Genomic DNA, 110,045 nt, shown 5'->3' on the forward strand with positions numbered 1-110,045 from the left:
GCTGGACCACCCGCAACGGGTCGCGCCCGCCCCGGCCGAGCCAGCCAAGCTCGACGCAATTGCGCACCCGGGTCGTGGCGATGTTGCCGGGGGCCAGGAACTCGACATCGAGCATCAGTTGCGCGCCGGGAGCGAGCGGCGCGCCCACGCTGTAGCAGACGACGTGCGAGGTGCCGCCGGCGCAGCGCCACCGGCCGTGGGCGGCGGCGCGGTAGCGCAGGGCGCCGGTGACGTCGTCGGACAGGACGATCGGGCCGGCATAGGGCGTCGAGCCGGTATTCGTCACGGCGATCCGGAAACGGCACAGCTGATTGGGACCGCAGCCGGCAAGCACGCTCTTGGCAACGCCCAGATCCGGCACCGTCGTGCTGGCGGCGGGCTCGCCGGTCGCGGCTTGGTAGATCTCGACATCGCCGACCTGACCGGCGGCGAGCGGCGCCGTCGTCCGGCCGAGGCCGATCATGTAGGAGGCATCGGGCCCCACGGAGGCCGGTCCCGGGCCGGAAACCGTCGGCGGGGCAAGGGCATCCGGGGTGATCACGGCCACCACGGCGGCCAGCGGCGCGCCTTGGAGTCCGGTGGTCGGGCGCGGATCGCTGCCGGTGCCGCCGCGGAGGGGACAGGGCGCCCCCGTCGAGCAGAGCGCATCGCCGGTCATCCACACGACCGTCTCCGGCGCGTCCTGGTCGAGCTGGCCGGCGGCGGAATAGCCGAAGCCGAGGGCGACGCCGCCGGCCGCGCCGGCGCGGAGATAGGGCGGCCCGAGCGCGCCGCGGGCGTCATAGCCGACGTCGAGCCGTCCCTGCGCGGCCCACATCCCGTCCTCGCCGCGCGCGAAAGCCAGCACCCGCGCGCCTCGCGGGGACGTGGCGGCTCCCGCGCCCGGCTGCGCGGCGCCCCTGAGCCCGCCACGCTCGGCGACAAACATCACGTCGTCCTGCGAAAAGGCGATGTCGGTGACCGGATGGCTGGCCCCGTGCGCTTGCCTGTCCTGCGGCATCACGAAGAACGGCGGCAGGTCGAATTCCCGCCGCACGCTCTGCAGATCGAAGCTGCCCGCCTCGTCGAGGCCAACCGACCAGATCGAGTTCTGCGCATCCTCGGTGGCCGGGTCCCATTGCGGGTTTCCGAAGCCCTGCGCGCCCCAGACGGCGTAGTAGAGCCGCACCTCTCCGGTTTCCGCATCCGTCTGCACGCCGAGCCCGTAGACCCGGCGGCGGAAGTCGGCGATGTTCCAGCAGGCGGGCTGGGCGTTGAACCGCGCCGCCGCCTGACCGGCGGGCCCGGTTCCGCAATCGGCGATCCGCGCGGCGCTGGCGGGATCGAAGGGAACCACCTCTCCGACCCGGTACTGCGCCGAGGCGCTGTCGAGGTAATAGGCCCGGCCGTCGACGCCGTGGTCGAAGTGATCGAGCACCGTGCCGCTCGCCGCGTCGATGCGGTAGATCATGCCGTTTTCGAGATCGGAGACGAAGAGCTGGTCGTTGCTGGCGTCGAAGGCGATATTGCCAAGCCCGACGCCGCTGTTGGGCCGGCCGTCGAGGGCCAGAGCTGCGAATGGCTCGGGCCGGTAGCCATTGGCCGCGCGCAGCCGGTAGACGGTTCCCGGCCCGCCGCCGCGGCCCCACATCCCGGCCATCCAGCCGCTGTTGTCGGGCGCCCGATAGAGCCCGAAGGCCGAACTGGCGGCAAGGTAGATCGTGGGCGGGCGGGCCCCGTCGATGGCGATGCCGAAGACCTGGCCGCTTTCGCGCGCCGTCACGTCGAGCGTGAGCGGCACGTCGTCCCACCGGCTGCCATTGGCGGCAAAGCCCGGGGACGACAGGTCGAGCACCCGCAGCACCTGCCCCTCCGGATCGAGGACGGGCGCGCCGGAGGCCGGGTCGCGCTTGACGCCGGAAAAGCTCGTTACCACGGCGGCACCCTCCGGAACGTCGCCCTGCTCGGCCATTGCCCCGTCGCCGAAACCGATCAGCGCAGAGGCAAAGGCGGCAGCGGACACCGCGGCAGGCAGGCGCCGCGGCCGCCCGGGGGCCGCGCAGGGCCGGCTGCAGGAAATGGACAAGAGAACGCGGGACCAAACCGTCCCCAAGCGACTAAAATCAATCAATACGATCGCCTCCTCGACCGTCCTAATGTCTGCAAGTCTGCGCCGCTTTGGGTTTCTTTTCAACTGGCGCAGCCCGGGCGTGACATTCCCCCCGCTGAACCGCTTGTCGGGTTGGACGATTCAGCCAGACGGAATTCCTCGCATCCGGAGCATGGCCTCGCCGGCCCGGCGATCACGGGAGGCCGGATCGCCGCGGACCCGTTTCATGCCTCCCATGCCGCAACCGGCCTGTCGGGGGAAACGCCCCGGGCGTTCAAGGCCAGGGCGGCTCTTGCGGCTCAGCCGAAGTGCCCGGGAAAGGCGAGCGCCAGATAGGACAGCACCTGTCCGTGGGCCGCTTCACGGCTGAACTTGGCCGGATACATCAGGATGTTGAGCCACAATCCGTCGAACAGCCCCTCCAGGGTCAGGGCGACGCCTTCGCCGGAGAGACCGGGATAGCCGCCCTCGCCGATGATCTGCCGGCACAGCTCGGCGCAGACCTCCTGACGCTCCATGTCGATCTCGGAGGTGATCGCGCGATAGGACTTGCGGTGCCTCGCCTCGCCGAAGAAGGCGAACCAGACCGACAGCTTCTTGCGGTTGCAGATGCGCGGGTGGAACTGGGCGTCGATCAGGGCCCGCAGCTTGTCGGCCGGGCCCAGATCGGGCCGCGTCAGCGCCGCCAGCCACAACGTCCGATGTTCCTCGGCCAGGAATTTCAGGGTTTCCGAGAGCAGCGCCTCCTTGCTCTTGAAGTGGAAGTTGACCAGCCCGAGCGACAGCCCCGCCTCCCTGGTGACGGCGGTCAGGGTGGTGCCCGAGATGCCGTGCTTGCTGATCGAGCTGACGGTCGCGTCGATCAACTGGCGGCGTCGGGTTTCCGGCGGCGCGGTGCGGGGTTTCTTGCCGGTCTCTGTGTCGTCCATCAATCCATCCATTGAATGGTCATTCAATCAATTTCTTGATTTCCGGCCCGCGTCAATCCAACAATTTGATCAAATCGCGAATCCCTCAGCCGGAGCCGACCATGCCCCAGACCCTGCCCAGCCACGCCCAGACCGTCATCATCGGCGGCGGCTCGATCGGCTGCAACACGGCCTATCACCTGACCAAGCTGGGGATGACCGATGTCGTCGTGCTCGAACGCGATCAATTGACCAGCGGCACCACCTGGCACGCCGCCGGGCTGATCGTCGCCGGGCTGCTCAAGTCCGAGGCCGAGTGCGAGATCTACACCCATGGCCGCGATCTCTATGCCAGGCTCGAACAGGAGACCGGGCTGCCGACCGGCTTCCGCGATGTCGGCTACCTGCAGATCGCCTCGAACGCGGAACGGCTGCACGAGATGCGCCGGCTCGCCCCCTTCATGCGCCGGCACGGCATCAACATCCATGAGATCTCGCCGCAGGAAACCGCCGCGCTGTTCCCGATCGGCGATCTGTCCGACATCCTTGCCGGCTTCTACATCCCCGAGGACGGGCGGGCGAACCCGGTCGACGTGACCATGTCGCTGGCCAAGGGGGCCCGGATGGGCGGGGCGCGGATCTTCGAGAACACCGCGGTGACCGAAATCCTGGTCGAGAACGGCACCGCGACCGGCGTCCGCACCGCGACGGGCGAGACGATCACCGCCGAGACCGTGGTGGTCTGCGGCGGGATGTGGTCGCGCCAGCTGGGAGCGAAGGCGGGGATCAACCTGCCGCTGCAGGCGGCCGAGCACTACTACCTGATCACCGAGAAGATCGCGGGGCTGAGCCGCGACCTGCCGGTGCTCGAGGATCCCAGCACCTACACCTATTACCGCGAGGAGGTCGGCGGGCTGATGCTCGGCCTGTTCGAGCCGGGCGCGGCGCCGTGGAAGCTGGACGGCATCCCCGAGGACTTCGCCTTCGGCGAGATCGAGCCCGACTGGGACCGCGTCGGCCCGCATCTGGAACGGGCCTACAGCCGCGTGCCCTCGGCACTGAATGTCGGCGTGCGCAAGCTGTTCTGCGGCCCGGAGAGCTTCACCCCCGACCTCGCGCCGCTGGTCGGCCCGACGCCGGAACTGCGTAACTGCTATGTCGCCTGCGGCATGAACTCGCTCGGCATCCTCAACGGCGCCGGCACCGGCAAGGTGCTGGCGCAGTGGATCGTCGACGGCGTGCCGCCGGTCGATGTCACCGCGATCAACGTCAACCGCTTCACCAAGAACGAGGCGACCCGCGCCTTCCGCCGCGACCGCGGGCCGGAACTGCTGGGCAAGATGTTCGGCCAGCATTACCACAACGAGAGCTTCCGGACCGCGCGCAACGTCAAGCGTTCGGTGCTCCATGACCGGCTGAAGGCGGCAGGCGCCTGGTTCGGCGAGAGCCACAGCTGGGAACTGCCGGACTGGTTCGCCCCGACGCCGGAACAGGCGCAGGTCGAACGTTACAGCTGGTTCCGCCAGAACTGGTTCGACTGGCACGCCGCGGAGCACCGCGCCGCGCGCGAGGACGTCATCCTGATGGACATGTCGTCGATGTCGAAATTCTCGATCGAGGGCCGCGACGCCTGCGCCCTACTCAGCCGGCTGAGCTGCAACGACGTCGATGTCGAACCCGGCCGCGTCACCTACACCGCCTGGGTCAACGAGCGTGGCGGCTTCGAGGCCGACCTGACGGTGACCCGGCTGGCGGCGGACAAATATGTCGTCGTGGTCGGCGAGAACAGCCACGGCCATACCGAGATGCGGATGCGCCGCCATATCGGCGCCGACGAATGCGTGGTGATTACCGACATCACCCCCGGCATCACCCAGATCAACATCCACGGCCCCAAGGCGCGGCTGCTGATGGAGAAGGTCAGTTCGGCCGATCTTTCCAACGATGCCTTCCCCTTCATGACGGCGCAGGAGATCGATGTCGGCTATTTCAACGTGCTGGCGCTGCGCGTCACCTATGTCGGCGAACTGGGCTGGGAGCTGCACGTCCCCAGCCTGCACGCGGTCCAGGTCTACGACCTGCTGATGGCGGCCGGGCAGGAGTTCGGGCTGCGCAATGCCGGGATGCAGACGCTGGGCTCGCTGCGGCTGGAAAAGGCCTATCGCGATTTCGGCGTCGATATCGACAATACCGACAACCCGATCGAGGCCGGCCTGGGCTTTGCCGTCAAGCTCGACAAGCCCGGCGGCTTCATCGGCCGCGACGCGCTGGCCGCGATCAAGGCGCAGGGCGTGCCCAAGACCCGGATGCTGCAATTCCTGCTCAAGGACCCCGAGCCGCTGCTCTACGGCAACGAGCTGATCTATCTGAACGGGCAGGAGGTCGGCCACCTGCAGGTCGGTGCCTATGGCCACACGCTGGGCGGCGCGGTGGCGATCGGATTTGCCGAGACCGACGCGCCGCTGACGGCCGAGATCGTCGATACCGGCGACTGGGAGATCGACGTCGCCGGCGAGCGGATCAAGGCCGTCGCCTCGCTCAAGCCGCTGTTCGACCCGAAGATGGAGCGGGTGAAATGCTGAGCCGCGCCCCGCGCGACAACAGCCCGTACGCGCGCTTCTGGCAGGTGCCGCGTCGTATCGGCATCGCCGGGCTGCGCCCCCGGCCTTTCCTCGGCCAGGGCGTTCCCGCGGAATGCGGCGCCGAGGCACCACGCCGGCACCGCGATCCCGCCCCGGCAGGACAGGCTAGCCCCCCATCAGGACGCGGGCGGCATTCATCAGCACCTTCGGATCGAGGTCCGTGCGCGCGACCGGTGGCGGCGGGTCGATCCGGCCGGTCAGGCTTGCCACCGCCGCACGTGCCGACCGCACCGAATATTCCACCGTGAAGACGCAGTCCCGGGGCTGTTCGCAGAATTGCCCGATGACCGCGAAGTTCCGCGCGCCGCTGGGGCGCAGGTCGGGACGGTCCCCGGGCAGGCGCGGCATGAACTGGCTGGTGATGTAGGGCAGCCGGCAGGGCCGCACGCGGGCGCCGCTGAACCAGGCCTGCTGCTCGGGCGTCAGGCGCAGATGCCCGAACAGCTCGGCCAGGATCTCGTCACCGGTCGCCTGCCACATCCGCTTGTCGACGAAATCGCCCGGGCGGTCGCCGCGCAGGCCATAGCCCCAGAAGACGTAGGTGCCGTGCTTCTGGCCGCGGAAATGCGGCTGGTGGAAGAGGACGATGGAGAGGATCCAGCCGGAATCGGCGAAGGTCACGAGCCCGCCGGTGCCGGTCCGGTTGCCGGTGAAATCCTCCATGAACTCGAAGAAGTCGGGCCCATCGAGCGTCACCGTGAAGGAATGCCACGCGGTCTTGCCGGTATCGCTGCAAAACGCCTCGGGGCGGCCGAAGCCTTCGTGCGCCGCCGCCAGCTTGCGCCAGAGCGCCCAGGCCCCGCCCTCGCGGTCCTCCATGCCCGGGGCGCGGTCGTTCGATCCCGTCGCCGAGGCGTCGGTCATCGACCCCAGGGTAAGGTAGACCTGGTCGGTCTCCGCCACCGGCACCTCCTGGCCGCCGGCCAGCACCAGCGCGGCGACCCGGCGCTCCTGCCGCGTGCCCTCGATCCTGACGTCGATCACCTGCGCGGCGGTGGCGATCCGCACGCCCCGGTCCCGCAGCCATGTCAGGATCGGCGCGATCAGGGAGTCGTACTGGTTGTAGCGGGTGCGCAGGATGCCGGCGATCCGGGTGAAGCCCGGAAACAGATGGATGAACCGCCGCAGGTAGCGCCGCATCTCGACGGCCGAATGCCAGGGCTGGAACGAGAACATGGTCGACCACATCAGCCAGAAATTGCTGGCGAAGAAGCTGGGCTTGAACCAGTCCTCGATCGTCCGGGCGCCCAGCGCGGGCTCGGAATGCAGGATCAGGCGGTTGATGTCGACGATGTCCTGCGCGGTCAGCGTAAGCTCATAGCGGTCCTCGGCCGGCCGGCCGCCCCGAACGATCCGGCAATTGGCCGAGCCCGGCACCATGCGGTTGAAGGCGAAGATGTCTTCCGCCGCCGAAACGGCGGGATCGTTCGCCGACGGGACCGTCGCCAGCAGGTCGAAGGTGCAGGCGAAATGCTCCTCGAACATCCGGCCGCCGCGGACGAGATAGCCCGCCTCGGCATCCCCGGACCCGTCGAGCGATCCGCCGGCGACCCCCAGCTGCTCGTAGATGTGGATGTCCTTGCCGTCGACCGCGGCATCGCGCAGCAGAAAGACCGCCGCGGCCAGCCCGGCGATGCCGCCGCCAACGATGTGGTATTGTCCCCGTGCCTCGTCCATCGCCAACACGCCTTGTCCCGTTGCAGAAATCTCACCGCACTATGGCACAGCTCGTCCCTCGGGCGGCACGGCGAATTGTCGTCGTGCACGAAGTCATGATCTGCCGCTTGGCCGCGCCACGCCTCCGCCGACCCGCGGTCGGGAACTCGGGCGGTGCCGCCCCGCCGGTCGCGACTGGCGGCATGCGGCGGCTGCAGCGCAGGGAGAGCAGCGGCCGAGCGGCGACTCGCAAGCGGTCGCGTCGCCGTCCCGCCGCCCTGCCGTCCGCTCAGTCCCGCCAGGCGGGGTCCTCGCTGTCGAGCGTGGATTTCAGGTAGTCGAAGTGCCGCTGCGCCATGCCGCGATAGGCGCGCCAGCCCGCGGCCGTGTTCCGGGCGACCGCGTCGGACAGCAGCGCAAGCTCCTCGCCGCTCGACCGCGCGAGGATCAGGGTCTGGGCCGCCTTCTCGAAGAAGTAGAGGTCCTCGAAGGCGTCGGCGACGGTGTCGCCGGTGACGGTGACGCCGTGATTGCCCATCACCAGGACGCTGTTCTCGCCCATCGCCTCGACCAGGTGGGCACCTTCGGCCGCGGTGTCCGAGATGCCGCCGAAGGCCAGGTCGTAGCCGACGCGGCCGAAGAAGCGGGCGGTGTTGTTGTCGATCAGAAGCAGCGTCGGGTCCTTGAGGCAGGCCAGCGCCGTCGCGTAGGGCGAATGGCAATGCAGGATCACCCGCGCCTGCGGCAGCGCCCGGTGCAAGGCGCCATGCACCGCCCAGGCCGAGGGGTCGGGCGCGTCCGGCCCCTCCATCGCCACGGGGTCGTCGGCGTCGAGCAGCAGCAGGTCGCCGGCCCGGATGGTGGCGAAATGCTGCCAGCGGCGGTTCAGCAGGAACTTGCGCCCGTCCGCCGAGACCGCGGCGCTGAAATGGTTGCCGACGGATTCGCTCCAGCCGAAGCGGTGGCAGAGCCGGAAGGCCGCGGCCAGGTCCTGCCGCAGCGTGGCGCGGTCTCCGGCATCGGCGTCCGGGGCGATTGTCGTCGCGACGTTCATGCCTTGAACCTCCCTTCACAGACCAGCGCGCGGTAGGTCGAGCGCATCTCGGCGCGGTCGGCATAGGTGCCGCGCAGATAGCGGTCACCGCTTTCGGCGGTGTAGGCGGCGCGGCCATGGACGATGCGGTGGTTGTCGAAGACGATGCATTCGCCCGCGTTCAGGGTGAAGCGCATGACATACTTGTCGTCCTGCAGCAGCCTGCCGAAGCGGCAGAAGGCCGGATACCACCTGTCGAGCAGTTCCTGCGGCAGATCGACGAGGTCCAGCATGTGCTGGCTGATCGTCAGCCCCGCGACCTCGCCATGCTGGTCGAGCTCGATGATGCGCTGGTAGGAGCGCATGTCGTAGCTGTCGTGCTCGCAATAGAACGGGATGTCGGTCTCGGCCAGCAGCCGGAAGCCTTCGGGGTCGAGCGCACGGAAATCGTTGGCGGCGGCGACGCCGTCGCCGAACAGGTTGCGCCCGCCCTCGACCGAGTTGGCGCGCATGTGCAGGAACTGCACCCCGGGGGCATGTTCCTCGGCCGGCGTGTCGGTGTGCAGTTCCAGCGCCGACGCCGTGTAGGCGGTGTTGGTCGGGTTGATATGGGTACGGACGTCGAAATAGAGGCCGAAGAAGGTCGGCCGCACCTGCCCCATCAGCTGCACCAGCTCGGTCAGCGCCGCGTCGGTGTCCGGCATCTCGCCGACGACCGAGATGCCCTCGACCAGCATCGCCTCGAGCCAGGCCTGCCGCGCCACCTTGTCGGAGATCAGTTGCGCATGGGTGAAACGGGCGACGTCCGGGTAATGATCCCCGAACCAGGCCTTGCGCGGCAGGTCCGCCGGGTCGGGGCGGCGGCCGCCCTCGGCATAGGTTTCGAGCCAGGCGACGGGCATCCGCGTGACGTGCTCTTCGCCGTCCCAGTCGATCACCAGGGTGTCCGCTTCGAGATGTGCGGCGCGGGCCCTGGGGGCGGCCTCGAGGTGGAAGATGTCGAAGCTCCGCTCGCGGGTCTCGGGATTGAAGCTGGAGGGGCAGTTGTCCCGCAGCCAGTAGTAGTTGAAATAGCGCGCGCCCTGCGCGAGCGGCACCGTCAGGCCGGTATCGCCAAGGCTCACAACGGTTGGGGAAGGAGACAGGACATTCATGGGCTCTGGCCTCGTGTTCGCGGTCGATAATCGAAAGCAAACCGATTTGGCTTCGCGGAAAAAGCGCGATAAAACTATCGCTAAGTTAATCTATAAGTTTACATCGCCATGGACCGCCTGCCGCCGCTGCGCCTGCTGACGATCTTCGATGCCGTGCAACGGCTCGGCTCGATGCAGCTTGCCGCCGCCGAGATGAACGTCACCCGCCCGGCGGTCTCGCAGGCGATCCGGGCGCTCGAGGATCACGTCGGCGCCCGGCTCATGGACCGCGGCGTCAAGCCCGCCGTGGCGACCGAGGCGGGCCAGCGGCTGGCCCAGGCGACGCGGAGCGGCCTTGCCCAGATTGCCGACGCCGTCGAAGAGATACGGCACGCCGCGGGGTTGGCCGAGCGGCAGGTCACGGTCAGCTGCACCCTCGGCATGGCGACCTACTGGCTGATGCCGCGGCTGGCCGACTTCTATGCCCGGCACTCGGACATCATGGTGAACGTCCAGGCGCCCCCGTCCGACCTGCCCGTCTTCGCCACCGGGATCGACATCGCTCTGCGCTACGGCGCCAAGCCATGGCCGGACGGCGCAACCGAGCTGCTGTTCCCCGAGCGCATCTGCCCCGTCGGCACCTCCCGGGTCATCGCGCCGCTCGGGGGCGATCCCGGGCGGCTGCGCGAGGCCACGCTCATTCACGTCCGCGTGCCCCAGTCCTATGGCTGGGCGGGCTGGCCGGAATATCTTGCCGCGCGCGGGCATATCCGGCCAAGGGGGCAGAAGCAGGTCTTCGACAATTACATCCAGGCGGTGCAGGCGGCGCTGGACGGGCGCGGCGTGATGCTCGGATGGCGCTCGATCACCGCTGCGCTGGTGGCGGAAGGGCGGCTGGTCGACCTGCCCAACGGGGGCTGCGATTTCGGCACCGCCTATTGGGCGACCTGTGCGCCGGGCAGCCAGGACAAGCCTGCCGCCAGCGCCTTCATGCAGTGGATCAGAGAGGCGTCGCGGCCCGAACGGGGCGACTAGGCCGGCCGTCCACGCGGGGGCGCCGCATGGGCGGGGCACGGTGTGCACAGCCCTGTCCCGCCTTCGGGGGCCAGTCCTGCCGGCAACCTTGCCGGGAGACGCCCCGGGCAGGCGCCCCGGGAGACGCCCCGGGAGACGCCCCGGGCAGGCGCCGGGCCGCCGGGCCGCCGGGCCCGCCGCCCTCCCGCGCCCAGCCGGGATCAGCCGGGATCAGCCGTTGTAATCGGCGTCCTCGACCTTCTCCATCCAGGTCACGGCGCTGCCGTCGACGGCTTCCTGCACCGCGATATGGCTCATCGCGGTGTCGGGCGCCGCGCCGTGCCAGTGCTTCTCGCCGGCCGGGAACCAGACGATGTCGCCCTGGCGGATCTCCTCGACCGGGCCGCCCTCGCGCTGGACCCGGCCGCGGCCGAAGGTGACGATCAGGGTCTGGCCCGCCGGGTGGGTGTGCCAGGCGGTGCGGGCGCCGGGCTCGAAGGTGACCTGGGCGCCGGCGGCGCGGCCGGGCTCCTCGGCCTGGAACAGCGGGTCGATGCGGACGGTGCCGGTGAACCAGTCCTCGGGGCCGGCCATCGACGGGGCGGTGCCGGAACGGGTGATCTTCATGGCTTTCTCCTTGTCTATGGACCGCGCGGCTCAGCCGCGCAGTTTCTCGAAACGGTAAGTGAGGGCCGGGCCGCCGGGCTGGCCATAGGCCAGTTCGGCGGTGACCATGGCGAAGGGCTCGATGAAGCGGGCGGTGCGCAGGGCGCCGGCCTCGAGCGGTTCGAAGCCGATGTCGCGGATCAGATCGCCCGCGACTGCCCTGGCCCCGGCATCGTCGCCGCAGAGCAGGAGCTGCGGCGCCTCTCCCCGGCCCTTGTTGGCGAAGACCGGGGCCAAGCTCTCCGACGGGCTGGTGTTGAAGCACGAGACCCAGCGCGCCCGGGGCCGCATCCGCGCCAGTTCCTCGGCGCCCGACGAGGTGGCGCCGACGACGAGGTCGGTATCGGTCTCGTCGAGCGGCACGCAGCAGTTCAGCACCACCTGCCCCGCCATCTCGCCCGCCTGCGCCAGCACCTCCGCGACGCGCGACCAGTGCACCGCCAGGAGCAGCGCCTCGGCCCCCGCCACCGCCTCGGCCACCGTGCCCGGTGCGCCGCCGGTCTCCTGCGCCAGCCGCGCGAGCTTGGCCGGGCTGCGCGAACAGGCAAAGGTCACCTCGTGGCCGCAGGCCGCCCAGAGGCGGCCCAGCCCGGCGCCCATCCGGCCCGATCCGAGAATGCCGATCTTCATCTCGCCCTCCTTGCGGCCCGCGTGGCCGCATCGCGATGCCCCGCAACCTGACAGATCCGGCGCGGATCTTAATGCCAGAGTCGACCAAGCCACCCATGAGGGCCGCTCATCAATCCTCACCCCCGCGCGCGCAGCGCCTCCAGCACCACCCCGAAGGCCGAGGACGGCCGCTGCCGGCTGGGATAGTAGAGGTGGAAGCCCGGGAAATAGGGGCAGTAGTCTTCGAGACAGCTCCGCAGCGCGCCGGAGGCCAGGTGCTCTGCCGCCAGCCGCTCGGGGATCAGGGCAAGGCCATGCCCGTCCACCGCCGCCCGCATCACCGGGTTGACGGTGTTGAAGCAGACCTGGCCGCCGACCTTGACCTTGATCTCGTGGCCGTCCCTGTCCTCGAACTCCCAGGCATAGAGCGCGCCATGGGTCGACAGGCGCAGGTTGATGCAGCGGTGGCCGGAGAGGTCCTGCGGCGTCTTGGGCACCCCGGCGGCATCGAAATACTCGGGCGCACCGACGCAGATCATGCGCTCGTCCGGGCCGATCCGCATCGCGATCATGCCCTCGCTGACCTGGTCGCCGTAACGCACCCCGGCATCGCATTGCGCCGCGGCGAGGTCGGTATAACCGTAATCCATCACGAACTCGACGTTCACTGCCGGGTATTGCTTCAGCACCGGCGACAGCTTGGGCCAGAGCAGCGACTCGATGGCGTATTCGACGGCGACGATCCGCACCGTTCCGGTCGGCTGGTCGCGGTGGTCGTTCAGCGCCCGCAGCCGGGTCTCGATCATCTCGAAACAGGGGTTGAGCGTCGCCAGCAGGTCCTCGCCCTCCAGTGTCGGCGCGACCGAACGCGTGGTGCGGGTCAGCAGCCGCAGCCCGAGCCGCTGCTCCAAGCCCTTGATCGTGTGGCTCAGCGCCGATTGCGAGATGTTCAGCCGCGCCGCGGCGCGGGTAAAGCTGCGCTCCTCGGCCACGGCGGCGAAGGCAATCAGGTCGTTGATGTTCTCGCGCAGCATTGGGGGCCTCCGTCCGCCGGTCCGGCACTGTGCGCAGGATATATGCGCGTGGCTCATGAGGTCCAATGATTGTGCGGTGAGCGCCGGGGGCGCGGCGGGCGGCCCCGGCCCCGGATTGATGAATACCCGTCATGAGTGGCAGTGACGCGCGGGGGCTAATCCTGCCGGACCGGAACAGGCATATTGGCAGCACCCGGACGAAGGAGGCCCAGGATGCGCAGCTTGCTGATCTCGGCGACGGCAGCCGCCGCACTTGCCTGCGCCCCGGTCCGGGCCGAGACGGCAAGCGGAGAAGGGAAAGGCCCCGCCATGACCAGGATCGAGGTAATCGCCGGCGACACGGTTCTGTCCGCGACCCTGAACGACACGCCGACGGCGCGCGATTTCGCATCGCTGCTGCCGCTGGAGCTGCCCCTGAGCGACTACCACGGCACCGAGAAGGTGGCCGACCTGCCGCGCAAGCTCGACACCACCGGGGCGCCGGCGAGCTACGCGCCCGCGGCCGGCGACATCACGCTCTACGCCCCCTGGGGCAACCTCGCGATCTTCTACCAGCCGTTCCGCGATTCCGCCGGCCTCGTCCCGCTCGGGCGGTTCGACGCGCCGCTCGCGGGGCGGCTAGAGGACGGTCCGGTCCGCATCCGGCGGGCCGACTGACCAGCCCCCCCCAAACGCACCGGCACGGGCCGCCCCTCGGGGCGGCGCGACCGCGTGTTTCCAGATGACAGACGAAAGGACATCGAAATGACCGATACCATCACCGGAAAGGTGGTCATCATCACCGGCGCCTCCAGCGGCATCGGCGAAGCCACCGCGAAGGAAATCGCCGGCAAGGGCGCCAAGGTCGTCCTCGGCGCGCGCCGCGCCGACAAGCTCGAGCAGATCGCCGAGGCCATCAAGGCGGCGGGCGGCGAAGCCGTCTGGCAGGCGATGGACGTGACCAGGCCGGAGGACAACGACGCCATCGTGCAATTGGCCAAGGACAGCTTCGGCCGCCTCGACGCCATCTTCCTCAACGCCGGCATCATGCCGGTCAGCAACGTCTCGGCCCTCAAGACCGACGAGTGGAGACAGATGGTCGATGTCAACATCAACGGCGTCCTGAACGGCGTCGCCGCCGTCACGCCGACCTTCACCGCGCAGAAGTCGGGCCACATCCTCGCCGTCTCCTCGGTCGCCGGGCTCAAGGCCTATCCGGGCACGGCGGTCTATGGCGGCACCAAGTGGTTCCTGCGCGACTTCATGGAGTGCCTGCGGATGGAATCCGCGATGGAGGGCACCAACATCCGCACCGCCACGCTCTACCCGGCGGCGATCAACACCGAGCTCCTGAGCACGATCACCGATCCGGGCGCGGCCGAGGGCATGGCCGGGCTCTACCAGGCCTTCGGCATCTCGCCCGACCGCATCGCCAAGGTCGTCGGCTTCGCGCTGAACCTGCCCGAGGACACGACGGTCAGCGAGTTCACGGTCGGCCCGGCGAACCAGCCCTGGTGAGGCGGCCGGATTGCCCGGCGGCGGAGCCCCCCGCCGCCGGGAGCCTGAGCGTTTGCACGCTCAATGCGCGGCGACGTCGGTATGCTCGGGCTTGGCGAGCAGCAGGATCAGCGGCGTCGCGCAGATGAACGAAATCGCCATCGTGTAGAAGACGTCGTTCCAGGCCATGATCGCGGCCTGCTGCGCGATCTGGCCGCCGAGCTGGCGGATCGCGGCCAGCATCGGGTCGCCGTTGATCTCGGGATGGCTCGCCATCAGATGCGTCATCTGCCGGACCCGGTCGGCGACGGCCTGGTCGGTGGTGCTGATGCTCTCGGCCATCCACCAGTAATGGCGGTCGTAGCGGCCGTCCCACTGGGTGTTGATCATCGCCAGCCCCAGCGCCCCGCCCATGTTGCGGAAGACGTTGAACAGGCCCGAGCCGCCGCCGACCAGCGTTGTCGGCAGGGTGCCGAGCGCGGCGGCGGTGATCGTCACCATGCACAGCACCAGCCCCAGCCCGCGCGCGATCTGCGGCCAGAGCAGCTGGTCGAAGCCGACCTCGGTCGTCATCTTGGTATTGAGCCACAGCCCCAGCGTCACCAGCGTGAAGCCGAAGAACAGGATCTTGCGGGCGTCGAACCTCTGCCCCAGCTGGCCGGTGATCGGGGCGCCGACGAACATCGCGGCGCCGGTGACGGCCATCACCTCGCCGACCTGGAGCGAACTGAAGCCGCGCACCCGCGACAGGAACTGGGGCAGGATGTAGCTCTGGCCGTACATGCAAGTGCCCAGCACGAAGGTCAGGATGCAGCCGACGGTGAAGTTGCGGTTGAGGAAGGCATGCAGTTCCAGCACCGGGTGCTCGATGGTCAGCTCGCGCCAGATCAGCAGCACCGCCGAGCCCACCGAGAGCACGGCGAAGAACAGGATCATGTCGCTCTGGAACCAGTCCTCGCGCGGGCCCTCGTCGAGCACGATCTCCAGCGAGCCGAGGAAGCCCGCGATCAGGACGATGCCGAGGATGTCGATCTTGCGGAACAGCTTCCAGTCCGGCAGGTCGATATCGACGAAGAGCGGCACCAGCGCGGTCACGATCAGCCCCGGCACGATGTTGACCAGGAACAGCCAATGCCAGCTGAAATGCTCGGTGATATAGCCGCCCAGGGTCGGCCCGGCGGCGGGGGCGACGGTGGCGGTCAGGCCGATGATCACCGTACCCAGCATCCGCTTCGACGGCGGCAGCAGCTTGTAATTGGCGGCGAAGACGGTCGGGATCATGGCGCCGCCGATGAAGCCCTGGACCGCGCGGAAGGCGATCATCGACTGGGTGTCCCAGGCGAAGGCGCAGGCCACGCTCATCAGCGTGAAACCCGACGAGGACATGACGAAGACCCAGCGCGTCGACATCACCTTGGCCAGCCAGCCCGAGAGCGGGATCATCACCACCTCGGCGACGAGGTAGGCGGTCTGGACCCAGGTCACCTGGTCGATCGAGGCCGAGATGCCGGCCTGGATCTGGGGCAGCGAGCTGGCGACGATCTGGATGTCGAGGATGGCCATGAACATGCCCACGACCATCAGGAAGAAGCCGAAGACGTCGCCCTTGGTCGGCACCGGCGGCGCGCCGGGCGGGTCGGCCGGCGCGCTCATCACTTCGCCCCGCGCGTGTTCACGTCGACGACGACCGAGCTGCCGGGCCGCAGCCGCGGACCGTCCGGCGCTGCCGGCGGGGTGACGCGGATGCGCACCGGGATGCGCTGGACGATCTTGGTGAAGTTGCCGGTGGCGTTCTCGGTCGGGATCAGGGCGAATTCCGATCCCGTCGCCGGCGCGATGCTGTCGATCACGCCCGAGACATGCGCCCCGCCCAGCATGTCGGCGGTCAGGTCGACCTTCATGCCGGGGTGGAAATGCCGGACCTGGGTCTCCTTGAAATTGGCGACGACGTAGACGGCGTCCAGCGGCACCAGGCTGATCAGCCGGGTGCCGGCGGCAACGGATGTGCCGACCTCGACGCCGCGATTGCCGACCACCCCGTCGCGGCTGGCGCGGATCACGGTGTCGTCGACATTCTTCTGCGCCAGCACCAGCGCGGCCCTGGCCCGGCTCAGCGCCGCCTCCTGCTGGTGGCGCTGGCTCTTCAGCACCGGCACCTGCCCGCGCGCGACATCGAGCGACGCCTTGGCGCCGCGGACCCCGGCCCGGGCCTGGTCGAGCGCCAGCGTCTGCTGGTCGGTGACGGCCTGGGTGGTGGCGCCGCGCGCCAGCAGCGCCTGGCTGCGCTCGGCATTGGTGCGCGCGACCTCGAGCTGCGCCTTCGCCGAAGCCAGGCTGGCCTCGGCCGCGGCGATGTTGTGGGCCTGCAGCGCAATCTGCTGATCCGTGGTCGCGATCGCCGCCTCGGCGCTGGCGACCTGGGCCCTGGCCTCGGCCAGCGCGGCGCGGTAGCGCGTGTCGTCGATCCGCAGCAGCACGTCGCCGGCCTTGACCGCGGCGTTGTCGGCCACCGCGATCTCGGTGATCGTGCCGGCGACCTGCGCCGAGTAGGTGACGATATCGGCCTTCACATAGGCGTCGTCGGTGGTTTCGGTGAAGCGCCCGACGGTCCACCATTCCCGCCCGAACCAGACCCCGGCCGCCACCAGGATCAGCACCACGGCGCCGATGACCAGCCGCTTGGTCCCGCCGGAGGCCGGTTTCCCGGTCGCCGGCATCTCCGAGGCGGGCGCGGCGCCGGTCTCGCCTGCCGCCGCCGGGCGGCTGTCCTCGTCGGTATCGCGGGGCATGGGACGGCCTTTCGTTACTATACCGTTTAGTTTACTTATTGCTCTATATCGCCGGACATGCAATATGCAAGAGGCAAAAATCGGCTTTGACGGGGGCACAGGTGGACGCGCAGGCGGAAGAAACCGGAAACCAGCCGACCGCCCGGACGGGCGGCAGGCGTGGCACCGCGAAACGCGAGCAGATCCTCGCCGGGGCGCGCGAGGTGTTCATGGAACGCGGTTTCGAGGCCGCCTCGATCGACGAGATCGCGCGCGTCTCCGGCGTGTCGAAGCCGACGCTCTACCGCCATTTCCCCGACAAGCGGCATCTCTATTCCGCGTTCTTCACCCGCGAATGCGATCTCTACGCCGCCAAGCTGTTCCCGGCCGAGCTGGTGCAGGCCGGGGCCGCCGACGCGCTGGACCGGATCGCGCGCTTCTATCTCGACCGGCTCTCTTCGGCCCAGGCGCAGAGCGCCTTCCGGGTCGCGGTCGGCGACGCGCAGCGGTTCCCCGAGCTTGCCCGGGCCTTCTACGCCACCGGCCCGGCCCGCGGCGCCCGCCATCTCGAGCCGCTTCTGGAGGCCTTCGTCGCCCGCGGCGAACTGGAGATCGACGACATCGCGCTGGCCGCCGCCCAGTTTCTCGAGCTGTGCAAGGCGGACCTGTTCTACAAGCAGGTCTTCTGCATGATCGACGCCCCCGACCCGGCCGAGATCGACCGCGTGGTGGCCGGCGCGGTCACGGTCTTCCTGCGCGCCTACGGCCCGCGCGCGCCACGCTGAAAAGCTGCGCCGCATCGGCCGGCCCGTTTGCGGCCTGCCCGTTCCCCCCTGCCCGTCCTCCCTGCCCGTCCTCCCTGCCCGACAAGCCCAAGCTTGACGAAAACCAGGTAAATCCTTAGCCCGGTCATAGTTCGAAACTTCTCGAAATGGGGATGCGATGGCGCGCGGGCGCAACGACGGAGCCGAGAATCGGGGCGCGGCGCGGGCCGGGCTTGCCCCCTGCCCCCGGACCCGGTGGGCAACGGGCTTTCACGCAAGCAGAGAGGACAGCGCAGCATGACCGACAACTCCCGGGACCATTCCGAGCCGATGGGCCTCTTCGCGCGTTACCTGACGCTGTGGATCGCGCTCGCCATCGTCGGCGGCATCGCCTTGGGCAGCGTCGCCCCGGGCCTGATCGCCGCCATCGCCGCGGCCGAGGTCGCCTCGATCAACCTGGTCGTGGCGGTGCTGATCTGGGCCATGGTCTACCCGATGATGGTCAATGTCGATTTCGGCGCCGTCGCCGGGGTCGCGCGCCAGCCCCGCGGGCTGCTGGTCACGCTGGCGGTGAACTGGCTGATCAAGCCCTTCACCATGGCCCTGCTTGCCGTGCTGTTCTTCGATCACGTCTTCGCACCGTGGATCGCGCCGGCGGATGCCGCGCAATATACCGCCGGGCTGATCCTGCTCGGCGCCGCGCCCTGCACCGCGATGGTCTTCGTCTGGTCGCAGCTGACGCGCGGCGACGCGACCTACACGCTGGTCCAGGTCTCGGTGAATGACCTGATCATGGTCGTCGCCTTCGCCCCGATCGTCGCCTTCCTGCTCGGCGTCACCGATATCGCCGTGCCCTGGGAAACCCTGGTGCTGGCGACACTGCTCTACGTCGTCCTGCCGCTGATCGCCGGGCTGTTCACCCGGCGCAGGCTGGGCTCGGACGCGGCGATCGAACGCTTCGAGGCGCGCGTCAAGCCGCTCTCGATCATCGGCCTGATCGCCACCGTGGCGATCCTGTTCGGGCTGCAGGGCGAGACCATCCTCGCCCATCCCGCCGTCATCGCCCTGATTGCCGTGCCGATCCTGATCCAGAGCTACGGCATCTTCGCGCTGGCCTATGGCGCGGCCTTCGCGCTGCGGGTGCCGCACAGGATCGCGGCCCCCTGCGCCATGATCGGCACGTCGAATTTCTTCGAGCTGGCGGTGGCCGTGGCGATCAGCCTGTTCGGGCTGAACTCGGGCGCCGCGCTGGCCACCGTCGTCGGCGTGCTGGTCGAGGTGCCGGTGATGCTGTCGCTCGTCGCCTTCGCCAACCGCACCCGCGGCCGCTTTCCCGGCGCCTGATCTGCGGACGTCAGGCCCCCGCGCCCGGCCGCGGCAACACGCCCGCCGCGATCCAGCGGTCGAGCTGCGCCAGCGCCGCCTCGGCGAAAGCCGGATCGTTGATATGGGCGTCGAGCTCGACCAGCGTGACATTGCCGGGGCAGCTGGCGCGGATCTCCGCGACGAAGGCGGCAAGGCCCTCGGGATCGGAGAGCGGCCCGCCGGGGCGGTCCCACTCGTTGCCGCCGCGCAGGGGCAGAAGCAGGGTCACCGGCCCCTGCGCCGTGGCCAGCTGGCCGCAGATCGCGCGCGCCATCTCGCGCCGTTGCTCGGCGGTCATCATCACCGAGGACAGCAGCCGGTTATGGGCATGGACCTCCTGCCCGGCCAGCCGGGGCGGCACCTCCTGCCAGCCGACGAAATCGACCAGGTCGTAGCAGCCGATCGAGACCAGTTGCGGCACCCCGGCGCGGCCGGCCGCGGTCATCCGGTCGGGGCCGGCGCTGATCGCCGAGCCCATGATGTGGTTGCCCAGCTCCTGCGGGGCGAAGTCCATCACGGCGGCGAAGGCGCCCTCGGCTGCGAGGCTCTCGAAGGCGCGGCCGCCCATGCCGGTGGCGTGGAACACCGCCACCTCGAAGCCCCGCGCCTCGAGCGCCGGCTTCAGCGCCACCATGTAGCGCAGCACCGTCTTGCCGAAGCTGGTCATGCCGATCAGCGGCCGGTCGCGCGCCGGCGGCTCGACCGCGCGCGCCGCGCCGAGCACCGCCCCCGCCGCCTGCGACAGCGACGCCTTGCAGACCGAGTTGAGCCCGTAGAGCCCGCCGGCCCAGAGGATCATCTGGATATCGGCCGGCAGCCGCTCGGGCGGGATCAGCGGCGAGAAGGCGACCGTCGAGACGATGTATTTCGGCACCCCCAGCGGCAGCGCCAGGCAGAGGTCGAGCGCGAGGTCGGTGCCCATGCTGCCGCCGAGCACCAGCACGCCGTCGAACCGCCCCTCGCCGTGCAGCTGCGCCGTCAGCGCCGCCGCGCCGCGGGCCATGATCTGCATGGCCAGGTTCTCGTCCTCGCCGGCGATGGCCTCGGCGATGGAGCTGCCGGCGGCCTCGGCCACCTCGTGTTTCGAGAACTCGGTGGGCACCGAGGGATCGCCCAGCACGCTGACATCCATCGTCAGCACGCCGCCGCCCTGGCCACGGATCACCTCGGCGATGTAGGTCAGCTCGTCGTCCTTGGTGTCGTAGGTGCCGACGACGAGGATGGTGCGGTCGGTCATAGCTTGATCCACGCGGTCTTGAGGTCGAGATACTTGTCGAAGGCGTGCAGCGACTTGTCGTGGCCGTTGCCCGATTGCTTGACGCCGCCCAGCGGCACGGTGAGGTCGGCGCCGCCATAGGTGTTGACGTGGACGACCCCGGCCCGGATCGCCCGGACCATGCGGTGGGCGCGCGACAGGTCGCGAGTCCAGACGGCGGCGGCGAGGCCGTAATCGGTGCCATTGGCGATGGCGACCGCCTCCTCCTCGGTATCGAAGGGGATGACCGCCAGCACCGGCCCGAAGACCTCGTCCCTGGCCAGCCGGTCGGAGGGGGCAACGCCGGTGACGATGGTCGGCGCCATGTAGTAGCCGCCGGTCTCTTCGAGGATCCGCTTCCCGCCGATGCGGACCTCGCGACCGAGCGCCCGCGCCTCCTCCACGAAGCCGAGGTTGCGGTCGAGCTGGGCAAGCGAGTTCACCGCCCCGGCGCCGGTGGCGGGATCGAGCGGATCGCCCACCGTCATCACCTGCACCTGCCCGGCCAAGGCCTCGACGAAGCGGTCGTGGATCGAGCGTTCGACCAGCAGCCGCGAGCCGGCGACGCAGACCTGGCCCGAATTGCGGAAGATGCCGTTGGCCGAGACTTTGACCGCCTGGGCCAGGTCGGGCGTGTCGGCGAAGACGATATTCGGGGACTTGCCGCCGAGTTCGAGATAGACGCGCTTGAGGTTCGAGCGCGCGGCATATTCCAGCAGCCGGCGGCCGGTGGCGCCCGAGCCGGTGAAGACCAGCACGTCGACCTCCATCGACAGGCCGATCGCCGCGCCGACGACAGGGCCGGGGCCGGTCACCACGTTGAACACGCCCGGCGGCAGCCCGGCCTCGAGCGCCAGTTCCGCCAGCCGCACCAGCGTCAGCGAGGCCGTCTCCGCCGGCTTGAGCACCACCGTGTTGCCGGCGGCCAGGGCGGGGGCGAATTTCCACGCCCCGATCATCAGCGGGAAGTTCCACGGCACGATGGCGCCGACGACGCCGACCGGCTCGCGGTGAACCAGGCCGAGCACGCCCGGATCGGTCGGCGCGATCTCGCCGGAAAGCTTGTCGAGCGCCTCGGCGTAGTAGCGAATGGTGCCGGCGGCCGAGAGCGGCTCCGCCTTCAGCGCCATGCCGATCTCGGTGCCGTTGTCGCGCACGCCCAGCACCGCGAGTTCAAGCGCGTTCCCGGCGATCAGATCGGCCCATTTCAGCAGGATCTTCTTGCGCGCCGCCGGGGCCATGTCGCGCCAGCCGCCTTCGTCGAAGGCGCGGCGGGCGGCGGCGATGGCGGCGTCGGCATCCTGCTGCGTGCCGCGCGCCATGGTGGTGAAGGCCCGGCCGTCGAGCGGCGAGATCACCTCGAGCACGCCGCCGTCCGAGGCCGGGCGACGTTCGCCGTCGATGACGTGAAGCGCGGGCGGCACCGCGGCGTGGCGCAGCTCCTCGATGCGGGTCCGGTCAAGCATGGCTCACCCCTGCTGGCTTTCGTGGATGTCGTGATCGTGCGAGAATTCGGGCGGATTGAGCCGCCGCTCGCGGAAGACGCCCCAGAAGTGCAGCCCGATCAGGGCAAGGATGGCGAGGGCGAGGAAGGCGGCGATCGGCCGGTCGACGAAGTCGAGCGGCGTGTGCACCCGGGCCATGGCCGAGCGCAGCTTGACCTCCATGATGCCGCCCAGCACGATGCCGAGGATGATCGGCACGATCGGCAGGTTCTGGCGCTTGAGGATCAGGCCGAGGATGCCGAAGGCGGCGGCCAGCAGGCAGTCGGTCACCGAATTGCGCAGGCTGAAGACGCCGACGAAGCTGAGCGTCAGGATCATCATGCCGAGGAACCGGGTCGGGATCCGGATGATCCGCATCAGCAGGTTCGAGCTGAGCGCGACGAAGACGACGACGATGACGTTGAGCAGCAGCATCGCGATATAGAGCGCATAGACGAAGTCGAGGTGGTCGCGGAACAGCCCCGGCCCCGGCACCACGTTATGGACGTAGAAGACCGACAGCATCATCGCCGTCAGCGCCTCGCCCGGGATGCCCAGCGCGAGCAGCGGGATCATCGCGGCGGCTGGCACCGCGTTGTTGGCGCTTTCCGAGGCCACCAGCCCCTCGGGACTGCCCTTGCCGAAGGCGTCCGGGTCGGTCGAGGTCTTCTGGGCATAGGTATAGGTCAGGAACTGCGCGGTGAACTCGCCGACGCCCGGGATCATCCCCATCAGCACGCCGAAGCCCGAGCCGACCGCGGCGATGCGCTTGTGGCGCAGGACGCCGGCCATGGCCCGGAACATGTTGCCCGAGACGTTCTGCGATTCCGGCGCGTGGTCGGGGTCGACCAGCAGCACGAAGGCCTGGCTGACCGCGAACAGGCCGAGCACGACGACGATCAGGTCGACGCCGGAGGAGAGGAAATCCAGACCGAAGGTGAAACGCTGGGTGTATTTCACCGGCTCCAGCCCGACGGTATGCAGGAAGATGCCGAAAGCGGCGAGCGAGCCGGCGGCGAAGGTCTGGCCGCGATGGGCGATCACCACCAGGACGATGCCGAGCAGGGCGGCCAGGAAGATCTCGCGCGAGCCGAACATCGGCGCGATCCTTGCCAGCACCGGCGACAGCAGGATCAGCGCCAGGATCGACAGGATGCCGCCGGCGAAGCTGGCGCCATAGGCCAGCCCGAGCGCCCGCAGCGCCTCGCCGCGCCTGGTCATCGGGTGGCCGTCATAGGTGGTCAGGGCGTTGACCGGCGTGCCGGGGGTGTTGATCAGGATCGCCGGCAGCGAGCCGCCATACATCGACGAGCCGTAGATCCCGAGCAGCATCGTCAGCCCGACCAGCGGCGGCATGGCGAAGGTGGCCGGCAGCAGGATGGCGATCGCCACCGCCGCGCCGACGCCCGGGATGGCACCGATGATGACGCCGCCAAGCGATCCGACCAGCAGCGCCAGCGCCACGGACGGGGTGAAGATCAGGCCGAGACCGGCGAGAAGCGCATCCATGTCGGGCCTTTCACAGATAGGTCAGGAAGAAGCTGCGCAGCGCGGCCCCGGGCAGCAGCTCATAGGCTGCGCCGCCGGGGATCTTGACGTGCAGCAGCGTCTTGAACAGCACGACGACCACGACGCCGAACAGCAGTGCCAGCGCCGACCAGCGCCAGCCGCGATAGCCCAGCCGGTAGGTGAGCGTGACCGTGAACAGCAGCGTCGACGGCAGGTAGCCGAGCCACGGCACCAGCATGACATAGGCCATGAACCAGGCCACGTATTCCAGCGCCTTGAGCCACTGGATCACCTCGGCCAACCGGCCCGGGATGCGCTCGGACACCAGCGCGCCGATCATGTGCAGGGTGCTGAACAGGACCATGAAGCCGATCGCGACCGCAGGCCAGAAGGCGGGCTGCGCGACCGGCTTGGTGCGCGCGACCCAGGTGGTCTGGAACGGCAGGTTGGCCGCCAGGAACAGGGCGAAGGCGAAGGAGAGGAAGGCGATGACGAAATCGCCGGGGCGCCGGTAGCGGCGGAACAGGTCCTGCAGCGTCTTGATACGGCTCATGTCGCGCTCCGTTTGGGCGGCCCCGGGGCGCAGTGCCCGGGGTCGCCGCCGGTTTCAGGGGCCGGTATCAGTTGCCGATCAGGCCGGTGACGGTGCCCAGCGACTTGCGGTCATGCGCGATCTGCGCCTGCGCCGCCTCGGCCCCCTTCCAGTAGATCAGCGCCCCGGTCTTCTCGGACAGCTTCTTGGCCGCGTCCGAGGCCATCACCTTCTCGGCCACCGCGGCGATCTTGGCCTTGACCTCCTCGGGCGTGCCCTTGCGCACGAACAGGCCGTTCCACAGGTGCAGATCGAGGCTCGGCGCGATCTCGCCCACGGTGCGGGTGTCGGGCGTCAGCGGGATGCGCTTCTCGCCGATCGAGGCCAGCACGGTCACCTTGTCGAGGCAGGGCAGGATGAGCTGCAGCGTGGTGTTAATGACATCGGCATCGCCCGAGGCCAGCGTGTTGCAGTCGAGCGCGTCGAAGGCGGCCTCGGAGCCCCAGTCGAAGCCCATCTTCTTGGCCAGCGCGAAGGTCACCTGGGTCGGGATCAGGAACGAGCCGAAATGGCCCAGCGCAACGTCGTGATCCTTGGCATAGGCGGCCAGCTCTTCCATCGTCTTGTAGGGCTTGTCCTTCGAGGTCGCGATGACGAAGGGATAGGTCAGGAAGATGCCCACCGGCTCGAACGGGTCCGGCTTCAGCGCCGGGATGCCGACTTCGGGGCCGACCAGCGGCACGTCGATGACGAAGGACCCCACGGTGTAGCCGTCGGCCGGCGCCTTGGCCACCTCGGCCGCGCCGGGGAACGGGCCGCCGCCACCGCCGGGCTTGTTCACCACCGCCGCCGGCACGCCATAGGTCTTCTGGAACGCGTCGGCGATCATCCGCGTCAGCACGTCCTCGAGGTCGCCCGGCGGGAAGGGGACGACGAACTCGACCGGTTTCTCGGGATATTCGGCGGATGCCGTCATCGGCAAGGCCGCCGCGACGGCCAAGGCGGCCATTGCGAGGATCTTCTTCATCTTCGGTCTCCCTGCTTATCGGTTCATTATTCAAACCGTTGGTTTCAAATATTGTTGCAAGAGAAACGAATATCTGTCAACGATTGAAGCACCCGAATTTCAGACGCTGCCGGAAGCTCCACGGAACCGACATGGGAACCATCACCAAGGCCCTTGATCTGCTTAACCTTTTCTCGCGCTCTCACCCGGCGCTGAAACTTGGCGACTTCGTCCGCCTGTCGGGGCGGGACAAGGCCACGGTGCATCGCCATCTCGTCGAACTGACCGAAAATGGCTTTCTCGAGCAGGACGCGCAGAGCCGCGCCTATCGTCTCGGGCCGGCGATTCTGCGGCTGACGGCGGTGCGCGAGGCGACGATGCCGATGCGCTCGGTCGTCGGCCCGATCGTCACCCGGGTGGCGCAGGAGGTCGGCGAGCTGGTGCATTTCTCGCTGCTCCAGGGCAGCCGGCTGTCGCCGGTCTTCCACGCCGATCCCGGCCGGCACGGCACCCAGGTGCATTTCGACGAGGCCGAGATCCTGCCGCTGCACGCGACCTCCTCGGGCTTGGCCGTGCTCGCCTTCGCGCCGGAGGAGTTGCGCGACGCGGTGCGCGCCGGCCCGCTCGAACCCCATGCCTCGGGCGCGCTGACCGATGCCGCGCGGCTCGACGCGGCGCTGGCGAAGACCCGGCAAAGCGGCCTGGGCATCATCGACAAGGGCTTCGACGACGAGGTCGCCTCGGTCGCCGCCCCGGTCTTCGGCCCCGACGGCGGCGTCGTCGGCGCCCTTGCCATCGCGGTGCCCATCGCCCGCATGTCCGCGGCCAAGCGCGCCGAGATCCGCGCCAGGCTGCCCGGCGGCGTCAGCCAGATCACCGACGCCATCGGCGGCCACCTGCCCGCCGAGCTGGCGCGGGCCTGGCAGGCCGCCGCAACCGCCCCCGCTTCATGATCGAGAGGACGCAATGAAAGACGCCAATTTCCTCAAGGAACGCAATGCCCGCCACCTCTGGCACCCGATGGCGCATCCTGCCGACATGCAAGCCAACCCGCCCGACATCATCGTCGGCGGCGAAGGGGTCGAGATCACCGATGTCGACGGCCACCGCACGGTCGACGCGGTCGGCGGGCTGTGGAACGTCAACCTGGGCTATTCCTGCGCCCCGGTGAAGGAGGCGATCGCGCGCCAGCTCGACAGGCTGCCCTACTACTCGATCTTCCGCGGCACGACGAACGACAACGTCATCGTCCTGGCCGAGATGCTGAAGGCGTTCTTCGCCCCCGACGGGATGGAGCGGGCGTTCTACACCTCGGGCGGGTCGGACAGTGTCGAGGTGGCGCTGCGGCTCGCGCGGCAATACCACAAGCTGCGGGGCGAGGCCGGCCGGGTGAAATACCTCAGCCTGAAGAAGGGCTATCACGGCACCCATACCCTGGGCGCCTCGGTCAACGGCAACGCCAATTTCCGCACCCAGTACGAGCCGCTGATGCCCGGCTGCTTCCACGTCCCCGCGCCCTATCCCTACCGCAACCCGTTCAACGAGACCGACCCGGAGCGGCTGGCCGGGCTGGTGCTGGCCGCCATCGAGGACGAGATCCGGTTCCAGGACCCGTCGACCATCGCCACCTTCATCATGGAGCCGGTGCTGGGCGCGGGCGGGGTGATCCCGCCGCATGAAAGCTTCATGCCCGGGGTGCGCGAGCTGTGCACGAAATACGGCCTCCTGCTGATCGCGGACGAGGTCATCACCGCCTTCGGCCGGACCGGCGACTGGTCCGGGTCGCGCCACTGGGGCGTGCAACCCGACCTGATGACCACCGCCAAGGCGATCACCAACGGCTATTTCCCCTTCGGCGCGGTGATGATCTCGGGCGGCGTCGCCGAGGTCTTCGAGAGCGACGGCAGCGGCAAGGGGGCGATCGGCTCGGGCTATACCTATTCGGGCCACCCGGTCGGCGCGGCGGCGGCGATCGCCACGCTGAAGGAAACCGAGCGGCTGAACGTCAAGGACAACGCGGCGGCGCGGGGCGACCAGCTTTTTGCCGGGCTGCGGGCGCTGCAGGAGAAATACGCGGTCATTGGCGATGTCCGCGGCGGCCACGGGCTGATGCTGGCGCTCGAGCTGGTCTCGGACCGGGCCGCGAAAGCCCCGATCGACAAGAAGACCATCGGCACCGTGCAGCGCGCGACCTACGAGGCCGGGGCGATGATCCGGGTCTCGGGCAACAACATCATCCTGTCGCCGCCCCTGGTCCTGAGCGAGGCGGACGCGGCCACGATCCTGGGCGCCCTCGACGCCGGTTTCGCCGCCGTGTCCTGACGCAGTCTCCTGAGCCGGCGCGGCGGCGCCGTTGCGGGCCGGCCGGCGCGCGGATAAGCTCCGCCGCGATCTTGAGAGGAGACCGGCGATGGCCCTGCGCAGCGACGCCGCGATGGTGCTGTTCTACGACATCGACGGCGACACCGCCGATCACGACGACTGGCACAGTCACGAGCATTTCCACGAGCGGCTGTCGGTGCCGGGCTTCCTGCGCGCCACCCGCTGGATCGCGACCGCGGCCGAGCCGCGCTACATGGTGACCTACGAGGTCAGCGACACCGCTATCGGCACCTCGCAACCCTATCTCGACCGGCTCAACGACCCGACCGCATGGACCGGCGCGATCATGCCCCGGTTCCGCGGCATGACTCGTGGTTTCTGCCATGTCACCGCCAGCGCCGGCTTCGGCCTCGGCGCCGCCGCCGTCGCCCTGCGCTTCCAGCCCTCCGCCGGGAGCGCGGCGGAACTGAGCGGCTGGCTCGCCGACGTGGCGCTGCCGGCGATGGTGGAGCTGCGCGGCATCGCCGGGGCGCATCTGCTGCAACCGGTGCCGCCGCCGCCGATGACGCGCGAACAGGCGCTGCGCGGCGCCGACAGGCCGATGCCGTGGCTGATCTTCGCCACTGGCTACGACGCCGCCGCGCTTGACGCGGCGGTGGCGGCCGATCTGGCGCCCGAGGCGCTGGCGGCCAAGGGGGCGGAAGAGCTCATCCATGGCCGCTACGCCCTGCACTACACCGCCGATGCCGACGAGGTCGCCCGCACGCCCAAGCCGCCGGTGCTGTCGCCCGAGGGGCGCAAGCGGCCCTGAGCGCGGCCCTGAGCGCGGCCCTGAGCGTGCTCCGTCAGCGCAGCACCCGCCGCAGTCCCGCCTGCACCCGCAGCAGTTCCGGCAGGTAGCGTTCGATCACCTGTTCCGGCGTTTCCTGCGTCACCGCCATGCCGCTGTTGAGCGCCGCGACCACCCTGCCCCGCATGTCGAGCAGCGGCACGGCGAGCGAGCGCAGCCCGATCTCGACCTCCTGCTCGTTCAGCGCGTAGCCCTGGGCGCCGATCCGGGCGATCCGGGCCATGATCTCGTCCGGCTCGGTCAGGCTGTAGGCGGTGCGCGGTGTCAGGTCCGAGGCCTCGACCACCGCCCGGGCCTCGGCCTCGGGCAGCGCCGCCAGCAGGATGCGCCCCATCGAGGTGCAATGCGCCGGCAGCCGCGAGCCCGGCATCAGCCCGATCGACATCACCCGCCGCTGCGCCGCCCGGGCGATATAGACGATCTCGGTCCCGTCGAGGATCGAGACCGAGACGCTCTGGCCGATGCGCTCGGTCAGCTGGTCGAGCCAGGGCTGCACCACCTGCGGCAGCGGCAGCGAGGCCAGCGCCCCCATCCCCAGCCGCAGGGTCTTCGGCGTCAGGGTGAAGAACTTGCCGTCGTAATCGGCGTAACCCTCGTGATGCAGAGTCAGCAGGCAGCGCCTTGCGGTGGCGCGGTCAAAGCCGGTGGCGGCGGCGACCTCGGCAATCGAGCGGCGCGGGGTCTCGGCCCCGAAACACGCGATGACACGCAGGCCCTTGGCGAAGGAGGCGACGAAATCGGCAGGTTTGTTCGGCATGCGAACACCGTTCGACGCGATGCGAACAAATGTCAAGATGTGAACGTTGGGCGTGGAAAGCCGCGCGGCCGGCGCCTAAGCCTGCCGCCCAGGAGGATCGCCAATGGACAAGACACTACCCTCGCTGGCCGAGGCCGTCGCCGGGATCGCCGACGGCGCCGCGGTGATGATCGGCGGCTTCGGCGGCTCGGGCGCGCCGATCGAGCTGATCCACGCCCTGATCGACCGCTTCCTCGCCACCGGCAGCCCGAAGAACCTGACCGTCATCAACAACAACGCCGGCAACGGCCATGTCGGCATCGCCGCGATGATCGAGCAGGGCATGGTCGCCAAGATGATCTGCTCGTTCCCGCGCTCGGCCGACCCGCGGGTCTTCACCGAGAAATACCTCTCGGGCGAGATCGAACTGGAACTGGTGCCGCAGGGAACGCTGGCCGAGCGCATCCGCGCCGGCGGCGCCGGCATCCCGGCCTTCTACACCCCCACCGGCTATGGCACCGACCTGGCCGAGGGCAAGCGGGTCGAGGAATTCGACGGCCGGCACTACGTGATGGAACGCTGGCTGAAGGCCGATGTCGCGTTGCTCAAGGCCGAGGCCGGCGACACGATGGGCAACCTGACCTACCGGATGGCGGCGCGGAACTTCTCGCCGATCATGGCGATGGCGGCGGAACGGACCATCGTTCAGGTCAGCCGCAAGCTGACCCCCGGCGGCATCGACCCCGAGGCCGTCGTCACCCCCGGCATCTTCGTCGACGGCATCGTCGAAGTGGCCGAGCCGCAGCAGGAAGAAGCCCTCAACCGGGCGGGAGCGCATCACCCATGACCGACAAGCTGACCAACGCCCAGATCGCCTGGCGCGCGGCGCAGGACATCGCCGACGGCGCCTATGTCAACCTCGGCATCGGCTTCCCCGAGATGGTCGCCAAGTTCCAGCCCGAGGGCCGCGAGGCCGTGTTCCACACCGAGAACGGCGTGCTCGGCTTCGGCAAGGCCCCGCCCGAGGGCGACGAGGACTGGGACCTGATCAATGCCGGCAAGAAGGCGATCACGCTCAAGCCCGGCGCCGCCTTCTTCCACCATGCCGACAGCTTCGCCATGGTCCGCGGCGGCCATCTCGACGTCGCCATCCTCGGCGCCTACGAGGTGGCGCAGACCGGCGACCTCGCCAACTGGTCGACGGGCCCCAAGGGGGTGCCGGCGGTGGGCGGCGCGATGGATCTCGTCCACGGCGCCAAGCGCGTCGCGGTGATCACCGATCACGTCACCAAGACCGGCAAGCCCAAGCTGGTCGGGCGCTGCTCGCTGCCGCTGACCGGCGTCGGCTGCGTCACCCGGGTCTATACCTCGCTCGCCGTGGTCGACATCGAGGACGGCCGCTTCATCCTGCGCGAGAAGCTGCCCGCGATTTCCTTCGACGACCTGCAATCCCTGACCGGGGCCGAGCTGCACCGCCCTGCCCCCGTCGCCGACCTCATCGCCCCGGAGCTGTGACCATGACCGAAGCCTATATCTGCGACTACATCCGCACCCCGATCGGCCGCTTCGGCGGCGCGCTGGCCCCGGTCCGGGCCGACGACCTTGCCGCCGTGCCGCTCAAGGCGCTGATGGAGCGGAACGCCGCGGTCGACTGGGAAGCGGTCGACGACGTCATCCTCGGCTGCGCCAACCAGGCCGGCGAGGACAACCGCAACGTCGCCCGGATGGCGGTGCTGCTGGCCGGGCTGCCGGTGGGCGTGCCCGGCAGCACCGTCAACCGCCTCTGTGGCTCGGGCATGGACGCGCTGACCATCGCGGCGCGGGCGATCAAGGCCGGCGAAACCGAGTTGATGATCGTCGGCGGCGTCGAGAGCATGTCGCGCGCGCCCTTCGTCATGCCCAAGGCCGAGGCCGCCTTCTCGCGCGCCAACGCGGTCTATGACACGACCATCGGCTGGCGCTTCGTCAACAAGCTGATGAAGGCGCAATACGGCACCGACTCGATGCCCGAGACGGCCGAGAACGTGGCCGACGATTTCGGCGTCAGCCGCGCCGACCAGGACGCCTTTGCCGCACGCTCGCAGGCCAGGGCCGGGGCGGCGCAGGAAAACGGCCGGCTCGCGGCCGAGATCACGCCGGTGACGATCCCGCAGCGCAAGGGCGACCCGGTGGTCGTCGATACCGACGAACACCCCCGCCCCGGCACCACGGCCGAGGCGCTGGCCAGGCTGCGGCCGATCGTGCGTCCCGACGGCACCGTCACCGCAGGCAATGCCAGCGGCGTCAACGACGGCGCGGCGGCGCTGATCGTCGCCTCCGGGGCGGCGGTGAAGGCGCATGGCCTGACGCCCATCGCCCGCGTGCTCGGCGGCGCGACCGCCGGGGTGCCGCCGCGGATCATGGGCATCGGCCCGGCGCCGGCGTCGAAGAAGCTGATGGCGCGGCTCGGGCTGACGCCGGCCGATTTCGACGTCATCGAGCTCAACGAGGCCTTCGCCAGCCAGGGCCTGGCGACGCTGCGCGAGCTCGGCATCGCCGATGACGACCCGCGCGTGAACCCGAATGGCGGCGCCATCGCCTTGGGTCACCCGCTGGGCATGTCGGGCGCCCGCATCGCCGGCACGGCGGCGCTGGAACTGGTGCGGACCGGCGGCAAGCGGGCGCTGGCGACGATGTGCATCGGCGTCGGCCAGGGCATCGCCGTCGCGCTCGAGCGCGTCTGAGGCCCGCGGGCGGCGCCCCCGGCGGCCGGGCTGGTCGAGGCCGGGCTCTGGGCGCCCCCCGCCGGACGATACCGCCGCGCCGGGCGACGGCCCTGCGGGGGCACCCTTCGTGGTGTTCCCGCAGCGCCCCCGCACTGCCCCACGATGCCACCATGCGCGCAGGGCGCTGTCGCGATCTGCGCCCGGTTCCGATCCGGCCCCGAGCCTGCGCCTCGGCGGTGGCCCCGGCCTGATCCCCGGGCGGAGAACACGCCCCCCGACCTCTGCCGCGGGCCGGGATCGGCCCGGGCTCCGGGCCGCCATGTTGCACTGCGGCAACGGCTGTGTATGCTCGGCTTCACATCACAAAACATGGAATTGAAGAACGCATGCTGGATCATGACACGGCGCCGACCGGAGACAAGACAATCGAGACCGCGGAAGACCTCTCGTCGATCGCGTTCGGCTTCATGGCCTCGAAAGCCCTGTTCGCGGGGCTCCATGTCGATCTCTTCTCGGCGCTCGCGGATGGTCCCAAGACGGCGGAAGACCTTGCCAAGGCGATCGGCGTCCCGCTCAACCGCATCGTCATGCTGACCACGGCGCTGGCCAGCGTCGGCCTGCTGACCATCGGCGACGACAAGAAGATCGAGAACTCGCCCGCGGCCCAGAACTTCCTGTCGAAGCAGTCGAAATACGATTTCGGCGACTACCTGCGCTACCAGATCGACCAGCAGATGTACCCGTTCCTGCTGCAGCTCAACGCGGTGATGAAGGACGACCTGTCCGAGGACGCGATCGCCTCCTACAAGCACTGGATGACGGACGAGGAACAGGCCTCGGTCTATTCCGAGAGCCAGCATGCCGGTTCGCTCGGGCCGGGGCGGACGCTGGCACGCAAGGTCGATCTGGCCAAGGCCACCAGCCTGCTCGATGTCGGCGGCGGCACCGGGGCGATGACGATCAGCCTGTGCAAGGAATACCCCGAGCTGCACGCCACCATCATCGACTTCCCGAACGTGGCCGAGATCGGCTGGCGCTTCATCTCCGAGGCCGGCCTGGTCGACCGGGTGCGCTACATCCCCGGCAACGCGGTCGAGGTCCAGTGGCCGGGCAACCAGGACGCGATCCTGATGTCCTACCTGATGAGCGGCGTGCCCGGCGACGACGTCGAGGGGCTGCTGCGCAAGGCCTACGAGGCACTGGCCCCCGGCGGCCGGCTGATGGTGCACGACTTCATGGTCGAGGAGGACCGGCGCGGCCCCGCCCTCGCCGCGCTGTGGCAGCTGCAGCACATGGCCTTCACGCCCGAGGCGCGCTCGCTCTCGGTCGGCTGGCTGACCGAGGCGGGCAGGAAGATCGGCTTCGCGATCGACGATGTCGACGCCCTGATCCCGGCGATGACCAAGCTCGTCGTCTTCTCGAAACCCGCCTGATCCGGGGGCAACATGTCGACTTTCCGCCTGCACGAAGAGCCGCTTCAGGAAGCCTGGCTCGACGCCTACGGTCACCTGAACGAGGCCTATTACCTCGTCCCCTTCAGCAACGCGACATGGAAGTTGCAGGACCGCTTCGAGATCGGCACCGCCTATTTCGACGCCAGCGGCTGTGCGCTCTACACGCTCGAGACCCATCTGCGCTATGTCGCCGAGGTCCGGGCGCCGGCGACCCTGTCGATCGAATCCATGGTGCTGGACGCGGATGCCAAGCGCCTGCATGTCGGCCATGTAATGTGGTCGGGCGAGCGCGAATGCGCGACCTTCGAATGCATGCTGTTGCATTACGACACGCGCAAGCAGGCAACGGCGCCCTTCCCCGAGGAGGTCCGCGCCGCCCTTAAGGACGCGGTGCTGGACCCGACCCCGGGCTGGGTCGGCCGGTCGCTGCGCCGGCTGGGCTGACCCCTGCCCCGGCGCACCCTGCGGGGGGCGCCGGAACCGCTTGCCGCCTCAGCTCTCTCTGCTCCAGGCGGACTCGTCGATCAGGTCGCCGACATTGAAGTGGTGATGCGAGAACACCCGTTTCTTCTGATGGGTGTCGACATGCTCGATGTCGTAGACATATTCGCGCGGGCTTTCGGGGTTGGCCAGATCGACCCCCTCTTCCACCGCGGCTTCGATCCCCCAACTGAGGATGTTCTCGGCGTGCTTCGCCGTGACTTTCCATGTCGCGGACATTGATGCCTCCTGTTCCGGGAACTTCGGTCCCTGGCCGCGACCCTAGCACGGCGCGGCCGCGCCGCCTTGATCGCGCTCAATGCGCCCGGGCGGCGCGGCGCCGGGCCGCCTCGCTGGTCAGCGCGGCCAGGCGATAGGCGCCGTGGACCATCTTGGAATAGGGCAGCAGCGCGAACAGGGCGAGGACGGCGCCGAGATGGACGATGAGCAGCGGCGTTGCCAGGACGCCACCACGGGCGGCATAGAGGGCGAGGCCGCTGGCCCCGGTCCAGAACAGCATCCAGGTGAACCCGCTTTCGCCCTTGCGCAGCCCGGTCGCCCCCAGCGCCGGGTCGGCCCGGCGCTTGAGCGTGGCCAGCCACAGGGTGCCGGTGCAGAGCAGCAGCCCGCCGGGCAGGCCGAGCAGTTTCGGCGGGCTGAAGGGGCCATAGGGGGCGTGCAGGGCGAAGGCGTAATGCATGACGGTGGCGACGCAGGTCGCCGCGAAACACAGCAGGAAGCCCCAGAGCGTGGCCTGATGGGCCCAGCGGCGGGCGTTGGAATAGCGGTCGCCGGCCTCGAAATTGCAGCCCTGCCCCTGCCCGCCGTCGAGATTGCGCAGCCGTGCCGCGTCCTGTAGGGCCGCGATCAGATCGGCCAGCCGCACCCTGCCGCCGCCGCTGTCGCGCCAGTAGCGCCGCAGCCCGGCGGCAAGGGCAAGCAGGGCCAGCCCGAAGACGGTGCCGAAGATCGCCACCAGCGTCCCGTGCGACAGCGTGGCATAGAAGGCCCGCCCGCCGGCCGGCCGCAGCAGCGCGGCCGCCAGCGCGATCAGCAGGGTGGCGACGACCAGCACCGCCGCCTGCGCCGCCGCGCTGCGATGGAACAGCCGCGCCAGTCCGCGCGGCCGGCTGGCGGCCTCCCAGCTGCCCTGGCGCAGTTCGGCCAGCGCGGCGGGCAGGTTGAGGGCGAATTCGTGCGGCGCGGTATATTGGCAGGCGTAGAAGCAGCCGCGGCAGTTGTGGCACAGGTTGGCGAGGTGCAGCAGGTCGGCCCCGGCGAAGCTCTTGTTGCGGGTCATCGCCGGGAAGACGGCGCAGTAGCCCTCGCAATAGCGGCAGGCGTTGCAGATGCCGACCTGGCGCCGGGCCTCCCCGGTCGCGGCGTCGAGACTTGGATCAGGCGGCATCGGCGGCTCCCGTTGCGCAGGCGGCCGCCCCGGCACCGGCGATGCGGCCGAAGACGGTGCCGATGGTCATGCCGAAACCGGCAAGATAGCCCTGGCCGAGGATCGAGCCGGCCATCGTCTCGCCCGCCGCGAAGACATTGCCCAGCGGCCCGCCCTTCGCCTGCACCCGGGCATCGGCATCCACCTTGAGCCCGAGATAGGTGAAGGTGACGCCGGGCCGCAGCGGGTAGCCGGAAAAGGGCGGCGTGTCGATCGGCCGGGCCCAGTTGGTCTTGGCCGGATGCAGCCCCTCGGTCGCCAGTCCGTCGAGCTCGGTCGGCCGGAACGGCCCGGCGCGGCAGGCGGCATTATAGGCGGCGACGGTCTCGACCAGCCTTTGCGGCGGCAGGCCGAGGCGGCCGGCGAGCCCTTCCAGCGTGTCGGCCGTCTCCGGCGGGAAGACCGAGGGCATGAACAGCCCGTCGGCCTTGGCGTCGAGGATGGCGAAGGCCAGTTGATCGGGCTGGGCGGCGACCAGCCGACCCCAGATCGCATAGCGCTTGGGCCAGACATCCTCGCCCTCGTCGTAGAACCGGTCGCCGTTCCGGTTCACCACCACCGAGAACGGCACGCAATCCAGCCGCGTCACGATCCCGCCGTCGAATTTCGGCGCCCGGCCGTCGATGGCGACGGCATGGCACTCGGTCGGATCGCCGACCGGGGTGCAACCCTGGTCGAGCAGGTCGCGCAGCACCCGGCCGCGGTTATAGGGTGTGCCGCGGATGAGGAAATTCGCCGCCGCCGGCCCCCAGGCCCGGGTCAGCCAGTCGATATTGGCCTGGAAGCCGCCGGCCGCCACCACCAGCGCCCGGCCCGCGACGGTCCGGGCCACGCCGCCGATCTGCACCTCGACATGGCGGAACCGGTCGCCGTCGAGCGCGACATGGCTGACCTCGGTCTCGTAGACGACGGTGACGCCCAGCTCCTCGGCCCGCTGGTAATAGGCGTTGACCAGCGCCTTGCCGCCGCCGAGGAAGAAGGCATTGGTCCGCGCCAGTGACAGCGTGCCGGAAAGCGAGGGCTGGAAGCGCACGCCATGGGCCTGCATCCACGGCAGGCAGTCCTGCGAGCGGCGGATCACCAGCCGGGCGAGAGCGGGATCGGTCTTGCCGCCGGTCACCTTCATCAGGTCGTCGAGATACTCGGCCTCGTCGTAGCGCCCGGTCAGCACCGAGAGCGGGCCGTCATGGCGGCAGCGGAAGTTGCGGGTGTGGCGCGAATTGCCGCCGCGATAGGGTTTCGGCGCGGTTTCGAGGATCAGCACCCGCGCCCCGGCCTCGGCCGCGGTCAGCGCGGCGCAGAGCCCGGCATTGCCGCCACCGACGACGATCACGTCCCAGCCCGTCGCCTGCGGCCCTTCGACCTCCGCTTCAACCACCGCTTCAGCCACCACCTCAGCCCTCGTCGAGCGGCCGCTCGGCCAGGCGGAAACCGCGCAGCCGGGCGCGGTGGGCGGCCTCGATATGGGCCCGCATCGCCGCCTCGGCCCGGGCGCCGTCGCGGCCGCGCAGGGCGTCGAGCAGCACGCCATGTTCCTGCACCGCCTCGGCGGCGCGGGCGGGATCGGTCAGGGTCGACGGGCCGAGGATCAGCAGGGTTTTCTGCAACGCCTGCGACGCCTTGATCAGGTAGCGGTTGCGCGCCGCGTCGAGCAGGATGGCGTGGAAATGGCGGTTGAGCCGGTAGGTCGTGGCGCTGTCGGGAAAGCGCGCCAGCTCCTCGTTGACGCTGGCCAGCTCGTCGAGCTCGATCTCCGAAGCCGCCCGCGCCGCCATCCGCGCCGCCGTCCCTTCCAGCACGGCGCGCATCTCGTAAAGCTCCATCACCTCGCTGCGGTCGAGCACCCGGATCACCGCGCCCTGGCGCGGCAGGTGGGTCACCAGCCCCTCGGCCTCGAGCGTCCGGATCGCCTCGCGCACCGGGGTGCGGCTGATCCCCATCCGCTCGGCCAGCTGGGTCTCGCGCAGCCGCGCCCCGGGCATCAGCTCGCCGCGCCGGATCTCGTCGACAAGCCGCAGGTAGGCCTGGTGGCCCTGCCCGCCCTCGCTGCCCTCAGTCGCCTCGTCGGAGCCGGCCATTTCACCCTCGGATTGTAATGTATCCGGAAGTATACGAGCGGATGCGATTTCGTCAATGTGAACAGAACATCACGTTTGTCTGACATATGCTCGCCCGGAGAGCGCGATTCGCGCCGGCACGGACCGGGCAGGAACAAGGCCCGGACAACCGGGGGCGGAGCGCGCGGGGAGGAAACCGGGGGCCCTCGGCGCCGCGCGGCAGGCCGTGCGCCGCCACAGCCCCCAAAGGACGAGTCAAAGGGAGGAGATTTCGATGAAACTGATGTCTCGCAAGGGCATGACGGCGCTGATGGCCGCGGCCTCGCTGATCGGGATGGGCGCGGCGGCGCAGGCCGACAACGTCATCACCCTGGGCGCCTCGGTCCAGCTGACCGGCGCGCTGGCCAATACCGGCCGCTACTACAAGGACGCCTACCAGTTCGCGATCGACAAGATCAACGCGGCGGGCGGCGTCAAGGTCGGCGACAAGCACTACACGCTCAAGCTCGACCTGCTCGACAACCAGTCCAACCCCAGCCTCAGCGTGCGCCAATACGTCCAGCTGGTCAGCGCCGACAAGGTCAATTTCCTGCTCGGGCCCTTCGCCTCGAACTACGTCATCTCGGACAGCTCGGTGGCCGAGAAATACCAGATTCCGATGGTCGAGGGCGGCGGCGCCTCGGGCCAGATCTTCTCGCGCGGCTACAAATACGTCTTCGGCACCCTGCCGGCGGCGAACGACTACTTCGCCTCGACCATCGCGATGATGGGCAAGCTCAAGCCCGAGGCCAGGACCGTGGCGCTGGTCGCGGCCGATGACAGCTTCGACGTCTCGGTCGCCAAGGGCACCCGCGCCCATCTCAAGCAGGCCGGGCTGAAGATCGCCGTCGACGAGACCTATCGCGAGAACAGCAGCGACTTCTCGACCATCCTGACCAAGATCAAGGCGGCCCATGTCGACGCCATCCTGTGGAGCGGGCACGAGACCGAGGCGATGAACTTCATCCGCCAGATGAAGGACCTCAACGTCTCGCCGGCCGACCTGTCGGCCTTCACCGTCGGCGTGCCGACCGCCGATTTCCGCAACGCCCTCGGCAAGGACGCCAACTACGCCTTCGGCATGACCTCGTGGCTGCCCAGCCCGCAGCTCAAGGACAAGTGGTTCGGCGACGCCGCCACCTTCGCCAAGGACTACAAGGCGAAATACGGCTATGCCCCGGATTACCACGCCGCCTCGGGCGCCGCGGATATCGAGACCTATGCGATGGCGATCGAGAAGGCCGGCTCGCTCGATCCCAAGAAGGTGCGCGACGCCATCGCGGCGAGCAACTTCCAGAGCCTCTATGCCCATGTCAAATACGGCAAGAACGGCCAGATCGCGCTGCCGCAGATCGTGGTCCAGGTCCAGAACGGCAACCTGGAACCGGTCTACACCACCAAGTTCCTCAACAAGCCGATGTACCCGGTCCCGGCCTGGGGCGACCGCGGCTGAGCGACAGCCGAAATCGACGGCACCGCCGCGTCTTCCGCGCGGCGGTGCCGGCATGTTTCCCGCCCGGCGCGCCGGCCCCGGGGGACGCTGACTTTCCGCCGATCGGAGGATTAGGCACTTGGTTCTGGCTCAGATTCTGCTCAACGGCATCCTGCTGGGAGGGCTCTACGGGCTGATGGCGCTCGGCATGGCGCTGGTCTGGGGCGTGTTGAACATCGTCAACCTGTCGCATGGCGCGCTGATCATGCTGGGCGGCTATGCCGTCTATTTCCTGTTCACCCTGGCCGGGATCGACCCGTTCCTCGCCCTGCCGCTGGGCATGGCGGTGATGTTCGCCTTCGGCTACGGGCTGCAGCGCCACCTGCTCAACCTCATCGTGCGCTCGAAGATGATCAACACGCTGCTGATCACCTTCGGCCTCGACGTCGTCATCACCTATCTCGCCCAGCTCGGCTTCACCGCCGATTTCCGCACCATCAATCCCGCCTATGCCGGCAGCAACTTCGCCCTGTTCGGCCTGACCGTGCCGGTGATCCGGCTGGCCGCCTTCGGCGTCGCCGTCGCCCTGGCCGCGGCGCTGTGGCTGCTGCTCAACCGGATGCGGCTGGGCCGGGCGATCCGCGCCACCTCGCAGAACCTGACCGCGGCGCGGCTCTACGGCGTCAACCCGACGGTGCTCTACTCGGTCACCTTCGGCATCGGCGCGGCGCTGGCCGGGGCGGCCGGCGGGCTCTACGGCATGGTCTCGGACCTGACCCCCTATATCGGCGCGAGCCTGACGGCCAAGTCCTTCGTCATCGCCATCATCGGCGGGCTGTCCAACCCGTTCTACGTCATTCTCGGCGGCATCTGCGTCGGCGTGGCCGAGGCGCTCACCGCGCTCTATTTCGGCCCGACCTATTCCGACGTCATCAGCTTCGGCCTGCTGGTCGTGGTGCTGGTGCTGCGGCCGAACCGTTCGCTGAGGGTCTCCTGATGAACCGCTGGCTGCTCGTCACCTCGCTTGCCGTCGCCGCCGCGCTGGCCTTCCTGCCGCTGGCCGGCAACGCCGTGCTGATCCAGTTCGGCATCGACGCCCTGCTGATGGCGGTGCTGGCCCAGTCGTGGAACATCCTCGGCGGCTTCACCGGCTATGTCTCCTTCGGCAACTCGGTCTTCTACGGCCTGGGCACCTACGGCACCGCCATCGCGATGGCGCAATACCACCTGCCCTTCGGCCTCGGCCTCGGGCTCGGGGCGCTGCTGGCGATGCTCTGCGCGGCGCTGGTCGGGCTGCCAATCCTGCGCCTGCGCGGGCCCTATTTCGCCATCGCCACGCTGGGCCTCAACGGCGCGATGATGGCGATCGTCTCGAACCTGCCGATCGCCGGCGCCAATATCGGCCTCGTCCTGCCGCTGATGCGCAGCGACACGGTGTTCTACGAGCTGGCGCTGGCGCTGCTGGTCGCCTGCTCGCTGACCGTGCTGTGGATCAGCCGCGCGCGCTACGGCATGGCGCTGATCGCGATCCGCGAGGACGAGGACGCCGCCGGCACGATGGGCGTCGACGCCACCCGCTACAAGATCTCGGCGCTGGTGCTGGCGTCGTTCTTCTCGGCCATCGCCGGCGGCATCCACGCCTACTGGGCGACCTTCGTCGACCCGGCCAGCGCCTTCGACCCGACGCTCAACGTCCGCATGGTGATCATGTGCGTCTTCGGCGGGCCGGGCACGGTGCTGGGGCCGGTCGTCGGCGCCTTCGTGCTGTCGGCGGTCTACGAGATCCTGGCGGCCAAGATCTCGACCGCCGCGGCGCTGCTGTTCGGCGTCGTCATCGTGCTGGCGGTGGTGTTCATGCCCGGCGGGCTGGCCGACCTGATGCGCGGCGCCCGGCGCCACGGCTGGCGCTACTTCATCCGCAACATCCGGGAGAACCGGCTATGAGCGCGCAGAACCACCCCGCCCCGCAAGCCGCGGCCGCCCCGGTGATCGAGACCCGGGGCCTGACCAAGCGGTTCCAGGGCCTCGTCTCGGTCGACGCGGTCAGCTTCAGCATCGCCGAGGACGAGATCCTCGGCGTCATCGGCCCCAACGGCGCCGGCAAGACGACGCTGGTCAACATGATCAGCGGCACCTACGCCCCCAGCGCGGGCGAGATCCTGTTCCGCAGCGAGAGGATCAACGACCTGCCCGCCTTCCGCCGCGCCCATCTCGGCATCGCCCGCACCTTCCAGGTGATGAAGCCCTTCCCCGGCATGACCGTGCTCGACAACGTCACCGTCGGCGCCCTGTTCGGCCGCGACGGCGGCGAGAAATCCATGCCCAGGGCGCGCGAGACGGCGCGGGAATGGCTCGAATTCACCGGTCTCGGGGCCAAGATCGAGGCCCAGGCCGACGCGCTCGGCGGCCCCGACCGCAAGCGGCTGGAATTCGCCAAGGCGCTGGCGATGGGGCCGAAACTGCTGCTGCTCGACGAGGTCATGGCCGGGCTCAACCCGGTCGAGGTCGACGAGGTGGTCGAGTTGATCCGCAAGATGCGCGGCCACGGCATGGCGATGCTGGTGATCGAGCACGTCGTCAAGGCGATCCGCAGCCTGTCCGACCGGGTGATGGTGCTGCATCACGGCGAGAAGATCGCCGATGACGACCCGGCCGCGGTGCTGGAAGACCCGCGCGTGATCGAAGCCTATCTCGGGAAGAGACGGACATGAGCGAGCCCCTGCTGAAGATCGCCGGCCTCAATGCCGGCTACGGCGCCGTCCCGGTGCTGTTCGACATCGACCTCGAGGTCCGGCGCGGCGAGATCGTCTCGATGGTCGGTTCGAACGGGGCCGGCAAGACGACGCTGCTGCGCGCCATCTCGCGGGTGATCCCGGCGCGGGGCAGCTTGCAGTTCGACGGCACCGACCTGTTGCCGCTGGCGCCCGAGGGTGCCTTCACCCGCGGCCTCGTCCAGGTACCCGAGGGGCGGCAGCTGTTCGGCAACATGACCGTCGAGGAGAACCTGCAGATGGGCGCCTATCGCCGCCGCGACGACCGCGTCGGCCAGAGCTTCGAGCAGGTCTACGCCCTGTTTCCCAAGCTGGCCGAGCGCCGGCGCCAGCTGGCCGGCAACATGTCGGGCGGCGAGCAGCAGATGTGCGCCATGGCCCGCGGGCTGATGGCCGAACCGCGGCTGCTGCTGGTCGACGAGATGAGCCTCGGCCTGGCGCCGGTGATCGTCGACCAGCTGCTGGAGATTCTCATCGACATCCGCAAGCAGGGGGTGACGGTGCTGCTGGTCGAGCAGGACGTCTTCGCCGCCTTCAGCGTCGCCGACCGGGCCTATGTGATGGAGACCGGCCGCGTCGTCCGCGAGGGCGCCGTCGCCGAGCTGAAGAGCGACCCGGCGGTGCAGGAAGCCTACCTGGGCAGCATCGACTCGGTCTGAGCCCGCTCGCCCGCCAGTCGCCGCCAGGCCGGCAGGTCGTCCTCGAAGGGGAAGCGCGACAGCAGCTCGATGCCGGCCTCGTAGCCTTCGGCCAGCCGCAGGCAGGCGGTGAACTCGAACAGGATCGAGCGGTCGGCGGTCAGCAGCAGGCAGCGCGACGGCGCGTTGCGCGTCGAGAACATCTGCATGTTGCGGGTGCCGGCGACGTAGCGGATGTTGACCGGGTCCGACCGGATCCCCGCGATGCAAGGCATGGCACGGCTGTCCGCGCCGCCCGGCAAGCCGCCGCGACGCGGCTTGCCAAGCCCGCCGCCGGATGCCAATCCTGCGGCCCCAGAACGGAGACCGAGATGACCGGCGACAACCGCAGTTCCGATCCGGCCGCGATCAGCCCCGCCGCCGCCCTTGCCGCGCTGGTGGCGCTGGAAAACCCGGAAAAGGCGGCGCAGATGGCCGCCTATCACAAGGCGCCGCGGCGCTATCTCGGCCTTGCCGTGCCGCAGATCGAGACGCTGGTGAAGGACTGGCGCGCCGCCTGCACGCTCGACCAGCGGGTGGCGCTGGCCGCCGGGCTGTGGAACAGCGACATCCACGAGGCGATGGTGGCGGCGGCCAAGCTGCTGACCCAGGCAAGGATCAAGCCCGACGACAGCGCCGTCTGGGCGCTGATCGCAAGCTGGGTGCCGGGCTTCGACGCCTGGGCCGTCGCCGATCACGCCGCCAAGGCGGGCGAGCGCCGGCTGGTGGCCGACCCGTCCCGGCTCGACACGGTCGAGACCTGGCTCGACCATCCCAACATGTGGACCCGCCGCGCCGCGCTGACCTTCACCCTGCCCTGGGCCAAGCTGACCCATCCCAAGCCCGAACAGCAGGCGCAGCGCAACCGCATCCTCGGCTGGGCCGCGCGGCTGGCCGAGAACCGCGACTGGTTCGAGCACAAGGCCGTCGCCTGGTGGATCCGCGATCTCTCCAAGCACGATGCCGCGGCCGCCCGCGCCTTCCTCGCCGCCCATGGCGAAAGGCTCAAGCCCTTCGCCCGGCGCGAGGCGGCGAAATACCTCTGAGCGCCCCGCCTTGCGCCGCCACCGCCACGGCATGGACTGAGGGCGCCCGCCCTGTCGACGCCAGGGCCTTCACCGCCAGGGCCTTCACCGCAACCGGGACCGCCGCCCGCAGGACCGGCGCGACCCGATGCGCGCCGCCCGCGCCGCCCCCAAAGCCTGCCGCGTCACCTACCGCCTGACGAAGGCGCCGCCGCAGCAATGGCGACGCCCGCGCCCCGCACTTTCTGTTCCTAAATATCCTCGGGGGGTCCGGGGGGCAGACGGCCCCCCGGCCTCTCCGCCCGCGCGCCGCCTCAGGCCGCTTCCTCGGCCTCCTCGGCCGATTGCCGCTGCCACATCGCGGCGTAGCGCCCGCCCTTGGCCAGCAGGTCCTCGTGGCGGCCATCCTCGACGATCTCGCCCTTTTCCAGCACCACGATCCGGTCGGCATCGGCGATGGTCGACAGCCGGTGGGCGATGGTCAGCACCGTGCGGCCCTCGCCGACCCGGTGCAGCGCACCCTGGATATCGCGCTCGGTCTGGGTGTCGAGCGCCGAGGTCGCCTCGTCGAGCAGCAGGATCGGCGGGTTCTTGAGGATCGTCCGGGCGATCCCCACCCGCTGCTTCTCGCCGCCCGACAGCTTGAGCCCGCGCTCGCCGACCTTGGTGTCGTAGCCGTCGGGCAGGCTTTCGATGAAATCGTGGATCCGGGCCGACCTGGCGGCGGCGACGATCTCGTCCTCGGTCGCCTCGGGGCGGCCATAGGCGATGTTGTAGCGCACCGTGTCGTTGAACAGCACCGTGTCCTGCGGCACGACGCCGATCTGGGCGTGCAAGGAATCCTGGGTGATGTCGCGCAGGTCCTGGCCGTCGATCCGCAGCGCGCCGCCGGTGACGTCGTAGAAGCGGAACAACAGCCGGCCGATGGTCGACTTGCCCGAGCCCGAGGGGCCGACGATGGCGACGGTCTGGCCCGGCTCGATACGCAGGCTGACGCCCTTGAGGATTGGCCGCTCCGGGTCGTAGCCGAACTGGACGTTATCGAGCTCGACCGCGCCGCCGCTGACCTTCAGCTCCGGCGCGCCGGGCTTGTCCTGGACCTCGGGCGGCTGCTCGATCAGATCGAACATCTCGCCCATGTCGACCAGCGCCTGGCGGATCTCGCGGTAGACGGTGCCGAGGAAGCCCAGCGGCATGGTGATCTGCATCATGTAGGCGTTGACCATGACGAAATCGCCGACCGTCAGCTTGCCCGCCTGCACCCCCATCGCCGCCATCACCATGACGATGACGAGGCCGGTGGTGATCAGCAGCGACTGGCCGAAATTGAGCAGGCTGAGCGACTGGCCGGTCTTGATCGCCGCCGCCTCGTAACCGCGCATCGCCTCGTCGTAGCGCACGGCCTCGCGGGTCTCGGCGCCGAAATACTTGACCGTCTCGAAGTTGAGCAGGCTGTCGATCGCCTTCTGGTTGGCGTCGGTGTCCTGGGCGTTCATCTGGCGCCGGATCTGCACTCGCCATTCGGTCACCTTGAAGGTGAAGGTGATGTAGAGGTAGATCGTCACCACCACCACGGCGGCGTACCAGACATCGAAGACGGTCAGGAAGATGATCGTCACCAGCGTCAGCTCGACGATCAGCGGCCCGACCGAGAGCAGGGTGAAGCGGAGCAGGAAATCGACGCCCTTGACCCCGCGTTCGATGATCCGCGACAGGCCGCCGGTCTTGCGGGTGATGTGGTAGCGCATCGACAGCCGATGCATGTGGGTGAAGGTTTCCAGCGCCAGCTGGCGCAGCGCGCGCTGGCCGACGCGGACGAAGATGGCGTCGCGCAGCTCGCCGAATCCGACCGAGGACAGCCGGGCGATGCCGTAGGCGACCGTCAGCCCGACGGCACCCGCGCCCAGCGTCCAGGCCGGGCTCGCCTGCCCCGGCGCCAGGGCATCGACCGCCGCCTTGTAGAACCACGGGATGATCAGCGAGAACATCTTGGCCAACAGCAGCGCCGCCAGCGCCAGAGAAACGCGGCGCTTCACCCAGGGCGTGTCGTCGGGCCAGAGATAGGGCACGACCCGCCGGATCGTGCGCCAGCTGCTGGCGCGCTCCTGCGCCGCCAAGGCCTTGGCTGTATCGCTCATGTCCGTCCCCTCAGAAGTGCCCCCTTACCTAGGGCGCGGCGGCGGGAAAAGCCAGAGGGGGCAATGGAGATGACGCGACCGCTCAGCCAACGAGCGTCCCGCCACAATCGGGCCGGCCCGGCGACCTCCCTGCGGTCTTCTGCGCGAGCGAAGCCTGCATTGGCAGCGCGGGACAGAGGGCCGCGCCCTCCCTCGGGTGGGCGCCTGCAACGCTCGTGGTCTGCGCTATGTCCTGAAAGCTCCGAACGACCCTGAGTGGCAAGCGACACCGCCAGGGCGCCCTCCCGTCGTGCTGCAAGCACGCCTGCGGCGTGACGAGGAGGGAGGGCGCGGCCCGGCGGGCTCACGCCCTTGATTCCGGGCCATTAACGCTCTTGGCCGGGATCCGGAAAATGCCGGCGAGACCGCCGCGCCACGGCCGCTCTCAATCCGCCTGCGGCACCGAGAAGACCTGGCCGGGATAGATCAGGTCGGGGTTCTTGATCTGGTCGCGATTGGCCTCGAACACCTTGACGTAGAGGATGCCGTGGCCGTAGCTGCGCCGCGCGATGCCCCAGAGCGTGTAGCCCGGCTGCACGGTGATGATCTCGGCCTTCACCCCGACGCCCGACGCCGGCCCGGCCTGCGCCGCCGCGGCCTGCAGCTGCGCCGGGTCCTCGCGCTTGAACGGCGTCTCGAACCGCGCCGTCACCTTGCCTTTGGCATCGAGCTGGTCGGCGCGCAGCTTGTAGACGCCCTCGTCGACCGCCGGCAGCGTTGCCGTCCAGTTCCCGTCGGCGCCGATCTTCGCGGTCAGCAGCGGGCGGTTGTCGAGGTAGATCCGGACATGCTGCCGCGGCAATCCGCGGCCCGAGAGCACGACCGCGCCCGCGCTGCTGTAGGAGATCGAGTCGATCGCCATCTCGCTTTCGACCTCGGGCGCCGGACCGCCGGGCTGCAGCACCTTCACCCCGCTGTCGTCCGACAGCAGGATGGTCGGCGCCGCCGGAGCGGCCGGCTTCGGGCTCGGCGCGGCCGCCGGAGCCGCCTCGGGCGCCGCTTTGGCAAGCTTGTCCTCGGCCTTGGGCGCCGTTTCGTCTCCGGTCACGGGCGCGGCGGCCGTCGTGCCGCCGTTCTCAGTGGCGGAGGCCGTCGCCGCGGCGGCCGCCGGGGCCGCGTTGTCTTCTGCCGGCTCGCCGCCGGTCTGTTCGCCGGCCGCCTGCGATGCCGTCCCGGAAGCCTGGTCCGGAGCCTTCGTCGGGCTCTCGCCGGGGCTCCCGGCCGCCTTGTCAGGATCGGCGCTGGCGACCCGCTGCGACGCCGGGTTGGGCGACAGGATCACGCTCTCGGTCGAGGCGACGGTGCGGCCGTCCTCGAGATGCATCAGCAGGGTCACCTGCCGCGTCTGGTCGCTGGGCGGCAGGTCGAACAGCGACACGAACCTGCCCTGCCCGTTCGCGGTCGCGCGGCTGATCGCCGAGCCCTCGACGCGGATGTCGACCACCGATCCGGCCACCGCCCGGCCGGCGACCAGCGCCGCGCCGTCGGGCGCCACCCGGACCACGTCGAAGGCCGGCGGCGCCAGCTGGGCCTGTTCGGGTTGAGCCGGCTTGGCGGCCTGTTCCCCGGCGGCCTGTTCCCCGGTGGCCTGTTCCCCGCCAGCCTTTTCCCCCGTGGCCGGCGCCGAGGGGGCCGGAACCGCGGGCTGCGGCGCGGTCTTGCTCTCGCCGCCCTCCGACGGCGCTGCCGGCGCCTGCGTCTCCGGGCTTGCCGGCGCGGGCGCTTGCGCCGTCTGCTCCGGCGCTTGCGTCGTCTTCTCTGCGGCTGTTTCGGACCTGGTTTCCGATGTCGCTTGCGGCTTCGTTGCCGGCTTCGTTTCCGGGGCCGCCGACGGTGTCGAGACCGCGACCGGCGCGGGCGCCGGCTGGCTCACCGTCCAGACAAAGTATCCCACCAGCGCCACCGCCAGCGCGGCGCCGCCCCCCGCGGCCGCGCGCGCGCCTGTTCCCCAGCTGTTCCAGCCTGCCATTCCGTCTTCCCTGATGCGCGGCGCTTCCCCACGGCCCACGCTTGAGTGACCTTAACAACCCCGTTATCACGGGTCAAAGCAACCCTTTAGCGGAAATTCCCCTCCATGACCCGTGCTTTGCATTCCGTCTGTGTCTACTGTGGCTCACGCAGCGGCGCCCGCCCCGCCTATGCCGAGGCCGCCCGCGCCGTCGGCGCCCTGATCGCCGAGGAGGGCTGGCGCCTGGTCTACGGCGCCGGCGATGTCGGGTTGATGGGCGAGGTCGCCCGCACCGCCCAGACCGCCGGGGCCCAGACCTTCGGCGTCATCCCGACCCACCTGATGCAGCGCGAGGTCGGCAAGCGCGACCTCTCGACCCTGGTCGTCACCGAGAACATGCACGAGCGCAAGAAGGTGATGTTCATGAATTCGGACGCCATCGTGGTGCTGCCCGGCGGCGCCGGATCGCTGGACGAGTTCTTCGAGGTGCTGACCTGGCGCCAGCTCGGCCTGCACAGCCGGCCGATCCTGCTGCTCGATGTCGAAGGCTACTGGCAGCCGCTGGCCGGGCTGATCGACCATGTCATCGCCGAGGGCTTCGCCGATGCCACGCTGCGCGACTACGTCACGCTGATCCCGGATGTCGCGGCGCTGGCCGCGGCCCTGCGCGCCGCCCTGTCCTGACGCAGCGCCTCGGCCGAATAGATCGCCAGCGCGGTCCAGATCAGGGCGAAGGCGCCCAGATGCCAGGGCGTGAACGGCTCGCGGAAGACCAGCGTGGCGCAGAGGAACTGCAGCGTCGGGTTGAGATACTGAATCAGCCCGACCGTCGTCATGTTCACCCGCCGCGCGGCATAGGAGAACAGGATCAGCGGCCCGCCGGTCAGCACGCCCGAGAAGGCCAGCAGCAGGCTGAGATGCAGGTCATGGCCGAAGAAGCCGCCCGGCCGGCCCTCGCTCCACAGCCCGTCGTGGATGCCGGCCAGCCACAGCGTGGCCAGCGGCGACAGCACCAGCACCTCGGCCGTGACCGAGACCACCGGCCCGGCATCGAGCCGCTTCTTCATCAGCCCGTAGATGCCGAAGGTGCCGGCCAGGAAGAGCGAGATCCAGGGCGTCACTCCCAGCCCCCAGGTCAGCAGCGCCACCGCCGTCGCCGCCAGCGCCACCGCCATGCCCTGGGCCGGGCGCAGCCGCTCGCCGAAGGCGATGACGCCCAGCATCACGGCGACCAGCGGGAAGATGTAGTAGCCCAGCGAGGCCTCGACGGCGCGGTCGATCTGGATCGACAGGATGAACATGAACCAGTTGGCCGAGATCGCGACGGCGGCCAGGACGACGATCAGCGCCCGGCGCCCCGACAGCAGCCGCGGCACCTGCGCCAGCCGGCCCTGCAGCGCCAGCACGATGCCGAAGAAGGCCAGCGACCACAGGGTGCGGTGGCTGAGCACCTCGCCCGGCGGCACCGCCACCAGCAGCTTGTAGTAGAGCGGCGACAGGCCCCAGATCGTGCAGGCCCCCACCATCGCCAGAATGCCCTTGCGCGCCTCGGTCATCGCATCCTCTCTCCGTTCCCCGGCGGTGCTAGCCGATCCCGGCGCCGGCCACCATCGCTTTCCGTTTCCGAAACGCAAGGTGATGTCGCGACGCCGGGTTGGCGGCGGAAGCAGGCCGAGCGCCGGCCCGTGGGCTGGCGCGAGCGGCCTTCGATGGGCGGCGCCTTATCCCAGCCAAAGCCCTCTGCCGAATGGGCGTTGCGCACGGACAACAAAGCGCCGGTCCGTCCGGAGGGGCCGGCGCTCGCCCTGCGGTTGCGCCGCGCACCGGGCCTGTTTCAGTGTCCATGAAGACAGTTCGGTGTCGGCAGGAACGCAGCCAGCGCAGCTTCGGGATATCGCCAAACGCAAACGGGCGCCCCCAGGGGCGCCCGCCGCGGAACCGATCGGGTCGGGATTACAGGCGCGAGGCCACGTTCTCCCAGTTGACCAGGTTGTCGAGGAAGTTCTGCAGATAGGCCGGACGCTTGTTGCGGAAGTCGATGTAGTAGCTGTGCTCCCACACGTCGCAGCCCAGCAGGGCGGTCTGGCCGAAGCAGAGCGGGTTGACGCCGTTCTCGGTCTTGGTGACCTTGAGCGAGCCGTCGGTGTCCTTGACCAGCCAGGCCCAGCCCGAGCCGAACTGGCCGGCGCCGGCGGCGGCGAAGGCTTCCTTGAACTTGGCGACCGAGCCGAAGGCCTCGTTGATCGCCTTCTCCAGCTCGCCCGGCATCGACTGGCTGCCCGGGCCCATCATTTCCCAGAACTGGGTGTGATTCCAGTGCTGGCTGGCGTTGTTGAAGATGCCGTTCTGGGCCACGGCGCCGGCCTGGTAGGTGCCCTTGACCACCTCCTCGACCGACTTGCCTTCCCACTCGGTGCCGGCGATCAGCTTGTTGCCGTTGTCGACATAGGCCTTGTGGTGCAGGTCGTGGTGATATTCCAGCGTCTCCTTCGACATGCCGAAGGCGGCCAGGGCGTCATGGGCATAGGGAAGGTCGGGAAGTTCGAAAGCCATCGGATCATCCTTTCGCGCAATTGGAACTCTCGTGGGGAATAAGAGCCCTCATGGCGCCGAGGTCAAGGGCCGATCCCGGCGCCGGCACGCGCGCCCTACTGGATCGCGCAGGAGCCGTGCCCCGAGAAGCTGTTATCGGCGCCATCGAAGGACGAGAAGGCCTGGAAGCTGTGGCTCGCCTTGACGATGGTCGCCGCATAGCGCAGCACCATCTTGGTTGTCGCCCTGCCGTTCTCGGTGCCGTGGATCCCGTGCACGACCCAGCGGAACGACATCCGCTTGTCGTTGTCGACGGTCACCGAGACCGGGATCGGCTTGCCGAAGACATGCTTGATCAGTCCGTCATAGACGACGCCTGTCCGCATGGCCGTATCGACCTTGAAGAAGATCGGGCTGTTGAGGCCGCCGCCCGGCGGCGGATTGTGATAGCTGCACTTGTAGACGACCGTCCGGCCCGCCGCCTGCCCCGCGACGGGAACCGCTGCCGCGGCCGCGGCCAGGGCCAGGGCGGCGATCAGGTTCATGCTTTTCTGCATAGTTGTCTCTCCTCTCAGAGCGCGTCTTCGTTGCTCCGCGGCGCAGCGCCGGACAGGGCCCCGGCCGGCGGCGCGAACTTGGCTATTTCTTCATGAGCTTGGTTTCGCAATGGCCGTTCGCCGACGGCTTGTTGTCCCAGCCCGACAGGTTGAGCGAGACATGGATCGCCTTCGACGCCTTCATGATCGTCACGGTATAGGTGACCAGGGGAATGCCGCCGTGGCTCATGTTTTCGGACTTGGGCCGCTTGATCGACCAGCGGTAGGTGGTGCGCGCAGAGTTGTCGACGAGCACCTTTACCGGGATGTCGCCGCCCCGGTACTGCTTGATCATGCCGTCCAGCGCCCGGGCCTCGCCGGTGGCGGGATCGTGCAGGACATAGATCAACTTGCCGATACCGCTATGCGGCGCCGGGTGTCGGATGTGGCAGGTATAGAGCACCGCCTGCGCCTGCAGCGCGGACGGGACCAGAAAGGCGCAGAGGGCGACGGCCAGGGCTTTCGGGGTCAACGGCATGTAATTGTCTCCAGTTTCGCAAGCCGGCACCGGCGCTGCCGCGCGCCTCGGACCGGGTGTCGACGGTGGCGGATCAATGCTGCAGCACGCACTGGCCATTGGCCGAGTAGCTGTTGTCGGCGGCATGGGAGCGGGTGACGAGCATCAGCTTGTTCCCGGGCTTGAAGATCGACATGTCGTGGCTCAACCCGGGAAACCGCCACGGCTTGCCGTCCAGCGTGCCCTTGGCCTCGTGGATGATCCAGCGGACGGTGAGGCGGCGGTCGCTATTAGCCAGCACCTTTGCCGCCAGCGGCTTGCCGACCTGGTACTTGATCACGGGATCGAAGACCCGCGCCTTGCCGGTCTTCTGGTTCAGTTCGAGGAAAAGCGGGCCGACGATCGCACTGTGCGGTGGCGGGTGGTTGAAGCTGCACTTGTAGACGATGACGTCGGCGGCCTTCTGGGCCAGGGAAGCTGCCGGAACCGTTGCCAGCGCCACCGAAACGGCCAGCGCCGCCGCCTTGACCACCTTGCCGATCACCTGCATGTCTCCGCACTCATTGACATTTCCGCCATTGAAACGTGAGGGCCTGCCGGTGTCAACGCAGGGTGGAGCGGCGGCGCATCGACTCTCGCCAAAGCATAAAGACAGCCCCGTTTCGCGTTGCAAAACGGGGCTCTCAAGCCTTGAAAACACGGTGAATTCGACCGCTGACGCGCCGCCGGCTCACGAAGAGTTGAGAGCGGGTGCCTAGAACAGCCCGACCTCGCCGCCCGGGGTCGCCGAGACCGTCAGCAGCCCCATGACATAGGCCGCGACCGAGCGGAAGGAGACCAGCGTGAAGCCGCCTTCCGCATCCATCCAGAAGGCGGCGGCGACCTGGGCGGCGCGGGTGCGGCGCAGCTCGCCCGGGCCGAAGACGGCGGGCGACAGGTCGACGGGGCAAAGCTTGGCCAGCACCTCGCGCGCGCCCGCGCCCTCGATCCGGAACACCGCGCGGGCGTCCGAGACGTCGATCGCCAGCGCGTGCTCGCCCTTCAGCGCCGCGGTCAGCGCCGCCAGCGTCGCCGGCACCTCGGCATAGGGCAGCCAGAGCAGCAGCTCGTCGGGCGACATCCAGCCCGCGCCCTTCTCCCCCACCATCTCGATCCGCCGGGTGTCGGGCACCTCGGTGCCGACCGCCGCCTTGACCGCTTCCTTCAGCCGGGTCGCGCCAAGGTCGCCGCGCAGGGTGATCATGCCCTGCGGCCCGACCTCGCGCACCGTCACGTAACCGTCGAAGCTGGCGCCGCCGAGCGCCGAAACCGGGTCAGACATTCTGCTTCTCCCCGTCCTTGTCGTAGAAGACCGGATCGACGATCCGGGCCCGGACCGCGCCGCCACCGGTCTTCGGGAACTCCACCGTCTCGCCCATCCGTTCGGGCCCGCGCTTGATCAACCCCATCGCGATACCGCGCTTGAGCGTCGGCGAGTAATAGGTTGATGTCACGCGCCCTTCCGTGTTGCGCTGACCGTTGGCATTGGTGCCCGCGGCCACCGCGTAGGCGCCGTCGGGGATCACCGAGCCGTCGAGGGTTTCCAGCCCGACCAGCTTCCAGCGGTCGGGATCGGTCATGTGCGGCCGCTGCTGGCCGCGCTTGCCGAGGAAATCCTCCTTCTTCTTCGAGATCGCCCAGTCCAGCCCCAGATCCTGCGGGATCACCGTGCCGTCGGTCTCGTCGCCGATCATGATGAAGCCCTTCTCGGCCCGCATGATGTGCAGCGCCTCGGTGCCGTAGGGCATGGCGCCGAACTCGGCCCCGGCCTCGATCAGCTTGTCCCACAGCGCCCGGCCGTGGCTGGCCGGCACCGCGATCTCATAGCTCAGCTCGCCCGAGAACGAGATCCGGTAGATCCGCACCGGCAGCCCCGCCAGTTCACCGTCCTGCCAGTCCATGAACTTGAAGGTCTCGGCCGAAACGTCCATGCCGCCCAGCTTTTCCAGCACCTTGCGGGCATTGGGGCCGACCACGGCGATCTGGGCGAACTGCTCGGTCAGGTTGGCGGTATGGACCTTCCAGTCCCACCATTCGCATTGCAGCCAGTCCTCCATCCAGCCGTGGATGCGATCGGCCCCGCCCGAGGTGGTGTGGCACAGCCAGGTCTCCTCGTCGATGCGGGCGACGACGCCGTCGTCCGACAGGAAGCCGTTCTCGTTGCACATCAGCCCGTAGCGGCAGCGGCCGGGTTTCAGGTTGCTCATCATGTTGGTGTAGAGCATGTCGAGGAAGCGCCCGGCATCCGGCCCCTTGACCAGGATCTTGCCCAGCGTCGAGGCGTCGAGCAGGCCCAGCTTCTCGCGCGTGTTCAGCACCTCGCGCTTTACCGCCTGGTCCGCGGTCTCGCCCACCCGCTTGTAGCAGAACGGGCGGCGCCAATGGCCGACCGGCTCCCACTCGACGCCGTTGGCCTCGTGCCAGTCATGCATCGGCGTGCGGCGCAGCGGCTGGAAGATCTCGCCCCGCGCCTCGCCGGCCAGCGCGCCGATCGTGACCGGGGTGTAGGGCGGCCGGAAGGTGGTGGTGCCGACCTGCGGAATGTCTTCACCCAAAGCCTGAGAAAGAACGGCAAGCCCGTTGATATTACTCAACTTCCCTTGATCTGTCGCCATGCCCAGCGTGGTGTAGCGCTTGGTGTGCTCGACGCTCTCGTAACCTTCGCGCGCGGCCAGCTGGACGTCGGAGACCTTGACGTCGTTCTGGTAGTCGAGCCACATCTTCATCCGCAGCGCCGGCGCGGCGCCCTGCGGCATGGTCCAGACCGGCAGCAGCGGTGCCTCCTCAGGCGCGCCGACGGTCGCCACCGCGTCGCCCTTCGGCGTGAACCCGGCGGCCTCGAGCGCGGCAACCGTCGCCGCCTGCGCGTCCGTCAGCACCTCGCCCGCCAGCAACGCGCCGTTGGCTGCGCCGGCGGCGAAGACGAAGCCGGTGCCATCGGCGCCCAGCGGCGGCCGCGCCGGATCGGGGCGGAACATGGAGTGCTCGGCGTCCCAGGTCAGCTTGCCGCCGCAATGGCTGTAGAGGTGGACCACCGGCGACCAGCCGCCCGACATTGCCACCGCGTCGCAGGCGATCTCTTCCAGCACCGCGCCCTCGCCGGCCTGGGCGCAGATGGCGACGCCGGTGACGGCCTTGCCGCCCTTGACCTTGGCGATGCCCTTGCCGGTCTCGACCCTTATGCCGAGTGCCCGCGCCTGCTCCGGCAGCGCCCCGTTGGCGCTGTCGCGGGCATCGAGAATGGCCGGCACTTCCAGCCCCGCCTGTTTCAGCGCGATGGCGGTGCGGTAGGCGTCGTCGTTGTTGGTGACGACGACGGTGCGGTCGCCCGGGCTGACCGCCCAGTTGACCACGTAGTCGCGCACCGCCGAGGCCAGCATGACGCCGGGAATGTCGTTGCCGGCGAAGGCCAAGGGCCGCTCCAGCGCCCCGGTCGCGGTGACGATGCAGCCGGCGCGGATGCGCCAGACCCGGTGTTTCGGCCGGCCGTCGCCGGGGGTGTGGTCGGCCACCTTCTCGTCCGCCAGCACGTAACCGTGGTCATAGACCCCGGCCGCCATGCAGCGGCTGCGCAGGGTGACATTCTCCATCCCTTCAAGGGCTTGAAGCGTGGTGTTGATCCACTCCTCGGCCGGCTTGCCGTCGATCTCGACGCCGTCGACCGGCGCCCGGCCACCCCAATGGGCGGTCTGTTCCAGCACCAGCACCCGGGCGCCCGAGGCCGCGGCCGTCAGTGCCGCCTGCAGCCCGGCGATGCCGCCGCCGACCACCAGCACATCGGCGAAGGCGTAGAGGTATTCATAGCGGTCGGCGTCGCGCTCGACCGGCGCCTTGCCGAGGCCGGCGGATTGGCGGATCACCGGCTCGAACACCGATTTCCAGGCCGCGCGCGGTGCCATGAAGGTCTTGTAGTAGAAGCCGGCCGGCAGGAAGCGCGCGACGTAGTTGTTCAGCACGCCGACATCGTATTCCAGCGTCGGCCAGTGGTTCTGGCTGGTCGCCGTCAACCCGTCGAACAGGTCGGTCGTCGTCGTGCGCTGGTTCGGCTCCAGCCGCGCGCCGCTCCCGAGGTTGACCAGCGCGTTGGGCTCTTCCGCCCCGCTCGCCACCAGCCCGCGCGGGCGGTGATACTTGAAGCTGCGGCCGAGCAGGCTCTGCCCGCTGCCCAGCAGCGCCGAGGCCAGCGTGTCGCCGGCAAAGCCGGTGAACCGCTTGCCGTTGAAGGTGTAGCTCAGCGTTGCCGAGCGGTCGATGAGGCGGCCGCCACGGGCCAGACGGGTGCTCATTTCCAGCCCTCCCAACCGGGTCGCTTGGCCTTGATCGTCGCGATCAGATCGGCCGGGGGTTCTTTCGACTGCGCCGGGTAGGTGCCGAAGACTTCCAGCGTCGCGGTGCAGCGCGCGGCCAGGAACCACTTGCCGCAGCCATGGGCATGGCGCCAACGCTCGAAATGCACGCCCTTGGGGTTCTTGCGGGCGAACATGTAGCTTTCGAAATCGTCGTCGGAGGAGCCGGCGCCATGGCGCACCAGATGCGCCTCGCCGCCCGGGGCGAGCTCGGATTCCTCGGCTTTGACGCCGCAATAGGGGCAGGAGAGAGTGAGCATCTATTGCACTCCAAGTGCTTTTAGGTTGAGCAAGTCCAACCCAAGAAGTTGCAGAGCAAAGCCAGTGAGGATGAACACCATACCGACGTAAGAGAACGTGAGCGATCGACGTGCGTCGTCAGCAGCCTCCCTGGCCGACCGATGAAGAAACTCGATTACATTTGTCACCCCGTCGGCGCTCTTGCCGATCTCGTCACGAAAAGACTGAAGTGTTTGGCTGAGTTCGTGCACATCTACTCCGCCATCGCCATCGAAACCTTCGCTGCCGCTGATACCAGTCTCAAGATAGGTTCTTGCGAACTCAAGAGTCTGAAAGCTTGGGAATATCTCATTGAACAGGCGCTCATTCTCGCTAGCCGTCTTCTTCATCGACTTTTGTACCCTGACAAGATCAACTGCCAGCAAGGCCACGCCGACAAAATCCAGACAGAGACCGAGGGCTGACAGAGAGGCCATCAGTGCGCCACCCCCGCCGCGACGCTCTCGTCGATGAAGCGGCCTTCCTTGAAGCGATCCAGCCCGAACTCGGCGGCGAGCGGCGAATGGCCCTTGGCCATCAGCTCGGCCATCGCCCAGCCCGAGCCGGGGATCGCCTTGAAGCCGCCGGTGCCCCAGCCGCAGTTGATGAAGCAGTTGCCCAGCGGCGTCTTCGAGAGGATCGGCGAGCGGTCGCCGGTCATGTCGACGATCCCGCCCCATTGCCGCAGCATCTTCAGCCGCGAGATCATCGGGAAGGTCTCGACCAGCGCCCGCAGCGTCTCCTCGATATGGTGGAACGATCCGCGCTGGGTGAAGTTGTTGAAGCCGTCGGTGCCGCCGCCGATCACCATCTCGCCCTTGTCGGACTGGCTCATGTAGCCGTGCACGGTATTGGCCATGACGACGACGTCCATGCAGGGCTTGACCGGCTCCGAGACCAGCGCCTGCAGCGCCACCGCCTCGATCGGCAGCCGGAAGCCCGCCATCTCGGCCAATTGCCCGGAATGGCCGGCGACGACGATGCCCATCTTCTTGGCGCCGATGAAGCCCCTGGTGGTCTCGACCCCGGTGACCTGGCCGTTCTCGGAACGCACGCCGGTCACTTCGCATTTCTGGATGATGTCCATGCCCATGTCGGAACAGGCGCGGGCATAGCCCCAGGCGACGGCGTCGTGCCGGGCGGTGCCGCCGCGCGCCTGCCACAGTCCGCCGAGGACGGGATAGCGCGGGCCGTCGATATTGATGATCGGCACCAGTTCCTTGACCCGGGCCGGACCGATCCACTCGGTCGTCACCCCTTGCAGCGCGTTGGCATGGGCGGTGCGCTGGTAGCCGCGGACCTCGTGATGGGTCTGGGCCAGCATGATGACGCCGCGGGGCGAGAACATGACGTTGTAGTTCAGGTCCTGGCTCAGCGTTTCGTACAGGCTGCGCGCCTTCTCGTAGATCGCCGCCGACGGGTCCTGGAGGTAGTTCGAGCGGATGATGGTGGTGTTGCGGCCGGTATTGCCGCCGCCGAGCCAGCCCTTCTCGATCACCGCGACATTGGTGATGCCGTGGTTCTTGCCCAGGTAATAGGCGGTGGCGAGGCCGTGGCCGCCGGCGCCGACGATGACGACGTCGTAGGACGATTTCGGCTGCGGCGAGCGCCAGGCCCGCTCCCAGCCCTGGTGGAAGCGCAGCGCCTCGCGGGCGATGGCAAAAGCGGAATAACGTTTCATCGGCCCTCTCGAATCCCCGATCTGCGGCGGTGGCCCGCCCCTTGCCTTGTGAAGCGGCGGCGCCGCCCCTCCCCATCCGTCTGCGGCACTATCGGGAGAAATGCGACATCGCCCCGATTGCTGTAGCACGCCGCCGCCGCTCGCGCGCCATCACGCGGCCGTGAGCCGCAGACCGCCCCCTGCGGCGGTTTGTGTCTTTTGTCATCGGCGATGAATCTTTACATGAGGTGCGAGCGGATGGGAGGATCAATGGACTTCTTGGCGAATTGGGGCTTCTGGACCGCCGTCGGCGGGCTGACCGTGGCGGTGGCCGCGCTGATGATCCGGGCGCTGATCCGCGGCCGCGACCGCGGCACGCCGGCGGCGGCCTATGACCTGCAGGTCTATCGCGACCAGCTGCGAGAGGTCGACAAGGACGAGGCCCGCGGCGTGATCTCGGCCGAGGAGGCCAAGCGGCTGCGCACCGAGGTCTCGCGCCGGGTGCTCGAGGCCGACAAGGCGCTGCAGGCCGCCGACGGGGGCGCTCCCGCCCCGCGCGAGGCGACGATCGCCGTTGGCCTGGTGATCGCGGTGCTCTGCCTCGGCGCGGTCTGGCTCTACCTCCGCGTCGGCGCGCCGGGCTATCCCGACCTGCCGCTGGCCGAACGTCTGGCCCAGGCCGAGAAGGCGCGCGCCGACCGCCCGAGCCAGGCCACGATCGAGGCCGAGGTGGCCAAGAAATTCACCCCGCCCAAGGCCGATCCGAAATATGTCGCGCTGATCGAGAAACTGCGCCAGGCGGTGGCGAAGAAGCCCGACGACCTGACCGGCCAGCAGCTGCTGGTCCAACACGAACAAAGACTGGGCAATTTCTCCGCCGCCTGGAAGGCGCAGCAGGCGATCAACCGCATCAAGGGCGACAAGGTCACCGCCCAGGACTGGGCCATACAGGCCGACCTGATGGTGATCGCGGCAGACGGCTACGTCTCGCCCGAGACCGAGCAGGTGCTGAAGAAGGCGCTGCTGCTCGACCCCAAGAACAAGATCGCGCGGTTCTATACCGGGGAGATGCTGACCCAGACCGGGCGGCCCGATCTCGCCTTCCGGCTGTGGCAGCCTCTGATGGAGGAAGGTCCGCCCGATGCGCCCTGGGTCCAGATGATCCGGGCACAGATCGGCGAAATCGCGCGCGAGGCAGGCATCCGCTACAACCCGCCCGGCATGAAGGGGCCGAGCGCGGCCGACATGGCGGCGGCCCAGGACATGACGCCGGAAGAGCGCCAGCAGATGATCCGCGGCATGGTGCAGCAGCTTTCGGACCGGCTGAATACCGAGGGCGGCAGCCCGCAGGAATGGGCCCGCCTGGTCGGCGCCTATGGCGTGCTGGGCGAGACCGACAAGCAGGCCGCCGCGCTGGAGAAGGCGCGCAAGGCACTGGCCGACAACCCGGATGCGCTGAAGATGGTCGAGCAGGCCGCCAAGGGCGGCGGCGCACCGATGATGGGCGGCGCGGGCGGCCAGGCCCCGGCGGCGCAGGCCCCGGCCCTGCCCGGCCCCACGGCCGAGGACATGCAGGCCGCCGGCAAGATGTCGGCCGCCGACCGCCAGCAGATGATCAAGGACATGGTCCAGCGCCTCGCCGACAAGCTTGCCAACGAGGGCGGCACGGCGCCGGAATGGGCGCGGCTGATCAACGCCTATGGCGTGCTCGGCAACACCGAGCGGGCCAAGGCGATCTGGGGCGAGGCCCGGACCCGCTTTGCCGGCCGCGACCAGGACCTGGCGCTGATCCGCGCCGCCGCCCAGAAGGCCGGCGTGGCCGAGTGAATGCACCGATGAGCATCCTCGAGGAGATCGTCGATTTCGCCGCCGCCCTGCCGCCGCATCGCGCGCTGGCCGGGCTCGACTTCGGCGAGAAGACCATCGGCGTCGCCGTCTCCGACCGGCTGCGCAGCGTCGCCACGCCGCTCGAGACGATCCGGCGCAAGAAGTTCACCCTCGATGCCGAGGCGCTGCTGGCGATCGTCGAGGCGCGCGAGATCGGCGGCCTCGTCCTCGGCCTGCCGCGCAACATGGACGGGACCGAGGGTCCGCGCTGCCAGTCGACCCGCGCCTTCGCCCGCAACCTCAGCCGCCTGACCGATCTGCCGATCACCTTCTGGGACGAGCGGCTGTCGACGGTTGCGGCAGAAAGGGCACTGCTCGAGGCGGATACGTCGCGCAAACGTCGGAACGAGGTGATCGACCACGTCGCCGCGGGGTATATCCTGCAAGGGGCGCTGGATCGCCTGCGCAATCTGTAACCGGCCGAACCAAGGGGAAAGCGGTGAACGACGAGGTCTGGAAGCGCGACGAGATCGAAAGCCCCTGTGTGAAGATCTGCGTCATCCATCCCGAGGCGCGGCTTTGCGTCGGCTGCCACCGCAGCGTGGACGAGATCGCCGCCTGGTCACGGATGGCGCCCGAGACCCGGCGGCAGATCATGGCCGAACTGTCCGCCCGCGCGCCGTTGCTGGCCAAGCGCCGCGGCGGCCGCGCCGGCCGGCGGGGGTAGGGCTGTCCGGGGCGACCTCACCGGAGTAGCGCCCTGCGTTGCCCCCAGTTTGCGCAACAGAGGGCGGCGCAGAGCGTCTTGTTCCGGGCCGTTGGCGCATTTCTCGGATGGCAGGGAATTTTCGAGCCGCGCGAAAAGCGACAGGCCTCACCGCCCCTTCACGGCTCTGGCATTTCCCCTCCGCCTCCCCCATATCCGATCCATGATCCGCTTCACCCCCATCCTGCTCGCCCTGCTCTTCGCCTGGATCACCTGGCGCTTCTCGGCCTGGCAGACGGCGAAGGAGCTCGACGCCCGCTCGGTGCCGCTGGCCGATGCCGGGCTCAAGCGGCTGACCGACCGGATGGCCGAGGCGCTCGGCGTTTCCCGGATCGAGGTCAACCTCTACCGCATCGCCCCGGTCAACGGCCTTGCCGCCCCCGACGGGCGCATCTTCCTGACGCAAGGGTTCTACGACCGCTACCGCGCCGGCGAGGTCAGTGCCGAGGAACTGGCCAGCGTCATCGCGCATGAGCTGGGCCATGTCGCGCTGGGGCATTCGCGGCGGCGGATGATCGACTTCTCGGGCCAGAACGCGATGCGGATGGCGCTGGGGATGATCCTGTCGCGGGTCCTGCCCGGCATCGGCATGTGGGTGGCGAACATGATCACCAGCCTGCTGGCCGCCCGGCTCAGCCGCCAGGACGAATACGAGGCCGACGCCTATGCCGCGGCGCTGCTGACCAAGGCCGGGATCGGCACCGCGCCGCAGAAATCCCTGTTCCACAAGCTTGAGGCCCTGACCGGCGCGGCGCACGGCACCGTCCCCGCCTGGCTGATGAGCCATCCGCAAACCCACGAGCGGATCGCCGCGATCGAGAAGATGGAAGCGCGCTGGGCGGCGGTGGAGCGCGGCAGCGATTGATCTGCGAAACCTGAGAGAAGGGCGGCGCCCGACCCTGGGTGGGCGCTTGCGACGGTCCCGTCTGGCAGTTGCGTTGCGGCCCTCCGAACGGCCGAGCCCATTGGCCGGCCTCGGCATGCGCCCTCCCGGGGGAGGGTCGGGCGCCGCCCGGCGTTGCCACCGGGCGAGACAGCCGCACAGGCGTCCCCTACCCCAGCGCCTTGCCCAGCCGCGGCAGCTTGGCCCGCTTGAGCAGCCGGCGCATCGGCTGGGCCTCGCCCGAGAGCCGCTCGGCCTCGACCCGCACCTCTTCCGCCGCCGCGGCCACCGCCTCGGGCGCGTCCTGCCACAGCCCGATCAGGAACTGGTCGGGGTCGAGCCGCTCGAGGCCTTCCTCGGCCAGGTCGCGGCGCGGGAAATCGACGGCGTTGAAGGTCACCAGCACATCGGCGCTGCCGGCGATGGCGGCGGCGAGGACGTGGATGTCGTTCGGATCGGGCAGCCACAGCCGCGCCTCGATGCCCGGCGTCGGCGCCACCGCCGCCCTGGGCCAGGCCGCGCGCAACAGTGCGATCTCGCCCCGCGCGATCTCTTCCGCCCCGGGCCCGAGCTTGACCGCGGCCCGCGCCCATTCCTCGAGGATGCGGTCGGACCACAGCGGCTCGTAGAGGCCGCGCCGCGCCACCGCCAGCAGCACCTCGCGCAGCACGGTCGGGTAGAGGACGCAGGCGTCGAGCAATGCCTTCACGGCATCATCCGGTAGAACAGCGCCTTGAGGTAGCCGGATTCGGCCAGCTGCGGCAGCAGCGGGTGGTCGGGGCCGGCAAAGCCGGTATGGAGGATCTGGCCGCGCCGCCCGCCGCGGCCGATGCCGCGCGACGAGGCGTTGCGGAAGCTGCTCAGGTCGGCGGCATGCGAGCAGGAGCAGAGCCCGAGATAGCCGCCCGGCGCCACCAGCGGCGCCGCCAGCCGCGCCACCCGCTCGTAGGCGCGCAACCCCGCCTCGAGCGCCGGTTTCGCCGGCGCGAAGGCCGGCGGGTCGCAGACGACGAGGTCGAATTGCGCCCCTTCCTCGGCCAGCGCCTCCATCACCGCGAAAGCGTCGCCCTGCCTTGTCGAGAACCGCCCGGCGACCCCGCCGGCCTCGGCTCCCCTGGTCGCCAGATCCAGCGCCGGGGCCGAGCTGTCGACGGCCAGCGCGCTCTCGGCGCCGCCGGCCAGCGCGGCGAGGGAGAAGCCGCCGACATGGCTGAACACGTCGAGCACCCGCGCCCCCTTGGCCAACCGCTGGGCGAAGGCGTGGTTCGGCCGCTGGTCGAAGAACAGCCCGGTCTTCTGCCCGCCCAGGACGTCGGCCATGTAGGTGGCGCCGTTCATCGTCACCGGCACCGGCCCGTCGACCGCGCCCTGCAGCACCACGGTCTCCTCCGGCAGCCCCTCGAGCCCGCGCGCCCGGCCGGTGCCGTTCTTGATCACGGTCGTCACCCCGGTCACCTCGACCAGCGCCGCCGCCAGCGGGGCGAGCAGCGCCTCGGCCCAGGCGGCATTGGGCTGGATCACCGCAACCTTGCCGAAGCGGTCGATGACGACGCCGGGCAACCCGTCGGCCTCGGCATGGACCAGCCGGTAGAACGGCGCCTCGAACAGGCGCGTCCTCAGCGCCAGCGCGTGGCGCAGCCGGGCCGCGAACCAGGCCTGGTCGACCTCGGCGCCGCTGTCGCGGTCGAGCATCCGGCAGATGATCTTGGAATTGGGATTGACCGTCACCAGCCCCAGCGGCCGGCGCTCGCTATCCTCGAGCCGCGCCAGCACGCCGGGCGCCAGCGCCCGCGTCCGCCGGTCGGTGACCAGCTCGTCGGCATAGACCCAGGGAAAGCCGTGGCGGATCGCCCGCGCCTCGGCCTTGGGCCGCAGGCGGACGGTCGGGCGGGAAGCGGAGCGGTCGGAGTCGGGGCTGGGCGCGGAGGGCTGTGTCATGGCCCTCTCCTACTGCAGCTTCGCCACGGCGGGAAGAGGCCGCGCACGCTACTCGCCCCTCCCGAAAACGAAAGGCTCGAAACGAAAGGCTCAAAAACGAGACACTCCCGGGAAGGCCCCGGGAGTGTCTCCGTCGCGTCCGTCTTTGCCTTTCCTTGCGGCGGCTGCCCGCACTCAGGCGTTCTGCGGCAGGCCGGCACCGCGGCGGGTGTGGCTGGCGACCCAGGCGATCATCGCGCGGACACCGCCGGCGACGGCCTCGGCCCGCATCCGGCGCGCCTCGCGCTCGATGGCGGCGAGATCGATTTCGGCGAAGGTTTCGGGCGTGTTCATGGCGTCTTTCCTTTCCATGTCTCAATGCTCCGTCCCTGCGACCCAAAATAGGTAAGCATCACTGACATGACCACTTCGAATGCCGTAATGCCGCTATGCAGCATTCGCATGGGTTGTCACCCCGGCGCATAGCGATTGCGCAACCCGGCCGCCGCGGCGCCGAAAAACCCGGCCGCGCCGGTCTGTCCCGATCCCCGCTTCCCCGCCGGAGATATGGTGCTATCTTGTCCCGCATCCCGGCCGGATTTGAATTGTTAGCGCTAACGGTCTGTGCTAAGCGCGGGTCCGAGCCCCAATTACCCCGGAGAGCCGCCATGCCGCTCGACAGTACGATCGCCCGCGTCACCGACCGCATCCGCGCCCGCTCGCAGGACAGCCGCAGCCGCTATCTCGACAAGATCGCCCGCGCCGCCGAGGCCGGGCCGGCCCGTGCCCATCTCGCCTGCGGCAACCAGGCCCATGCCTATGCCGCCGCGGGCGCCGACAAGCCCTCGCTCGCCGCCGGCCGGGCGCCGAATATCGGTATCGTCACCGCCTATAACGACATGCTCTCGGCCCACCAGCCCTTCGAGCGTTTCCCGCAGCTGATCCGCGAGGCCGCGCGCAAGGCCGGCGCCACCGCCCAGGTCGCCGGCGGCGTGCCGGCGATGTGCGACGGCGTCACCCAGGGCCAGCCCGGCATGGAGCTGTCGCTGTTCTCGCGCGACACCATCGCGCTTGCCGCCGGGGTGGCGCTGAGCCACAACTGCTTCGACGCCGCGCTCTTCCTCGGTGTCTGCGACAAGATCGTGCCCGGCCTCGTCATCGCCGCCGCCAGCTTCGGCCATGTCCCGGCCCTGTTCCTGCCCGCCGGGCCGATGACCTCGGGCCTGCCCAACGACGAGAAATCCAAGGTCCGCCAACGCTTCGCCGCCGGCGAAATCACCCGCGCCGAGCTGATGGAGGCCGAGATGGCCTCCTATCACGGCCCCGGCACCTGCACCTTCTACGGCACCGCCAACACCAACCAGATGCTGATGGAGTTCATGGGCCTGCACCTGCCCGGCGCCAGCTTCGTCAATCCCAACACCCCGCTGCGCGACGCCCTCACCGTGGCCGGCGTCGAACGTGCCGCCGCGATCACCGCGCTCGGCAACGATTACCGCCCGGCCGGCGAGGTGCTGGACGAGAAGGCCTTCGTCAACGGCATCGTCGGGCTGATGGCGACCGGCGGCTCGACCAACCTGGTGCTGCACCTGCCGGCGATGGCCCGCGCCGCCGGGGTGGTGCTCGACCTCGAGGATTTCGCCGACATTTCCGCCGCCACCCCGCTGATGGCCAAGGTCTACCCGAACGGCCTCGCCGACGTGAACCATTTCCACGCCGCCGGCGGCCTGGCCTACATGATCGGCGAGCTGCTCGACGCCGGCCTGCTCCACCCCGACACCACCACCGTCGCCGGCGACGGCCTCGCCCGCTACACCCAGGAGCCGAAGCTGGCCGACGGCAGCCTGAGCTGGCAGGACGGGCCGCGCGAAAGCCACAACGACCGCATCCTGCGCCCCGCCGCCGATCCGTTCCAGCCCGAGGGCGGGCTGAAGCAACTCTCCGGCAATCTCGGCCGCGGCGTGATGAAGGTCTCGGCGGTGGCGCCCGAGCGCCATGTCATCGAGGCCAAGGCCCGCGTCTTCGCCGACCAGGCGGAGGTCAAGGCCGCCTTCCATGCCGGCGCGTTCACCGAGGACACCATCGTCGTCGTCCGCTTCCAGGGCCCGCGCGCCAACGGCATGCCCGAGCTGCACTCGCTGACCCCGATCCTGTCGGTGCTGCAGGAGCGCGGGTTGAAGGTGGCGCTGGTCACCGATGGCCGCATGTCCGGCGCCTCGGGCAAGGTGCCGGCGGCGATCCATGTCAGCCCCGAGGCCGCGACCGGCGGTCCGATCGCCAAGGTCCGCGACGGCGACCCGATGCGCCTCGACGCCACGGCCGGCCGGCTGGAAGTGCTGGTCGACGACCTCGACGCCCGCCCCGCCGCCACCGCCGACCTCTCGGCTCACCGACACGGCATCGGCCGCGAGATGTTCGAGATGTTCCGCGCCAATGTCGGCGCCGCCACCGAAGGCGCCGCCGTGGTCGTCTGATCCCCCCGGCGCCGCGGCCGCTGGCCGGCGTCCGAACTTTCTTGCCTTCGGCGAGGATATTTTAGTGAAGATGAAAGGATTTCGCGGAAGGATCAGGGCGCGGTACAGGCGGGGACGCCGATGACCGCTGAAGGTGAAAGCCCTCCGCCTCCCCGGCTCCGGCCGCCCGAGGCGGAGGGCCGCCCCTTCCCCTCCCTTTCATCTTCATACAAATATCCCCGCCGGAGGCCTCCGCCCTCTCCCCCCGTTCCCGCGTTTCGACGAAAGGCCCCGACATGACCCCGCAAGACGCCTCGGCCCGCGCCGAAGAGATCTGCCGCCTCGCCCCCGTGATCCCCGTGCTGGTGATCGAGGACGCCGCCCGGGCGCGGCCGCTGGCCGAGGCGCTGGTCGCCGGCGGGCTGCCGGCGCTGGAGGTGACGCTGCGCACCCCGGCGGCGCTGGACGCGATCCGCGAGATGGCGCAGGTGCCGGGCGGCGTGGTCGGGGCCGGGACGCTGCTGACGCCCGAGGATGTCGCCGCGGCGAAGGCGGCGGGGGCGCGCTTCGGGGTCTCGCCCGGCGCCACCGACCGGCTGCTCGACGCCTGCGAGGCGGCCGACCTGCCGCTGCTGCCCGGCGCTGCGACGGCATCGGAAGTCATGGCGCTCTACGAACGCGGCTATACGGTGCAGAAGTTCTTCCCGGCCGAGGTGGCCGGCGGCGCCCCGGCGCTGAAGGCGCTCGGCGCGCCGATCCCGCAGGTCCGGTTCTGCCCGACCGGCGGCGTCAGCCCGAGGAATGCCGGCGACTACCTGGCGCTGGCGAACGTGCTTTGCGTCGGCGGCAGCTGGGTGGCGCCGAAGCAGATGCTGGCCGAGGGCGACTGGGCCGGGATCACCGAGCTGGCGCGCAAGGCGGCCGGGCTGGGCTGAGTTCAGCCGGCGGCCGGGCGGCTCCGCCCGGCGCGACCGCCGCGGCGGCACGGCGCGGCGGCCTCGTCGAGCCCGGCGCTCAGCACCGCGGTCATCGGGTGGTCGGGCGCCGCGGCGCCGTACTGCGCCAGCAGCGCCCGCAGCGCCTCTTTGGGATCCATCCCCGCCGGCAGGCTGAGCGCCCAGTCGACGAAGATCGAACGGCATTCGGCCGCGCCGATGCCCTCGATGCGGTAGCTTTCGCGGATCAGCCCCTTGGGGTCCGCCTCACCCGTCGCCATCACCCGTCTCCCCATCGTCACGCCGGCTCCTGCGCCTGTCCCAACAGCGCCGATATCCGCCGTTCCGCCGCCGCCGTCCGCTCCGCCAGCGCCGCTGCCAGGTCGGAAACCGACGCCACGCCGGTCTCGCGCAGCAAGAACGCCGTCGCGCCCTCGCCGACCGCGTCGAGATCAAGCGCCCGGTCGGTCAAGAGCCGCGTCGCCGCCGTCAGCCGCCAGCACAGACGGTAGGCCGCCAGCAGCTCTTCTTCCACCGCCTTGTCATACCAGCCCGAGCGCGCCCCGGCGCGCAGCTGGGCCTCGACCCGGCGCGCCGGATCGCCGGCCCGCAAGGCCGCGGTCTGGGCCAGCAGCTCGATCTCCATCATCCGGCCCGGGCCCTGCTTGGCCTCCCAGGCGCCGTCGCCGGGCTTCGCCGCCCGCAACCGGGCGCGCATCCGGGCGACATCCTCCAGCACCGTCGCGCCCTGCCCCTTCTCGGCCAGCAACGCGCGCCGGAACGCCTCGACATCCGCCGCCAGCGCCTCGTTGCCGGCGATCGGCCGGGCCCGGGTCAGCGCCAGGTGCTCCCAGGTCCAGGCCTCGTCGCGCTGGTAGCTGACGAAGGACGCCCAGGAGGTCGCCACCGGCCCCTGCCGGCCCGACGGCCGCAGCCGCATGTCGACCTCGTAGAGCCGGCCCTCGGCCATCGGCGCCGACAGCGCCGTCACCAGCGCCTGGGTCAGCCTTGCGTAATAGGGCCGGACGGCGAGCGGGCGGCGCCCGTCCGAGGCCTCGGCCTCTTCGGGGTCGTAGATCACGATCAGGTCGAGATCCGAGGTCGCGTTCAGCCGCCCGGCGCCCAGCGAGCCCATGCCCAGCACCATCGCGCCACGGCCGGGCGGCGCGCCGTGCTTGCGGGCGAATTCGGCGACGCAGGGCGGCCAGACCGCCGCCACCGCCGCCTCGGCCAGGTCGGCATATTGCTTGGCCGCCTCGAAGGCGTCGATGAGGCCGCGCAGGTGATGCACGCCGATGCGGAAATGCCATTCCTTGGCCCAGCGCCGGGCGGCATCCAGCTTGCCCTCGTAATCGCCGATCCCGGCCAGCATCTCGGTCAGCCCGGCGCGCAAGGCCGCCACGCCCGGCCAGGGGGCGAAGAAGTCGCCGCCCAGCACCGCGTCCAGCACCCCGGCATTGCGCGACAGATAGGTCGAAAGCTGCGGTGCTGTTGCGCAGATGTCGACAATCAGGTCGATCAGCTGAGGATTGGCCTCGAACAGCGAGAACAGCTGCACCCCGGCGGGCAGCCCCTTGAGGAAACCGTCGAACTGGCGCAGGGCCTCGTCCGGGTTGGCGGCGCGTTGCAGCCGGCCGAGGATGGTCGGCCGCAGCCGGCGGAAGATCTGGCCCGCCCGGTCGCTGCGCAGCGCCGGATAGACGTGCCAGCCCTCGACGATCGCGGCGGCACTCTCGGAGAGGTCCGGCCCCTCCGCCTCTTCCCCGGGCGCGAAGAAGCCCTCGGTCAGGGTATCCACCCGCTCCAGCCGCTCGGTCAGCCGGGCCCGGAACCGGGCGGTGTCGCCCTCGCCCGTCATCCGCGCGATGCGGTCGAAGCCCGCAGCCGAGGTCGGCAGCAGGTGGGTCTGGGCGTCCTGCACCATCTGCAGCCGGTGCTCGACCTCGCGATGGGCGCGGTAATGCTCGGTCAGTTCCTCGGCCACCTCGGCCGGCACCCAGCCCCTGTCGGCCAGCCGGGCCAGCCCCTCGACGGTGCCGCGCACCCGCAGGTCCGGGTCGCGCCCGCCGGCGATGATCTGCCGGGTCTGGGTGAAGAACTCGATCTCGCGGATGCCGCCGCGGCCGAGCTTCATGTTATGGCCTTCCAGCACCAGCGGCCCGGCCAGCCCCTTGTGGGCGCGGATCCGCAGCCGCATGTCATGGGCGTCCTGGATCGCGGCGAAATCGAGATGCTTGCGCCAGACGAAGGGGGTCAGGGTCTTGAGGAAGCGCGCCCCCGCCGCCAGGTCGCCGCCGCAGGGCCGCGCCTTGACATAGGCTGCCCGCTCCCAGGTCCGGCCGACGCTTTCGTAGTAGCTTTCCGCCGCCGCCATCGACAGGCAGACCGGGGTGACGGCGGCATCTGGGCGCAGCCGCAGGTCGGTGCGGAAGACGTAGCCCTCGGCGGTCAGGTCGGTCAGCAGCGCCGTCATCTTGCGCGTCACCCGGATGAAGCCGGCGCGGGCCTCGTGGCTGTCCTCGGGATCGTAGCGGCTCTCGTCGTAGAGGCAGATGAGGTCGATATCCGAGGAGTAGTTGAGCTCCCCCGCCCCCATCTTGCCCATTGCCAGCGCCACCATGCCGGCGGCGGTCTCGGCGTCTTCCGGCGTGGCGCCGGGGATCTTGCCGCGCCGGATCTCGTCGCCCACCAGACGCTTCAGCGCCAGGTCGACGGCGGTATCGGCAAGGCTGGTCAGGGCGCCGGTCACCTGTTCCAGCGACCAGACCCCGCCCAGGTCCGCCAGCCCCGCCAGCAGCGCGATCCGGCGCTTGGCCCGGCGCAGCGCGGCGCCCAGATCGGCCAGCGGCAGCTCCTGCAAGGACGCCAGTTCGGCCTCCAGCGCCGGCTCCGGCCCGCCGGCCAGCGCGGCGCCGATCCAGTCCACTTCGCGTTCGAGCAGGCCCTTGAGATAGGGGCTGCAGCCGGCAGTGCCGGCGATCAGCGCGCCGATCTCGGGCGGCTGGTCGGGGAAAAGCCCCCGCGCCTCGGCCCCGGCCTCGGGATCGAAGGGAATGGGGCAGCGGCTCAGGCGGGTGGCGAATGTCATGGAGGCAAGATGGCGGCGCGGCGCGGGAGGGTCAACGGGCAGCGGTGCCGCAAGGGAGTGGGCGGAACGGGGGCCAGAGGCGAGCGCCTTGCCCTTTCGGGGCGGCACTGGATGGGGTTCGCCAATCCCGACCCTGCAGCAATACGCGACCTGAGCAGGGCGAGCGCCTGCCCGTGGGGTGGCGCTCCCAACCGTCGAACTTCACACTTTATGGCAGCCAAGCCCCTACTCAACATGAACTTCGCACGCGGCCCCCAAAGCGCCAGCCCGCCGGGACGGGCAGGCGCTCGCCCTGCACGCTACACGCGCGTAGCGGGCGGAGTGGCGCATCGCATGACTGGCAAAGGCAGTCTCCCCTACCCTACACCGGCACCGGCCCGCCTTCCGCCGTGTCCTGGCTGAAGACGTTCCGCCAGACCACCGGCCCGCCGTCCTCGGCTCGGCGCCAGACCGAGGAGACATACATCGCCTCGAGTTCCTGTGACCCCACCCGCACGAATTCCGCCCGGTAGGCCAGCAGCACCACGCCCGGCGCCAGTTCGAGCAGCCGCGCGTCGCCCAGTTCGTAGCGTGCCACCGTCGGCCCGCCGGCCAGCTGCCCGGCATGGTCGGCCTTGGCCGCGAACCCGTCCGAATAGACCCCGAGGAAGCCATCCTCGAGCATTGCCCCGTCCGCCGCCGGATCGCCCGCGACCAGCGCCTCCCAGACCCGGCGCTCCAGCGCCAGGAAGGTCTCCAGATCGGCCATGCACGCCTCCTTCGCGTCACCCTGCCGTGAGCGGCCGGGCCTTGCCCCCGCCGCGCGCGCCGGACATGGTGACGCGGCTTAACAGGGAGACAGTCATGAGCAAGAGCCTGAAGCGGGTCAAGGCGGCGCTGGAAGCGGCCGGGGTCGAGGTCGATCTGCGCGAGATGGCGGCCGAAACCCGCACCGCCGCCCAGGCCGCGGCGGCGGCCGACTGCGCGCTGGACCAGATCGTCAAGTCGATCATCTTCCGCGGCGAGACCTCGGGCCATGTCAGGCTGTTCCTGACCGCCGGCGGCAACCAGGTCTGCGCCGACAAGGCCAGCGAACTGGCCGGCGAACCGCTGGGCCGGGCCGATGCCAACCTGGTCCGGGCCGAGACCGGCTTTGCCATCGGCGGCGTCTCCCCGGTCGGCCATATCAACCCGGTGACCGCCTTCCTCGATCCCCGGATCCTCGAGTTCGACCTGGTCTGGGCCGCCGCCGGCACCCCGCGCCACATCTTTTCCATCGCCCCCGGCGAGCTCCACCGGCTGACCGGCGCCGAGATCGCCGACTTCACCGAATAGACCGGCGTTTCAATCCCTTACGGCACGCCCCCGGCCGAGGCGCGATGCTTCTCGCCAGAGCCGGGAAACTGTCGCACCCGGGGGCAATGTGAAAAACTTTCACATCGACCCTTGAAAGCCGGCGCCGGATTCCCGATCTTGGCAATGTGAAAGCAATTCACATCATCTCTTCTAGGGAGTTCACAATGACCGCCATCACCGCCTGGCCCTCACAAGCCGAAGCCTGGCTCGACGAGCGCGGCAAGCCGGCCTGGATCGCCGCGATGATCCTCGGCTTCATCTTCTTCTGGCCCGTCGGTCTCGCCATCCTGTTCTACATGATCTGGAGCAAGCGCATGTTCAAAGGTTCCTGCCGCCATCGCCGCCACGAGTGGAAGGCCCGCCATTACGGCATGGCCTCCTCGGGCAACACCGCCTTCGACGCCTACAAGGCCGACACCCTGCGCCGGCTCGAGGAGGAACAGGACGCCTTCGAAAGCTTCCTGCAGCGCCTGCGCGATGCCAAGGACAAGCAGGAATTCGACGCCTTCATGGACGAGCGCGCCCGCGCCGCCCGCGACAGCGAGACCGCGGCCGAAAGCTGAGCTAGACTGAGCCGAGACACGCGACGGGCGGTCCCCTGGGGGCCGCCCGCCCCATGAGGAGCCCAGCATGTATTCCGCCGATCCCTATCCCGGCCTGCCCGACCCCGATCTCAACGCCGGCTTCTACGACGGCGTGCCGGCCAAGCGCGCCATCGCCTGGGTCGTCGACACCGTGCTGATCGTGCTGGTCACGGCCCTGATCGTGCCCTTCACCGCCTTCACCGCGCTGTTCTTCCTGCCGCTGCTGTTCCTGACCGTCGGCTTCCTCTACCGCTGGGTGACGCTGACCACCCGCTCGGCGACCTGGGGCATGCGGCTGGTGGCGATCGAGTTCCGCCGCTTCGACGGCAGCCGCTTCGACGGCGCCACCGCCTTCCTGCACACGCTGGGCTTCACCGTCTCGGTCTCGATGGTGCTGCCGCAGCTGGTCTCGATCGCGCTGATGCTGACCACGGCCCGCGGCCAGGGGCTGAGCGACATCGTCCTCGGCACCGCCGCGATCAACCGCCCGGCGGCGATGTAGGCGGCAAGGTGGCGGGGGCACAACCGAAGGCCCCCCACGCCCCCACGGGACGTCTGCAGCCGGAAGACGGGCAGAGCGGCCTTCCTGCTTCTTCTGGGCGAAAACATCCCCCGCCGAAGGCCAATGCCGGCCCCGAGGCCGGCATTTCCCCGCCTTTCGCGCCCGTCTGCGGCCAATGAGGTACTTGGCAGGGGGCAACGGGATTGCTAGCGTCTGCGGGTTGCCCGGTGCTTTCCCGGGCCCCGGACCAAGCGAAACACCACTCCAGATGCGCCACACGCTGCCCATAGCGCCCCAGTTCTACGTGACGGCCCCGCAATCCTGCCCCTATCTCGACGGGCGCATGGAGCGCAAGCTGTTCACCGCGCTGCAGGGCGAGCGGGCCGAGATGCTCAACGACGCGCTGTCGAAACAGGGCTTCCGGCGCTCGCAGAACGTGCTCTACCGGCCGTCCTGCGCCGAATGCTCGGCCTGCCTGTCGGCGCGGATCCGGGTCGCCGACTTCACCCCGTCGCGCGGCCAGCGCCGGACACTCAAGCGCAATGCCGAGCTGCAGCGCGAGGCGACCAGCCCCTGGGCGACCGAGGATCAATACGCGCTGTTCCGGCGCTATCTCGACAGCCGCCACGCCGATGGCGGCATGGCCGACATGGACATCTTCGAATTCGCCGCGATGATCGAGGAGACGCCGGTGCGCAGCCGCGTGGTCGAATATACCTCGCCGCCGCGGCCGGGCGAGCGCCGGCGCGAGCTGACCGCGGTCTGCCTGACCGACGTGCTCGATGACGGGCTGAGCATGGTCTATTCCTTCTACGATCCCGACCGGGTCCGCGACTCCCTGGGCACCTATGTCATCCTCGACCACATCGCGCTGGCGCGCGAGGTCGGGCTGCCCTACGTCTATCTCGGCTACTGGGTGCCGGGCAGCCGCAAGATGGGCTACAAGGCCAATTTCGACGCGCTCGAGATCTACAAGGACAACCGCTGGCAGCCGATCGGCGATCCCGAGGCGCATACCTCGGAGCTGCACCCGCTCTCGGTCGATCCGATCGCCGAACAGGTGGCGCGGATCTCGCTGCCCGACAGCCTGCCGCGCCGCGGCTGATCGCCTCGCCACCCCCTTCGCCGACCCCTTCGCCGATCCCCTGGCCGAGGGTCCGGCCGCGGCACCGCCGCGATCCGGCGCGATCCCCTCGGCCACCGCCGGGGCCCGAGCGGGCCGGCCGCGCCCCGAACCCGAGCCGCCAGACGCCGCAGACGGGCATCTGCCCGAAAATGCAGCAGCCTCCCGCGTCGAAGCGCACGCTGCCGTGACCTATGCCGATGCCCCGCGCCCCCGTATTTTCCGGCGGTTGACGCCTATGGGGAACTTCGACATAGGTAGCGCGGCCGAAACCGCCACAACGGCGGGCGGCCCCGACAACAACGAGGGGGAAGACTCATGGGAGGACTTCTTGCGGTATCGAGAGTGATCGACCGCATAACCGAGGCAATCGGCAAATTCGTCGGCTGGCTGATCTTTCTGGCCATCTGGGTCAGCGCGGTCAACGCCATCGTCCGCAAGACGCTGGACATGTCGTCGAATGCCTGGCTGGAACTACAATGGTATCTCTACGGCGCCGCCTTCATGGGCGCGGCCGCCTATACCCTGCAGCAGAACGAGCATATCCGGATCGACATCGTCTACGGCGCGCTCAAGCGGCGCACCCAGCACTGGATCGACCTGATCGGCCATCTGCTGTTCCTGATGCCCTTCGTCATCCTGATGAGCGTCTTTCTCGTCCCGTGGCTTGGCAAGTCGATGTGCCTGCCCCTGGGGGCGATGATCCCTCCGAATTGCCAGCCTGAAATCTCGACCAATGCCGGCGGGCTGATCCTGTGGCCGGCCAAGTCCTTCCTGCTGATCGGCTTCCTGCTGCTCGTGTTCCAGGGCTTCTCCGAGATCATCAAGAAAGTGGCCGTGATGCGCGGCCTGATCGAGGATCCGACACCGTTCGTCTCGTCGCATGACGCGGCCGAGATGGAAGGCGCCGCCTATCTCGACGATCTCGAGGAGACCGATAAATGATGGAACTCATCGCGCAGAACATGGCGCCGATCATGTTCCTGTCGCTGGTCGGCTTTCTGCTGCTCGGCTATCCCGTTGCCTTCTCGCTGGCCGCCAACGGCCTGCTGTTCTTCATCATCGGCGTCGAGCTGGCGCCGCTGTCGAACGGCACCATCAGCCTGTCCTGGCCCCTGCTCTACGCCCTTCCAGAGAGATTCTGGGGGATCATGCAGAACGAGACATTGCTGGCGATCCCATTCTTCACCTTCATGGGGATCGTGCTGGAACGCTCCGGCATGGCGGAGGACCTGCTCGACACCATCGGCCAGCTGTTCGGCCCGGTGCGCGGCGGCCTCGCCTATGCCGTGATCGTCGTCGGCGCGCTGCTGGCCGCCACCACCGGCGTCGTCGCCGCCTCGGTGATCGCCATGGGCCTGATCTCGCTGCCGATCATGCTGCGCTACGGCTATGACCGGCGCGTCGCCACCGGCGTCATCGCGGCCTCGGGCACCCTGGCCCAGATCATCCCGCCCTCGCTCGTTCTCATCGTCCTGGCCGACCAGCTCGGCCGTTCGGTCGGCGACATGTACAAGGGCGCGCTGATCCCGGGCCTGGTGCTGTCGGGCATCTATCTCAGCTACGTCATGATCGTCTCGATCCTCAAGCCCGACTGGGTGCCGGCGCTGCCGAAAGAGGCGCGGACGCTGGGCTCGGGGGTGACGTCGCTCTTCGTCGCCATCGCCGCCACCGTCGGCCTGGCCTGGTTCCTGATCCACTGGATGTACCCGACCCATGGCGACAATGCCGACATCCTCGGCGCGGCACTGGCGATCATCGCGATCTACGTCGTCGCGCTGCTCAACCGGGCCCTGAAGCTCAACATCATGTCCTACCTGACGCAACAGGTGATCATGGTGCTGATCCCGCCGCTGGCGCTGATCTTCCTCGTCCTCGGCACCATCTTCCTCGGCGTCGCGACGCCGACCGAAGGCGGCGCGATGGGCGCGGTGGGCTCGCTGGCGCTGGCGGCGATGAAGGGCCGGCTGAACCTGACGGTGATCCGCCAGGCGCTGGCCTCGACGACCCGGCTGGCCTCGTTCGTGATGTTCATCCTGGTCGGCGCGCGGGTCTTCTCGCTCACCTTCTACGGCGTCAACGGCCACCTCTGGGTCGAGCATCTGCTGACCTCGCTGCCCGGCGGCCAGCTCGGCTTCCTGATCGTGGTCTCGATCCTGGTCTTCGTGCTCGCCTTCTTCCTCGATTTCTTCGAACTGGCCTTCATCATCATCCCGCTGCTGGCCCCCGCGGCCGAGAAGCTGGGGATCGACCTGATCTGGTTCGGCGTCATCCTGGGCGTGAACATGCAGACCAGCTTCATGCACCCGCCCTTCGGCTTCGCGCTGTTCTACCTGCGATCGGTGGCGCCGAAGATCCCCTATGTCGACCGGGTGACGGGCAAGCAGATGGCGCCGGTCAAGACCAGCCAGATCTACTGGGGGGCGGTGCCGTTCGTCTTCATCCAGATCATCATGGTCGCGCTGGTCATCGGCTTCCCCTACATGGTGACCCATTACAAGGGCAAACCGATCGACCTGAAGGACGTCAAGATCGAGATGCCGACGATGCCGGGCCTCGGCGGCGGCGGGCTTGGCGTGCCGAAGCTGGGCGTGCCGCCGCTTGGCGGCAGCGGCGGCGGCGTCGGAGCGCCGAACCTCGGCGGCAACTGAGGCCAGCCTCGGAGCAAGGAAAGAGACCGGCGGCAGAGATGCCGCCGGTTTTGTTTTTGGGAACGAGCATTCCCGAGGCAGGCGCCCTCTTTCATGCTCCCGACCAAATTCGAAACAAGGCATCACGGGCTATTGCAGGCCAACACCACCTTGATGTCGCTTGTCGGAATGACGGAACAGATTTCAGATCGCCTGCTCGACCGGCGCCTGCGCAACCGCGTCATGGAGGCGGTCGACATTCTCGCCGACGGGGGGCTTGGGCTACGCGCGGTCGGACATGCCGACTACTTTGAAATCTTCCATGGCTGCATTCCCCGCCGTGAAGACGGCGAAATGAACACCAACAGCGCGATCAACGCCGCGGAGCGGGCGGCGCTGCCTCTTATGAAACGACGCGGAAGTTTGAGCGAGGATCAGGAACAAACCAGCCCCTTGCTCTTGGGGCAAAGCTCCTGCCCCAAGGGCGCGCGGCCGCCCGAGGGGGGAGCGGAACGCGCCCGCCTGTGGGGCGGGCGGACGCGTGCCCGGCGTAGACGCCGGGCGGGACGGTTGACCTGGGCCAGCGCCCCTACTTCTCCGCCGCCAGTTGCACCAGCTTGAGGCAGACCTTCGTCGCCGCCGCCATGTCCTGCACGCTGATCCATTCCAGCGGGCCGTGGATCGCGCACATGCCGGTGAAGATGTTGGGCGTCGGCACGCCGAGCTCGGTCAGGCGCGAGCCGTCGGTGCCGCCGCGGATCGGGAAGGAGGTCACCTCGATCCCCTCGGCCGCGCAGGCGGCGCGGGCGAGGTCGACCGGCGTCATGTCCTCCTCGAGCCAGTAGCGCATGTTGCGGTATTGCGGCCGGATCTCGCAGCGCACCTTGGCCCGCGGCTCGGTCGCCTGCACCACCTCGCAGACCTGTTTCAGCAGCGCGCCCTTGGCCGCCAGCCCGTCGCGTTCGAAATCGCGCAGGATGAACTTGAGCTCGGCCTCGGCCGCGGTGCCGTGCATGTCGTAGAGGTGGAGGAAACCGTCGCGGCCCTCCGTCACCTCGGGCGTCAGCGTGACATGCGGCAGGGTGTTGATCACCTTGGCCGCCAGGTGCAGCGCGTTGACCAGCTTGTCCTTGGCGGTGCCGGGATGGATCGAGACGCCGGTGATCTTGACGATGCCCTGATCGGCCGAGAAGCTCTCGTAGACGATCTCGCCCAGCTCCTGGCCGTCGAAGGTATAGGCGAAATCGGCGGCGAGGTCCTTCGGCAGGCGCTCGTCGACGCCACGGCCGATCTCCTCGTCCGGGGTGAAGGCGAGGCGCAGCTTGCCATGCGGGATGTCGGGGTTCTGCAGCAGGTGGCGCGCCGCGGTCATGACGATCGCCACCCCGGCCTTGTCGTCGGCGCCCAACAGCGTCGTGCCGCTGGCGGTGATGATGTCGTGGCCGAGCTTCTGGCCCAGATAGGGCGAGACCTCGGGCGACAGCACCAGCTCGGGCGCGTCGGGATAGCTGATCTCGCCGCCGTTATAGCCGCGATGGACCCGCGGCTTGACCCCGGTCGCGTTATAGGCCGGGGCGGTGTCGACATGGCCGAGCAGGCCGATCGTCGGCGCCCCCTCGACCGTCGCCGGCACCGTCGCCAGCACGACGCCATAGTCGGTCAGCGTGACCTCCTCGGCGCCCATCGCCTCCAGCTCCTCGACCAGCAGCCGCTGCATGTCGAGCTGGATCTCGGTGCTGGGCGAGGTCGGCGAGGTCTCGTCGCTCTGGCTGTCGATGGCGGCGTAGCGCACCAGGCGCTGTTCGAGCTCGCTGTCGAATTCGGTCTTCATCTGTTTCTCCACGGGATTGGCCGGCCGAAGCGGCCCGCGCCGCGGCCGAAACGAAACGGGCGCCCCTGTCCGCGATCGACTTGGCGGGGCGCCCGGTAGCCTGGCTTACTCGGTGACCGTGACCTTGGCCATCCAGTCGGGATCGTCCACCTTGCCGTTGCTGGCGGCGTCGCCCTTCTTGATGGCATCGACCACGTCCATGCCCTCGATCACATGGCCGAAGACGGTATATTGGCCGTTCAGATGCGGCGCCGGGGCGAACATGATGAAGAACTGGCTGTTGCCGCTGTTCGGGTCCATCGCCCTTGCCATGCCGACGGTGCCGCGCTCGAAGGGCTGCTTGGAGAATTCCGCCGGCAGGTCGGGCAGGTCGGACCCGCCCATCCCCGCGCGCGACAGATCGCCGCCTTTCTTGCCGTATTGGACGTCGCCGGTCTGGGCCATGAAGCCGGCGATGACACGGTGGAACACAACCCCGTCATAGGCGCCTTCCTTGGCCAGCTTGACCACCTGGGCGACGGTCTTGGGCGCGACCTCGGGCAGCAGGTCGATGACGATCTTGCCCTTGGCCTGGCCGTCGACCTGGATCACCAGGTTCGGGCCCGGGCCGTCCTCGGCGGTCGCGGCGCGGCTGGCGATGCCGCTCTGCATCAGCACGAAGCCGCCCAGCACCGCGGCGCCGAGCGCCATCAGCCCGCCCGAGATCAGACGATCACGCATCGGCGGCCACCTTGACGCTCAGCATCCGGTCGGGATTTGCCGGCGGCTCGCCACGCACGATCTTGTCGACGAATTCCATCCCCGAGATCACCCGGCCATAGACGGTGTATTGCCCGTTCAGGAAGTGGTTGTCGTTGAAATTGATGAAGAACTGGCTGTTGGCCGAGTTCGGGTTGGCCGAGCGGGCAGCGCCCAGCGTGCCGCGGTCATGCGGGATGCGCGAGAACTCGGCCGGCAGGTCGGGCAGGTCCGAGCCGCCGGTGCCGGCGCGGCCCATGTTGAAATCCTTCTCGGCATTGCCGTTGGCGACATCGCCGGTCTGGGCCATGAAACCGTCGATAACGCGGTGAAACACCACATTGTCATAGGCGCCCGAGCGCGCCAGAACCTTCATCCGCTCGCAATGCTGCGGCGCTATGTCGGTGAGAAGTTCGATCACCACGGGCCCGTCCTTGAGCTCGATGATGATGGTGTTTTCCGGATCCTTGATCTCAGCCATGCTGGGCTCCTCGATTGTTCCGGCCAGACCCTAGTCATCCCGGCGCGGAAGGGGAAGGGGCAAGCGGATGGCCGGTTGACGCGGGCCGCGCGTTGGCGAGAGTAGGGACAAGCCCGGAGCGGGCGCGAAACAGGAGGGACGGATGGCCTGGAAGACACTCGACGACATGGATCTGGACGGCAAGGTTGTGCTGGTGCGGGTCGACATCAACGTGCCGGTCGAGAACGGCCGTGTCACCGACGCGACCCGGATCGAGAAGATCGTGCCGACCGTCGAGGACATCCTGGCCAAGGGCGGCAAGCCGGTGCTGCTGGCCCATTTCGGCCGCCCCAAGGGCGAGGTCGTGCCCGAGATGAGCCTGCGCATCACCCTGCCCGCGCTCGAGGCCGCCCTGCCCGGCCACGCGGTGAAATTCGCCGAGGACTGCATCGGCGGCCCGGCCAAGCAGGCGGTCGGCGCGCTCGAGCCCGGCGAGGTGCTGCTGCTGGAAAACACCCGCTTCCACCCGGGCGAGGAGAAGAACGACCCGATGCTGGCCGCCGCGATGGCCGCGCTCGGCGACGTCTTCGTCAACGACGCCTTCTCGGCCGCCCACCGTGCCCATGCCTCGACCACCGGCCTCGCCCATCTGCTGCCCGCCTGCGCCGGCCGGCTGATGGCGGCGGAGCTGAAGGCGCTCGACGCCGCCCTGGGCGAGCCCGAGCGCCCGGTGGTCGCCGTCGTCGGCGGCGCCAAGGTCTCGACCAAGCTCGACCTGCTGGGCAACCTCGTCACCAAGGTCAACCACCTGGTGATCGGCGGCGGCATGGCCAACACCTTCCTCGTCGCGCAGGGGGTCGAGGTCGGCAAGTCGCTGGCCGAGCGCGACATGGCCGACACCGCGCGCGAGATCCTCGCCAAGGCGGCAGAGGCCGGCTGCAGCATCCACCTGCCCAAGGACATCGTCGTCGCCCGCGAGTTCAAGGCCGGGGCCGCCAACGAGACCGTCGCCGCCGAGGCCTGCCCGGCCGACGCGATGATCCTCGACGCCGGGCCCGAGACCGTCGCCGCCCTCGGCGGGGTGTTCGAGACCTGCCGGACGCTGATCTGGAACGGCCCGCTGGGCGCCTTCGAGATCGAGCCCTTCGACGCCGCCACCAACGCCGCGGCGCAGAAGGCGGCCGAGCTGACCCGGGCCGGCAACCTGATCTCGGTCGCCGGCGGCGGCGACACCGTCGCGGCACTGAACAAGGCCGGCGTGGCGGGCGATTTCTCCTACATCTCGACCGCCGGCGGCGCCTTCCTGGAATGGATGGAAGGCAAGGAACTGCCCGGCGTCGCGGCGCTGGAAGGCTGAGGACAAGGCCGGGGGGCCAGCCCCCCGGACCCCCCGGGATATTTTCGTGAAGATGAAATGAGCGGGCCGGCAATCGCGGCGCCCTTGCTCAAATCGGCCTGAAAGGACGAGACGAATGGCAATCGGCTACAAGCAGATGCTCGACGAGGCGGCGGCCGAGGTGCGCTCGGTCGGCACCGCGGAGGCGCGGGCGCTGCACGACGCCCCGGAGGTCGTCTTCGTCGACATCCGCGACCCGCGCGAGCTCGAGCGCGACGGCATGATCCCGGGCGCCCACAGCGCACCGCGCGGCATGCTGGAATTCTGGATCGACCCCGAAAGCCCCTATCACAAGCCCTACCTGGCCGAGGACAAGCTGTTCGTCTTCTACTGCGCCTCGGGCTGGCGCTCGCTGCTGGCGGCGCAGGTGGCGCAACGGATGGGGCTGCGCTGCGCCAGCCTGAGCGGCGGCTTCGGCGACTGGCGCCGGGCCGGCCATCCGGTCGCCGACGGCCATCATCCCTGAGTTGCACCCGCGCACCACAGGCGGGCGCGATTTCGCCCGCTGTTAGCGCCAACGCCATTGCGCCTTTCGCCCCGGCCTTCTAGACGCTTTGCCAGGCCCACGATTTGAAAGGACCAAGCGATGAAAGCCACCCGGACAGTTCAGAAGATTCTTGCCAATTACGAAGGGGAAACCCCCGGCGTGAAGGCCAACCTGTGCCGCATGCTGATGAACGGCAAGCTGGGCGGCACCGGCAAGATGATCATCCTGCCCGTCGACCAGGGCTTCGAGCACGGTCCGGCCCGTAGCTTCGCCCCCAACCCGGCCGGCTACGACCCCCGTTACCACTACCAGCTGGCGATCGACGCCGGGCTGAACGCCTATGCCGCGCCGCTGGGCATGATCGAGGCCGGCGCCGACACCTATGCCGGCCAGATCCCGACCATCCTCAAGGTCAACAGCGCCAACTCGCTGATGTCCGACACCGCCGGCAAGAACCAGGCCATCACCGCCAGCGTCGACGACGCGCTGCGGCTGGGCTGCGCCGCCATCGGCTTCACCATCTACCCGGGCTCGGACATGGCGCTGGACATGTTCGAGGAGATCAGCGCCATGCGCGAGGAGGCCGCCGCCAAGGGCGTCGCCACCGTGATCTGGTCCTACCCGCGCGGCGAGGCGATCTCCAAGGACGGCGAGACCGCGATCGACATCGCCGCCTATGCCGCCCAGATCGCCGCCCTGCTCGGCGCCCATGTCATCAAGATCAAGCTGTCGACCGATCACCTCGAGCTGCCGGCCGCCAAGAAGGTCTACGAGGAACAGCGGATCGACATCGCCACCCAGGCGGCGCGGGTGCGTCACTGCATGGACGCTGCCTTCGCCGGCCGCCGCATCGTGGTCTTCTCGGGCGGGGCCAAGAAGGGCGCCGATTCGGTCTATGACGACGCCCGCGCCATCCGCGACGGCGGCGGCAACGGCTCGATCATCGGCCGCAACAGCTTCCAGCGCAGCCGCGAGGACGCGCTGGCGATGCTGGGCAAGCTGATCGACATCTACAAGGGCAAGGCTTGAGCGACGCCCTGAAGGCCGCCTGGCCGGGAAGCGCGACCCGCTTCCTCGGCCTGCGGCTGCTGCCCGGCGACGACCTGCGCCGGGCGCTGCAGGCGGCGGTCGCGGGCGAACCCGAGGCCGCCGGCTTCGTCGCCGCCTGTGTCGGCAGCCTGACCCGGGCCGAGCTGCGGATGGCGGGGCAGGACGGGGCGACCCGGATCGACGGGCCGCTGGAAATCGTCGCGCTCTCGGGCACCTTCAGCGCCGACGGCCCCCATCTCCACCTCGCCGTCTCCGATGCCACCGGGCGGATGACCGGCGGCCACCTGCTTGACGGTTGCGAGATCCGCACCACCGCCGAGGTCATCCTCGGCCTCGTCTCGGGGCTGCGCTTCCGGCGCGAGACCGATCCCCGCAGCGGCTATGCCGAGCTCTACTTCACCGAACACTGAACCGCCCGGAGAGCCCCCCGGAAGCCTCAGCCGCCGATCCGCGCCACCAGCGCCGCGGTATCCAGCCCCTTGACGCTGCCCGCCACCCGGCCGCCCTCGCGCGCCAGCCTTCCGGCGCAATAGCCGTCGGAGACGGCGCCCGGCGCGTGGCGCAGCAGCACCGAGGCGGCCAGCAGCGTCGCCAGGCTCTCGGCGAACCAGCGCGCCTCGGGCTCGGGCGGCAGGCCGGGCCAGCGCCCGAGATGGGCCTTCAGCGCCGCGTCGTAGCGCCGGTCGGCGCCCTTGGCGGCCAGCAGCTCGGCCATCACCGCCTCCGCCGCCGCCGGCTCGCGCGCCACGGTGCGCAGGATGTCGAGGCAGATGACGTTGCCCGAGCCCTCCCAGATCCCGTTCAGCGGCGCCTCGCGGTAGAGCCAGGGCATCGCGGTGTCCTCGACGTAGCCCATGCCGCCCATCACCTCCATCGCCTCGGCGACCAGCGGCGGGCAGATCTTGTTCGACAGGAACTTGGCCAGCGCGACCGCCAGCCGGGCGAAGGCGCGGTCTTCCGGCGCGCTGCCGTCGAAGGCCTGGGCGACGCGCAGCGCCAGCGCCGTCGCCGCCTCCCAGTCCAGCGCCAGGTCGGCCAGCACCGCCTGCATCAGCGGCTGGTCGATCAGCCGGCGCTGGAAGGCCGAGCGATGGGCGACCCAGTGATGCGCTTCGGCCAGCGCCGCCCGCATCAGCCCGGCCGGGGCGACGGCGGTGTCGAGCCGGGTGTGATGCACCATCTCGATGATCGTCCGCACCCCCTGCCCCTCGTCGCCCAACCGATAGGCCAGCGCGCCGTGATACTCGATCTCGGAAGAGGCATTGGCGCGGTTGCCGAGCTTGTCCTTGAGCCGCTGCAGCGCGATCGCGTTGCGCGCGCCTTCGAGCCAGCGCGGCACCAGGAAGCAGGTCAGACCCTCGGGCGCCTGGGCCAGGGTCAGGAAGCCGTCCGACATCGGCGCCGAGCAGAACCACTTGTGGCCGTAGAGGCGATAGGCCCCGCCCTCCGGCACCGCCCGGGTGGCGTTGGCACGCACGTCCGAGCCGCCCTGCTTCTCGGTCATCGCCATGCCCAGCGTCGCGCCGCGCTTCTGCGCCAGCGGCGCCACCGCCGGATCGTAATCGCGCGCCATCAGCTTCGGCCGCCACTCGGCCGCCAGCGCCTCGCTCGCCGCCAGCGCCGGCACGGCGGCATAGGTCATCGTCATCGGGCAGCACGAGCCCGGCTCGACCTGGTTGTGCAGGTAGACCAGAGCGGCGTGGCTGACATGGCCGCCCGGCGCCCCTTCCCAGGGCAAGGCGGCATAGCCGGCGCCCAGCCCCTCGGCCATCATCCGGTGATAGGCGGGATGGAAGATCACCTCGTCCAGCCGCCTTCCGCCGGCATCGAACAGCCGCAGCTCGGGCAGCACCCGCATCGCCTCGCGCCCCGCCGCCCGCATCGCGGCGGTTCCCAGCGCCGCGCCGCGCGCCGCCAGCAGCCCGGCATCGCCGCCCATCGCCACCGCCATTCCCGACAGCGCCGGGTCCGAGGCCCAGAGATCGGCATCGCCGCGGCCGGGCGGCTGGTTCATCACCTCGTGATCGGAGAGCTGGGAACGGGCGGGGAGCATGGCGGCCTCCTGGATTTCGGCCCCCTTCTCGGGCCCTTCGGGCAAAAAACTGCGCCTGTGGGATTCACAAAGCAACCCGGCCGTGCAATTATCGTGGCGTCACCGCCCGTCAGAGGCGGACGCAACGAGGCAGACGAGCATGGGCGGCCCCGCATGACCGGCACCCTGAAAAGACCCGCGATCGGCGGGGTGATCTTCTTCGCCGTGGCCTTCGTGCTGGCGAGCTATTTCACCTTTGCCGCGGTGCAGGGCGATTACGGCGTCTTCCGCCGGGTGCGGATCGAGGCCGAGGCCCATAACCTGCGCAGCGAACGCGATCAGCTCGCCGCCGAGCTGGCGGTGCTGAAGAACAAGACCCACCGGCTGTCCAGCGACTATCTCGACCTCGACCTGCTCGACGAACAGGCCCGCAAGGTGCTGGGCCAGCTGCGCGCCGACGAGGTCGTGATCCGCTAGGGGGCGCGCCGCGACGGTCCCGCCCTCGGCGGGCACCGCGGGCCGGCCGGGCCGAAGAGCGCCCGGCACCGTTCCTCTCGCCGCCTCACAATCCGGCATTGCCCCCTTTTCAGTCCCCGTTCCGGCTGTCACTCTGGCGCCGAAACGGGTTCCCGACACTTTGCCCTCGCCCTCGCCGCAGGCATGAGGTATAGGGTAGTTTAATATTGAACTATTCAGTAACGCGACCGGAGGATGCTGCCATGGCCGCAAGGAAATCCCCTGCCAAACCAAATACATCCAAGGAAGATCTGGTTCACTACTACCGCCAGATGCTGCTCATCCGTCGATTCGAGGAAAAGGCGGGCCAGCTTTACGGCATGGGGCTGATCGGCGGCTTCTGCCACCTCTATATCGGCCAGGAAGCGGTCGTCGTCGGCCTCGAAGCGGCCTCGGAAGAGGGCGACAAGCGCGTCACCTCCTATCGCGACCACGGCCACATGCTGGCCTCCGGCATGGATCCCAAGGGGGTGATGGCCGAACTGACCGGGCGCGCGGGCGGCTATTCCAAGGGCAAGGGCGGCTCGATGCACATGTTCTCGAAAGAGAAGCATTTCTACGGCGGCCACGGCATCGTCGGCGCCCAGGTGCCGATCGGCGCCGGCCTCGCCTTCGCCGACAAGTATCTCGGCAACGACCGCGTCACCTTCACCTATTTCGGCGACGGCGCCGCCAACCAGGGCCAGGTCCACGAGGCCTACAACATGGCCGAGCTGTGGGACCTGCCGGTCGTCTTCGTCATCGAGAACAACCAATACGCCATGGGCACCGCGGTGAAACGCGCCACCAAGTCGCCCGACTTCTGGGAACGCGGCAAGAGCTTCGGCATCGAGGGCGAGGCGGTCGACGGCATGGACGTGCTTGCCGTCAAGGCGGCCGGCGAGAAGGCCGTGGCCCACTGCCGCGCCGGCAAGGGGCCGTATATCCTCGAGATGATGACCTATCGCTATCGCGGCCACTCGATGTCCGACCCGGCCAAGTACCGCACCCGCGAGGAGGTCCAGAAGATCCGCGAGGAGAAGGACGCCATCGAGCATGTGCGCGAGCTGCTGCTGCAGGGCAAGCACGCCACCGAGGACGAGCTCAAGGCGATCGACAAGGAGATCAAGGCCATCGTCAACGAGGCCGCCGATTTCGCCAAGGAAAGCCCCGAGCCGGACGTTGCCGAGCTCTGGACCGACATCTACGCCGACGCCTGAGGGGAGTGAGAGACATGGCAACCGAAGTACTTATGCCCGCGCTTTCGCCGACGATGGAGGAAGGCACCCTGGCCAAGTGGCTGAAGAAGGAAGGCGACACGGTTTCGGCCGGCGACATCCTGGCCGAGATCGAGACCGACAAGGCGACGATGGAATTCGAGGCCGTCGACGAGGGCGTGCTGGGCAAGATCCTGATCGCCGAGGGAACCGAGGGCGTGAAGGTCAACACCCCGATCGCCGTGCTGATCGAGGAGGGCGAGAGCGCCGACGACATCGCCGTCTCGGCCGCGCCCGCCGCTGCCACAGCCCCTGCCTCTGCCCCCGCCGCAGCCGAGCCCCCTGCCCCGGCTGCAGCCCCGGCTCCTGTCCCGGCCAGCCCGGCCCCGGCCGCGCCGCAATCGAACGCCTCGCCCGACTGGCCCGAGGGCACCGAGATCAAGCAGCTGACGGTCCGCGAGGCGCTGCGCGAGGCGATGGCCGAGGAGATGCGCCGCGACGAAACCGTCTACCTGATGGGCGAAGAGGTCGCCGAATACCAGGGCGCCTACAAGATCAGCCAGGGCCTGCTCGACGAATTCGGGTCCAAGCGCGTCATCGACACCCCGATCACCGAGCACGGCTTCACCGGCCTCGCCGTCGGCGCCGCCTTCGGGGGTCTGCGCCCGATCGTCGAGTTCATGACCTTCAACTTCGCCATGCAGGCGATGGACCAGATCATCAACTCGGCGGCCAAGACGCTCTACATGTCCGGCGGCCAGATGGGCGCCCCGATGGTGTTCCGCGGCCCCAACGGCGCCGCCGCCCGCGTCGCCGCCCAGCACAGCCAGGACTACGCCTCGTGGTACGCCCATGTTCCGGGCCTCAAGGTGGTGATGCCCTACTCGGCCTCGGACGCCAAGGGCCTGCTCAAGACCGCGATCCGCGATCCCAACCCGGTGGTGTTCCTGGAAAACGAAATCCTCTACGGCCGCAGCTTCGACGTGCCGGTGCTGGACGATTTCACCGTCCCCTTCGGCAAGGCCCGGATCTGGCGCGAGGGCACGGACGTCACCCTCGTCAGCTTCGGCATCGGCATGCAATACGCGCTGGAGGCGGCCGACAGGCTGGCCGCCGACGGCATCTCGGCCGAGGTCATCGACCTGCGGACGCTGCGCCCGATCGACTATGACACGGTGATCGCCTCGGTGATGAAGACCAACCGCTGCGTCACGGTCGAGGAGGGCTGGCCGGTCGGCTCGATCGGCAACCACCTCGCCGCGACGATCATGCAGAAGGCCTTCGACTACCTCGACGCACCGGTGCTGAACTGCACCGGCAAGGACGTGCCGATGCCCTATGCCGCCAATCTCGAGAAGCTCGCCCTTATCACCACCGACGAGGTGGTCGCGGCGGTGCATCAAGTGACCTATCGCTGAGGAGGCCCGGACATGCCCACTGAAATCCTGATGCCCGCCCTGTCCCCGACGATGGAGGAAGGCACGCTGGCGAAATGGCTGGTGAAGGAAGGCGACACGGTGTCGTCGGGTGACATCCTCGCCGAGATCGAGACCGACAAGGCGACGATGGAGTTCGAGGCGGTCGACGAAGGCACCGTCGGCAAGATCCTGATCGCCGAGGGCACCGAGGGGGTCAAGGTCAACACCCCGATCGCCGTGCTGCTCGACGACGGCGAAAGCGCCGACGACATCGCGGCCGCCCCGGCCGCTGCCGCCCCCGCACCGGCTCCCGCGACGGCTCCGGCGGCCGCCGCGCCCGCAGCCCCTGCCCCGGCGGCGGCTCCTGTCCCGGCCGCGGCCCCGGCCGCCCAGGCCACCGCCGGCGGCCAGCGCATCTTCGCCTCGCCGCTGGCGCGCCGCATCGCCGCCGACAAGGGGCTCGACCTGACGGCGATCTCGGGCTCCGGCCCGCATGGCCGGATCGTCAAGGCCGATGTCGAGGCCGCGACCGCCGCCCCGAAAGCCGCCGCCCCGGCCGCGGCGCCCGCGGCCGCTCCCGCCGCTGCGGCAGCCCCGGCGGCCCTGCCCACCGGCCCGGCGACCGAGACCGTGCTCAAGATGTATGCCGACCGCGCCTTCGAGGAGGTCAAGCTCGACGGCATGCGCAAGACCATCGCCGCGCGCCTGACCGAGGCCAAGCAGACCATCCCGCATTTCTACCTGCGGCGTGAGGTCAAGCTCGACGCACTGATGAAATTCCGCGCCGAGCTCAACGCCAAGCTGGCCGATCGCGGGATCAAGCTCTCGGTCAACGACTTCATCATCAAGGCCTGCGCCCTGGCGCTGCAGGCGGTGCCCGACGCCAATGCCGTCTGGGCCGGCGACCGCATCCTCAAGCTCAAGCCGTCCGACGTGGCGGTGGCGGTGGCGGTCGATGGCGGCCTCTTCACCCCGGTGCTGCGCGATGCCGACCAGAAGTCGCTCTCGGCGCTCTCGGCCGAGATGAAGGACCTGGCGACGCGGGCCAAGACCAAGAAGCTCGCCCCGCATGAATACCAGGGGGGCAGCTTCGCGATCTCGAACCTGGGCATGTTCGGCATCGAGAATTTCGACGCCGTCATCAACCCGCCGCACGGCTCGATCCTCGCCGTCGGCGCCGGGATCAGGAAACCGGTGGTCAACGATGCCGGCGAGATCGAGGTCGCGACGATGATGTCGATGACGCTTTCGGTCGACCACCGGGTGATCGACGGCGCCCTCGGCGCCGCCTTCCTCAAAGCCGTGGTCGAGAACCTCGAGAACCCGCTCCTGATGCTGGCCTGAGGGCCCGACCGAGACGACCAGAAGCGCCCGGGCCAATCCAGCCCGGGCGTTTCTCATTCGGCCGCTTGAGTATCGGAATGCGGGTGCGCGCCCGCCGCGGGGCGGGCAGGCGCGTGCCCGGCGGTTCCCGCCGGGCGACCGTTCACCTCAGTCGCACAAACAAAAAACGGCGCCCGGTTTCCCGCGCGCCGCCCGAATTCCGCCCTGCGCGGCTCACTCGCCGGCGCAGCAATCCGGATCGAGGATCTGGTCCATCTTGACCGAGGGCTGGTCGCAGCCGGCATCGCCGACCACCCGCGCCGGCACCCCGGCCACGGTCTTGCAGCACGGCACGTCGTGCAGCACCACCGAGCCGGCGGCGATGCGGGAATTCTCGCCGATATGGATATTGCCCAGCACCTTGGCCCCGGCGCCGATCAGCACGCCGTCGCCGATCTTGGGGTGGCGGTCGCCATCCTCCTTGCCGGTGCCGCCCAGCGTCACCGAATGCAGCATCGAGACGTTATCGCCGACCACCGCCGTCTCGCCGATGACGATGGCGTGGGCGTGGTCGATCATGATCCCCTGCCCGATCCGCGCCGCCGGGTGGATGTCGATCCCGAAAGCCTCCGAGACGCGCATCTGGATGAAGAAGGCCATGTCGCGCCGGCCCTGCGTCCACAACCAATGGCCCACGCGATAGGCCTGGATCGCCTGGTAGCCCTTGAAATAGAGGATCGGCTGCAGGAAGCGGTGGCAGGCCGGGTCACGGTCGTAGACCGCGACGATATCGGCCCGGGCCCGGCGCCCCAGCTCGGGGTCGGCGGCATAGGCCTCGTCGGCGATCTCGCGCAGGATCTGCTCGCTCATCTCGCCCGAGGCCAGCTTGAGCGAGAAGCGATAGGCCAGCGCCCGCTCCATCGTCGCGTGATGCAGCAGGTTGTAATGCAGCATCCCGCCCAGCAGCGGCTCCTCGGCAAGGGCGTCGCGCGCCTCGTCGCAGATCCGGGTCCAGACCGGATCGACAGTGGCGACATTCACTCGGGTCTTGGCCATGCGCTTCCTCCGTTCGCCCGCAATCCTAACCCAACTAGGCCCCCTGGTTCACGAATAAAGACCCCCACTGCACATTTTGTGATCGTTGTCGTGGCGCGCCCGCCGCGCCCTGAGCGCCGCGATCACCCGGCCCAGCGCGTCCAGATAGGCCGGATCGCTCAGGAACGGCTCGCCGCCCGGGCGGTGGCGCAGGGCCGCCGCCATCAGGCTGCCATTGCCGTAGTCCGGATGCGGTCGCCCCAGCCGCTTGCGGTAGCGGTCGGCCAGGTCCGCCTCTTCCAAGAGCCGCCGCAACGCCCCGTCGCGCTCGGCCTCGGGCAGCGCCCGCAGCACCAGCGCCGCCGCTACCAGGTCGCCCGGCAGGACCTGCCGCATCAGGCGACGGCAAGCGCGGCGAACAGCCCGGGCCCGAAGCTGTCCGAGACCTGCGCCACCCGGATCTCGTAGGGCGCCACCACCCCGTCCGCCGCCTGCGCCGCCGCCGGGTAGCTCCAGGCCGGCGCCGAGACCTCCTCCTCGCGCACCACCCCGCCGCCAGAGACCACCCGCACCAGATAGGCCTCGCGCGCCTCGCCCAGCGGCACCTCGACCGATTGCCAGCTGTCGCCGTCGATCCGCGTCCGCCTGATCCAGCTCACCGCCAGCGCCCCGTCCGCCGCCACATCCGCCGCCAGGTGACAGGGCGCATAGGGCCTGAGCCCGATCCCCTCGAACGCCTCGACCAGATGGACATAGCTCGGATCGTCATAGGCCCGCCCCGCCGGCCCGATCCGGTAATGCCGCGCCAGCCCACGGGCCGAGGCCGCCAGCGCGATCTGCCGCGGCGCCCCGTCCAGCGCCACGAACAGGCTGCCCTCGGGCCAGACATCCGGCATCAGCCCATCGCTGCCCGCCTGCCCGCGCAGCCGCAAGCTCAGGTCATAGGTATCCGGCGCCACCAGCACCGCCCCGGCGAACTGGATCACCTCCCAGTTTCCCGAAGACCCGTCCCCGATCGCCACCGCATTGGCGCCGTTCAGCACCTCCGCCTGCGACACCGAGGCCAGCGTGCCGCCATAGACCTTGACCCGCAGCGCCGGCCCCCGGTCCCACAGCCCCGGCGCCGCCCGCAGCAGCGCCGTCTGCGTTAGCCCGATCACCGCCCCCGCCGGCAGCAGCGTATTGAGGGCGTAGCCGGCATCCTGCGTCGAGGAATAGACCGCGACGGAGCCCGGCCAGGGCGTCGCCGTCGCCGCGACATGGGGAGCATAGGGCACCTCGTCGCCCCTCAGCAGCGGCAGGTCGAGGAACTGCGGAAAGACCGGCACCGGCGCGACGAAGGCGCGCGGCACCGCGCGCTCCTCGACCGCGTCGCTGGGCTGGTAGGGGCCGGGCTCGACCCGCACCGCCTCGATGCTCTGTGCCCCGGCCTGCTCGACCCGGTCGATGCGATAGCTCTCGCCCGCCAGCGCCACCACGTCGCCCGCCCCCAGCGCCAGTTCCGACGGCGGCAGCGCGAACCGCGCCGTATCCCGCGCCACCCGCGATTCAGCCAGCCAGCGTTCGACCGCCTTGCGCCCTTCGGCCAGGGTCAGCACCAGCGGCAGCTCGGATTGCGAGGCCGGCTGCACCGGATCGCCCGGGAACACCGTCTCGGCCGCCCGGGTCCGGTATTCCCCCTCCGCCTCGACGAAGTTGAGCCGCACCCGCCCGGCCACCTCGGCGGCCGCCGCCCGGACCGTCTGCAACGCGCTGTCGGCGCCAGCCTCCAGCACCAGCCGCCCCACATCCACCGCGGCATCGGCATAGCCATCCCGGCCCTGGAAGCGCAGCACCCCCTCGCGCTCGACCGCGTCGATGCCATAGGTCAGCATCAGCGGCTGCAGCGCCGCCCGCGCCTCCTCGACCCGGTCGATAGCATAGCCCCGCACCACCCCGAACAGTCGCGACAGGTCGAGGCTTTCCACCCCCGACCGGCCGCAAATCTCCGCCACCACGCGGGCCAGGTCCTGCGCCGTCGCCCGCCCGGTGATCCAGTGGCCATGGGCATAGTTGTCGCCATCGGTCCACAGGGTGCTGTTGTTCGGGAAGAACGGAAACGGCCGCGCATCCCAGGCCCAGACATGGGCCCGGGCGATATCCACCATCGGCGCGCCATAGACCTCCGAAACGGGATTGTTCGCCCCGTCCCGCCAGTAGGAGATCAGCGCCCGCAGGTATTGCCGCTGGATCATGTCGTCCCGCGTGCCGAGCGAGAAATACGGCAGAGCCGATTCCGACGACTTGGGATCGAGGAACACGTTCGGCTGGTTGGTCCCCTTGTCGATCGCCGGGCAGCCGATCTCGGTAAAGACGATCGGCTTCGCCTGCGGCACCCAGCCGGTCGCCGCCACCTGCCGCACCCCGCCGATCCGCTCGTGATGGGTATTCTCCCACCAGCCGCGAATGTCCTTGACCCGGTAGACCCAGGGCTCGCCATGGGCCCCGTCGGTGATCGGCGTGCGCCGCTGCAATTCCGCCGCCGCCTCGGTCTGGTAATACCAGTCGTAATCCTTGCCGCCCGCCACGTTGGCGCGCAGGTAATCGAGGTTGTAGATCGCCCCCCAGGACGCATCGGCGTGGCTGTTGCCGTCGCGCCAGTCCGACAGCGGCATGTAATTGTCGATGCCGATGAAATCGACATTGTCGTCGGCCCAGAGCGCATCCAGCGGGAACAGCAGATCGCCGCCGGGATGCTGATAGGCGCCGTATTCCGACCAGTCCGCCGCATAGCTGATCCGGGTATCCGCCCCGAGAATGCCCCGCACCTCCGCCGCCAGCGCCCGCAAGGCCGCCACCGCCGGGTAGCCGCTCGCCCCCCGGATCCGCGTCAGACCGCGCATCTCGGAGCCGACGCAGAACGCATCGACGCCGCCCGCCAGCGCCGCCAGATGGGCGCAGTGGAGGATGAAGCGGCGATAGCTCCATTCGTCCGGCCCGGCGTAGCTGATGACACCATCGACGACCGAGAAATCCGCCGCCGCCGCCGTGCCGAAGAACGCCGCGACCTCCGCCTCCGCCGCCGCCGTCCCGTCCGTCGAGCCGTCCCGCCCCGGCGCCACATCCAGCGTGATCCGCCCCCGCCACGGCAGCGCCGGCTGCTCGGCCCCGCCATAGGGATCGGCCAGCCCGTTCCCCGCCAGCTGCTCCATCAGCAGGAAGGGATAGAACATCACCTCCTGCCCGGCCGCCTTCAGCGCCTGGATTGCCTCGACCACCGATGCGTCCGCCGGCGTCCCGCCATAGACCGGCCGGCCATCGACCTGTGCCACCGCCTGCGCCTCCGCCCGGGTAATGCCTCCCGAGCGCCAGGCCATGCCGACACCCTCGCGCGCCGCCTCGACCTGCGGCCGCACCGAACAGGAACCGCAACGCAGATCGTCGCCGAACCACGACACCACCAGCGAGACCGAGCGGCAGGCGGGCAGCTCTGCTGTCAGCATCTCCAGCGAGGTCGCGAAATCCGTCTTGCCGCTGGGCGAGTTGATATTGGCCGAGATATTCACCCCCGGCCCGTCCGAGAAATGCACCGGCGTGGTCGCCAGCGCGTATTCCCCGGTCCCGGGGATCAGCGCCACCGCCTGCACCGCCTCGATCAGCTCCGGCGTCTCGTCCACCCGCGGCCCCTGCGCCGGCCGCAGTACCTCGAACGAGAACTGCGGCACCCGGTTGCCATAGGGCGCCAGCCCCAGGTCCTCGAAGACGACATAGGCGATGCCGCGATAGGCCGGCGCCATGCCGGCGCCCTCGACCGCCTCGATCTTCGGGTCCGGCAATTGCTCCTCGCTGCCGGTATAGACCCGCATCGGCAGGTCGTCGCGCGCCACCTCGACCCCGTCGGCCCAGACCCGGCCGACCCGCAATATCTCGCCCTCGCACAGCGCGATCGCCAGGCTCACCGAATAGGAATACGCGGTCACGGTTGGCCGCGGCGCCCCCTTGCCGCCGCCGCTGACCGTCTTGGTCTCGGCAAAGCGCGTCGCCCAGATCACCTGCCCGCCGACCCGCACCGCGCCATAGACCTGCCCGACCGCCACTCCCTCGCTGGCCCCGGTCAGGTGGAAGCGGTCGATCCGACCGCTCTCGACCCGCTCCGAGCCCAGCCCGAGCAGCCGCTGGTCGATGCTCTGCCCCAGCACCGCCCCGACGGCCCGGCCGATCACCGCGCCCGACAGCCCCAGCACCGTGCCGCCGAACCCCGCCCCAATCGACGCCCCGACCGCCGAGAGCACAATCGTCGCCATCAGGCGCCTCCTTCCGGAAATTGAAACCGCGCCACGATCCGGCGCCGCCAGGGCGTGGTCAAAGCACTCTCGACCACCCCGTGCCCGCCATAGGCGTGAACGAAGCTCGGTGCGGCCCCGACCGCCCCGGCGATGCCCAGATGCTTGGCGATGCTCCCCGCCCGCATCCGGAACAGCAGCACGTCCCCCGGCGCCGCCGCCGCGCTGCGCACCAGCCAGCGCCCCGCCGCCTCGAGCAGCAGCTCGCGCCCCTCCGGCTCGGCCCAGTCGGCCGTGTAGGGCGGCACCGCCACCGGCTCCGCCCCGTAAAGCTCCAGCCACACCCCGCGCAGAAGCCCGAGACAATCGCAGCCCGCGCCCTTGGCCGAGCCCTGGTGCCGATACGGCGTCCCGATCCAGCCCCTTGCCAGAGCGACCGCCCGATCCCCGGTTCCGCTCATGCCAGCTTGCCGCCGTCATTGACCCCGTCGCGCGATGGATAGGTGGTGATCCAATCCTCGCCAGGAATCTGAGGAAAGCCACGAAAATTATTGAAGTTGTTGAACTTCAACCGGCAGGTATCCGCCCGCTTGTCGCACCCCGTCTCCAGCCGCACCCTGTCCCCCGGCGTCACCGCCCCGCCCACTGCCTGCCACAACTCCACCACCCGTTCGGTGCCGCTCAGCCGGTCGTCCTTGATCACCTGCACCAGCCCCGCGGCCGCTCCGCTCAGCACCGTCAGCCTGCCGCGCTCGAACCAGCGGTCGTCGAAGCCGGTGAAATCGGCGAAACGGAACACCCGCCCGTCCTCGACCTCCTCGACCACCCGCTCGCTGGAATACCCCGGCGCCGTCAGGTCGACGCGGCAGAAGGCATCCCCCAGCACCGCCGAGCAGGTCGGGGCATAGATCCGCCCCTGCAACTGGTTCAGCGCCTCGGTCAACCCGCGCAGCTCGGCAGTGAAGGCGCCCCCCACCCGCGTCATCTCGCCCAGCGCGCCGCGGAACTGCAGCACCCGCTGCGCCGGATCGGCCCAGTTGACCAGCCAGACGCGCAGCTCGGCGCCGTCGAAGCGCCCAGCCAGGATATCCGCCTCGGTCAGTGCCGCGTCGCTCAGCGCCCCCACCGCCTCCGAGTTGTCGACCGCCAGGCCCGAACCCTGCTGCAACGCCCTCGCCGTCATCCCGCTCCCGGCCCGGAACACGATGCCCTCGAAGCCCAGGTCGACGTCGTGATCGGTGAAGCCGAACACCGTCCCGTCGCGCCGCACCAGCGCCCAGGCCCGGCAGACCGTCGTCGCCCCGCTGGCAAGATGCGCATGGAGATCCGCCGCACTCATAGCCGCACCTCGATCACCGGCACATGCGGCAGGTCTCCGGCCTGGAAACTCGCCACCGAGACCTCGATCCGGTCACTGTCGAAGCGCACCGGCACGTCGAACTCGTAGCCCGCCGTCACCTGGGTCCCGACATCGGGCGGGTTGGCAAACGTCACGTTCCCGGTTGTCGTATCGACGGTGAAATCGAGCGTCTCGACCAGCTGCTTGCCCTGCACCCCGGCCCGGACCGTCCCCGCCACCGGCTTGGCGATCGGCCGCGCATAGCCCTGCCCGCCGGAGCGATAGGTCTTGAGCAGCTGAAACACCCGGGTCTCGCCATCGCCGATGCCGATCACCTGGTCCTCGAACCCCACCTCCTGCGAGGCCCGGCACGACCGGTAGTCGGCCCAGTCCTTCCAGCGAAACCCGTTCAGCTGCCCGCGCCGCGCCTCGAAGAAGGCCAGCAGCGCCTCGACATCGTCGAGCGAGCGCAGCCCGACCCCGGCATCGTAGCGCCGCCGCGCGTGCGCCCAGGGCGTGTTGCGCTCCTCGTAGCCGTTCGCCAGCGTCACGATCTCGGTCCGCCGCTCCGGCCCGCCGACCGAGCCGAAGCTCAGATTCGCCGGAAACCGCACCTCGTCGAAAGCCATGCTCACCTCACCGATTGCGTTGCCCCTGGGCGATCGCCCGGCCCAATTGCGCCGCGATCTGCCCCTGGCTGCGTTGGAAGCCCTGCACGTCCGGCGTGGTGACGTTCATCACCACGGTGACCGGCCGGCCACCGCCCTGCGCCTGCACCCCCAGCCGCCCGTCCGGCCCCCGGGTCAGCGGCATGATCGCCTCCGGCCCGGCCTCGCCCATCAGCCCGCGCCCGCCACGCATCGGGAACAGCACCGGGCTGCTGACGATGCCGCCGCGGGCGAAGGGCATCACCCGGCCCTGGGCGAAGCTGCCGCCCTTCTCGAACGGCAAGGCCGCGCTCATCACCGCCTGCAGCCCGCTGGCGATGGCGCCGCCGACGGCGTTCTGCACCGGCCGCATCGCGATCGCGTAGACCGAGTCGGTGATCGTCCTGCCGACCCCCTTGAGCGCGTCCGACAGCTTCATCCCGTCGAAGACCAGCCCGTCGAAGCTCCGCCGCAGCCCGTAACCGATGCCGCGCGACAGGCTGTCGACCTCGCGGCCGGTGAAGACCAGGCTGTCGCGCAGCCGCCCCAGCTCGCCATCGAAGGCCGCCAGCATGTCCGACGAGCCCGCCAGGCTCGCATCCAGCGCATCGATCTGCGCGGCGTAGTCAGTCGCCGTCGCCATCCGTCCCTCCTTTCGCCCCACCCGGGGCCCTATCCGGAAACTCCCGCGCCAGCGCCTCGAGCCCGGCCCGGCCCAGCGGCGCCGCCGCCTCCGCCCCCAGCATCAGCCGCAGTTCGCCCGGGGTCAGCCGCCAGAACGCCTCGGGCGTCAGCCCCAGCCCGCCCAGCGCGCGCCGGCTCAGCCCGGCCCGCATCAGCCCGGGCCAGTCGAAGCCGCTCATCGCGCCCCCGGCGCCGGCGCGAAGGCCCGGGCCAGCAGTTCCGCAGCCACCCGCGCCGCCTCCACCGGCCCGCCCTCGATCTCGGCGCTGCGCAACTCCTCCGCCGTGCCGGCCCAGCCGCCGCCGCGCAGCCCGGCGACGACCAGCGCCAGCACGTCCCGCGTCCGATAGCGCCCGGCCTCGAAGCGTTCGACCAACGCGACCAGCGTGTCGGCCTCCAGCGCCGCCTCCAGCTCGGCCAGCGCCCCCAGCGTCAGCTTGCAGACCCGGCGCTCGCCATCCAGCACCAGCGCCACCTCGCCCGCCCACGGGTTCGCCATCCCCGCCCTCACAGCGCCGTAAAGGTCAGCGCCCCGGCCGAGGCCAGCGACAGCTCGTAGGTCGCCTCGCCGTCATGGTTGCCGGCATAATCGACGCCGGTGATCTGGAACGGCCCCTCGACCGTGCCGAAACCGGGAATGATGACCTGGAAGGCCGGCGTCTCGCCGTCGAAGGAGATCTGCCGCGCCCGCTCGTCGGTCGTTGCGTCCTTGAACACGCCCGAACCCGAGATCGAGGCCGATTTCACCCCTGCCCCCGACAGCAGCTCGCGCCAGCCGCCCTGGCTTTCCAGGCTGGTGACATCCACCGTCTCGGCATTGAAGCTCAGCCGCGAGGCGCGCAGCCCCGCGACGGTCTCGAACTGGCCGCCGCCGGTCATGTCGAGCTTGATGAGAAGATCCTTGCCGTTCTGGGCACTCATCGCCGTATCTCCAAACTAGGATTGGCGCCCGGGCTGGGCACCGTTGATTGCGTGGGGACGCACCTGTCGGGCAACCGTCGACGCTCGCCGTAGTACCGCCACAGATCAACTGTCTTGCGGGGCGTCAGCCCCGGATCGCGCCCGACCCGCCCCCATGGGCGGGCGCGATGCGCCCACCCTCGGGCCGGACGCAATCCTCTCCTCCTTGGCTCACCCCTTTGCGCTAAGCACCACCTAGCCCTCGACCCGCGCCCGGAAGGTCAGGTCGATCTGCCGCCTTGTCCCGTCCTCGATCCGCTTCGCCACCGCCTTCTGAAAACCGATGCCGACCAGCGTGCCGCGCGTCAGGGTCAGCGTCGCATCGACCAGCGCGTCCGACACCGCCGCTGCCGCCGCCTTCGCCGCCGCGAACCCCGCCGCCTCGGACACGACCGAGACCACCAGCCGGTGCTCGGCCCCGTCGCCGGTCGCGTCGGAGCGGTCGCGCACCTGCTCCTCGCCGAGCACGACATAGGTCGGCGGCTTGTCCCCCGGCGGCACCGCGTCATAGACGCCGGTGCCAACCAGCGCCGCCAATGCCGCATCCCCCGCCAGATGCTGATAGACTGCCGCCTGCAGCGCCGCCGCCACGCCATAGCTCATGCCGCCGCCTCCTCATGGGCGAAACAGGTCAGGAAATGCCCTGCCGCGTCGCGCTCCGTGACGGCCACGATCCGGAACAGCCGTGTGCCCTCGCGCAGCCGCTGATCCGGCCGCGGCCGCGACGGCGCCCCCGGCGCCGCCGCCCGCACCGTGATCCGGTAGGGCACGTCCGACACCGAGGCCGGCCCGACCGCCCGCTCGCGCCCGGTCCGCGCCACCACCTCGGCCCAGAGCACGCCCAGCGCGGCCCAGCTCTCGCCATAGCCACCGGCCCCGTCCGGCTGCCGGCTCAACTCCTCCAGCGCCATCCGCCGGGTCAGCCGCAGCGGTCTCATGCCCCGCCTCCCAGCACCCGCACCGTGCGCCAGCGCTCGATCAGCGCCATCACCCCGAAGGGCATCGCGGCGCGTGGGCCGCCCGCGTCGTGGCGCTGCTCGTAATATTCCGCCGCCAGCAGCAGCACCGCCTGGCGCAGGTCGGCCGGCAGGTCGGTCCAGTCCGGTCCGAACCCGGCCTCGAAACCGATCTCCGCCGCCCCCTCGGTCGGGATCTCCGGCAGCACCAGCCCGGTCGCCGCGATCCGCGGCCGCTGCATGTCCTCGATCAGCCGGTAGCGATCCGCCGCCACCGTCGTCCGGGTTCCGTCTGCCGCCACCAGCACCAGCGACAGGATCGCCGAGATCGGCGCCACTGGCAGCGCCTGATCCGCCGCGTCGCGCCAGGCCGCCAGCCGCCACAGGAACTGCCGCGCCAGCAGCGCCTTGCCGATCCGGCCCTCGATCGCCGCCAGCGCCGCGCGCAGGTAACTCTCGGCCAGGCCGTCCTGCATCGCGTCATCGGCGAAACCGGTGCCCAGCCGCAGGTGGTCCTTGAACTCCGCCACCGGCAGCGCCGTCGCCGGCACCGCGGTCTGTTCCGTCAGCATCATCGCCACTCTCCGCACTCACTCCCCTCAGAAAGTCGGACGCGCCCCGCCGCGCCGCACGGACGGAGGGAGACAACAGCCCGGCCCGGATAGCCGGGGCGCGCCCGGACCGGCCGGTCACCCGGCCGGCCGTTCACCGCCTCACGAGACGGCGAATTTCAGCAGCTTGATCGCGGCGAAATCGCTGACATCGCCGCCGACGCGCTTGGTGGCGTAGAACAGCACATGCGGCTTGGCCGAGAACGGATCGCGCAGCACCCGCAGGTCGGGCCGCTCGGCGATGGTGTAGCCGGCATGGAAGTCGCCGAAGGCCAGCGCGTAGCTGCCCGAGGCGATATCCGGCATGTCCTCGGCGATCAGCACCGGATAACCCATCAGCCGCGCCGGCTCGCCCGCCGCCAGCCCGTCGGCCCACAGGAAGCGGCCGTCGGCATCCTTCATCTTGCGCACCGCGCCGGCGGTCTTGGAGTTCATCACGAAGCTCGCGTTGGCCCGGTACTCCGCCGCCAGCGCATAGACCAGGTCGACGATCGCGTCCGAGGCCCCGGTAGCGGCGAAATCGCCGTCCGCCCCGGTCGCGACATAGCCCAGGTTGCCCCAGCTCCAGCTGTCCTCGGCGACCGCCGGATGGCTCAGGAAGCCGGTCGGCTTGTCGACCCCGTCGCCGGCGATGAAAGCCATCGCCTCGGCGCGGGCGAACTTGTCGGCGATCCGCCCCGCCAGCCAGCCCTCGATATCGAAGGCGCTGTCGTCCAGCAGCCGCTGGCTCGCCTTCGGCATCGCGCTCAACTCGTTCAGCGGGATCGAGATGCGCTCGATCAGCGGCGTGTCGGTCTCGGCGATCGGCCCGGCCTCGGTCGCCCAGCCCGAGCCGACATCGGTATGGTCGATCAGCACGTCGAAGCTGGTCGCCTCGACCGTCACCACATTGGCGATCGCCCGGATCGACGCCGTCGTGCTCAGCACCGAGCGGATGCTCGCCGCGGTCTCGGGATCGACCAGGTAGCCGCCCTCGGCCGCCACCGCCTCGACATAGGTGCTGCCGGTCAGCAACAGCTGGCCGTAGAGCGCCTCGAACAGCTCGGCCCGCCCCTGCGCCGGGTTCGGCCGCCGCAGCAGGTCGATGACGGGATGGCTCTCGTAGCGCCGCTCCCGGTCCTGGTAGACCAGCGGCAACGCCGCCGCCGCCTCGGCGATCAGCTTGACCGCCCGGAAGCCGACCGGATTGCCCTGGAACCCCTGCCGGATCATCGAGCCGCTGTCGCGCGGGCTCCAGCTCACCCGGCCCGAGCCGGCCCAGGCCACCACCGGCCCGCCCCCGGACATCCCAGCCGACGCCTTCCGCTCGGGCGCCTTCCGCTCGGGCGCCCGCTCCGCGCCGCGTCGCATGAACCGAAATACCATCGCCCTCTCCTCATCCACCACCGAAAAGGCCGCCGCCCGCAAGCCGCCGCCCCCGTCCTCGTCCATTCCGAAATCCGCCGCACCCGGTCCGAAACGCCCCCGGTTTGAGCCGCCCGGGCTTTCATCTTCAGGCAAATATCCTGGGGGGAGCGCGCAGCGCGGGGGGCAACGCCCCCTTCCGCCCGCGCCGCCCGCGCTACAGCCCCCGCACCCGCGGCCGCCTCCAGCCCTGCGCCGGCACGATCATCAGGTCGGTCAGCGCCCAGACCAGCGCATCCACCCGGTCCGGGCTGCCCGACCCCAGGAATCCCTGCGCCGTCATCTGCGCCATCTGGTCCTCCAGCGCCCCCAGCCCGCGCAGATGCGCCACCCGGCCCTGCTCGTAGACCGCCGCCACCGGCTCGGCCCGTGCCGCCTTGCCGCGCGCCGCCCGCACCGCGCGATAGGGCACCAGCGGATCGACCTGCCGGATCACGCTCTCGACCAGATCGCCGCCCTGGTTGACCTCGGCCACCAGCCGCTCGGCCCCGTGCCGCTCCATCGCCGCGATCGCCGCCCGCGCCCAGCCATCGGGCGAGGCCGCCGCGACGCTGGCATCCTCCAGCACATAGGCGCGCCAGTCCTGCGGCGGCCCCTCCATCACCACCCCGGCGACGACGATGCCGCAAGCGTCCGAACCGCCATGCCCCGTCACCGGCGGATCGACCGCGACGACGACGCGCCCCAGCGCCGGCGCCTGCTCGACCCGCGCCGCCTCCAGCGCCGCCGCGCTCCACAGCGCGCCCTCGGCTTCCTCCAGCAGCTCGCCATCGAGTTCCTGCCGCCCCAGCCGGGTGCCGCGGTAGCGCGCCCGCACCTCCTCGAGGAACGAGCTCGCCAGATAGGCCCGGTTGGCCTCGGTCGGCGCGTGGGTGATCACCGTCGACGGGTTCTTGACGATCGCCTTCAGCACGCCGACGTTGCGCGGCGTCGTCGTCACCACCTGGCGCGGGCTGTCCCCCAGCCGCAGCGCGAATTGCAGCATGTCCCAGGCCTCCTCGGCCCGCTTCCACTTCGCCAGCTCATCGACCCAGGCGGCATCGAATTGCGGCCCCCGCAGGCTCTCCGGCTCATGGGCCGAGAAGATCTGCGCCACCGCCCCGTTGGGCCAGACCAGCCGCTTGCGCGTCGCCTCCCAGGCCGGCCGCCGGTCCGGCGGCGAACAGGCCAGCAACCCGCTCTCGCCGAACACCATCACCTCGCGCGCCTGCTCGATCGTCTCGCCGACCAGCGCGACACGGCTGGCCAGGCCCGGATCGCACGGCCGTGCCCCCTCGACCTGGGCCCGTACCCATTCCGCCCCGGCCCTTGTCTTGCCGGCGCCGCGCCCGCCCATGATCACCCAGCTGCGCCAGGCGCCCTCGGGCGGCAGCTGATGCGGCAGCGCCCAGAACTCGAACAGCCACGGCAGCGCCAGCAGCGCGCCGTCGCTCAGCCCTCCGATGAAATCGTCAACCTGCTCCGGCGTCGCGGAGGCGAGCCAGGCGGCGCCCGATCTCAACTCGGGCGGCGTCGAAATCGAGGGCATGGTCGTGGACGATGCCCGCTTCTTCCTTGCGAAGTTTCTCAATGATCGCCCTTTCGGTCAGCACCGCCTGCAGCGCCTGGCGAAGCTCGCGGGCATAGGCCGGCGCCTTCTTCGCCTCCGCCGTCTCGCCGTTCTCCAGCTCGCGGATCAGCAGCGAGAAGACCTCGGCGGCCGTGGTGTAGAGAAGCGAGGCCTCCGAAACCAATGGCTTCGGGGCCTCACCCTCGTCAGGGGTGTGTATCGTCATATGGTCGTGAACCTGCCTCTCGCGAAGCTTTGCGGCAAGGCGGGCGGCGGCGCGCCGGGCGAAACCTCAGCCGGGACGCGGCCAACAAAAAAGCGGCGCCGGGCATCCCCGGGGCCGCTTGCCCACCTTTCCTATCATGGCATTGCTTATACCTGGGAGCGTGCGCCGAGTCAAGCCCTAAATCTCAGGTTGCACCCGGCGCTCGCCAGCGAAGCCCCGGCGGACGGCTCAGTTGCCCGAGCCGTCCTGTTCCTGCTTGCGGCGCTCGGCCTCGATCTTGCGCCAGTTCGCGACGTTGCGGTTATGCTCGGCCAGCGTCGACGAAAAGGCATGGCCACCGCTGCCATCGGCGACGAAATACAGGTAATCCGTCTGCGCCGGATGCAGCGCCGCCTTGATCGCGTCGCGGCCGGGGTTGCAGATCGGCGTCGGCGGCAGCCCGTCGATGACATAGGTGTTGTAGGGCGTCTTGCGGCGCAGCTCGCTCTGCCGCAGCCCGCGCCCCAGCGCCCCCTTGCCCTTGGTGATGCCGTAGATCACCGCCGGATCGGTCTGCAACCGGATCCCCTTGTCGAGCCGGTTGACGAAGACCGAGGCGACCTCGGCCCGCTCGCCCGGCACGCCGGTCTCCTTCTCGACCAGCGAGGCCATGACCAGCGCCTCTTCCGGCGTCTTGTAGGGCAGTCCCTCGGCCCGGTTGGCCCATTGCTCGTCCAGCACCGTGGCCCGGCGCTGGCGCATCTCGGCGATCAGCGCCTCCCGCCCGGAGCCCTTGGTCACCTCGTAGCTGTCGGGCAGCAGGCTGCCCTCGGCCGGCACGTCGGCCAGCTTGCCGTCCAGGAAATCGGCCCGCTTGAGCGCGTCGACCACCTGCCAGCTGGTCACCCCCTCGGCCAGCGTCACCCGGAACCTCGTGCCCGGCTCGGCCTCGACCTTGGCGTATTCCGTCGGCGCCCGCGCCGCCGCCGGATCGAAGCTCAGCATCTCCTCGTAGCGCCCGGTCTTGGGATCGAGATCGCGCACCACCAATTCGCTCGACAGCACGCCGATGCGATAGTTGACCTCGGTGCCGCAGGTGCTCTGCCCGCCCCGGGTCGCGATCCCCAGGATCTGCTCCATCGAGGCACCGGCCGGCACCAGGTAGGAGCCGAACTTGAGCTCCGTGCTCTTGCCGCTATAGCGCGCGCCGATGCGGAAGATCGGGCCGTAGCTGATCGCCTGCTGCTCTTCCAGCGTCTTGCTCAGCGACGCCACCGTCGCCCCCTTCTCGACCCGCAGGCAGATCGGCTCGGCCAGCGGGCCGGGACCGACATACTGGTTGCGGCCCCAGGCCAGGATCCCGGCGGCGACGGCCAGCAGAACGACGAACAGCGTCAGTGCGTTCGAGGCGATCGAGCGCCACATCAGTCGGCCACCCTCCCGAGCACGAGCGAGGCATTGGTGCCGCCGAAGCCGAAGGAATTCGACAACGCGACATTGATCTCGCGCTTGCGCGCCGCGTTGGCGGCAAGGTCGAGACGCGGCTCGACCGCCGGGTTGTCGAGGTTGATCGTCGGCGGCGCCACCTGGTCGCGCAGCGCCAGCACGCAGAAGATCGCCTCGACGGCCCCGGCCGCGCCCAGCAGGTGGCCGGTCGACGACTTGGTCGAGGACATCGTCGCCTTGTCGGCGGCATCGCCCATCAGCCGCTCGACCGCCGCCAGCTCGATCGTGTCGGCCATCGTGCTGGTGCCGTGGGCGTTGATGTAATCGACATCGGCCGGCGCAATCCCGGCCCGGTTCAGCGCCGCCTGCATCGCCCGGTAGCCGCCGTCGCCATCCTCGCTCGGCGCGGTGATGTGATAGGCATCGCCCGACAGGCCGTAGCCCAGCACCTCGGCATAGATCTTGGCGCCGCGCGCCTTGGCGTGCTCGTATTCCTCGAGCACGACGACGCCCGCGCCTTCGCCCATGACGAAGCCGTCGCGGTCGCAATCCCAGGGCCGGCTCGCACATTGCGGATCGTTGCCGCGCTTGGTCGACAGCGCCTTGCAGGCGTTGAAGCCGGCGATGCCGATCTCGGAAATCGGGCTCTCGGCGCCGCCGGCGATCATCACGTCGGCATCGCCCCACTGGATCAGCCGCGCCGCGTCGCCGATGGCATGTGCGCCGGTCGAGCAGGCGGTGACGACGGCATGGTTCGGCCCCTTGAAGCCGAAGCGGATCGAGACCTGGCCCGAGACCAGGTTGATCAACGCGCCGGGGATGAAGAACGGCGACACCCGCCGCGGCCCGCGTTCCTTCAGCACCACGGCGGTCTCGGCGATCGAGGTCAGCCCGCCGATGCCCGAGCCGATCATCACGCCGGTGCGCAGCTTCTCGGCTTCCGCCGGGTCTTCCCAGCCGGCATCGCGCACCGCCTGGGTCGCCGCCGCCATGCCGTAAAGGATGAAATCGTCGACCTTGCGCCGTTCCTTCGGCTCCATCCAGTCGTCGGGATTGAAGGTGCCGTCGCTGCCGTCGCCCTGCGGGATCTCGCAGGCATAGGTCGTCGCCAGGTGCCCCGCGTCGAAGCGCGAGATCGTGCCCGCCCCCGACTTGCCGGCCAGCAGGCGGCTCCAGGTCTCTTCCACACCGCAGGCCAGCGGCGAGACCATCCCCAACCCCGTGACAACCACTCGACGCATCTGCCATCCCCTATCTTTGCGCAGCATCCCGGCACAGATACACGCGCCCGCCCGCCCGCGCAACGCATTGGGCGGGCCGGCGGCAGCGAGATGCCGGCGCGACCGCCCTGCGTTCAAGCGGGCGCTGCCCCCGGCGGCCCTCGGACAGCCTCCCCCGGGGATATTTCGAAGCGGAAAGGGATCAGATGCGGCGCGGCCGCAGACCGTCGGGGCCCGTGCCGGCAACGGCGTGGTCCAGCCGTTCACTCCTGATCCCGGCAATGTCCATGCCGCTCACACCAAAACAAAACGGCGCCCCGCGAGGGACGCCGTTTCAAAAATCCGCAGCGGCCTGAAATCAGGCGGCTTCCGTGATGAACTTCACCGCATCGCCGAAGGTCTGGATGGTCTCGGCCGCGTCATCCGGGATCTCGATGCCGAACTCTTCCTCGAAGGCCATCACCAGCTCGACGGTGTCGAGGCTGTCCGCGCCCAGGTCGTCGATGAACGAGGCGTTTTCGGTCACCTTGTCCTCTTCCACGCCCAGATGCTCGACGACGATCTTCTTCACGCGGTTCGCGATGTCGCTCATGTCATTTCCTCATAGAGTTTCGGGAGGTATCCCGTTTCTTGCTGTCCCGTGCTCATCCGAGCGGCTCGTTGCCCGCTTGCGCAGGGCGCTGCCCTCCGGTGCGAACACCCTCGGGCGAAATCTGCGCCGCCTATAGCATAGTCTCGGCGCGACGCAAACGCTTTCGGAACATGGCCGGCACGCGCTCAGATCATGGCCATGCCGCCGTTCACATGCAAGGTCGCGCCAGTGACGTAACCGGCCTCGGCGCTGGAAAGATACAGCACCGCCGAGGCGATTTCATCCGCCGCCCCCATCCGCCCGGCGGGAATCTGGGTCAGGATCTTCGCCTTCTGATCGTCGTTGAGTTTCCCGGTCATCGCCGTCTCGATGAAGCCCGGCGCGACGCAGTTGACGGTGATTCCGCGACTCGCCACTTCGTAGGCGAGGCTCTTCGACATCCCGACCATGCCCGCCTTGGCGGCGGCATAGTTGCCCTGGCCCGGATTGCCGGTGGCGCCGACCACCGAGGAGATATTCACGATCCGGCCCCAGCGCGCCTTCATCATCCCGCGCAGCACGCCGCGGCACAGCCGGAAGGTCGAAGTGAGGTTGACGTCGAGCACCGACTGCCACTCCTCGTCCGACATCCGCATGAACAGGTTGTCGCGGGTGATGCCGGCATTGTTGACCAGGATATCGACCGAGCCCATCGCCGCCGCCGCCTGCTTGGGCAGCGCCTCGACCGCATCCGGCTCCGACAGGTTGCAGGCCAGCACATGGGCCCGCTCGCCCAGCTCGCCCGCCAGTTCCTCGAGCGGCGCCACCCGGGTGCCCGACAGACCGACCGTCGCCCCCTGCGCGTGCAGCGCCCTGGCGATCGCGCCGCCGATGCCGCCCGAAGCGCCGGTCACCAGCGCCGCTTTTCCCGTCAGATCGAACATCATCCACTCCTCGGGACGGTCTCCCCGCCCCTCATTCTTTCTGCTTGCAAATATCCTCCGGGGGTCCGGGGGTGGAAACCCCCGGCGCGCCCCCAGGCACAAACCTCTCAGCCGGCGACCGCCGCCGCCACGTCCTCGGGCGTGCTCACCGGCCGCGTCGCGATCTCGCGCGCGATCCGCCGGATCATGCCCGACAGCGCCTTGCCGGCCCCGATCTCCCAGATCTCGGTCACCCCGGCGCCGGCCATCCAAGCGACGCTCTCGCGCCAGCGCACCGAGCCGGTGACCTGCGCCACCAGCAGATCGCGGATCAGCGCCGGGTTGCTCACCGCCTCGGCGCGGACATTGGCGACCAGCGGCACCTTCGGCGCCTCGATCACCACCCCGGCCAGCGCCTCCGACATCACCGCCGCCGCCGGCTGCATCAGCGCGCAATGGAACGGCGCGCTGACCGGCAGCAGCACCGCCCGCTTGGCGCCCCTGGCCTTGGCGATCTCGACCGCGCGCTCGACCGCGCCCTTGTGGCCGGAAATGACCACCTGCGCCGGGTCGTTGTCATTCGCCGCCTGGCAGACCTCGCCCTGCGCCGCCTCGGCCGCAACTTCCGACGCCGCCTCGAAATCCAGCCCCAGCAGCGCCGCCATGGCGCCGACGCCGACCGGCACCGCCTCCTGCATCGCCCGGCCGCGCGTGCGCAGCAGCCGCGCCGTGTCGGCCAGGCTCAGCGCCCCGGCGGCACAGAGCGCCGAATACTCGCCCAGCGAATGCCCGGCGACGAAAGCGGCGCTCTCGATGCCGACGCCCTCGGCCTCCAGCGCCCGGAGCGCGGCGATCGAGGTCGCCATCAGCGCCGGCTGCGCATTGGCGGTCAGGGTCAGTTCCTCGATCGGCCCGTCCCAGATCAGCGCGCTCAGCTTCTCCCCCAGCGCCTCGTCGACCTCGTCGAAGACGGCGCGCGCGGCCGGATAGGCCTCGGCCAGCGCCTTGCCCATGCCGACGGTCTGCGCCCCCTGGCCCGGAAAAACGAATGCCCGGCTCATGTTCCCTCCATCTCAAGTCGCCCCGCCATACAGCGCCCCGCCCCGCCGCGCAACATCGCCCCTCTTCCACAGCCTTTCATCTTCATCCAGATATCCCGGGGGCGGCGCCGCAGGCGACGGGGGCAGCGCCCCCTTCTTCCCTTGCATCCCGCGCCCGCGCATGTATAAGGCGCCATCCTTCCGCAAGACCACGAAACCGGCGCAGCCTCTCGTGAGCGGGCCGCGGAAGGCTCACTGCCCGTTCTATGAAATGCGCATCGCAGAAATGGAGTTCGCATGCCGCTTTACGAGCATGTCCTCATCGCGCGTCAGGACCTGTCCAACGCGCAGGCCGAAGGCCTCGTCGAACATTTCTCCACGGTTCTGGCTGACAACGGCGGCAAGGTCGTCGACAGCGAGTACTGGGGCGTCAAGACGATGGCCTACAAGATCAACAAGAACCGCAAGGGCCATTACGCCTTCCTTCGCACCGACGCCCCGGCGCCGGCCGTGCAGGAGATGGAGCGTCTGGCGCGGCTGCATGACGACGTCATGCGCGTGCTGACCATCAAGGTCGACGAGCATGCCGAAGGCCCGTCGGTCCAGATGCAGAAGCGCGACGACCGCGAGCGCGGCCCGCGTCGCTGATCGAGGCAGAGGAAAGGACATAACCCATGGCCAACAAACCGTTTTTCCGCCGTCGCAAGGTCTGCCCCTTCTCGGGCGACAACGCGCCGAAGATCGACTACAAGGACGTCCGTCTGCTGCAGCGTTACATCTCCGAGCGCGGCAAGATCGTGCCGTCGCGCATCACCGCCGTGTCGGCCAAGAAGCAGCGTGAACTGGCCCGTGCCATCAAGCGCGCCCGCTTCCTGGCGCTGCTGCCCTACGCCGTGAAATAAGGGGGAAGACCGATGCAAGTCATTCTTCTTGAACGCGTGGCCAAGCTGGGCCAGATGGGCGACGTCGTCGCCGTCAAGGACGGCTACGCCCGCAACTTCCTGCTGCCGCAGGGCAAGGCGCTGCGCGCCACCGACGGCAACATCAAGGGCTTCGAGGACCGCAAGGCCCAGCTCGAAGCCCAGAACCTCGAGACCCGCAAGGAAGCCGAGGCGCTGTCGGAGAAACTCGACGGCCAGAGCTTCGTCGTGATTCGCTCGGCCTCGGATTCGGGCGCGCTCTACGGCTCGGTCACCCCCCGCGACGCCGCCGATGCGGCGACCGAGGGCGGCTTCACTGTCGACCGGCGCCAGATCGTGCTCGACCGTCCGATCAAGGAACTCGGCCTGCACGACGTGACCGTGGTCCTGCACCCGGAAGTGTCGGCCAAGATCTCGCTCAACGTCGCCCGCTCGCCCGAAGAGGCCGAGCTGCAGGCCTCGGGCAAGTCGATCCAGGAACTGGCGGCCGAAGCCGAGGCCGAAGCGGAATTCGAGATCGCCGAGCTGTTCGACGATATCGGCTCCGCCGGCCAGGACGAGGAAGGCGCGAGCGAAGAGTAATCTTCCCGCAACTGCTGGAATACGAAACCGCGCCGGTCCCCCGGCGCGGTTTTTCATTCGGAGGTGCCACGACCTCCTGCCGATCGGCGTCGAGCCCGTTGCGATCGTTCCCGGCAGACCCGGCGGGAGCAGGGCGAACGGAGGGGGCTCGGCAGGAACGACGGCGCCTCTCCCGCCTTGACCCCGATCAAGGCACCCCCTTCCCCGCTCTGGCACCCTCTCTGCATCCCCAGGGCAAGGAATGGTCCGATGCAGGAGAACCGTCTGCCGCATTACGACATGAGCGTGAACACCACCGGCTGCTGCCCGCGCTTCGATCCCGCGGGCTGGGACGGCCAGGTGCTGCATTTCAACGACAAGCCCTTCCTCCGCGCCACCACCCGCAGCGAGAACCACGTGCCGCAGGACATGGCCGAGGTCTTTTCCCGGGTGAACGCCCACATGCAGCAGGCCGGCGCCTTCGACCCGGATAATTTCATCGTCCTCAGCCACGATCCCTCGGCCGAGACCGGCGAGCATTTCTTCGCCGTCAGCAAGCCGGTGCCGGACGAGGAGATGGTCGAGCTGTCGGGCGATTTCGTCACCAGGGTCTTCGACGGCCCCTACCAGGACGGCCCGCGCTGGCAGGCCGAGATGGAGGCGGTGGTCCGTGCCCGCGGGGCCGAGCCCGACCGGATTTTCTTCTTCTACACCACCTGCCCGAAATGCGCCGCGGCCTATGGCCACAACTACGTCGTCGGCGTCGCCGAAATCCCGGCCCAGGCGGGCTGAAGCCGGGGCTTCCCTCCGGCGGCCCCGGCGCATAGCGCCGCCGCCGGGTAGCGCCGCCCGGCCCGGGGTTCACCGCCGCCAAGCTCCACGGACATCGAAAAGCGACCGCCCCGCTGATGCGCCAATGAAAAGGCCGCCCCCCGAAGGAGCGGCCTCAATCTCGCGGCGCGTCGGCCTCACTCTTCGTCGAGCGCCTCGACGGCCTTCTGCAGCTCGTCCTTGCCGACTTCCTTCTCGGTGACCTTGGCGTTCTCGACGATGTGGTCGACCACCTTGTCCTCGAAGATCGGCGCGCGCAGCTGCTGCTGCACTTCCTGGTTCTTCTGCACGAACTCGAAGAAGGCGCGCTCCTGGCCCGGGTATTGCCGCGCCTGGTTCATCACCGCCTGGGTCATTTCCTGGTCGGTGACGTCGATCTCGTGCTTGCGGCCCAGTTCGGCCAGCAGCAGGCCGAGGCGGACGCGGCGGTTGGCCAGCTTCTTGTGCTCGTCGGTGACCTCGATCTCGCCGTGGTTGTGGCCATGCTCCTCCGGGTGCTCGTCATGCCACAGCTGGTGCGCGATCTGGTTGGCCTCGGCCTCGACCAGGCTCGGCGGCAGTTCGAACTCCACCAGCTTGTCGAGCTGGTCGAGCAGCGCCCGCTTCATCACCGCCCGCGCGGCGCCCTTGTATTCCTCTTCCAGCCGCTCGGCGATCTGGGCCTTCAGCGCGGCAAGGTCCTCGGCGCCGTATTTCTTGGCCAGCTCGTCGTCGATCTCGGCCGGCTTCGGCGCCTTCACCGCCTTCACGGTGCAGGCGAAGACGGCATCCTTGCCGGCCAGGTGGGCCGCGCCGTATTCCGCCGGGAAGGTCACCTTCACCTCGACTTCTTCGTCGGCCTTGGCGCCGACCAGCTGATCCTCGAAGCCCGGGATGAAGCTGTTCGAGCCCAGCACCAGCGGGTAATCCTCGGCCGAACCGCCCTCGAACTCCTCGCCGTCGACCGAGCCCTTGAAGTCGATCACGACCTGGTCGCCTTCCTTGGCCTTCGAGCCCTTGCGGCGGTCGGCGAAGTTCTCGGCCGATTCCGCGAGGTTCTTCAGCGCCTCTTCGACGGCCTCGTCATCGGCCTTGACCACCAGCCGCTCGAGCTCGACCTTCGAAGCATCGAGCTCCGGGATCTCCGGCAGCGCCTCGTAGCTCATGTCGACGACGACGTCCTTGCCTTCCGACCAGTTCTCGCCGTCCTGCATCTGGACGTCGGGCTGCATCGCCGGCCGGTCGCCGGTGGCTTCGAAGTGGTCGCGCATCGCGTTGTCGATCGCATCCTGCATCGCGTCGCCCAGCAGGCGCTGGCCGAACTGCTTGCGCAGGATCGCCAGCGGCACCTTGCCCTTGCGGAAGCCCTTCATCTCGATCTCGGGCTGCGCCTCGACCAGCTTTTCCTGCACCTTGGCATCCAGCTCGGCCGCCGTCACC

General features: G+C 69.5%; 111 protein-coding genes (2 of these 111 cut by a window edge). 46 read left to right on the forward strand and 65 right to left on the reverse strand.

The window, feature by feature from the left end; translation table 11 throughout:
- Both ACFOES_RS06640 and ACFOES_RS06645 read right to left on the reverse strand, forming a co-directional pair.
- On the reverse strand, positions 1-2,002 hold the 5' portion of the coding sequence (locus ACFOES_RS06640; RefSeq protein WP_377832413.1) for a peptidoglycan-binding protein. 1,463 nt of this gene lie to the left of the window's left edge; only the first 2,002 of its 3,465 coding nucleotides appear in the window; its start codon is at positions 2,000-2,002; the stop codon falls past the left edge of the window.
- A gap of 386 nt (positions 2,003-2,388) precedes the next feature.
- Positions 2,389-3,018 carry a TetR/AcrR family transcriptional regulator gene (locus tag ACFOES_RS06645; RefSeq protein ID WP_377832414.1) on the reverse strand — a complete coding sequence of 210 codons (630 nt, stop codon included), beginning with the start codon at positions 3,016-3,018 and terminating at the stop codon, positions 2,389-2,391.
- Positions 3,019-3,119: 101 nt separating this feature from the next.
- On the opposite strand from ACFOES_RS06645, the gene ACFOES_RS06650 reads away from it, so the two are divergent.
- On the forward strand, positions 3,120-5,579 hold the full coding sequence (locus tag ACFOES_RS06650; RefSeq protein ID WP_377832415.1) for a GcvT family protein: 2,460 nt from the start codon (positions 3,120-3,122) through the stop codon (positions 5,577-5,579).
- 165 nt (positions 5,580-5,744) lie between these two features.
- Here the strand turns inward: ACFOES_RS06650 and ACFOES_RS06655 are convergent, their stop codons facing one another.
- The 3 genes from ACFOES_RS06655 to ACFOES_RS06665 all read right to left on the reverse strand — a co-directional run bounded on the left by ACFOES_RS06655 (position 5,745) and on the right by ACFOES_RS06665 (position 9,452).
- Positions 5,745-7,316, reverse strand: coding sequence for an oleate hydratase (locus ACFOES_RS06655; RefSeq protein ID WP_377832416.1), 1,572 nt, complete (start codon positions 7,314-7,316; stop codon positions 5,745-5,747).
- Between the two features lie 268 nt (positions 7,317-7,584).
- A complete protein-coding gene (locus ACFOES_RS06660) occupies positions 7,585-8,349 on the reverse strand; it encodes a class II aldolase/adducin family protein (protein ID WP_377832417.1) in 765 nt (254 codons plus the stop codon).
- Complete coding sequence (locus ACFOES_RS06665) at positions 8,346-9,452, reverse strand: TauD/TfdA family dioxygenase (protein ID WP_377832418.1); 1,107 nt, start codon at positions 9,450-9,452, stop codon at positions 8,346-8,348. The genes ACFOES_RS06660 and ACFOES_RS06665 overlap by 4 nt, the downstream gene beginning before the upstream one ends.
- 138 nt (positions 9,453-9,590) lie before the next feature.
- On the opposite strand from ACFOES_RS06665, the gene ACFOES_RS06670 reads away from it, so the two are divergent.
- Complete coding sequence (locus ACFOES_RS06670) at positions 9,591-10,496, forward strand: LysR substrate-binding domain-containing protein (RefSeq protein WP_377832419.1); 906 nt, start codon at positions 9,591-9,593, stop codon at positions 10,494-10,496.
- A 210-nt stretch (positions 10,497-10,706) separates the two neighbouring features.
- On the opposite strand, the gene ACFOES_RS06675 is transcribed toward ACFOES_RS06670, so the two are convergent.
- The 3 genes from ACFOES_RS06675 to ACFOES_RS06685 form a co-directional block, all read right to left on the reverse strand.
- Positions 10,707-11,102, reverse strand: a complete 396-nt coding sequence (locus ACFOES_RS06675; RefSeq protein ID WP_377832420.1) for a (R)-mandelonitrile lyase — start codon at positions 11,100-11,102, stop codon at positions 10,707-10,709.
- Between the two features lie 30 nt (positions 11,103-11,132).
- On the reverse strand, positions 11,133-11,771 hold the full coding sequence (locus tag ACFOES_RS06680) for an NADPH-dependent F420 reductase (protein ID WP_377832421.1): 639 nt from the start codon (positions 11,769-11,771) through the stop codon (positions 11,133-11,135).
- A 116-nt stretch (positions 11,772-11,887) separates the two neighbouring features.
- Positions 11,888-12,784, reverse strand: coding sequence for a LysR family transcriptional regulator (locus tag ACFOES_RS06685; protein ID WP_377832422.1), 897 nt, complete (start codon positions 12,782-12,784; stop codon positions 11,888-11,890).
- 213 nt (positions 12,785-12,997) lie between these two features.
- Here ACFOES_RS06685 and ACFOES_RS06690 point away from each other — a divergent pair, with 213 nt between their 5' ends.
- Together ACFOES_RS06690 and ACFOES_RS06695 are read left to right on the forward strand one after the other, a co-directional pair.
- A complete protein-coding gene (locus tag ACFOES_RS06690) occupies positions 12,998-13,441 on the forward strand; it encodes a cyclophilin-like fold protein (RefSeq protein WP_377832423.1) in 444 nt (147 codons plus the stop codon).
- Between the two features lie 87 nt (positions 13,442-13,528).
- A complete protein-coding gene (locus ACFOES_RS06695) occupies positions 13,529-14,281 on the forward strand; it encodes an SDR family oxidoreductase (RefSeq protein WP_377832424.1) in 753 nt (250 codons plus the stop codon).
- Between the two features lie 60 nt (positions 14,282-14,341).
- On the opposite strand, the gene ACFOES_RS06700 is transcribed toward ACFOES_RS06695, so the two are convergent.
- Together ACFOES_RS06700 and ACFOES_RS06705 are read right to left on the reverse strand one after the other, a co-directional pair.
- On the reverse strand, positions 14,342-15,913 hold the full coding sequence (locus ACFOES_RS06700) for a DHA2 family efflux MFS transporter permease subunit (protein WP_377832425.1): 1,572 nt from the start codon (positions 15,911-15,913) through the stop codon (positions 14,342-14,344).
- The gene (locus ACFOES_RS06705) at positions 15,913-17,049 is read right to left on the reverse strand and encodes an HlyD family secretion protein (protein ID WP_377832426.1); all 1,137 of its coding nucleotides are present in this window, start codon (positions 17,047-17,049) and stop codon (positions 15,913-15,915) included. The genes ACFOES_RS06700 and ACFOES_RS06705 overlap by 1 nt, the downstream gene beginning before the upstream one ends.
- A 101-nt stretch (positions 17,050-17,150) precedes the next feature.
- Between ACFOES_RS06705 and ACFOES_RS06710 the strand changes: the two genes are divergently transcribed.
- Positions 17,151-17,813, forward strand: coding sequence for a TetR/AcrR family transcriptional regulator (locus ACFOES_RS06710; RefSeq protein WP_377832427.1), 663 nt, complete (start codon positions 17,151-17,153; stop codon positions 17,811-17,813).
- 309 nt (positions 17,814-18,122) lie between these two features.
- Positions 18,123-19,136: an ACR3 family arsenite efflux transporter gene (gene arsB / locus ACFOES_RS06715; protein ID WP_377833012.1), complete on the forward strand. Its 1,014-nt coding sequence runs from the start codon at positions 18,123-18,125 to the stop codon at positions 19,134-19,136.
- 10 nt (positions 19,137-19,146) lie between these two features.
- Here the strand turns inward: arsB and ACFOES_RS06720 are convergent, their stop codons facing one another.
- From ACFOES_RS06720 to ACFOES_RS06740, 5 genes are all read right to left on the reverse strand, one after another.
- On the reverse strand, positions 19,147-20,394 hold the full coding sequence (locus ACFOES_RS06720; RefSeq protein ID WP_377832428.1) for a Tm-1-like ATP-binding domain-containing protein: 1,248 nt from the start codon (positions 20,392-20,394) through the stop codon (positions 19,147-19,149).
- Positions 20,391-21,878, reverse strand: a complete 1,488-nt coding sequence (locus tag ACFOES_RS06725) for an aldehyde dehydrogenase (protein WP_377832429.1) — start codon at positions 21,876-21,878, stop codon at positions 20,391-20,393. Before ACFOES_RS06725 ends, ACFOES_RS06720 begins: the two co-directional genes overlap by 4 nt.
- Before the next feature lie 3 nt (positions 21,879-21,881).
- Positions 21,882-23,405: a tripartite tricarboxylate transporter permease gene (locus ACFOES_RS06730; protein ID WP_377832430.1), complete on the reverse strand. Its 1,524-nt coding sequence runs from the start codon at positions 23,403-23,405 to the stop codon at positions 21,882-21,884.
- 10 nt (positions 23,406-23,415) lie between these two features.
- On the reverse strand, positions 23,416-23,958 hold the full coding sequence (locus ACFOES_RS06735) for a tripartite tricarboxylate transporter TctB family protein (protein ID WP_377832431.1): 543 nt from the start codon (positions 23,956-23,958) through the stop codon (positions 23,416-23,418).
- A gap of 67 nt (positions 23,959-24,025) precedes the next feature.
- Entirely contained in the window at positions 24,026-24,964 is a 939-nt protein-coding gene (locus ACFOES_RS06740; protein WP_377832432.1) for a tripartite tricarboxylate transporter substrate binding protein, read from the reverse strand.
- A gap of 131 nt (positions 24,965-25,095) precedes the next feature.
- Here ACFOES_RS06740 and ACFOES_RS06745 point away from each other — a divergent pair, with 131 nt between their 5' ends.
- From ACFOES_RS06745 to ACFOES_RS06755, 3 genes are all read left to right on the forward strand, one after another.
- Positions 25,096-25,896 carry an IclR family transcriptional regulator gene (locus ACFOES_RS06745; RefSeq protein ID WP_377832433.1) on the forward strand — a complete coding sequence of 267 codons (801 nt, stop codon included), beginning with the start codon at positions 25,096-25,098 and terminating at the stop codon, positions 25,894-25,896.
- A 13-nt stretch (positions 25,897-25,909) separates the two neighbouring features.
- The gene (locus ACFOES_RS06750; RefSeq protein WP_377832434.1) at positions 25,910-27,265 is read left to right on the forward strand and encodes an aminotransferase class III-fold pyridoxal phosphate-dependent enzyme; all 1,356 of its coding nucleotides are present in this window, start codon (positions 25,910-25,912) and stop codon (positions 27,263-27,265) included.
- Positions 27,266-27,353: 88 nt separating this feature from the next.
- Positions 27,354-28,076, forward strand: a complete 723-nt coding sequence (locus ACFOES_RS06755) for a hypothetical protein (RefSeq protein WP_377832435.1) — start codon at positions 27,354-27,356, stop codon at positions 28,074-28,076.
- 34 nt (positions 28,077-28,110) lie between these two features.
- Here the strand turns inward: ACFOES_RS06755 and ACFOES_RS06760 are convergent, their stop codons facing one another.
- Positions 28,111-28,872, reverse strand: coding sequence for an IclR family transcriptional regulator domain-containing protein (locus tag ACFOES_RS06760; protein ID WP_377832436.1), 762 nt, complete (start codon positions 28,870-28,872; stop codon positions 28,111-28,113).
- 103 nt (positions 28,873-28,975) lie between these two features.
- Between ACFOES_RS06760 and ACFOES_RS06765 the strand changes: the two genes are divergently transcribed.
- The 5 genes from ACFOES_RS06765 (at position 28,976) to ACFOES_RS06785 (ending at position 33,454) form a co-directional block, all read left to right on the forward strand.
- Entirely contained in the window at positions 28,976-29,698 is a 723-nt protein-coding gene (locus tag ACFOES_RS06765; RefSeq protein WP_377832437.1) for a 3-oxoacid CoA-transferase subunit A, read from the forward strand.
- Positions 29,695-30,366: a 3-oxoacid CoA-transferase subunit B gene (locus ACFOES_RS06770; RefSeq protein WP_377832438.1), complete on the forward strand. Its 672-nt coding sequence runs from the start codon at positions 29,695-29,697 to the stop codon at positions 30,364-30,366. Before ACFOES_RS06765 ends, ACFOES_RS06770 begins: the two co-directional genes overlap by 4 nt.
- A gap of 2 nt (positions 30,367-30,368) precedes the next feature.
- A complete protein-coding gene (gene pcaF, locus ACFOES_RS06775; RefSeq protein WP_377832439.1) occupies positions 30,369-31,574 on the forward strand; it encodes a 3-oxoadipyl-CoA thiolase in 1,206 nt (401 codons plus the stop codon).
- Positions 31,575-31,942: 368 nt separating this feature from the next.
- Positions 31,943-32,989, forward strand: a complete 1,047-nt coding sequence (locus tag ACFOES_RS06780) for a methyltransferase (RefSeq protein ID WP_377832440.1) — start codon at positions 31,943-31,945, stop codon at positions 32,987-32,989.
- A 12-nt stretch (positions 32,990-33,001) separates the two neighbouring features.
- Positions 33,002-33,454, forward strand: a complete 453-nt coding sequence (locus ACFOES_RS06785) for a thioesterase family protein (RefSeq protein WP_377832441.1) — start codon at positions 33,002-33,004, stop codon at positions 33,452-33,454.
- Between the two features lie 48 nt (positions 33,455-33,502).
- Here the strand turns inward: ACFOES_RS06785 and ACFOES_RS06790 are convergent, their stop codons facing one another.
- The 4 genes from ACFOES_RS06790 to ACFOES_RS06805 all read right to left on the reverse strand — a co-directional run bounded on the left by ACFOES_RS06790 (position 33,503) and on the right by ACFOES_RS06805 (position 37,015).
- Positions 33,503-33,730: a hypothetical protein gene (locus ACFOES_RS06790; RefSeq protein ID WP_377832442.1), complete on the reverse strand. Its 228-nt coding sequence runs from the start codon at positions 33,728-33,730 to the stop codon at positions 33,503-33,505.
- A gap of 76 nt (positions 33,731-33,806) precedes the next feature.
- Entirely contained in the window at positions 33,807-34,898 is a 1,092-nt protein-coding gene (tcuB, locus tag ACFOES_RS06795) for a tricarballylate utilization 4Fe-4S protein TcuB (protein ID WP_377832443.1), read from the reverse strand.
- Positions 34,888-36,330 carry an FAD-dependent tricarballylate dehydrogenase TcuA gene (gene tcuA / locus ACFOES_RS06800; RefSeq protein ID WP_377832444.1) on the reverse strand — a complete coding sequence of 481 codons (1,443 nt, stop codon included), beginning with the start codon at positions 36,328-36,330 and terminating at the stop codon, positions 34,888-34,890. The genes tcuB and tcuA overlap by 11 nt, the downstream gene beginning before the upstream one ends.
- Before the next feature lies 1 nt (position 36,331).
- The gene (locus ACFOES_RS06805; RefSeq protein ID WP_377832445.1) at positions 36,332-37,015 is read right to left on the reverse strand and encodes a GntR family transcriptional regulator; all 684 of its coding nucleotides are present in this window, start codon (positions 37,013-37,015) and stop codon (positions 36,332-36,334) included.
- Between the two features lie 253 nt (positions 37,016-37,268).
- On the opposite strand from ACFOES_RS06805, the gene ACFOES_RS06810 reads away from it, so the two are divergent.
- From ACFOES_RS06810 to ACFOES_RS06830, 5 genes are all read left to right on the forward strand, one after another.
- Positions 37,269-38,486 carry an amino acid ABC transporter substrate-binding protein gene (locus tag ACFOES_RS06810; protein WP_377832446.1) on the forward strand — a complete coding sequence of 406 codons (1,218 nt, stop codon included), beginning with the start codon at positions 37,269-37,271 and terminating at the stop codon, positions 38,484-38,486.
- A gap of 118 nt (positions 38,487-38,604) precedes the next feature.
- Positions 38,605-39,462: a branched-chain amino acid ABC transporter permease gene (locus ACFOES_RS06815; RefSeq protein ID WP_377832447.1), complete on the forward strand. Its 858-nt coding sequence runs from the start codon at positions 38,605-38,607 to the stop codon at positions 39,460-39,462.
- A complete protein-coding gene (locus ACFOES_RS06820; protein WP_377832448.1) occupies positions 39,462-40,409 on the forward strand; it encodes a branched-chain amino acid ABC transporter permease in 948 nt (315 codons plus the stop codon). Before ACFOES_RS06815 ends, ACFOES_RS06820 begins: the two co-directional genes overlap by 1 nt.
- Entirely contained in the window at positions 40,406-41,176 is a 771-nt protein-coding gene (locus ACFOES_RS06825) for an ABC transporter ATP-binding protein (RefSeq protein ID WP_377832449.1), read from the forward strand. Before ACFOES_RS06820 ends, ACFOES_RS06825 begins: the two co-directional genes overlap by 4 nt.
- An 8-nt stretch (positions 41,177-41,184) precedes the next feature.
- A complete protein-coding gene (locus ACFOES_RS06830; RefSeq protein ID WP_377833013.1) occupies positions 41,185-41,895 on the forward strand; it encodes an ABC transporter ATP-binding protein in 711 nt (236 codons plus the stop codon).
- On the opposite strand, the gene ACFOES_RS06835 is transcribed toward ACFOES_RS06830, so the two are convergent.
- Complete coding sequence (locus ACFOES_RS06835) at positions 41,868-42,149, reverse strand: hypothetical protein (RefSeq protein WP_377832450.1); 282 nt, start codon at positions 42,147-42,149, stop codon at positions 41,868-41,870. The two genes, ACFOES_RS06830 and ACFOES_RS06835, sit on opposite strands and share 28 nt — an antisense overlap.
- A 96-nt stretch (positions 42,150-42,245) precedes the next feature.
- Here ACFOES_RS06835 and ACFOES_RS06840 point away from each other — a divergent pair, with 96 nt between their 5' ends.
- Complete coding sequence (locus ACFOES_RS06840) at positions 42,246-42,959, forward strand: DNA alkylation repair protein (protein WP_377832451.1); 714 nt, start codon at positions 42,246-42,248, stop codon at positions 42,957-42,959.
- Positions 42,960-43,252: 293 nt separating this feature from the next.
- Here the strand turns inward: ACFOES_RS06840 and ACFOES_RS06845 are convergent, their stop codons facing one another.
- Both ACFOES_RS06845 and ACFOES_RS06850 read right to left on the reverse strand, forming a co-directional pair.
- Positions 43,253-45,076: an ABCB family ABC transporter ATP-binding protein/permease gene (locus ACFOES_RS06845; RefSeq protein WP_377832452.1), complete on the reverse strand. Its 1,824-nt coding sequence runs from the start codon at positions 45,074-45,076 to the stop codon at positions 43,253-43,255.
- Positions 45,077-45,500: 424 nt separating this feature from the next.
- Positions 45,501-47,084 carry a LysM peptidoglycan-binding domain-containing protein gene (locus tag ACFOES_RS06850; protein WP_377832453.1) on the reverse strand — a complete coding sequence of 528 codons (1,584 nt, stop codon included), beginning with the start codon at positions 47,082-47,084 and terminating at the stop codon, positions 45,501-45,503.
- Positions 47,085-47,189: 105 nt separating this feature from the next.
- Between ACFOES_RS06850 and ACFOES_RS06855 the strand changes: the two genes are divergently transcribed.
- Positions 47,190-47,747: an LOG family protein gene (locus ACFOES_RS06855; RefSeq protein ID WP_377832454.1), complete on the forward strand. Its 558-nt coding sequence runs from the start codon at positions 47,190-47,192 to the stop codon at positions 47,745-47,747.
- On the opposite strand, the gene rarD is transcribed toward ACFOES_RS06855, so the two are convergent.
- From rarD to ACFOES_RS06905, 10 genes are all read right to left on the reverse strand, one after another.
- The gene (gene rarD, locus ACFOES_RS06860; protein ID WP_377832455.1) at positions 47,684-48,619 is read right to left on the reverse strand and encodes an EamA family transporter RarD; all 936 of its coding nucleotides are present in this window, start codon (positions 48,617-48,619) and stop codon (positions 47,684-47,686) included. The genes ACFOES_RS06855 and rarD overlap by 64 nt on opposite strands.
- Before the next feature lie 397 nt (positions 48,620-49,016).
- Positions 49,017-49,616 (reverse strand): superoxide dismutase, encoded by a 600-nt coding sequence (locus ACFOES_RS06865; RefSeq protein ID WP_377832456.1) that lies wholly within the window; start codon positions 49,614-49,616, stop codon positions 49,017-49,019.
- Between the two features lie 95 nt (positions 49,617-49,711).
- A complete protein-coding gene (locus ACFOES_RS06870; protein WP_377832457.1) occupies positions 49,712-50,152 on the reverse strand; it encodes a hypothetical protein in 441 nt (146 codons plus the stop codon).
- Positions 50,153-50,234: 82 nt separating this feature from the next.
- The gene (locus tag ACFOES_RS06875; protein WP_377832458.1) at positions 50,235-50,669 is read right to left on the reverse strand and encodes a hypothetical protein; all 435 of its coding nucleotides are present in this window, start codon (positions 50,667-50,669) and stop codon (positions 50,235-50,237) included.
- A gap of 73 nt (positions 50,670-50,742) precedes the next feature.
- The gene (locus ACFOES_RS06880; protein WP_377832459.1) at positions 50,743-51,198 is read right to left on the reverse strand and encodes a hypothetical protein; all 456 of its coding nucleotides are present in this window, start codon (positions 51,196-51,198) and stop codon (positions 50,743-50,745) included.
- A gap of 204 nt (positions 51,199-51,402) precedes the next feature.
- On the reverse strand, positions 51,403-51,969 hold the full coding sequence (locus tag ACFOES_RS06885) for a sarcosine oxidase subunit gamma (RefSeq protein ID WP_377832460.1): 567 nt from the start codon (positions 51,967-51,969) through the stop codon (positions 51,403-51,405).
- Positions 51,962-54,973 carry a sarcosine oxidase subunit alpha family protein gene (locus ACFOES_RS06890; RefSeq protein ID WP_377832461.1) on the reverse strand — a complete coding sequence of 1,004 codons (3,012 nt, stop codon included), beginning with the start codon at positions 54,971-54,973 and terminating at the stop codon, positions 51,962-51,964. Before ACFOES_RS06890 ends, ACFOES_RS06885 begins: the two co-directional genes overlap by 8 nt.
- Complete coding sequence (locus ACFOES_RS06895) at positions 54,970-55,293, reverse strand: sarcosine oxidase subunit delta (RefSeq protein ID WP_377832462.1); 324 nt, start codon at positions 55,291-55,293, stop codon at positions 54,970-54,972. Before ACFOES_RS06895 ends, ACFOES_RS06890 begins: the two co-directional genes overlap by 4 nt.
- The gene (locus ACFOES_RS06900; RefSeq protein ID WP_377832463.1) at positions 55,294-55,749 is read right to left on the reverse strand and encodes a hypothetical protein; all 456 of its coding nucleotides are present in this window, start codon (positions 55,747-55,749) and stop codon (positions 55,294-55,296) included.
- Positions 55,749-56,993, reverse strand: coding sequence for a sarcosine oxidase subunit beta family protein (locus ACFOES_RS06905; RefSeq protein ID WP_377832464.1), 1,245 nt, complete (start codon positions 56,991-56,993; stop codon positions 55,749-55,751). Before ACFOES_RS06905 ends, ACFOES_RS06900 begins: the two co-directional genes overlap by 1 nt.
- 249 nt (positions 56,994-57,242) lie before the next feature.
- Here ACFOES_RS06905 and ccmI point away from each other — a divergent pair, with 249 nt between their 5' ends.
- From ccmI to ACFOES_RS06925, 4 genes are all read left to right on the forward strand, one after another.
- Positions 57,243-58,799: a c-type cytochrome biogenesis protein CcmI gene (ccmI, locus tag ACFOES_RS06910; protein WP_377832465.1), complete on the forward strand. Its 1,557-nt coding sequence runs from the start codon at positions 57,243-57,245 to the stop codon at positions 58,797-58,799.
- A gap of 8 nt (positions 58,800-58,807) precedes the next feature.
- Complete coding sequence (gene ruvX / locus ACFOES_RS06915; RefSeq protein ID WP_377832466.1) at positions 58,808-59,275, forward strand: Holliday junction resolvase RuvX; 468 nt, start codon at positions 58,808-58,810, stop codon at positions 59,273-59,275.
- Positions 59,276-59,298: 23 nt separating this feature from the next.
- On the forward strand, positions 59,299-59,526 hold the full coding sequence (locus ACFOES_RS06920; RefSeq protein WP_377832467.1) for a DUF1289 domain-containing protein: 228 nt from the start codon (positions 59,299-59,301) through the stop codon (positions 59,524-59,526).
- A gap of 202 nt (positions 59,527-59,728) precedes the next feature.
- The gene (locus ACFOES_RS06925) at positions 59,729-60,430 is read left to right on the forward strand and encodes a M48 family metalloprotease (RefSeq protein WP_377832468.1); all 702 of its coding nucleotides are present in this window, start codon (positions 59,729-59,731) and stop codon (positions 60,428-60,430) included.
- Between the two features lie 187 nt (positions 60,431-60,617).
- On the opposite strand, the gene ACFOES_RS06930 is transcribed toward ACFOES_RS06925, so the two are convergent.
- From ACFOES_RS06930 to ACFOES_RS06940, 3 genes are all read right to left on the reverse strand, one after another.
- A complete protein-coding gene (locus tag ACFOES_RS06930; protein ID WP_377832469.1) occupies positions 60,618-61,157 on the reverse strand; it encodes an RSP_2648 family PIN domain-containing protein in 540 nt (179 codons plus the stop codon).
- Positions 61,154-62,386: an RSP_2647 family RNA methyltransferase gene (locus ACFOES_RS06935; protein ID WP_377832470.1), complete on the reverse strand. Its 1,233-nt coding sequence runs from the start codon at positions 62,384-62,386 to the stop codon at positions 61,154-61,156. The genes ACFOES_RS06930 and ACFOES_RS06935 overlap by 4 nt, the downstream gene beginning before the upstream one ends.
- 174 nt (positions 62,387-62,560) lie before the next feature.
- Positions 62,561-62,719, reverse strand: a complete 159-nt coding sequence (locus ACFOES_RS06940; protein ID WP_377832471.1) for an RSP_7527 family protein — start codon at positions 62,717-62,719, stop codon at positions 62,561-62,563.
- A gap of 314 nt (positions 62,720-63,033) precedes the next feature.
- Between ACFOES_RS06940 and edd the strand changes: the two genes are divergently transcribed.
- Complete coding sequence (gene edd / locus ACFOES_RS06945) at positions 63,034-64,839, forward strand: phosphogluconate dehydratase (RefSeq protein ID WP_377832472.1); 1,806 nt, start codon at positions 63,034-63,036, stop codon at positions 64,837-64,839.
- A 275-nt stretch (positions 64,840-65,114) separates the two neighbouring features.
- A complete protein-coding gene (eda, locus tag ACFOES_RS06950) occupies positions 65,115-65,753 on the forward strand; it encodes a bifunctional 4-hydroxy-2-oxoglutarate aldolase/2-dehydro-3-deoxy-phosphogluconate aldolase (protein WP_377832473.1) in 639 nt (212 codons plus the stop codon).
- 2 nt (positions 65,754-65,755) lie between these two features.
- Here the strand turns inward: eda and ACFOES_RS06955 are convergent, their stop codons facing one another.
- The 3 genes from ACFOES_RS06955 to ACFOES_RS06965 form a co-directional block, all read right to left on the reverse strand.
- Positions 65,756-66,034: a hypothetical protein gene (locus ACFOES_RS06955; protein WP_377832474.1), complete on the reverse strand. Its 279-nt coding sequence runs from the start codon at positions 66,032-66,034 to the stop codon at positions 65,756-65,758.
- 17 nt (positions 66,035-66,051) lie between these two features.
- Positions 66,052-68,841 (reverse strand): [protein-PII] uridylyltransferase family protein, encoded by a 2,790-nt coding sequence (locus ACFOES_RS06960; protein ID WP_377832475.1) that lies wholly within the window; start codon positions 68,839-68,841, stop codon positions 66,052-66,054.
- A 361-nt stretch (positions 68,842-69,202) separates the two neighbouring features.
- Entirely contained in the window at positions 69,203-69,589 is a 387-nt protein-coding gene (locus tag ACFOES_RS06965) for a DUF4440 domain-containing protein (RefSeq protein WP_377832476.1), read from the reverse strand.
- 95 nt (positions 69,590-69,684) lie between these two features.
- On the opposite strand from ACFOES_RS06965, the gene ACFOES_RS06970 reads away from it, so the two are divergent.
- The 7 genes from ACFOES_RS06970 (at position 69,685) to ACFOES_RS07000 (ending at position 75,636) form a co-directional block, all read left to right on the forward strand.
- The gene (locus tag ACFOES_RS06970; RefSeq protein WP_377832477.1) at positions 69,685-70,155 is read left to right on the forward strand and encodes a YbaK/EbsC family protein; all 471 of its coding nucleotides are present in this window, start codon (positions 69,685-69,687) and stop codon (positions 70,153-70,155) included.
- A 185-nt stretch (positions 70,156-70,340) separates the two neighbouring features.
- Positions 70,341-70,739, forward strand: a complete 399-nt coding sequence (locus tag ACFOES_RS06975) for a DUF2852 domain-containing protein (RefSeq protein ID WP_377832478.1) — start codon at positions 70,341-70,343, stop codon at positions 70,737-70,739.
- Between the two features lie 67 nt (positions 70,740-70,806).
- Positions 70,807-71,262: an RDD family protein gene (locus ACFOES_RS06980; RefSeq protein ID WP_377832479.1), complete on the forward strand. Its 456-nt coding sequence runs from the start codon at positions 70,807-70,809 to the stop codon at positions 71,260-71,262.
- A 268-nt stretch (positions 71,263-71,530) separates the two neighbouring features.
- The gene (locus tag ACFOES_RS06985) at positions 71,531-72,367 is read left to right on the forward strand and encodes an arginyltransferase (protein WP_377832480.1); all 837 of its coding nucleotides are present in this window, start codon (positions 71,531-71,533) and stop codon (positions 72,365-72,367) included.
- 336 nt (positions 72,368-72,703) lie between these two features.
- A complete protein-coding gene (locus tag ACFOES_RS06990; protein WP_377832481.1) occupies positions 72,704-73,330 on the forward strand; it encodes a TRAP transporter small permease subunit in 627 nt (208 codons plus the stop codon).
- Complete coding sequence (locus ACFOES_RS06995; protein ID WP_377832482.1) at positions 73,327-75,036, forward strand: TRAP transporter large permease; 1,710 nt, start codon at positions 73,327-73,329, stop codon at positions 75,034-75,036. Before ACFOES_RS06990 ends, ACFOES_RS06995 begins: the two co-directional genes overlap by 4 nt.
- Positions 75,037-75,204: 168 nt before the next feature.
- Positions 75,205-75,636, forward strand: coding sequence for a hypothetical protein (locus ACFOES_RS07000; protein WP_377832483.1), 432 nt, complete (start codon positions 75,205-75,207; stop codon positions 75,634-75,636).
- On the opposite strand, the gene pepT is transcribed toward ACFOES_RS07000, so the two are convergent.
- The 3 genes from pepT to ACFOES_RS07015 form a co-directional block, all read right to left on the reverse strand.
- Positions 75,605-76,846 (reverse strand): peptidase T, encoded by a 1,242-nt coding sequence (gene pepT / locus ACFOES_RS07005; protein WP_377832484.1) that lies wholly within the window; start codon positions 76,844-76,846, stop codon positions 75,605-75,607. The genes ACFOES_RS07000 and pepT overlap by 32 nt on opposite strands.
- Before the next feature lie 105 nt (positions 76,847-76,951).
- Entirely contained in the window at positions 76,952-77,566 is a 615-nt protein-coding gene (locus tag ACFOES_RS07010) for a peptidylprolyl isomerase (protein WP_377832485.1), read from the reverse strand.
- Complete coding sequence (locus ACFOES_RS07015) at positions 77,559-78,065, reverse strand: peptidylprolyl isomerase (protein WP_377832486.1); 507 nt, start codon at positions 78,063-78,065, stop codon at positions 77,559-77,561. The genes ACFOES_RS07010 and ACFOES_RS07015 overlap by 8 nt, the downstream gene beginning before the upstream one ends.
- 142 nt (positions 78,066-78,207) lie before the next feature.
- Here ACFOES_RS07015 and ACFOES_RS07020 point away from each other — a divergent pair, with 142 nt between their 5' ends.
- The 4 genes from ACFOES_RS07020 (at position 78,208) to ACFOES_RS07035 (ending at position 81,387) form a co-directional block, all read left to right on the forward strand.
- Positions 78,208-79,401 (forward strand): phosphoglycerate kinase, encoded by a 1,194-nt coding sequence (locus ACFOES_RS07020; protein ID WP_377832487.1) that lies wholly within the window; start codon positions 78,208-78,210, stop codon positions 79,399-79,401.
- Positions 79,402-79,516: 115 nt separating this feature from the next.
- Positions 79,517-79,906, forward strand: coding sequence for a rhodanese-like domain-containing protein (locus tag ACFOES_RS07025; protein ID WP_377832488.1), 390 nt, complete (start codon positions 79,517-79,519; stop codon positions 79,904-79,906).
- 120 nt (positions 79,907-80,026) lie between these two features.
- Positions 80,027-80,956 carry a class I fructose-bisphosphate aldolase gene (locus tag ACFOES_RS07030; RefSeq protein ID WP_377832489.1) on the forward strand — a complete coding sequence of 310 codons (930 nt, stop codon included), beginning with the start codon at positions 80,027-80,029 and terminating at the stop codon, positions 80,954-80,956.
- The gene (locus ACFOES_RS07035) at positions 80,953-81,387 is read left to right on the forward strand and encodes a PPC domain-containing DNA-binding protein (protein WP_377832490.1); all 435 of its coding nucleotides are present in this window, start codon (positions 80,953-80,955) and stop codon (positions 81,385-81,387) included. Before ACFOES_RS07030 ends, ACFOES_RS07035 begins: the two co-directional genes overlap by 4 nt.
- A gap of 26 nt (positions 81,388-81,413) precedes the next feature.
- Here the strand turns inward: ACFOES_RS07035 and ACFOES_RS07040 are convergent, their stop codons facing one another.
- Positions 81,414-83,030 (reverse strand): acyl-CoA dehydrogenase family protein, encoded by a 1,617-nt coding sequence (locus ACFOES_RS07040; protein ID WP_377832491.1) that lies wholly within the window; start codon positions 83,028-83,030, stop codon positions 81,414-81,416.
- Between the two features lie 153 nt (positions 83,031-83,183).
- On the opposite strand from ACFOES_RS07040, the gene ACFOES_RS07045 reads away from it, so the two are divergent.
- The 4 genes from ACFOES_RS07045 to ACFOES_RS07060 all read left to right on the forward strand — a co-directional run bounded on the left by ACFOES_RS07045 (position 83,184) and on the right by ACFOES_RS07060 (position 87,483).
- The gene (locus tag ACFOES_RS07045; RefSeq protein ID WP_377832492.1) at positions 83,184-83,486 is read left to right on the forward strand and encodes an FtsB family cell division protein; all 303 of its coding nucleotides are present in this window, start codon (positions 83,184-83,186) and stop codon (positions 83,484-83,486) included.
- 242 nt (positions 83,487-83,728) lie between these two features.
- On the forward strand, positions 83,729-84,724 hold the full coding sequence (gene pdhA / locus ACFOES_RS07050) for a pyruvate dehydrogenase (acetyl-transferring) E1 component subunit alpha (RefSeq protein WP_377832493.1): 996 nt from the start codon (positions 83,729-83,731) through the stop codon (positions 84,722-84,724).
- A 14-nt stretch (positions 84,725-84,738) separates the two neighbouring features.
- A complete protein-coding gene (locus ACFOES_RS07055) occupies positions 84,739-86,139 on the forward strand; it encodes a pyruvate dehydrogenase complex E1 component subunit beta (protein ID WP_377832494.1) in 1,401 nt (466 codons plus the stop codon).
- Positions 86,140-86,151: 12 nt separating this feature from the next.
- The gene (locus ACFOES_RS07060) at positions 86,152-87,483 is read left to right on the forward strand and encodes a pyruvate dehydrogenase complex dihydrolipoamide acetyltransferase (protein WP_377832495.1); all 1,332 of its coding nucleotides are present in this window, start codon (positions 86,152-86,154) and stop codon (positions 87,481-87,483) included.
- Positions 87,484-87,696: 213 nt separating this feature from the next.
- Here the strand turns inward: ACFOES_RS07060 and cysE are convergent, their stop codons facing one another.
- The 21 genes from cysE to fabD all read right to left on the reverse strand — a co-directional run bounded on the left by cysE (position 87,697) and on the right by fabD (position 106,335).
- Entirely contained in the window at positions 87,697-88,518 is an 822-nt protein-coding gene (gene cysE / locus ACFOES_RS07065; protein WP_377832496.1) for a serine O-acetyltransferase, read from the reverse strand.
- Between the two features lie 48 nt (positions 88,519-88,566).
- Positions 88,567-88,893 (reverse strand): DUF7742 family protein, encoded by a 327-nt coding sequence (locus ACFOES_RS07070; protein WP_377832497.1) that lies wholly within the window; start codon positions 88,891-88,893, stop codon positions 88,567-88,569.
- Positions 88,893-92,780: a baseplate multidomain protein megatron gene (locus ACFOES_RS07075; protein ID WP_377832498.1), complete on the reverse strand. Its 3,888-nt coding sequence runs from the start codon at positions 92,778-92,780 to the stop codon at positions 88,893-88,895. Before ACFOES_RS07075 ends, ACFOES_RS07070 begins: the two co-directional genes overlap by 1 nt.
- A complete protein-coding gene (locus ACFOES_RS07080; RefSeq protein WP_377832499.1) occupies positions 92,780-93,220 on the reverse strand; it encodes an NlpC/P60 family protein in 441 nt (146 codons plus the stop codon). Before ACFOES_RS07080 ends, ACFOES_RS07075 begins: the two co-directional genes overlap by 1 nt.
- Positions 93,217-94,098 (reverse strand): DUF2163 domain-containing protein, encoded by an 882-nt coding sequence (locus ACFOES_RS07085; RefSeq protein ID WP_377832500.1) that lies wholly within the window; start codon positions 94,096-94,098, stop codon positions 93,217-93,219. Before ACFOES_RS07085 ends, ACFOES_RS07080 begins: the two co-directional genes overlap by 4 nt.
- Complete coding sequence (locus tag ACFOES_RS07090; RefSeq protein ID WP_377832501.1) at positions 94,095-94,727, reverse strand: phage distal tail protein, Rcc01695 family; 633 nt, start codon at positions 94,725-94,727, stop codon at positions 94,095-94,097. The genes ACFOES_RS07085 and ACFOES_RS07090 overlap by 4 nt, the downstream gene beginning before the upstream one ends.
- A 7-nt stretch (positions 94,728-94,734) precedes the next feature.
- The gene (locus tag ACFOES_RS07095; protein ID WP_377832503.1) at positions 94,735-95,388 is read right to left on the reverse strand and encodes a phage tail tape measure protein; all 654 of its coding nucleotides are present in this window, start codon (positions 95,386-95,388) and stop codon (positions 94,735-94,737) included.
- Positions 95,372-95,608: a rcc01693 family protein gene (locus ACFOES_RS07100; protein ID WP_377832504.1), complete on the reverse strand. Its 237-nt coding sequence runs from the start codon at positions 95,606-95,608 to the stop codon at positions 95,372-95,374. Before ACFOES_RS07100 ends, ACFOES_RS07095 begins: the two co-directional genes overlap by 17 nt.
- Positions 95,605-95,928 carry a gene transfer agent family protein gene (locus tag ACFOES_RS07105; RefSeq protein WP_377832506.1) on the reverse strand — a complete coding sequence of 108 codons (324 nt, stop codon included), beginning with the start codon at positions 95,926-95,928 and terminating at the stop codon, positions 95,605-95,607. Before ACFOES_RS07105 ends, ACFOES_RS07100 begins: the two co-directional genes overlap by 4 nt.
- Positions 95,929-95,936: 8 nt before the next feature.
- Entirely contained in the window at positions 95,937-96,350 is a 414-nt protein-coding gene (locus tag ACFOES_RS07110; RefSeq protein ID WP_377832507.1) for a phage major tail protein, TP901-1 family, read from the reverse strand.
- Between the two features lie 234 nt (positions 96,351-96,584).
- The gene (locus ACFOES_RS07115; protein ID WP_377832508.1) at positions 96,585-96,992 is read right to left on the reverse strand and encodes a DUF3168 domain-containing protein; all 408 of its coding nucleotides are present in this window, start codon (positions 96,990-96,992) and stop codon (positions 96,585-96,587) included.
- On the reverse strand, positions 96,989-97,327 hold the full coding sequence (locus ACFOES_RS07120) for a head-tail adaptor protein (RefSeq protein ID WP_377832509.1): 339 nt from the start codon (positions 97,325-97,327) through the stop codon (positions 96,989-96,991). Before ACFOES_RS07120 ends, ACFOES_RS07115 begins: the two co-directional genes overlap by 4 nt.
- Positions 97,324-97,920, reverse strand: coding sequence for a head-tail connector protein (locus ACFOES_RS07125; RefSeq protein ID WP_377832510.1), 597 nt, complete (start codon positions 97,918-97,920; stop codon positions 97,324-97,326). Before ACFOES_RS07125 ends, ACFOES_RS07120 begins: the two co-directional genes overlap by 4 nt.
- A gap of 138 nt (positions 97,921-98,058) precedes the next feature.
- Positions 98,059-99,321, reverse strand: coding sequence for a phage major capsid protein (locus ACFOES_RS07130; protein WP_377832511.1), 1,263 nt, complete (start codon positions 99,319-99,321; stop codon positions 98,059-98,061).
- A 196-nt stretch (positions 99,322-99,517) separates the two neighbouring features.
- On the reverse strand, positions 99,518-100,888 hold the full coding sequence (locus ACFOES_RS07135) for a DNA-packaging protein (RefSeq protein ID WP_377832512.1): 1,371 nt from the start codon (positions 100,886-100,888) through the stop codon (positions 99,518-99,520).
- Complete coding sequence (locus ACFOES_RS07140) at positions 100,812-101,135, reverse strand: hypothetical protein (protein ID WP_377832513.1); 324 nt, start codon at positions 101,133-101,135, stop codon at positions 100,812-100,814. Before ACFOES_RS07140 ends, ACFOES_RS07135 begins: the two co-directional genes overlap by 77 nt.
- Before the next feature lie 228 nt (positions 101,136-101,363).
- Positions 101,364-102,539 (reverse strand): endolytic transglycosylase MltG, encoded by a 1,176-nt coding sequence (mltG, locus tag ACFOES_RS07145; protein WP_377832514.1) that lies wholly within the window; start codon positions 102,537-102,539, stop codon positions 101,364-101,366.
- Complete coding sequence (fabF, locus tag ACFOES_RS07150) at positions 102,539-103,801, reverse strand: beta-ketoacyl-ACP synthase II (RefSeq protein ID WP_377832515.1); 1,263 nt, start codon at positions 103,799-103,801, stop codon at positions 102,539-102,541. Before fabF ends, mltG begins: the two co-directional genes overlap by 1 nt.
- A gap of 337 nt (positions 103,802-104,138) precedes the next feature.
- A complete protein-coding gene (locus ACFOES_RS07155) occupies positions 104,139-104,372 on the reverse strand; it encodes an acyl carrier protein (protein ID WP_377832516.1) in 234 nt (77 codons plus the stop codon).
- Positions 104,373-104,557: 185 nt separating this feature from the next.
- Complete coding sequence (fabG, locus tag ACFOES_RS07160; RefSeq protein ID WP_377832517.1) at positions 104,558-105,295, reverse strand: 3-oxoacyl-ACP reductase FabG; 738 nt, start codon at positions 105,293-105,295, stop codon at positions 104,558-104,560.
- 107 nt (positions 105,296-105,402) lie between these two features.
- Positions 105,403-106,335, reverse strand: a complete 933-nt coding sequence (fabD, locus tag ACFOES_RS07165) for an ACP S-malonyltransferase (RefSeq protein ID WP_377832518.1) — start codon at positions 106,333-106,335, stop codon at positions 105,403-105,405.
- A gap of 276 nt (positions 106,336-106,611) precedes the next feature.
- Between fabD and rpsF the strand changes: the two genes are divergently transcribed.
- The 4 genes from rpsF (at position 106,612) to ACFOES_RS07185 (ending at position 108,587) form a co-directional block, all read left to right on the forward strand.
- Entirely contained in the window at positions 106,612-106,962 is a 351-nt protein-coding gene (rpsF, locus tag ACFOES_RS07170; RefSeq protein ID WP_377832519.1) for a 30S ribosomal protein S6, read from the forward strand.
- Between the two features lie 26 nt (positions 106,963-106,988).
- Positions 106,989-107,216, forward strand: a complete 228-nt coding sequence (gene rpsR / locus ACFOES_RS07175; protein WP_035843054.1) for a 30S ribosomal protein S18 — start codon at positions 106,989-106,991, stop codon at positions 107,214-107,216.
- 12 nt (positions 107,217-107,228) lie between these two features.
- On the forward strand, positions 107,229-107,816 hold the full coding sequence (rplI, locus tag ACFOES_RS07180; RefSeq protein WP_377832520.1) for a 50S ribosomal protein L9: 588 nt from the start codon (positions 107,229-107,231) through the stop codon (positions 107,814-107,816).
- Positions 107,817-108,065: 249 nt separating this feature from the next.
- Positions 108,066-108,587: a hydrolase gene (locus tag ACFOES_RS07185; RefSeq protein ID WP_377832521.1), complete on the forward strand. Its 522-nt coding sequence runs from the start codon at positions 108,066-108,068 to the stop codon at positions 108,585-108,587.
- Between the two features lie 176 nt (positions 108,588-108,763).
- Here the strand turns inward: ACFOES_RS07185 and tig are convergent, their stop codons facing one another.
- On the reverse strand, positions 108,764-110,045 hold the 3' portion of the coding sequence (gene tig / locus ACFOES_RS07190; RefSeq protein WP_377832522.1) for a trigger factor. The gene runs 53 nt beyond the window's last position; 1,282 of the gene's 1,335 nt are visible here — the last part of the coding sequence; the start codon falls outside the window, past its right edge; it ends in the stop codon at positions 108,764-108,766.

The sequence above is a fragment of the Acidimangrovimonas pyrenivorans genome, from assembly GCF_042643245.1.
GTDB lineage: Bacteria > Pseudomonadota > Alphaproteobacteria > Rhodobacterales > Rhodobacteraceae > Acidimangrovimonas > Acidimangrovimonas pyrenivorans.

Coding starts and splice junctions, on each gene's coding strand:
- ACFOES_RS06645 (WP_377832414.1), bottom strand. CDS start 3,018: ATGGACGACACAGAGACCGGCAAGAAACCCCGCACCGCGCCGCCGGAA.
- ACFOES_RS06650 (WP_377832415.1), top strand. CDS start 3,120: ATGCCCCAGACCCTGCCCAGCCACGCCCAGACCGTCATCATCGGCGGC.
- ACFOES_RS06655 (WP_377832416.1), bottom strand. CDS start 7,316: ATGGACGAGGCACGGGGACAATACCACATCGTTGGCGGCGGCATCGCC.
- ACFOES_RS06660 (WP_377832417.1), bottom strand. CDS start 8,349: ATGAACGTCGCGACGACAATCGCCCCGGACGCCGATGCCGGAGACCGC.
- ACFOES_RS06670 (WP_377832419.1), top strand. CDS start 9,591: ATGGACCGCCTGCCGCCGCTGCGCCTGCTGACGATCTTCGATGCCGTG.
- ACFOES_RS06675 (WP_377832420.1), bottom strand. CDS start 11,102: ATGAAGATCACCCGTTCCGGCACCGCCCCGTCGATGGCCGGCCCCGAG.
- ACFOES_RS06680 (WP_377832421.1), bottom strand. CDS start 11,771: ATGAAGATCGGCATTCTCGGATCGGGCCGGATGGGCGCCGGGCTGGGC.
- ACFOES_RS06685 (WP_377832422.1), bottom strand. CDS start 12,784: ATGCTGCGCGAGAACATCAACGACCTGATTGCCTTCGCCGCCGTGGCC.
- ACFOES_RS06690 (WP_377832423.1), top strand. CDS start 12,998: ATGCGCAGCTTGCTGATCTCGGCGACGGCAGCCGCCGCACTTGCCTGC.
- ACFOES_RS06695 (WP_377832424.1), top strand. CDS start 13,529: ATGACCGATACCATCACCGGAAAGGTGGTCATCATCACCGGCGCCTCC.
- ACFOES_RS06700 (WP_377832425.1), bottom strand. CDS start 15,913: ATGAGCGCGCCGGCCGACCCGCCCGGCGCGCCGCCGGTGCCGACCAAG.
- ACFOES_RS06705 (WP_377832426.1), bottom strand. CDS start 17,049: ATGCCCCGCGATACCGACGAGGACAGCCGCCCGGCGGCGGCAGGCGAG.
- arsB (WP_377833012.1), top strand. CDS start 18,123: ATGGGCCTCTTCGCGCGTTACCTGACGCTGTGGATCGCGCTCGCCATC.
- ACFOES_RS06720 (WP_377832428.1), bottom strand. CDS start 20,394: ATGACCGACCGCACCATCCTCGTCGTCGGCACCTACGACACCAAGGAC.
- ACFOES_RS06725 (WP_377832429.1), bottom strand. CDS start 21,878: ATGCTTGACCGGACCCGCATCGAGGAGCTGCGCCACGCCGCGGTGCCG.
- ACFOES_RS06730 (WP_377832430.1), bottom strand. CDS start 23,405: ATGGATGCGCTTCTCGCCGGTCTCGGCCTGATCTTCACCCCGTCCGTG.
- ACFOES_RS06735 (WP_377832431.1), bottom strand. CDS start 23,958: ATGAGCCGTATCAAGACGCTGCAGGACCTGTTCCGCCGCTACCGGCGC.
- ACFOES_RS06740 (WP_377832432.1), bottom strand. CDS start 24,964: ATGAAGAAGATCCTCGCAATGGCCGCCTTGGCCGTCGCGGCGGCCTTG.
- ACFOES_RS06745 (WP_377832433.1), top strand. CDS start 25,096: ATGGGAACCATCACCAAGGCCCTTGATCTGCTTAACCTTTTCTCGCGC.
- ACFOES_RS06750 (WP_377832434.1), top strand. CDS start 25,910: ATGAAAGACGCCAATTTCCTCAAGGAACGCAATGCCCGCCACCTCTGG.
- ACFOES_RS06755 (WP_377832435.1), top strand. CDS start 27,354: ATGGCCCTGCGCAGCGACGCCGCGATGGTGCTGTTCTACGACATCGAC.
- ACFOES_RS06760 (WP_377832436.1), bottom strand. CDS start 28,872: ATGCCGAACAAACCTGCCGATTTCGTCGCCTCCTTCGCCAAGGGCCTG.
- ACFOES_RS06765 (WP_377832437.1), top strand. CDS start 28,976: ATGGACAAGACACTACCCTCGCTGGCCGAGGCCGTCGCCGGGATCGCC.
- ACFOES_RS06770 (WP_377832438.1), top strand. CDS start 29,695: ATGACCGACAAGCTGACCAACGCCCAGATCGCCTGGCGCGCGGCGCAG.
- pcaF (WP_377832439.1), top strand. CDS start 30,369: ATGACCGAAGCCTATATCTGCGACTACATCCGCACCCCGATCGGCCGC.
- ACFOES_RS06780 (WP_377832440.1), top strand. CDS start 31,943: ATGCTGGATCATGACACGGCGCCGACCGGAGACAAGACAATCGAGACC.
- ACFOES_RS06785 (WP_377832441.1), top strand. CDS start 33,002: ATGTCGACTTTCCGCCTGCACGAAGAGCCGCTTCAGGAAGCCTGGCTC.
- ACFOES_RS06790 (WP_377832442.1), bottom strand. CDS start 33,730: ATGTCCGCGACATGGAAAGTCACGGCGAAGCACGCCGAGAACATCCTC.
- tcuB (WP_377832443.1), bottom strand. CDS start 34,898: ATGCCGCCTGATCCAAGTCTCGACGCCGCGACCGGGGAGGCCCGGCGC.
- ACFOES_RS06805 (WP_377832445.1), bottom strand. CDS start 37,015: ATGGCCGGCTCCGACGAGGCGACTGAGGGCAGCGAGGGCGGGCAGGGC.
- ACFOES_RS06810 (WP_377832446.1), top strand. CDS start 37,269: ATGAAACTGATGTCTCGCAAGGGCATGACGGCGCTGATGGCCGCGGCC.
- ACFOES_RS06820 (WP_377832448.1), top strand. CDS start 39,462: ATGAACCGCTGGCTGCTCGTCACCTCGCTTGCCGTCGCCGCCGCGCTG.
- ACFOES_RS06825 (WP_377832449.1), top strand. CDS start 40,406: ATGAGCGCGCAGAACCACCCCGCCCCGCAAGCCGCGGCCGCCCCGGTG.
- ACFOES_RS06835 (WP_377832450.1), bottom strand. CDS start 42,149: ATGCCTTGCATCGCGGGGATCCGGTCGGACCCGGTCAACATCCGCTAC.
- ACFOES_RS06840 (WP_377832451.1), top strand. CDS start 42,246: ATGACCGGCGACAACCGCAGTTCCGATCCGGCCGCGATCAGCCCCGCC.
- ACFOES_RS06845 (WP_377832452.1), bottom strand. CDS start 45,076: ATGAGCGATACAGCCAAGGCCTTGGCGGCGCAGGAGCGCGCCAGCAGC.
- ACFOES_RS06850 (WP_377832453.1), bottom strand. CDS start 47,084: ATGGCAGGCTGGAACAGCTGGGGAACAGGCGCGCGCGCGGCCGCGGGG.
- ACFOES_RS06855 (WP_377832454.1), top strand. CDS start 47,190: ATGACCCGTGCTTTGCATTCCGTCTGTGTCTACTGTGGCTCACGCAGC.
- rarD (WP_377832455.1), bottom strand. CDS start 48,619: ATGACCGAGGCGCGCAAGGGCATTCTGGCGATGGTGGGGGCCTGCACG.
- ACFOES_RS06865 (WP_377832456.1), bottom strand. CDS start 49,616: ATGGCTTTCGAACTTCCCGACCTTCCCTATGCCCATGACGCCCTGGCC.
- ACFOES_RS06870 (WP_377832457.1), bottom strand. CDS start 50,152: ATGCAGAAAAGCATGAACCTGATCGCCGCCCTGGCCCTGGCCGCGGCC.
- ACFOES_RS06875 (WP_377832458.1), bottom strand. CDS start 50,669: ATGCCGTTGACCCCGAAAGCCCTGGCCGTCGCCCTCTGCGCCTTTCTG.
- ACFOES_RS06880 (WP_377832459.1), bottom strand. CDS start 51,198: ATGCAGGTGATCGGCAAGGTGGTCAAGGCGGCGGCGCTGGCCGTTTCG.
- ACFOES_RS06885 (WP_377832460.1), bottom strand. CDS start 51,969: ATGTCTGACCCGGTTTCGGCGCTCGGCGGCGCCAGCTTCGACGGTTAC.
- ACFOES_RS06890 (WP_377832461.1), bottom strand. CDS start 54,973: ATGAGCACCCGTCTGGCCCGTGGCGGCCGCCTCATCGACCGCTCGGCA.
- ACFOES_RS06895 (WP_377832462.1), bottom strand. CDS start 55,293: ATGCTCACTCTCTCCTGCCCCTATTGCGGCGTCAAAGCCGAGGAATCC.
- ACFOES_RS06900 (WP_377832463.1), bottom strand. CDS start 55,749: ATGGCCTCTCTGTCAGCCCTCGGTCTCTGTCTGGATTTTGTCGGCGTG.
- ACFOES_RS06905 (WP_377832464.1), bottom strand. CDS start 56,993: ATGAAACGTTATTCCGCTTTTGCCATCGCCCGCGAGGCGCTGCGCTTC.
- ccmI (WP_377832465.1), top strand. CDS start 57,243: ATGGACTTCTTGGCGAATTGGGGCTTCTGGACCGCCGTCGGCGGGCTG.
- ruvX (WP_377832466.1), top strand. CDS start 58,808: ATGAGCATCCTCGAGGAGATCGTCGATTTCGCCGCCGCCCTGCCGCCG.
- ACFOES_RS06925 (WP_377832468.1), top strand. CDS start 59,729: ATGATCCGCTTCACCCCCATCCTGCTCGCCCTGCTCTTCGCCTGGATC.
- ACFOES_RS06935 (WP_377832470.1), bottom strand. CDS start 62,386: ATGACACAGCCCTCCGCGCCCAGCCCCGACTCCGACCGCTCCGCTTCC.
- ACFOES_RS06940 (WP_377832471.1), bottom strand. CDS start 62,719: ATGAACACGCCCGAAACCTTCGCCGAAATCGATCTCGCCGCCATCGAG.
- edd (WP_377832472.1), top strand. CDS start 63,034: ATGCCGCTCGACAGTACGATCGCCCGCGTCACCGACCGCATCCGCGCC.
- eda (WP_377832473.1), top strand. CDS start 65,115: ATGACCCCGCAAGACGCCTCGGCCCGCGCCGAAGAGATCTGCCGCCTC.
- ACFOES_RS06955 (WP_377832474.1), bottom strand. CDS start 66,034: ATGGCGACGGGTGAGGCGGACCCCAAGGGGCTGATCCGCGAAAGCTAC.
- ACFOES_RS06960 (WP_377832475.1), bottom strand. CDS start 68,841: ATGACATTCGCCACCCGCCTGAGCCGCTGCCCCATTCCCTTCGATCCC.
- ACFOES_RS06965 (WP_377832476.1), bottom strand. CDS start 69,589: ATGGCCGATCTGGAGACCTTCCTGGCGCTGGAGCGCCGGGTCTGGGAG.
- ACFOES_RS06970 (WP_377832477.1), top strand. CDS start 69,685: ATGAGCAAGAGCCTGAAGCGGGTCAAGGCGGCGCTGGAAGCGGCCGGG.
- ACFOES_RS06975 (WP_377832478.1), top strand. CDS start 70,341: ATGACCGCCATCACCGCCTGGCCCTCACAAGCCGAAGCCTGGCTCGAC.
- ACFOES_RS06980 (WP_377832479.1), top strand. CDS start 70,807: ATGTATTCCGCCGATCCCTATCCCGGCCTGCCCGACCCCGATCTCAAC.
- ACFOES_RS06985 (WP_377832480.1), top strand. CDS start 71,531: ATGCGCCACACGCTGCCCATAGCGCCCCAGTTCTACGTGACGGCCCCG.
- ACFOES_RS06990 (WP_377832481.1), top strand. CDS start 72,704: ATGGGAGGACTTCTTGCGGTATCGAGAGTGATCGACCGCATAACCGAG.
- ACFOES_RS06995 (WP_377832482.1), top strand. CDS start 73,327: ATGATGGAACTCATCGCGCAGAACATGGCGCCGATCATGTTCCTGTCG.
- ACFOES_RS07000 (WP_377832483.1), top strand. CDS start 75,205: ATGACGGAACAGATTTCAGATCGCCTGCTCGACCGGCGCCTGCGCAAC.
- pepT (WP_377832484.1), bottom strand. CDS start 76,846: ATGAAGACCGAATTCGACAGCGAGCTCGAACAGCGCCTGGTGCGCTAC.
- ACFOES_RS07010 (WP_377832485.1), bottom strand. CDS start 77,566: ATGCGTGATCGTCTGATCTCGGGCGGGCTGATGGCGCTCGGCGCCGCG.
- ACFOES_RS07015 (WP_377832486.1), bottom strand. CDS start 78,065: ATGGCTGAGATCAAGGATCCGGAAAACACCATCATCATCGAGCTCAAG.
- ACFOES_RS07020 (WP_377832487.1), top strand. CDS start 78,208: ATGGCCTGGAAGACACTCGACGACATGGATCTGGACGGCAAGGTTGTG.
- ACFOES_RS07025 (WP_377832488.1), top strand. CDS start 79,517: ATGGCAATCGGCTACAAGCAGATGCTCGACGAGGCGGCGGCCGAGGTG.
- ACFOES_RS07030 (WP_377832489.1), top strand. CDS start 80,027: ATGAAAGCCACCCGGACAGTTCAGAAGATTCTTGCCAATTACGAAGGG.
- ACFOES_RS07040 (WP_377832491.1), bottom strand. CDS start 83,030: ATGCTCCCCGCCCGTTCCCAGCTCTCCGATCACGAGGTGATGAACCAG.
- ACFOES_RS07045 (WP_377832492.1), top strand. CDS start 83,184: ATGACCGGCACCCTGAAAAGACCCGCGATCGGCGGGGTGATCTTCTTC.
- pdhA (WP_377832493.1), top strand. CDS start 83,729: ATGGCCGCAAGGAAATCCCCTGCCAAACCAAATACATCCAAGGAAGAT.
- ACFOES_RS07055 (WP_377832494.1), top strand. CDS start 84,739: ATGGCAACCGAAGTACTTATGCCCGCGCTTTCGCCGACGATGGAGGAA.
- ACFOES_RS07060 (WP_377832495.1), top strand. CDS start 86,152: ATGCCCACTGAAATCCTGATGCCCGCCCTGTCCCCGACGATGGAGGAA.
- cysE (WP_377832496.1), bottom strand. CDS start 88,518: ATGGCCAAGACCCGAGTGAATGTCGCCACTGTCGATCCGGTCTGGACC.
- ACFOES_RS07070 (WP_377832497.1), bottom strand. CDS start 88,893: ATGCGGCAGGTCCTGCCGGGCGACCTGGTAGCGGCGGCGCTGGTGCTG.
- ACFOES_RS07075 (WP_377832498.1), bottom strand. CDS start 92,780: ATGGCGACGATTGTGCTCTCGGCGGTCGGGGCGTCGATTGGGGCGGGG.
- ACFOES_RS07080 (WP_377832499.1), bottom strand. CDS start 93,220: ATGAGCGGAACCGGGGATCGGGCGGTCGCTCTGGCAAGGGGCTGGATC.
- ACFOES_RS07085 (WP_377832500.1), bottom strand. CDS start 94,098: ATGAGTGCGGCGGATCTCCATGCGCATCTTGCCAGCGGGGCGACGACG.
- ACFOES_RS07090 (WP_377832501.1), bottom strand. CDS start 94,727: ATGGCTTTCGACGAGGTGCGGTTTCCGGCGAATCTGAGCTTCGGCTCG.
- ACFOES_RS07095 (WP_377832503.1), bottom strand. CDS start 95,388: ATGGCGACGGCGACTGACTACGCCGCGCAGATCGATGCGCTGGATGCG.
- ACFOES_RS07100 (WP_377832504.1), bottom strand. CDS start 95,608: ATGAGCGGCTTCGACTGGCCCGGGCTGATGCGGGCCGGGCTGAGCCGG.
- ACFOES_RS07105 (WP_377832506.1), bottom strand. CDS start 95,928: ATGGCGAACCCGTGGGCGGGCGAGGTGGCGCTGGTGCTGGATGGCGAG.
- ACFOES_RS07110 (WP_377832507.1), bottom strand. CDS start 96,350: ATGAGTGCCCAGAACGGCAAGGATCTTCTCATCAAGCTCGACATGACC.
- ACFOES_RS07115 (WP_377832508.1), bottom strand. CDS start 96,992: ATGAGCTATGGCGTGGCGGCGGCGCTGCAGGCGGCAGTCTATCAGCAT.
- ACFOES_RS07120 (WP_377832509.1), bottom strand. CDS start 97,327: ATGAGACCGCTGCGGCTGACCCGGCGGATGGCGCTGGAGGAGTTGAGC.
- ACFOES_RS07125 (WP_377832510.1), bottom strand. CDS start 97,920: ATGATGCTGACGGAACAGACCGCGGTGCCGGCGACGGCGCTGCCGGTG.
- ACFOES_RS07130 (WP_377832511.1), bottom strand. CDS start 99,321: ATGGTATTTCGGTTCATGCGACGCGGCGCGGAGCGGGCGCCCGAGCGG.
- ACFOES_RS07135 (WP_377832512.1), bottom strand. CDS start 100,888: ATGCCCTCGATTTCGACGCCGCCCGAGTTGAGATCGGGCGCCGCCTGG.
- ACFOES_RS07140 (WP_377832513.1), bottom strand. CDS start 101,135: ATGACGATACACACCCCTGACGAGGGTGAGGCCCCGAAGCCATTGGTT.
- mltG (WP_377832514.1), bottom strand. CDS start 102,539: ATGTGGCGCTCGATCGCCTCGAACGCACTGACGCTGTTCGTCGTTCTG.
- fabF (WP_377832515.1), bottom strand. CDS start 103,801: ATGCGTCGAGTGGTTGTCACGGGGTTGGGGATGGTCTCGCCGCTGGCC.
- ACFOES_RS07155 (WP_377832516.1), bottom strand. CDS start 104,372: ATGAGCGACATCGCGAACCGCGTGAAGAAGATCGTCGTCGAGCATCTG.
- fabG (WP_377832517.1), bottom strand. CDS start 105,295: ATGTTCGATCTGACGGGAAAAGCGGCGCTGGTGACCGGCGCTTCGGGC.
- fabD (WP_377832518.1), bottom strand. CDS start 106,335: ATGAGCCGGGCATTCGTTTTTCCGGGCCAGGGGGCGCAGACCGTCGGC.
- rpsF (WP_377832519.1), top strand. CDS start 106,612: ATGCCGCTTTACGAGCATGTCCTCATCGCGCGTCAGGACCTGTCCAAC.
- rpsR (WP_035843054.1), top strand. CDS start 106,989: ATGGCCAACAAACCGTTTTTCCGCCGTCGCAAGGTCTGCCCCTTCTCG.
- rplI (WP_377832520.1), top strand. CDS start 107,229: ATGCAAGTCATTCTTCTTGAACGCGTGGCCAAGCTGGGCCAGATGGGC.
- ACFOES_RS07185 (WP_377832521.1), top strand. CDS start 108,066: ATGCAGGAGAACCGTCTGCCGCATTACGACATGAGCGTGAACACCACC.